Genomic DNA, 111,485 nt, shown 5'->3' with positions numbered 1-111,485 from the left:
AATCCAACGCAGCTTGGGCAAGCGCCTTTCGCATCCGGCCCAGGCTCTGACCGTGCTTGCTTGTCTCTATTGCACGCAGAATGTTTTCGCGTGCCGGCTTGCCAAATTCCGCACGTAGCGCACGCCCATAGGCGGCTTTGAAGACGCCAGAGACATTGTCGAATTTATCTTGGGCTGCACCGCACGCCCAAGGCCAGCCCGAAGTCGCCCCATATTCGATGTAGCCTTCGGGAAATTCATCCGAAAGCCCCGGATAGAGCTCGTCCACCAACAGTTTGATGAACGCACGCTCGACAGCCTTCCCTCCGTAAAGACGCTGGGAGTTGGAGAATGAGGTCCTTGGCGTAAAAGCGTACAGACGCAGCTTGCCTTTGCGCTTTTCCTCGAAGGGGATGAGTCCGACCCGATCGATGCCTGACAGCGCATGTTTAACGTCGTCCTTGTCGAGAAATCGCAGCAGCTCAAGCTTGTTCTGGTCGGCGACCTTCAGTCCGCTGGTGATATAATAGACCGTAAACTTGCGTGCCCTATCTGCGAGCGCGGCAAGTGTATCGCGCGCAACAACAGTTTTACCGAGACCCACCTCATCGGCGACAAGGAAGCGACGGAGCGGATTATCGCCCGAAAGGGCTGCGGTAGCCGCCTTAACCGTCGCGGCTTGGAAAGGCTTGGATCTAGCGCTCATAACGCGAGCCTGGTCCGTGCGATGGCCCAGATTTGCGCGAGTTCGTTCAAGTCTACCTTCTCCGCGTCGCTGAGATTGCCGCCATGCGCGAGAAGTGCGTCGACGTAGGGCGCAAAGTGACGATCGGCACGACCGAACGCCTTTCGATCGCGCGCCCAGGCGGTGAGAATGTCCTCCAGCGTCAGGCGATCATAGCCTTGGCCTTTATGACGCTTTACAGGCGAACGAGTATCTTCATCCCAGTCACCACCGCCAACCGGAAGCGTGTCTCCGCTCAGCATTGCGCGCATCCAGTCGTGGAATGCGCGAAGCCCCATATGACTAGCGAGCGCGGCAAGGTCGCGCTGCTCGTCCAGCGGGGGATCGATAACGACGCGCTGCATCCATCGAACGGCGCCGTCCAGGCCTTTGATCTGAACCTGAATGAAAGCGGATTGGTGCGATAGGGGAATAGTTCCGAGATCGAGCCGACTAACGCCGCTTGGCCAAGGCAGAAGATCGCCATTTACGGACCCAACGTCGAGCTGGTGAGCTTGATATGCGAGCAACGGCGTTGCGCCTGCATCGATCAAGAAGCGCTCGCCGTCGCGCCGCAGGATCGGCTGCCACGAGGCCATTAGCATCTTGCGTGATTCTTCCAACGCGTCAGCCTCGCTCGCGTTTGGTGCTGCAGTTGCAGCAAGTACCTCGATGGAGACTGGCGTTGCCTTCCCGACCAGGAACACCAAGCCGGACGTGAATGCGTCACCAGCCTCCAGTTCCACCATAACCTCCGAGTTGCGGCCCGCCCACGCACGCTCGGTCGCGTTGGCGCTCCCGATCCTGAAGAGCGTCCTTTCGCCTAAATGGAAGCAAACGAGCTTCGCGTGTAAAGCCAGCGGGGACGGCTCAGCATCATCTTCGGTGACAGCCTCATTGCTTGGGAGCGCAACGGCGCTTTTGTCGGGCAGCATATCTGGTGCGGCATAGGCTAGGATTTTTGAGAATGCCTTGAGCGGCTTGCTCGATCGACTGGCCATATCTACAAGAGCTGGCATCGACGAAATCAGCGTTCTGGAACCGTCCGGTCCCCATTTGCCGGCTGTCTTCAGGAAACCGGGCGACAAGAAAGGGCTGATGACCGTTATTCCATCGATCTGGCCGGTGGGCGGCTGTGCGGGAAGCGGAGTATCTTCATCGAGCCCGTTGAGCAGGGAGCGCAACTGGAAGCCTTCTGGGGCCTGCCACCAGATCGCTTCCAGCTGCTCGGCCAAGTGTTCGGCATCGGTACGCGATGCAGCCCGTGCGAGAGTTGCCGCCAGTGCACCAACGCCTTTAAGGCGGCCGCGACCCTTCGCGCGCTTGTTGGTTCCGTTCAGCAGAACGCCAACATCGAGATCCTGCGATCTAGTCAAATTTCGACTGCCGATCCACAGTTTCCAGCGGATTTCGCCTCTAGGACAATCGTAGGCAACAAGGGCGATCTTGGGGTGCCAGCTGCGATCACGTTCATCATGATCCTGCTCGGCGATAAACTGATCGAGGATGCCTGCAATGCGAGGCAGCGCGATTGGTCGCGCGATCCGGCCGCGCTGTATAATGATCCTGACGCGATCACGCAGCGTATCGATCGCTTGGGCGAAATCGACCGCTGTGCCGCTTCCTTTCTCGTCGTTGCGGCCGATCAGTGCCAGCAACGTCGCAGTGACTGCGGAGAGGTCAACCGAATAGGTTGCAAAAAGCGCTAGCCTCACCGTTTCCAGTCGCCCCGGTCGCAGCTCGTCGAGATAGGGTTGGCCGGGCCATGCTTGCCGGTCGCTCATGCAACACCCTCCAGATCGCGCAGCAGGCGCTTTACATTGCCCCAGCGATAGTGGAGCGGATCGGCTTGCCCATGGTGTTCGCCTTGCCACTCTATGCGGCGATCTACACCGAACTGATTGGCAGCGAGTCGTGCGCGATCGTCCTTCCGGCTCACCTCGGCTCTGGCATAGACATCAAGAAGCGACATGGGATCCTTGCCGCCGGCCCGAACCCAGGCGAAGGTATCCTTCAAGACAGCCTCGACCGGCGGTGGCAGATGCCCAATTTCGTCAAGGAATAGGTTCATATCAAGCCGAGAGGCTTGCTTGCCCCATTGATCGACGGTGTCTTTGAGCGCCGATCGATGCCGATCAGGCTGCGGGCGGTTATCTCTGTTCTCTTTGAGTATCTCGACCAAGGCTGCGTAGATCGCCCTGCCTATCGCCGATAGCGCCGCAGCTTGGCCGGCGCGTTTTAGCATCGGAGCTTCATGACCGGCCATAGATACAATCGCTGCGTCCCAGCAATGGTCTGCGCCATCGAGCGGCTTTCCTACCAGTTTAGCCAAGAGCGACGGTTCGCCGGGGTCGTTCGGCGAACGGACGGCGCGCAACTTGCCAGCGATATAGCTTTGCTCCCGAGGAGTCAGGTCGAGGGTCAGTTTTCTATCGCCATCCTCGTTGTACCGCTCGTTCCAGTTTCCCCAGTCCTCCCAATCTGCGGGGGCATCGATCAACCCTGAGATCGGCCAAGCCATTGCCTCAAAAGGTTTGCCGTCGTCGTCGTGGATTGTCCGTTTGCTGGATGAGGCGAGGAGTTTGGCCATATCCGGGCGACTCCAGGGACGACCGTCAGGGCGAGTGCCGATCAGGCCCCACTTGGCGAGCGCAGTCCAATACACATAGGCGGGTGGCTGGCTTATCGCGCGGGGATAAACCTCCCCACCGATCACGCCATCCTTCTCTCCGCCCAGTCCCTCGGCAAATTTGAGTCGTCCGGTCATCTCGTGTTCGAGATCGGTAAAGGCCAGCGCAAAATCCTTGGGAATCGGGCGCCTCGTTCGTAAACTTTGATAGAGCCAAGGGATGAGGAGCGCATAACGTAACCGCGTATGCAGAACCGAGGTCCCTGGAAAGAAATGATCGGCATAGCGCTGGTGGACGATAAGAAAGCCGACCTCGTCGCGCACGCCAGCCTTACCGCCGAACATCATTTGCTCAGCCTGACCGAGTGCTTTGCGCGAAAGAAACGTAAAACCAAAAGATGACACGAGGCCCGTCCCCCAAACGCGTGATCTAATTAGAGCATAAATGCCTGCGGATTTAAATGCTTGGTGGCAGCCGCGTACTATTGACTGCCAATCACCTATAACCGCATGGCGCGGGTTTGGAGAAGATAGGTCTCGACACCGGCGAGCAGATGCAGCCCTTCTTCAACGATGGCCTTTCGCGAGAGGCCGGGTTGCACGATCCAGACGTCGAATTCGAAGCGGTGGTCTTGCCAACCAACTTTCAGTTTCTTGATCCCGGCGGCCGAACCTTGCTCGATCCTCGATCTCTGGCCGCGATTGCGGCGCACCTTTTCGCGCTTTTCGCTGGCATGTGCGCGGCTACTGCGACATAACTCACAAGTTCAAAGACTGCCTCCTGCGCATTCTTGATGTGGGCGAACTTGGTGATGCTGGCGCACCTGCTGGTCAAGACGCTCTTTGGCAGGCAGGCGGTTCGGCCGTTCTGACCGCCCGCTACGCGAAGCTCTTTTATGTGCTGAAACGCCTAGGCCTTCTAGGTGATGCCGCTCAATTGCCAGCCCGGAGCCAGCATATAGTAGTGATCAACAAGGCTGAAACAGCCGCAGCTCAAGAAAAGGCGAATTTCGCCCCGTGAGTTCTGGCTATTGTGTAGCGGATCATTGTTAGCGGATGCCTTTCAGTACTAGCGTGCTGGTGCTCAACGAGAGCCTCGTGATTGCTTGGGCTTATCGACCCGACAAGACGTGGGCTTGACCGCCTCAAAAACCGTCCCCCTTCCCGAGCAGATCCTAGCCTGCCGCGGCGATGACCGCGCTCAATATCGGTGCTAATATCATCACGGCGCCCGCGCGGCCGAGCCTGGATTGAAGGCTTCCGGTTTATCCGTCGGCCGTGCCTGACTAATCCACGGATTTAATGTGCTTTTTGACAGCCGCTTCGTAGACGGCTGCTCCATGCTTCGAGGCAGGGCGGCGCTTCCAGCGACCCGTACCCTCGTAGTCGCAGTATCTCGCTTTATGATCTGGCCGCTCACCTATCGCAAGACTGCTTCGAGAACTGCGGCCGCGCATCACAATCAATGCTTGCGCGCCCGCAAAGGTCCGAACCTTTACCGACGAAGCTTTGAGCGCCAACACAGCAGGATGCGATGAAATCGCCTTGCTATCGTTCGTGTTGTTTTGTATCGCAGCACCATTATAGTTGGAGTCGGCGTCATGAAGCACAGGGTCCGAAGCACGGCAGCCGCCGCTGCTATCACCATATCGAGCCTCATCGGTTCAGTCGAGCAGGCACAAGCCTACCAGGTTGACTGCGCCATCTTGCTCTGCCTGGCAGGAGGCTGGCCAGCATCGGCGCCTTGCGCCCATGCTCGGGCCGTCTTCATTCGGCGGATTACACCGTGGCCGATCGAGCCGCCCCTACAGATCTGGCGATGCCCGATGGGAGTGTCGTTCAGCGCCCCTGCCCCGCTTTCGCCGATGGAACGGCTCTACGACATCGCTTTCCGAACTGAGCCGCAAATCAGCGAGCCGCAAGACCCGCCGCTCTCTTTGCTAGTGCAGGCAGAAGAACAGGCTGACATCGACATCTCGGGCGATGCCTTCGACTTCGTTCGCAGCATTCGCGTCTATCACATCCAGTTCAGCCAGCGCGAAAACCGGGATGGCGATTGCAACCGTTACGACAGCACCCGCCTCGGTTCATATGGAGTGCAAGGCGACTATCGTTGGACACGGTCGAGCGTAGCCGATGTCCCTCCAGCATCGCAACTTCCCGAGCCCGTTCACTGCAGATCGATCAGCTACCGCTCCGTCTTCGTGGACTGGCGAGACCACGAGGGAAACTACGGCTTCGAAGAGGTCCGCTACTGACCCTGCGCGGGGCGGCGTGGCGCCGGCCCGTATCCGATAAACCCTGCACCAGAGACCGTGCACCGACCCCAAAAAGGGAAACGACGCCAGACCGTGAAGCCTGACGCCGCGCTAGAAAAAAACCCGTGAACAAGGTTTTTCTAGCGCACTGTCCGAACCTCTGCAACCAGCAAAGTTGTTTTGCTAGCAAAAATGTTGTTATCTCACGGCATGGCCTCGGCTCTCTCAGGAGACACCGACCATGGAACCCACAACCGGCCTGATCTTGCGACGGATCACACAGACAGAGCTTTCCGTATCCGCCCATAAGTTGGCAACGATCATCCTCGATGGCATCGCCTGGAAGGAAGGCTACAACGGCTTGTCACGCGGGACAGCCGCGTTCACCCTATCTGCGCTCGCAGACAAAACGGGCGTTTCGCGCCAGTATCTGACCGTGCTCTTGACTGAACTGGAAGCCTCCCAGCTGCAACTCACCCGCCAAAAGCCCAATGGCAAGTATGCACCGTGGCTCTTTCGCTTCACAGCCTTTGATGAAGAAGGCGAGATCGAAGATGTCGCGTCAGGTAGAGACGACACATCACTATCTAGTAAAGATAATAACAAAACTGTATTCTCAGGACATATCAACATTAATGCAGTTACGAACGTGTTCCAGACATGCTGGGCCGACTTGATCAAGGCTGCGAAGACCGTGCTTCCATGCTGGAATGTCGATACGCAAGTGATCTGGGATCGCTTCCTTGCGTTCAACCGCGCGCGCGGCAACGAGAAGGTTCCGGCGGGTTTCTTACTCGGATTCATGCGCAGGTGGCGCACCGCGCCAGGCGCTACACCTCGACCAAGAGAATTGCCCGAACCGCAGGTGATGCTCGATCCGAGAGAGCGAGAATTACGCGATCAGATCAATGCCGCACCAAGCGCAAACCGCCAATTTCATGCTTCAGACCTGTGCAGCAAGATCGGTATGGCCGCTTATGAGGCGCGGGTTCTCGAGGTCATCCGCCAGTTTGGATGCCAGCGGTTCACGGCCATGCTGGCTGTGCATGGTAGAGCTGTATTGGCTGGGGAGATTGCGCGGTGACAATGGAGAGGTTAGCACCTGCAATGCCAAAACGAGTTGAGCACGCCCAGACCCGCGATGGCGCCAATCAGAGCAGATCGGCAAACTGCTCCAGGTCAGCAACAGTTGCGACCAGCCCTTGTTGCGTCAGGATCGACAGATATTCGTCAACGTTCTTGGGCGGGTTTTTGAGGCGGGCGCGAACTTTGCGTAGCGCGGAGCAGACCAGACCGGGCGCGAGAGAAAGCTGGTTCCGAAAAAAGTCGTCGGGCTGCTGAGTTTCGATGCCGAATGGTGCAAGTGCCTCTGGTGGGAAGTCCTTCAGGTTCTGAGTGACGATGGCGTCACAGCGCCCGACGATCGCGGCCGCCAGAACGCGCCGGTCGTCGGGATCCGGCAATATGAGGGCCGGTACCAAGGCCTCATAGCCGGTGACTAGGCAGTCGCGCGTGGCCCTGTCCATCAAGTCGCGGGTCCGCTCCAGCGCCGCCCGCTCCCGATGAGGTTCATTGCGTAGAAGGGCGTCGATCCATTCCCGATGGATGTCAGCCGTCCACTTCGCCTTGAAAAAATCTGTGACAGCCAATTGCATCAGCGCGTCCCGCATTGGCGCGGGGTAGAGAACATTCGCGTCGAACAGCACCGTGTACTGGCTCATTTCGAGCCATAGCCCATGTCCTGGTCCTGTGCGTCGGCGGCCAGTTGATCAAGGACGGCTTCGCGCTCGTTGTCGATGGCTGCCTTGTACGACATGACGTCTTCCATGCGGACGCGGCGATGCTTGCCGACCTTCCGATGCGGGATACTGCCATCCTCAAGCAATTTGATCAGGAACGGCCGAGAGACATTCAACACCTCTGCCGCCTGGACTGTCGAGAGTTCGGCGTTCTCGGGAATGATGGTGACGCCGCGACCGGCTGCCATCGCCTCAAGGATCTCCATGAGTAGCGCAACAGCGCCGGCGGGAAGTTCGATCGGTTCCATCTGCTCCGCGTCTGTAACGCGAAGCTTCAAGGGGCCTCGGGCTGCCGCAAAGCGCGACAAGGCCTGTCCCGAGACACGCGCGATCGCAGCGTCCTGCGGGGTCGGTGGAAGATGCCGGTGTGCCAACATGTTCATGGTGGTCTCCTCTCCGTTTTCTGCTGTCTGCCATCATATATGAAATAAGTGCAACAAGTGCATTAACTGAAAAACTATCCTTCACGCTCTACTGGCGCGCGGGTTATTGAGTGCACCTCTGCCGTCAACAAGGTCGGCGAAGTCTGCCACATCCTTTGTAACCACGCCATTGGCACCGCCTGCCTGATGCTCGTGCGATGATCTAAGAGACGTCGCTAAGGACGTCATTAACGACGTCTCTTAGACGGGGTCTGGCATGTGTGGTGAAATTCTTGGGGCGGAGCGCTTTGGTCAAATTCAGGTTCCACACCGATCTGCGCGCAAAGCATGCAGTTTCCTATTTCCGCGACCAACTCCTCGAACGCATAGGCCTTGCGATCATTGAACCGGCCCAAGCGGTCCAACCGCAATGCAGCGTGTCGGCATAAAACTTGGCAACAAACAGCAGCCGTTCGAACCAAACACGGCGAATTCGGGCTTTGAGCCCTCCGCGTGCAAACTACGGCAACACTGACAGGTCGGTTGGCTCTGGCTCTGCACCTGCTGCTGTCAGCATTGCGTGGACCTGCCCCCGGTGGTGGGTCTGATGATTAAAGAGTTCTGCGGCGCAAAGAGTCTTTGGTTTCTCGATACGAGTTGAGCCATCGCCTGGATACCAAACAACCATTCCGTTGAGGTCAGCGTCGCCCAGTCCGGCCGCCCACTCTTCAATTTCCTCATCTCGTTTGGAACGCAGAGCTTTGAACTCGTTCCAATCCGATGGGCTGGTCAGGGAGTGCGTAATCGTTTTCTCTGGTCGTTCGTTTCCCTTCAATCGCTGCAAGATCAGTGCGTCAGCCCAATACAAATGGTTCAGGGTGGCAGCTATTGATTGGAAGAATGCACCCCGATCCTTGTGTCGCGCGATTTCGGTGAGCCCGTCAGCGGCGGTTACCAATGAGGTATTCTGCCAAGTATTGTAGCGGGACATAAGGCGGCAATATTCGGCTGAGATCATCGTCTCAGACTCCTTCTATTTTCTATGTTGGATGATATTCTGGCGCTTGCTCCGAAGCGTCTATTCCAGCGCCTAGAGATACCTTGGTGCCGGACTCAGAAGGCCTGACCAGGATGTCGGCGCTGACGAACAACCGGATAGTTAGTTATTTGAGGTGCGACGTCAAGCATCGGGCATGAACGCTTTGTGTCGATCTATCCTCGCGCCGTGAGCGTCCGGTTCGGCGATCTGGCATAAGCACAACCTTCAATCAACTGAAGGAAAAGCTTATGAAAACGCAACTATCTTGCGCGAACCGATCTTTGCCAAACCGGATCAATCATGCAGACCACTTCGCCGAAGTCATCGAATCTGAAGGGTACAGCAAGGGGTCGATTGATAAATACTGGTCGAATGCACAAGCGCTCAGGGAGGCCTTGGTATCGGCAAAACTCACCCCTTCTGACTTAACTGATGAGCTTATGAACCAGCTTGCGCGTCCAATCGTCGACGCCGCTTCGGCGAAAGACAAGAAGCATTGCCTATACCGACTTAATCGGTTCAGGGATTACCTGATCGAGAATGCATCCGCTCCAGCGCGCCCAATACCGCCGCTCGACATGTCACCAAGGGCTGTGCTCAAACGGGAGTACGAGACGTACCTGCGCGTCCAGCGCGGTCTGTCCGGGGACACAATCTACCACTGCCTGCAGTTCTATGACCAGTTCCTGACCGCGAAGTTCGGCACCGGTCTGTTCCCCTTTCCGCCAATGGGCGGGCCTTCCTGTTCTGATTTCTGGAATGCCCATGCATTCGGAACGGCAGAGCAGGTAAGGGCAAAGCCCGTCCTGCGGCCTGGCGGGGCCGTGACAACCGGGTGGAGGGCGTGAATTTGGGAGAGAACCGCGCGCCTACGCGTGGGAGGTACCGGAATTCTCGACCGGATCCGACGCCAACGGCGGCGCTTGCCGGTTTTCTCGGACCTGCCAGGATTGCAGGCGGATCAAAAGGAATTAGAAACTTTCAGGGTTGGCGTCAGCCCGTCAATCCCCTGCCCTGTCTATCGCTCAAAGGAAGACCGGCGTATCGCCGGGATCACAGGTTTTGCTTCTACAACAACCGCGTTCCGCTAATTGGCGGCTATGCGGGACTTTTCTGCCACTATGCAAAAACGACTGTTACATGTGCCTCGGCAACCAACTTACCTTTCGGGGAGACGACAGAAACGCGGCTGACGCATTGTCGTCGCCCACCCTTAAGAATTGTAGCCTTAGCAGTAAGGTCACAGCCCATAGCTGGGGCGAGGTAGTTTATCGTGAGAGTTGCTGTTCCACCGGTGCTTGGCACGTGTGGCAAGCCAAATATTGCTGCCGCGACGCCGACAACGTCGACGAGGGTCGCAATAGCACCGCCATGCATGACCTCACCTAAGGTGCAGTTGGCCGTGTTGTAAGGGAGCCTCGCGGATACCGTATCTTTTTCAATTGATACGGGTTCTATTCCTAGCCGTTTTGGGGCAGGCGCGGCGAATACCATATGGGCAAGATGCGCCTGCTTCTTAGTAAGTTCTGACATTGTCACTCCTTTATCGGCTGCAAAAATTAAGGGAGAAAGAGGCGGACTTTCAGCTTGTTGGCCGGACGCTCAGGGTCGCGGAAACTTACTGGTAAGTCCCTATTTGTTTCTGCGTCAGGCTGAAGGATTAGGGTCTCGCCGTGCGACCCATTCAAGAGCCGCAAACATGGCAACGACTGAAGATTGCATGATAAGAAAGACCCAACCGAGTGCATTGGGGTTAATCAGTCCGGCCATCGGAAGAATCATGCTGCCGACGACCCAGAATATGTTCCCTGAAACGATTGCCTGCACTGCCCAACTGGGTATTGCTTTTAGTCTGGCGCAGGCCGCCATGAAGCCTGCAACCGGCAATAGAATTACTCCTGCCCAGAGCAGGAACGGTCCAGGAATTTGTGTCAACCCCGCTATCAATCCGGATGCACAAACCAGCAATATACCCATGGCAACGCAGGTCGCTGCGTCTAGGGCGAGAATTTTATGCAGTGAGGGCCGGTGCGAGCGATCGGTCATGCATTGCTCCTTTTTTTGAGGCGCGCTACCCTGTGTGAGCGGCAATGTGATGGCGTAATCATCCAGCGCCCACGGACTTCTGTCGATTACGTCAAAGGTAATTGTTTCAAACTTCGAGGCAGGCTACCGATGTCGGCATGGCGCAGTATCGGGACAGCTTTGGGGGACTATTGAGGCAGTGGCGACAACGTCGCAGGCTTAGCCAACTTGGACTCGCTGTTGAGGCCGAAATTTCACAGCGACACCTCAGTTTTCTTGAATCCGGACGCTCGCATCCCAGCCGTGATATGGTCATGCAACTGATCAAATGTCTGGAGGTGCCGTTACGCGAGCGGAACGTTATCCTAAACGCCGCAGGCTATGCGCCGCACTTCCCACAGCACCCGCTGGATGCGCCGGAGCTTTCTGTCGCGCGTGACGCGATCGAGCGTATTCTACATGGGCATCTTCCTCACCCGGCGATGGCGGTGGATCGCCATTGGACGTTGATCTCCGCGAATGCCGCCCTGTCTACCCTGCTGACTGGCATCGCAACTCATTTGCTGGAGGGTAAAGTGAACGTTTTGCGCTTGAGTCTCCATCCCGATGGCCTCGCGCGGCGTATTTTAAATTTGGGTGAGTGGCGCAATCATGTGTTGACCCGTCTCGGCCATGAAATCGAGATATCCGCCGATCCTGTATTGGCCGCGCTTAGGGATGAGTTGATTGCATTCCCGTGCCCAGATGCTGCTCGACGCGATCATATCGCGCCCACACGGCATCAGGAGATTGCAGTCCCTTTGCGCTTGAAGAGCGCCGACGGGCCGCTTTCCTTTCTCAGCACAACTACCATCTTCGGAACGGCAATCAACGTCACCTTGTCTGAGGTAACGATCGAAGCGTTTTTTCCGGCGGACAGGGAAACGGAGGATGCTATGGCTGGCTTCAATAATGGGCGATGAAAGGTGCAAACGTGTGGCTAACAGGTCAGAAACGATTTTTGTAACACGCGCGAGACACGTCACTCGACGCCACCAAAAACTCGGCTCCGACCTAAGGTGATTGTTAACCGTTTCCGGTGATACTGCGGCGTCAGCAGTTCACGACGAAGTAGGGAACTCAGAAAACTGGCTGGCTCCTTCCGACCTTTTGCAGCACTCTGTGCCCATGTCGCAAGAATTTTGATCTAATTGGCTTAGGCATCTGTGGCTTTCTGTTGGCTGCGAGTGAGGCGCCATGCCGCCCATGTTCCGACCGCAGCAAGCGGGACTAAGGATGTGAAAACCCATAGCGCGGTGGTGCTTGCTGTCGCTGCGTTCAAGCCTGAAGCGAAACCCGCGAAATTTGCAGCTACGCCTGCAATAGCAGCGCCAACAGCGCCGCCTGCCTGCCTGGATGCAATCAGGGCTGAGCTACCAATTGCACGGTCCTCATCCGAAAGACCCCCCAAAACGCGCCGGTTCATAAGGCTTGATGATAGTCCGAAACCTACCCCCATTATCGCAGCCGATGGCAGCACCAAGGCAAGATGAGCTTGTCCCATGACGAGAGCCAGAAGGACAGCGCCAACGAGTATGCAAGCGCTTCCCGCCCTGATCCATCCCCGTTCGTTCGATCTGTCTGACCCTGCGACTGCAAATGCTGACCCTGTCCAAGCGAAGGCCATAACAGCTACCGCATAGCCAGCAGCAAGTGGTGAAAGCCCGCGAAGCTCTTGAAGGATTGCTGGGCCGTATGCAGAAAGACCGATGGAGGCCGCTGTCAGTGTGAACATGGCTACGTAACCGGCACCGCACGCTTTTGTTACGTCGCTTGCTCCACGAGGAAGCAGACGAATTTGTGCTGTGGCGTCAACCCTTAGAACGCACGCGATCAGCGTCAGTCCAAGGATGACAAATAAGATCGCAGTAAGTGTGGACCCAATAATATTGGCGGCACCAATAAAGCCGATGCCTAGTGCAAGGATGGCAAGTTGCCGCCACGGAATACCCTCACGTATTGTGGGGGGCGCAATACCGCCCAGAAGTCCTGCGGCGGCAAAAACGAAGGCGAGCGCTTGAAATGCAAACAGCCAGAACACACCACGCCAGTTTCCGGCATCGGCGAACAAACCACCGATCAGAGGCCCGAGCAAAGTCGCAACTCCCCAGATCGCGGCGGTCGCGGCGAAAACCCGTGCGAGATGCCGTTCAGGAAAGAGGAGAGCAATGGCGATCATCGCAAAACCAGATATCCAGCCGCCCCCGATACCTTGCACCAACCGCCCAATAGTAAAAATCTCCATATTATGGGCGAGCGCAGACATCAGGCAGCCGCTTCCGAAGACCAGTCCGGCAAGAACTGTCGCTCTGCGCAGGCCTACAATCTCTGAAAAACGACCAGCACTTGCACAAGCCAGCACGACACCGGTCATGAAGCCAGCGATTGTCCACCCGAAATAGGCATAACCGCCGAGATTTAAGCCTACACTTGGCATGATCGTAGCGGTCACAAGAGTGTCGACTGCAGTCAGCCAGACGCCGAGACATATTAGGATGAACCGCGAGAATCGACCTTCGGCTAGCAGATCTCCCCAATCCGCCCTACCAGTATCCGTTTTCTTCGGCCGCCTTGGGACAAGATCGGCTGAATCGGATACGTTCTTTGGATGATTGGATCTCATGGCAAACTCCTGCATCCCTTTTTCTCTTTAAAAAGAAACTTTTGGTTGTTCCGGTTAGATATATGATACAATCGTACCATGAAAACAAGAAGGGGGTTATGGAAGTTGCCGAGAACCGTGGATCATGACGAACGCCGGACTGAGATCTGCGAGGCGCTTCTACGCATCGCCGCTACGGTCGGAATTAATGCGGTGACGATGCGCTCCGTCGCAACGGAAGCGGGGGTCTCACTGCGGCTGGTGCAGTACTACTTCGGGACAAAGGCCGACCTGATGAACGCGACATTGATACACCTCGAGAAAATGAGCCATCAAAGATTGGCTGCAAAGCTTGCTGCTCTGCCAGAAAACGTATCCATACGTGCGTACATTGATGCGATCTTTCGCGAGGCATTGCCTACAGATTCAGAAAGTCAGAAATTTCACTTGGTGTGGACATCCTATGCGATGCTAGCGGCTACAAATCCTGAATTTTCCAAGGAGCAAATTGCTGCTGGACCGGCGCGCATGGAACACCAGATTGCTGCCGCTCTTCGCGACGCTCAAAAAAACGGAGAGATATCCGGAGTACGGGATTTTACGCATGATTCAGCGAACCTGCTGGCGCTCAGTCATGGTCTTGGAACCGCAGTCCTGATTGGACTCCATACTCCCGACGAGGCAATCAAGATATTTTCTCAGCAGCTTGATGAGATGTTTTATCCTTTGCACGGTGAAGTCTCTTAGTGGATCTATGCAAGTAATCTCGAAATGGAAATTTTAGGGGGTGTCCGCAAACTGTGTTGGTCGGCTATGTGGACGAAGCGGCCTTTCGCCGCTAATGCGCCAAGGTCTGCTTCGGCGAACCATTAAACAAACCGTCGTTTCCGCCTATCGAAGATGACTGTCATAAATTAGGGTCAGGATGCATTGATTTTCGACGCGCTGCGTGATTCACGGCTCGGAAAACGGAGCGGTGATATGAGCGACCTGTACTGGCTGACCAACGAGCAGATGGCCAAGCTTGCCCCTTTTTTCCCCAAGTCCCACGGCAAGCCTCGGGTCGATGACAGACGGGTCTTGAGTGGGATTATTTTCATCAATCGCAATGGCTTGCGCTGGCGCGACGCCCCTGAAGCCTACGGACCGCACAAGACGCTGTACAGCCGGTGGAAGCGTTGGAGCGAGAAAGGGATCTTCGCCCGGATGATGGTCGGTCTGGCTGCCGAACACGGCGAGGAAAAGACCGTGATGATCGACGCGACGTATCTGAAAGCCCACCGCACTGCGACCAGCCTGGCCGCGAAAAAAGGGGGCGTGGCCGCCTGATCGGTCGAACCAAGGGCGGCATGAACACCAAGCTGCACGCCATCTGCGACAGCCAAGGGCGACCGCTCAGCCTGTTCGTCACCGCTGGACAGGTCAGCGACTACATCGGTGCGCGGGCGTTACTGAGCAGTCTGCCCAAGGTCGACTGGCTTCTCGGAGATCGCGGCTATGACGCCGACTGGTTCCGAGAGGCGTTGAAAGACAAGGGGATACGCGCCTGCATCCCTGGTAGAAAGCAGCGCAAGAAGGCCGTCAAATACGACAAGCGTCGATACAAACGGCGCAACCGCATCGAGATCATGTTCGGCAGGCTCAAGGACTGGCGGCGAGTCGCGACACGCTATGATCGCTGTCCCAAGGTGTTCCTCTCAGCCATCGCCCTCGCCGCGGTCGTCATCTACTGGTTATGAATCCTGATCCTAGAACAGCCGGTCACTCGTTCCACAAACGGTCGTTATCGCCGGTGACATAAACGTATGAGTTTTGGCGTTACGAGCCTTCTTCTGCCAACAGAAGTAGCTCGGAGAATACTATTGGAGAGAGCGCGATGCCGATCTTGAAGCTCTGGAGTGCATTTTCAGGTTGAGTGAGCTGATCTCTGCGAGCGAGGTTTGACAGTTCGACCTGAACATCACGAAGACGCGCCAGAATGTGCTTCGCTGTCTTCTGCGTCATGCGACGTGTTTGAGTCAGATAGGCCGAGTGCTCCGTGTCCCGTGCGAGGTAGGTGCTGCGAAGAAACGCCATATTCAGCTTCACAAGTGCTTGGTGCAAAGGGCCGTCGCGACGAAACTCGACCGGGCTTTGTACGGTCAGGCGGATGCGATTGCCCGGCATTACCTCCGCAAGCCCGATCTTTTCCAGCTTTATGCCCAGTTTGAAAACCCTTTGTTTCTCTAGCCGATACTGTTCTTGGATCGCTTCAATTGTCATGCCATCCAGAAGCAAGAGAAACAGGTTGAAAGCTGGACGGTCATCGGCAAGCCGCGCCTCCTGACGGTCAGTAAGTCGGATCGGCTGCACCTCAACGCGATTTGCCTCCGCCACCAGATCATCAAGGGTCAGGCCGAGCGCGGCGCAAATCTCATTCATGCGGCTGAGCTTGCAATCCCTCTCTGCAAAGATGCGTTTGATGGTTGGCTCTGACAGTCCCAGCAGCTCAGCCAGGTCTGCATAGGTCATGCGGCGCGCTTTGAGTACCGTCTTCAGAAGCTCGAAGAGTTCCGCCTGCATGGTGACCTCGCGATGCTGGAAGGGGCGAATAGTATCGAAAGCAGATACCATTTAGTCAGAAATACCCAGATGCGTATCAGAAAGATAGAGTTTGCGACACAGCAACGGAGAAACCCATGAACCATACCATCACATCTATCGTGACTGTTCTGATCGGTCTGACCTCACCTTTGCATGCCGATCCGGCAAGTTGGGCTGCTGGTCCGTTCGATATGCCCGAAAGTGCGATTTTTGACGCAGAGCATGATCGTGTCATCGTCAGCGTCATCCAAGGGCATCCTGGAGAAGCAGACGGAAACGGGCACTTGGCCCTGCTAGCGCTGGATGGCGAGATTTCGGAGCCAAACTGGATCACGGGGCTCGACGCGCCAAAAGGCATGGCGATTGTCGGGAAAACGCTTCTTGTCGCTGATCTCACACGTTTGCACGAGATTGACCTGTCGACGGGAACTCTTCTTCGCAGCCAAGAGGTCGATGGTGCGGTGTTTCTTAATGACATCACGTCCGATGGCGAACAGGCCTATGTCAGTGACTTCATGGGCAATCGCATCTGGCACTATCAGGCAGGCGACATGACCGTCTGGCTGGAAGATGAGGCACTGGCGCATCCCAATGGTCTTTTCCTGGACGAAGAGCGGCTTGTCGTTGGGTCCTGGGGAAAAGGGATGCGCGACGATTTTTCTACGGAAGTACCCGGCTCCTTGCTCGCGGTCGATCTTGAGACTCAAGCGATCAGCACCATTGTCCCGAGCCTTGGAAACCTCGACGGCATTGTGCGGATCGGCGACACGCTTTTGGTCAGCGACTGGATCACGGGGCAGCTCTTCGAAGTCGGGGCGGATGGTGCTCATACGGTCGTGGCCGAGTATCCTGCCGGGCTTGCGGATATTGCAGCATACGGCAACACGCTGGTTCTTCCTTCCATGTTGGAAGGCAATGTGTCAGCGCGAGCCTACCCCTGAGACTTGAGAGGATGAGCGACATGGAAAATCCCTATGAGCGGGGCAAGGCACTGGCTGAGAGGCATAACCCCGGTTTGGAAGAGGCCCTAGAGGCGCGCTACGGCGTGCTTCTGCCTGGAATGCCGCAAGACCTGATCAGTTTCGTCTACGGGCGACACTATGATCGGCCAGGACTGTCCCTTCGTGATCGCAATCTTGCGACGATCTCCGCTCTTACCGCTTTGGGGGGACAGACAGCCCCTCAACTTCGCATTCACATTGAGGGAGGGCTGAGGGCTGGTCTTACCCAAACGGAAATCGCGGAAGCGATCTGGCAAATGGCATTGTACGGTGGCTTTCCCGCCGCCATCAATGCGCTCAACGTAGCTTTGGAGGTTTTCAAGGAGCGTGGCGAGGCTGGACAATAACCCCTTGCCAATACCTAGTAGTCAAAAACGGTCGGTTTCGCCGGGGACAGAAACCTCCGAATTTTGTCCAGAATGCCCGGCGCGAAGTGCCCAGATCGACCGATGCTGCGCATTACATGAAGGCCCGTTGCCACCACACTGGATAAATTTTGAGGCGGACCCGCAGGTCCGCCTTGTGAGCATCATCTCATAGCTTCGGTCAGCGCCTCGGTATCCTCGTAGAAGTGATAGAGCGCGATCTGTCCGTTCTTGATCCGTGCTATCAGGGCCCAATCGCTGACGAACGGCCTGCCAGTAGCACGCACGGTGTGCCTCAGTTTGCCGTAGAGCGCGGCATGGCTCTCGTCGCCAAACGCTGCAATCACTTCAAAGTCGCCCGGCTCCAGCACCTCGGCAAAACCAGCGAAGAACGCCGCAGCACCGTCATGGCCGGTAAAGGTTCCGTGCATTGGGTTGCCGGGATTACTGTGCGGATTGGTCGAAACGAAGACTGCATCCGGCGAAGTCATGGCCATGGCGGTTTCCATCGCACCCGAAAAGATCGCAGCGAGGAAGGCTTGAGTAACCTCTACGGCGGATTGTGTTACGTCGGTCATAAGGAAGCTCCTTGGTTGATTGTGGTTGGGGGAAATCCGGCAAGCACCAGCTTGCCAATGGTGCGCTTGCCCTCGATCCGGGAATGGGCCGCGCGCAGGTTGGCAGCGTTAATAGGACCGAGAATTTCGGGCACGGCGGGAATCAACCGACCGGCATCAATCAAGGTCGCCACATGGTTTAGGATGACGCCTTGCCGTGCCCGGTCCGGGGTGGCGAACATGGCCCGCGTGAACATGAATTCCCAGGTCAGCGCAGCGCTTTTCTGCATCAGAAGATTCATGTCGGGTGGTGTGTCAAACGGGACGATACAGCAGATGCGTCCTTGCGGTGCGAGCATGGCCGCGAGTATCGGAAAGTGCGTGTCAGGATCGGCAGCCAAAAGGATCAGGTCCGGTGCAGGCAGGTCGCGTGCAGTCAGCTCTGCGGCCATGTCGCCCGAATGGTCGATCACTGCGTCCGCGCCAAGGTTCAGACACCAATCACGCGTTTCACTCCGTGACGCGGTGGCGATGATGGTCAGACCAGGCACCATCCTAGCGACCTGGATTGCCATTGACCCAACCCCTCCGGCACCGCCGACGATCAGAAGGGTCCTTGCCGGAGCATCGACTTCTGCCATTCCATCCGGTTCAGGCAAGCCGAGCCGCTCAAAGAGTGCTTCCCACACGGTCAGCGCCGTCAGCGGCAGCGCAGCGGCATGTGCGGCGCTCAATCCTTGGGGCCGACGACTGACGAGCCCGGCCTCGACAATGTGCAATTCGGCATTGCCGCCAGGTCGGGTCAAATCGCCTGCATAGAAAACAGCATCGCCAGGGGAAAAGCCTGTCACTTCGGTTCCAATGTCGACCACCGTGCCTGCCACGTCCCAACCGAAAACGGCAAATGTGTCGTCAGCCTCCTTGCGCATCCGCACCCGGGCATCGGCGGGGTTAATGGAAACTGCCTCGACCCGCACCAGAAGATCCGTGGCCTTTGGTAGCGGCGCAGGTAGTTCGTGGTCGACTAAAGACTGCGGCTCGCTAGCGGGTAGTGCCCGCCATGCTCCAATTACCTTCATAGATTATCCTCGGGTTACCTCTTGCATTGACGGTGAGGGTAGTGCGATTATTTTTCGCCGTAAGGATAAAAAAATTGACATGGTATGGGCATAAATAATCAGACTGATCCATTGGCTTGGGATGATCTAAGGTTCTTCCTAGCGCTCGTGCGCGCAGGTAGCCTGATGGCTGCGGCTCGGGGGCTAGGGGTCGAGCACTCAACCGTCTCGCGTCGGGTAGGCGGGCTCGAAGCAACGCTCGGGCTGCGCCTGTTCGACCGGTTGCCGCGAGGCTGGCGGCCAACACCCGAGGGAGCGCGGCTCGTGGCGCAGGCCGAAGCGGTTGAGCGTGAGGTTGCGACTTTGTCCCGCACTGCTGCTGGGCTTGATGCGTTGACTGGCGAGGTTCGTATCTCAGCGCCCCCGGTACTGCTGGCGATGCTGGTGGCACCGGGGCTGACGACACTGAGGCAGACACATCCGGGTCTGGTGCCAATTCTGATTGGCGCAAGGCAGACCAGCGACCTGGATCGGGCCGAGGCTGATATTGCCCTGCGGATAGGCGCAGTTGTCGGTCCGGATCTGATCACCCGCCGACTTGGATCGGTGGCCTATGGTTTATACGGGCGCCCTGACCAGATCGCGTTGCCACCGGCGAGACGTGTCTATCTTGGTTTTGATGACAGCCTGCCCGACCTGCCCCAAGCCCATTGGTTAGATGTGCGGACTCAGGCCGAGACTGCGAGCATCGGGTTGCGCAGCAACGACATGGCGACGCTGATGGCCAGTGCTCGCGCCGGATTAGGTCTTGCGCTGCTGCCACGCTTTGCTGCGCGCGCTCTGCCCGACCTGATGGAACTTCCAGATGATAATCCCTTCGAGCCCCGCCCTCTGTTCCTCGTAATGCACCCTGATATCCGTCGCTCGGCGCGGGTGCGGCAGGTAGCCGACCACCTTAACGGATTCATTGGCAAGGAGTTGGACCGGCTCGGGTGAGTCATATTGCAGACCAGATCTTAATGACCTCATCTCAACGGTAGCTCCACTGCTTTTGGTAAAAACTCCGAAGTGCTTACTGCTGAGAGCCCTGCGGGGGCTCGCTATGTCCCACATTGCCGCCAGTCAGCAGGGACAGAAACCACTGGTCATAATGTGATGACCAAAAACGGTCGTTTTTGTCACTCACTTTACCGCCGCTGGAATCGTTGAAAATTTTTGTGCCACAAAACCTTGGCAAAACTGCCTTTAATTTTGTCACGTTTTTGGCCGTGCCACGATAGAGCAGACATTCATGCAGGGCGCAGCACCATGCACTTTGGGCTCGAAGCTGACATCTGACCACAGCAGCACCAAGCTTATGACACAAGAATAATTTCTGCCGGTTGCATTCCTTCCATCCGGACTTCCAGCCACCGGATGTAGCCGTTCAGGTTCTTCGTCGCTGGCCCGCAGAAGGGTTTGATGAAACTGCCGTAGCGGGCGTGCAGCGAGTTCACATTCTGATTATGATAGCAGCCCGCCGCGACCCGTGTGCCGGGCTTACTTCCGACTACGAAATGCTCAAGGCCGCGTGCTGCCGCAAGGTTCTTGTAGCCGTTGCCTCTGTCCGAGCAGAGCACGGCATCGCCCGGGACTAAGGGGTTCATCGCGCGCTCCACCGTCGCGCCCTTTCGGTTCGGGAGTCTACGGAAGAGCCGTGCGCCGCCGCGGTCGGCAACCGTTAGAATGGGCAGCTGCCACCTCGATAGGCCGCGCATCATTTTCAGTCCTTGTGTCGTGAAGTCTCCCCAACGGGGCCGCGGCGGCTGTGAGAAATTCTGCGGATCGGCGAAGTGCCGGACCCACTCCCGTGATCCCTTGCGCGACTCCCGCTGGTAGGTTTCGTCCGCCTCGATAATCCCTGAGAAGTCCATCTCCGTGCCACTACCGATGATCGAAAACACTAGCATCCGCCAGCGCCAGATCGTGTATTTGTTGAGCCGAAGTTGATGCGCCAGAGCTCGCACAGACTGCAGCACGGAAGTGCCCAGCATATCCCACAGGACGACCATGAACAAATCAGGGCGATGGATGAGGCCGATGGCCCTTCCGGTCCGGCCCGAGTAGGTCTTCTTGCAGCCCGAGCATCGGTAGCGCTGGACGTTGGTGCGTGTGCGGCCCCATTTCTGGCGTTGATTGTCGTGGCATAAAGGGCACCTGCGTTCTCGGTTTGTCCGCGCTTCGATCTCCGAAATCGCCTCCGTCTTTCGTCGAAGATCCCGGATCTTAGCCTGGGCGTCCTCGATCTGGGCCGGATTCAGTTCGTCGAGAGCATCGATAAAACGGCGAAAGTCGTGGTGTAGCAAGGGCATCCTCCGCTGGGAAAGCGAGGTAACATAGGCCCTTTCAAACTAATCCGAAGTGAACCAACACAGTTTGCGGACACCCCCAAATTTTATAGCGGCATTTCGGCCACAGCGCACCTTTGACGCGACCCGTCGCAAGGTCTGTTGACCGGGCCATAGCGAACGCCCATAATTTTCTGTAGGTTGAGACCTGCCTTCGCAAAATGGCTTCGGTGCCGGCGCAACGCTATCGTGTTTGAATGGACAATCCGCCGTAGATGTTCTGACGTATCTCCGGTCGCTTGAGATAAGAGTGAGGAAACCCAAGGTCCGGCGCCCCTGCGTCTTCAAGACGTGACAACTGCGCAGGTTCCAGTTCAAAATCCAGTGCTGCAAGGTTGCCTTCGAGCTGCTCAAGTGTCCGCGCGCCGACAATAGGAGCGGCGATTCCAGATTGCGACAGCAGGAAGGCCAAGGCGACTGCAGCGGGGCTTTGGCCCGTCTCGGCAGCGATGTCCGCCTGCACGTCGAGGATGCCGAAGGTCCGATCATCCATGGGTGAACCCTGTCGCGCCATGGCTGCACGACCCTGGACATCTGTACGGCCCTCAAGGTCCTCCCGGCTGTACTTTCCACTCAGCAGCCCGCTGGCGAGCGGGGACCATGGAATGACGCCCATACCCATCTCGCGGGCCATCGGGATCAGGTCGCGATCGCCACTGCGTTCGATGAGATTGTATTCGAGCTGTAGGGCTATCATCGGAGACCAGCCGCGCAAATCGGCGACGGCCTGCATACGAGCGGCTTGCCACGCCGGGATGTCCGACAGCCCGAGGTAGACGACCTTGCCCGCAGCCACCAAATCATCCATCGCTCTCAGGATTTCTTCAACCGGCGTCGTCGAGTCCCAAGCGTGGAGGTAAAAAAGATCAATATAGTCAGTCTTTAGCCGTCTGAGACTGTCCTCCACCGCGCGAACCATTGCGCGACGACTGTTGCCGCCAGAGTTTGGATCGCCCGCGCGCATCGGAAGGGTATATTTTGTGGCAATGACCAACGTGTCGCGCCGGCCGACGGCGAAAGCACCGACCATTTTCTCGGACGTGCCGCCGGTGTAAAAGTTGGCCGTGTCGATGAAGTTGCCACCACGATCAACATAGGTGTCGAAGACTTGCCGCGCGTCTGCTTCGGCCGCGCCCCAGCCCCATTCGGTCCCGAAAGTCATCGTGCCCAATGCCATCGGCGACACTTTAAGTCCTGATCGCCCAAGCAACCTGTAATCGTCTAACCGCATCGTTACTCTCCATCTTGATTTGGTGAGAAGATGTCAAATCGACGGCGCAATGATAATGCCCTACGATACGATCACACTGTTAAGGAGAAGGCATACAATGCGCGGACATGACATTGCCGAATTGCGGGTATTTCTTGCAGTGTTGGATCATGGCGGCTTCCGTATGGCAGCGCCCCATCTCGGTATGACACCCTCGGCCGTCAGCCAGTCGATCCGCGCTCTTGAGCAAAGGTTGGGGCAAAGGCTCTTGAACCGCACGACCCGCAGCATTGCACCAACCGAAGCAGGTCAACGACTGCGCATGCGCATCACGCCAGCGCTGGCCGAGATTGCGGCAGCCGAAGGTGAATTGCTTGCTACTCTGGATTGTGTGACCGGGCGTGTGCGGATTACTGCTCCAAGTGTGGGTGCAGAACATGCTCTTGCGCCGCACCTGGCCAGCTTTCATGCCGCCTATCCAGACGTGAAGGTCGAGATTGTCGTCAGCGAAACGCTGGACGATGCCGTGGTGGGCGGTTTCGATGGCGGTTTGCGGCTTGGTGAAAGCTTGGGCCTGGGGATGCGCGCCATCCCGATCGGTGGTGCGGTGCGTATGGTCGTTGTCGCCGCGCCTGCCTATCTCGCAGATCACGGTCATCCTGAAACACCCGAAGCGCTTCGCGAACATTCCTGCCTCAACTTCCTTCGACCGTCCACCGGGGTGCCTTGGTTGTGGGAATTTGAGAAAGACGGCCGCTGCTTCAACATTGAAGTGGATGGACCACTTATCTCGACGGACGCCCGTGTTCTTCTACGAGCAGCCATTGACGGAGCCGGAATCGCGTTCTTGTTTGAGCAGGACGCTGCATCATCAATCGCTTCAGGGCAGGTGCAAACCCTTCTGAAAGACTGGACACCGCAATTTCCAGGTTATTATCTCTACTATGCCGGAACACGTCTGGTGACGCCCGCGTTGCGGGCCTTTATCGACCATCTTTCCAAACGCCGAGCGAGCTAGCTGAAGGATGGTCAAGCTTGAACCAAGCCTTCTCTGTGAGTGATATGCGGACAAAGTGAGCTTTCGCTGCGACTGCACCAAAGGCCGCTTTTGGCAGTCGCTCAATAAACCGTGGATTTAGCGCGATGCTACCAATGTGACGGCCAGCAAGAGCAGCCAAAATGCTGTGGACAGAAGGAAGATACGCTCTGCCAACCCAAACACGCGCCTGAGCGGCGGCAACAGCGTCGTTACCACGCCCACCAGCGAGATAGTCGCTATCCAGCCGAGACCACTAAGGATCGCGTTCAGTGGCGGGTTGGCGAAAGTGCCTAACGTCGGCTGTGCTGCTGAAACGATCATGTAGGTTAAAGCAAAAGTTATGATGGCAAAAACATAGTGCAGCCTGCCTTCACGTGTGACCGCCTCGCCTTCGATATCGGTCCGAAAACGCAGCACCCCGATCCGCAAGATGGCCAGAAGCGCGAGATAGATCGGAACTCGCACAGGGAAATCGCCAGTGGATACTGTCGCGATCGCCAGCAATGCGGCCCCAAGACTTCCTACGAGGCCGTAGCCAATAAATAGGCGAGCCGTCTTCCCCACAGCATAGTCGCTGACTGCATGGGCGAAAATTGACCGTTCGGGTGCAATTACATGAAACGCAAGGAACACACCGAGGACAACTGCATAGCAGGCCGCAGAAAGCACTGCCGAAATGATAATCAGCATTCGATCACCCCACTCTTTTCGCTAAAAAATCATGGGTGTTAATCTATTGCAAACCAAATCGCGGAATAACGCGATTTGGGGATAATTACCGCCAACACCTTAAAAATTGCCCGAATTGGCGCTGCCACAAACCCCAGCCAAAACCTAAGGGGCTGATGAAGGTTTCGGAACTTTTGCGATATCGGGCCTTCGTGCATAGTGCAGAATCTGTCGAGTCGGGCTCGATCCCGACTTTCGCCGCACATGTCACGAACGGCCGCTGTCGGACAAAAACCCCTGGTCACAATGTGTAGGGCAAAAACGGTGGATTCTGCCTGTGACAGAACCGTTGAGTTCTGACCAGCGGACCCCAGGCCGCCTATGTCGCTAAAAGTTAAGTGGTTACAGCATCTGGCTTCAGGCTTTGAACGCACGAAGGAAAGTCTCGACTCCAGCACGAACCACCGCAGCTATGAAGGCTGGATCGGTGGGGACCGTACCGCCGAACGTTCGTTCATTCACTTCGGTCCCGACCAGCGCCACGAATTGATTGGCCGCGCGCGTGCTATCATCAAACTTTAAGAGCCCTCGTTTTTGGAGATCCTCCAGCGCCCCAGTCAAAGCCCGATGAACCGCCCTTGGTCCAGCTGCCGCCCAGTCGGCCAGCACATCTGCTGGAAGGTGACCTGCCTCGGCATAGATATGGCGAACCAGTGCGAAATGTTCCGGAAATCTTGAACGGTTGGTCGCAAAAGCTGTTCCCAATGCGCGAAGATCTTCTTCTAGATCAACAATCTTGCCAAGATGACGCTCAATCTCAGCAATCTGCGCGTCGCGAACCTCCTGCGCACTTTCGACAATTAGGGCACTAAACAGGCCGGACTTATCGCCGAAATGATTGTAGATCGTGCGCGAGGACACATTCGCTGTCGCAGCGATGTCGTCCATGCTGGCTCTGGCGAAGCCGTCGCGCCCGAACACTGTGCGCGCGCCACGAATGATGGCTTCACGTTTTGAAACGTTGCCTGTTACCATATTTTTCTCCAAATTTATCAATATTATAGACAGGCGTCGCTGATGCCGTACATGCAAAATACTGATTTGCCCTTGAAATTACAACGGTCATTGTAAATTATACAGTGAACGTTGTAATTAATGAAACATGGCAAGGACACAAACATGCTCACCATCGGCATCATTACCGGAAGTACCCGACCCGGCCGAAAATCCCATCTTATTGCAAAGGGTGTCGCGCATGCGGCCCGTGAAAGCTGCGGAGACCGGGCCAAGTTCAACGTCCTCGACATCGCAGATTTTGATCTGCCGATGCTGGATGAGCCTGTGCCTGCGATCATGGGGGACTATCGCCACGCTCACACGAAGACATGGGCAAAGGCCGTCGATGCCTGTGATGGCTTCATTTTCGTGACGCCTGAGTACAACCACTCGATCCCAGGGGCGCTGAAGAACGCGATCGACTTTCTGTATTCCGAGTGGTCCGACAAAGCCGCTGGTTTCGTCAGCTATGGCGGTATCGGTGGCGCACGGGCGGTCGAGCAATTGCGTCTGATCCTTGCCGAGACGCGCACCGCGACCGTGCGCTCTCAGGTGCTGATGACATCTCAGACCTCCAAGGCGCTTTTTACCGCACCCGAAGCATGGGTTGGGGGCGATCGCGCCGTTGATGCCCTAGTAGAAACCTTGATCCAGGTTCTTGACTGGTCGGAAGCCTTGAAAACACTAAGAGTGCGGCAGGCTGCATCATTCTCCGAAGACGCAACGGCATCATGACCTTAGCCCCCGCGACCACGGCAGCACCTACGCATGCCCCGCCAAGCTGGCTGTTGAAGCTGACGCTTTTGCTGACCGCCTGTCTGACAATCATGGCAGGAGCGACAATCTCGCCGTCATTGCCGGGGATCACCGCAGCGTACGCCGGCACAGCGCATATCGAACTTCTCAGCCGACTGGTATTGACCCTGCCGGCGCTTTTTGTCGTCATCGCCTCGCCGATCATCGGAAGAGTTGCTGACCGCGTGGGGCGAACATCGTTGCTGATAGGCACAATCGTTCTCTACGCCCTTGCCGGAAGCTCGGGACTTTGGCTGGATAGCTTCTACGGACTGCTGGCCGGGCGGGCGTTGCTGGGAGTCGCCGTGGCAGGGATCATGACGCTCGGGATGGCACTGGCAGGCGACTATTTTAATGGGGCGGAACGGGATCGCTACATGGGGCTCCAACAGGCTTTCACCGGATTTGGCGGTCTTGTGTTTTTGACGGCGGGAGGATTCCTCGCGGATATCAACTGGCGCTATCCGTTCGTGATCTACGCGTTTGCTCTGCCGCTGGCATTTCTCGCGTGGCGTGTTCTGACTGAACCCATGCCGGATAGACCCAAAGGAAACGACCCTGCTGGTGTGACTTTTGCAAATCCGGCCGGTATTCTCGCTCTCTGCGTCGTGGCCCTGTTTGTCAGCGGCGCTTTCTACATCATCCCTTCGCAACTACCCTATCGCCTCAAAGAGCTAGGGTTTATGTCGCCTTCGCTCGCCGGACTTTCGATGGGGCTGATGACATTCGTTTCCGCGATGGCGTCGCTGACTTTCGGCACGTTGCGGAGTAGAATGGGTGCCAAGGTCATCTTTCTGGTTGGCCTGACGGCGATGGCTCTCGGCATTACCGTGACAGGCGCGAGCACCACAATACTGACGGTGATGTGTGGGACGGGGCTGACGGGTCTCGGGATGGGGATCTCCATCCCGAATATCTTCTCAAGTGCCATGGCACTTGCATCGCCACAAACTCGTGGTCGAACAGCAGGTGTGATTACGGCAAGCCTATTCCTGGGACAGTTCGTGTCACCGCTTCTAAGCCAGCCAATTATTGCATCGTTCCACTACCCAGCTGCATTCTATGCTGCTGCCGTACTTACAATAGCTGCGCTCCTGCCTGCGCTGCGCTCCTGCCTGCGCTGCGCTCCGGCAGTGATGACTAAGTTCATCAGTCTCTGCATTTATTGGAAATCTCAACGCGACTTCGCAGGGCTACTATGGCGGGCAATGACAAACAGTTAAGATGAAGCCGACGTTCGCAGATGTACCATCTCCCCAGTCGCCCGCGTCCGGCCGCGTGCCGCACTCGGAAAAGCGACCATGGGGCGGGCCTACCGGCCAAACCTTCCGCAGAAGCAGACTTGAAGCCCAAAATAACGAAACTGCGCACCCCGGCACCAGTTCTATGTCTACTTAGTATGACCCGTTTCTTTCCATACGACAGGAGCTCGCTCGGTATCTAGTCGATAGTCGGAATAGGGACGGGTGAGAATTTCTGAGCCGATATGTTCGGCTTGCTGAACGGGATTGGCAGGGTCTCGGCAAACGTCGCCGCGAGAGTTGCCTATTCCGCGTACGACGCCAACGAAATCTGACTGTGTGTATCGGGAGAATTCTTGCATCTGATGCACGATGCCAAGGGCAGCCCCGGGATAGGTTTCCTCTGATGCGAGCACCAACCCAAGCCGCTTGCCGCGCATGGCCCGAAGTACGCTGTGTGAGTCCGGAGCGGACGCCGCATAGTGACAAAAGCTCCTGTCGAGAAACGCCTTCATTTGGGCGGACATTCCGTACCAATAGATTGGCGAGCAGAAAATGACAGCTCGTGCAGGTAGGAAATCCTCGAAGAACAGCGTCCGGTATCCGTCGGCAATCGCGCATTCGCCGTTCGCTTGACGACATGTCCGACAATCGCGGAGGAAGCTGGTCATGTGGTCGTCGAGGAAGCGCAACCGAACATCGATGCCCGCCTTCTCCGCACCGCGGCGTACAGCCTCTGCCAATGTTGCAGTGTTTCCGTTCCGGCGCGGGCTTCCTACAAGGACAAGCAGTTTTTCGGACATGTCAAACAAACCTTTCATTTTTAGATATGAGACGTCCCGTCGCGCCCATCTGGTTTTTCGCGAGAGGCTTCTTCTGACCGCGGCAGTGAAGAACACCGTGATCCAATTTTGGCATCCCTCTATTAGTCCCTGGACCGGGTGGCCAATTTAGCTTTTTTCAGGTGGACGCTGGATGAAAGCGATAAGATCATCGATACGACCTATTTTAGTCATTCGTCGTTACCCAGCGGCTTGATCTTAAGAATGATCGTTATGACCGCCGCGACGAGGATAAGCCCACTGATCAGGAACACACCGCGCGGCCCAGAGATTTCCAGTAGCCCACCACCCAATCCTGCTCCTGCCGCGATCGCAAAGTTGATGGCGGCAACGATGAGCCCACCGCCTGCCTCGGCTTGGTCCGGCATCGCGCGGGTGATCCATGTGGACCATGACACGGGTACCCCCGCAAAGACGAGACCCCATACCGCAATCAACAGCGCATCAACCGCCGTCACTCCGCCAAAGAGGGTCAGCACGAGTGCGAGTCCCGCCATGACCGTCGGCATCATGATCAGCGCAAGCCGCAGTGACCGCTGAATGACAAAGGCAATCAGGTAAGTTCCGAGAAAGTTGGCAAGTCCAAAGCCAAAAAGGATTGCAGTTACGCCGTCAACGCCCACACCTGTTACGGTTTCCAGAAACGGTCGGATATAAGTGAAGAATGTGAAGTGGCCGGCGAACACCATCAGCACTGCGATCATCCCGATGCCAATGCCCGGACGGCACAGAACCTCGAACAAGATCGTCATGCGTGCTTTGCCCTGTGCTGGCAAAGACGGAAGCGTCAGCATCTGGACCAAAAGGGCTAGCACGGCAAGTCCGGTGGCGGCAACAAAAACGCCCCGCCAGCCAATCATGGCCCCAAGATAGCTGCCAACCGGCACCGCAAAAACAGTCGCCGCAGAGACCCCCAAGAACATGATTGATATCGCACGTGGGATGTCACGGTCTGGCACCAACCGCATCAACGTGGCGATCGACAAGCTCCAGAAACCGCCCAAAGCAATCCCCATTAAAACACGCCCGAACAGCAATGTAAGAATACCCGGTGCGGTCGCGACAGTCAGGTTGGAAATAATCAGCAGAACCGAAAACCCCATCAAAACCCATTTGCGATCAATGCCGCGTATTGCAACCGAAATGAACAGGCTGGTCAAAAGCGCCACAAGCGCGGTTACGGTTACGGCCTGTCCAGCGGCCCCTTTACTGATGTTCAGCCCCTCGGCGAGCGGCGTCAAAAGGCTGGCGGGAAGGAACTCTGCCGTCACCAGCGAAAAAACACCAAGTGACATTGAAAAGACGGCGCCCCAAGCGGGACGCGTTTGAATTTCGTCTGATATGTCTGGCTGAACATTTGTCGCGAATGTATCTGATGGCATAAGGCGCTCCATGGCGTTGTCTGTTGGTTGGACAGAGATATAGCTAGAAATATCGGATGAACTGTGCCAGTTTCACCGACATGTTTGATCCAAACGCCGAAATGCATGAATCACATGATGCCGTGAGCGAGGTGCTTCTTGGCATGCGCTTGCGTGGTGCGAACTATTGGCGACTGCGGCTGACACCGCCCTTTGGGGTGAATTTCACGGCCAGTGACGACGCGCGTTTTCACTTCATCGGCCAAGGGAAGGCGCTGCTGCTTTTGCCAGATGTCGCACCGCGCATCATGTCTGCGGGTGATGCCGTTCTGATCCCGCGTGGGCACCCCCATCAGATACTGTCAGGGCCGCGCGTCGCGGCGCGCGATTTCGACCGCTTTACGCCTGAACCCGTTTGCCAGGCGTTCAGCGAGATCCGTGAATGTGACGATGCCGCATGTCGCAGCACCGACACCACGATCCTGACTGGCGCTATGGAGTTGGATCTCGCCACGGTGCATCCGCTGGTGGCGTTGATGCCTGAGGCGATGTCAGTGGGCGCCCTGCTAGATAGCCAACCGGAAATGCACGCAATCCTTGCTGCGATGGAAATTGAGATGCAGTGGGATCGGCCGGGATCGGCGGGTATCCTCGCGCGTCTGGCGGATGTCATTGCAGCGCTGATCATTCGGGGCTGGGTCGAATGCGGCTGCGATAACGCCTCTGGCGTGATCACCGCACTGCGCGACCCGCGACTTGCAAGGGTACTGGTTGAGTTGCACCGAGATCCCGGGAGGGACTGGGACGTTGCAATGATGGCTGGCTTGATGGGTGCTTCGCGTTCGATGTTTTCAGATCGCTTTGTCGACGTGCTGGGCGTCAGCCCGTTGCGCTATCTGACGGATCTGCGAATGCGTGTAGCTGCACAGTTGCTGGAACAAGAGGGCACTTCGGTGATGTCCGTCGCTTACCGCCTTGGCTATTCCTCGCAAGCGGCGTTCACCCGCGCATTCAAACGCGTAATCGGCACGTCCCCCGCCGCACACAGGCGGAGTGCGGGAAAGTAAGGCCCAACATTTGAAGTGAGGGATGCTGTTGCAATGGCCGTGCCTACAAAATTAGCCACGTTTTATCTTCTCAAAGCGCGACCGGCGAGCCCGACATGGCAATGGCGTATCGCCAAGATTCGGCGACGGGCCGGCGGAGAATGCTCAAGGGGTAACTTGTGCAGGCCAGTTGCGACGCCTGAACCTGGTCATCTGAGCTGTGCCGCGGCCCAAGGTGGATCAGGCCGAAAACGTCTTGTAAGCCAGTCAGAAAACGCGCGGGTTTTGCTCGGGAGCCCTGCAAGTGATGGGGTGACTATCTGGATGGCACCCTCGTCCGGGATGCGCCAGTCCGCCAGCACGCGGACAAGTTGGCCTGATGCCAATTGGCGCGCCACCAGCCAGTCGGAGCTGTAGAGCAGGCCAAGCCCGGCAACCGCAGAATCGACCAGAACCTCCCCATCGTCACTTGCGAACGCGCCTGTAACGGGCACCGTCAGTGTTTTCCCATCCGCGTCGAAAAACTCCCAGACGGCCGGGTTAACCTTGCCAGTGAAGCGCAGGCAGTTGTGCTGGACGAGGTCGCTTGGATTACGAAGTGGTCCGGCGGTCGCAAGATAGTCCGGCGACGCGCAGAGCAGTCGGTAACGCGGGAACAGCCGCCGCGCGACAAGGCGGGAATCGGGCAGCACACCCAGCCGTACTGCAAGGTCGAACTGTTCACCGATGATATCGACAAATCGGTTGCTGAGCTCTGCCTCTATCGTCACCTGAGGATGCGCTTTCAGAAATTCCGCGATCAATGGCGATAGCCACATCCGCCCAAAGCTGGTTGGCAGTGACAGGCGCAAATTTCCGCGCGGCGCGCCTTCTGCAAAGGCAGAGGCCTCCCGATCGGCGGCGGCCAGTTCGCGCAGCAGGGGTCGTAGACGTTCAAGATAGGCGCGCCCGGCTTCGGTCAGTGTCACGCGCCGTGTACTGCGTTCCGCAAGTCGCACGCCAAGCCGCGCCTCAAGCGCCTGAACCCGCCTTGAGATGATTGTGGGATCGCGCCCGACCCGCTGACCGGCCAAGGCAAAGCTGCCGGCGTCCGCAAGCGCGACAAAGGCCTCTATCGTGTCGAGATCAGGGTATTGCTGCATAATATGCAGGTATAAGCTGTAAAATGTATCTATTCCAGTTAAATTCATGGGGCCGTATCTGTTGATCCAAAGGAGATCGAACATGTACAGCATTGAACTGAGCGGCCCCACCATCTCAACGATCAAACGCGTTTCTATCCCCGAACCCGGAAATGTCGGTCATGGGCAGGCACTGGTGCGCATGCGTGCAGCGGCCTTCAACTACCTTGATCGATTGGTCGCGACAGGGGGCTATCCCGGCGCCCTTTATCCCAATATTCCGGTGGCGGATGGCGCGGGCGAAGTGATTGCGGTCGGCGATGGCGTGGAGAACGTTGGCGTCGGCGACCATGTTGCCGTCCATCCCAAAGCGTTGTGGATTTCAGGTCGCGGCACGGACCGCAACAATGGTGCGATGCGCGGCGTGACCATTCCGGGATCGCTCGTCGAACTGGCGCTGGTCGATGCAGCATCGCTTGTCGTAGCGCCCGCCCATTTGGGGTTCGAAGCGATCGCGAGCTTGCCAATTCCCGCAACCACGGGCTGGAATGCACTGCGCGCCGGTGAGATCACCCCCGGATCTACCGTTGTTTTGCCGGGTACAGGCGTCACCGCCTTGCAGACTCTGCAACTTGCCAAGGCCGCTGGTGCGCGCGTTATCATCACCTCGTCTTCGGACGAGAAGCTGGAGCGTGCCAAAGCACTGGGAGCCGACGAAGGTATCAACTACCGGGCAACCCCGGACTGGCAGGACGAGGTTCTGCGTATGACTGATGGCTTGGGCGCCGATCTGGTACTTGAGACAACCGGGACAGATACGTTTTCCCGCTCGCTAATAGCGGTTCGGCACGGCGGCACTGTCTATGCTATCGGATTTGTCAGCGGGCGAGACACACCACTTGATCTGCTGGCGGTCATTGGCAAGGCGATCCGCGTGATTGGCGGCAATACCGGATCGGCTGCCGATTTCCAGGCCGCGACCGACGCCATCTCAGCGCATCGCATCGAGCCGGTGATTGCCCAGGCGTTCTCGGTCGGCGACATCAGTGACGCCTATGCAGCGCTGCAAAAGGGCGGGCAGTTCGGCAAGATCGCGATCACACTGGACTGGTAAGGCTGGCCATCAGGTCCCTTTAAGGCAGACACGCGCCCGTGCTCGACAGCGCAACCGGCATCTTCTAGGCCGCGCCCGCACGGCGCGTGTGACTGCTTGGTAAAACGCCAAACGCGCAGCGCTATTGCCGCGCGAAATGTGACCGAGACACTTAGACCACCGCTTCAGCGGCTGGCGTTGCCGGCAGGCAAGGCGTCAATCCGCGAGATCAGGGATTCATAAGCCCCTTCGCGTTCAGACGGGATGTTTACCACGTCCATTGCCACACCGCACGGCAGACAAAAGGCGGTGCCCGGCATCAACTTCTCGGCCAAGTCGCCGATCCAGATTTTCTTGGCCCCGTGCAGCACGATGCCAATCGCTGGACAGTCCATTTTGATCGCCGCAAGGCGTTCACGTTCAAACGCGCAATAGGTGAACATCTGTTGGCCTTGCGCGCGCGTTCCACGCAAAACGGGAAGGTCCGCCAGCAGACTTGCGAGCAACCGCTTGCGTTGAGGCTTTGCCTGAAAGGCGAGGTGCATATTCAACAGGCAGAGGTCGGCTATGCGGACAGAGCTGACCTTCGACGAACGGCGGCTTTCGGTTTGGGATACAAACGGTAGATTTTGCCTTTTGACAAATAGCTTCCTGCCCGTCTCCGGTGCTACCGCGGGTCATCCGGCCTGTTGGATCAGAATCTCCTGAACACTTGGCATGTCTGTCAACCGGAGTAGACCGGGGATGCGATCCTCGGTCGCTTCAACCAGTGCCAACGCGGCAGTGGCAAGAATTCCTGCGGTCAGGTCTGCTTGCGGACCGCCTGTCAGAGATTTTCTGCCTAACAAGTTACCTTGCGCGTCGTATGCTTCAACGACCACGTGCGTATCGGTTCCGCCCATCTTAGGCATTCGTAGGATCGACCGTGCGAGGGTCGCGGCGTGGCGCTGGATGATGTTCGCGAGTGCAGGACGGCTCAGCCAGCCCAGAACGCGCGTCATCCAGCCCGGATCGACCGCGAGATATGTGCGCGCGCTGTCCAAGGCATTATCGCGCGCGATGCCTTGCTGGTCGCAGAAGGCGAACCCGATGGCCGAGACGGTACCCGTATCGGTCTCGAAGGTTCGGCGCAGCGCGCCCGTGCGGATGTCCTGCCATTTGCCATCCACCTTGACCGGATAGGTCCGCCCCAGCGATTGCAGGGTCCATTCGGTTGCGGCGAATCCGTGATGCACGCCCATGCCCATCTCGATCAGCACGTCGATGCGGGCCGTTTCAGGATGATCGCGGCACAGACCTGCGGCCATGACGTTGGTCAGGCCCGGCGCGAGACCGGCTTCGAGAATGGCGCTGGCCTGCGGGCGTGCCACGGCCTCAATCGCGCTGCGCAGCGCGGTCACGTAATCGGGCGACGCCGAACTGTCGATGAAACCCGTGCCTTCGGCAATCAGTGTAGCGGCGAGGCCGGGCGGCGTGGCCTCGGTCAGGCTGATGCAAAGTGTCATGCCCTTCAACCGTGTGGCCGCTTCCGTCGCCTTGACGTCGAGGGCCATGCCTTCGCAGCGCTGGCCTATGGTCCGCGCGACCCGTGTAGCCTTCGTGCCATCGCGCCCGGCAAGGAGGATACGGGCATCGCTGCGCGCGTGCAGCAGGCGCGCAACGCGCAGGCCGACATCGCCGTAACCGCCGAGGATACAGATCGTCTGTTCTGTCATTGCGTTTCCCTGGCTTTGTCGAGCGACAGGGATTGACCTTGGAACAGTCGCCGCGCCGGATCATGCGTGACCTCGATGATGGCCAATCCGGTTTTCTCATGTTGTTTCCGGATCATATCGCGGGCCGCTTCCCAACGGGCCGCATCGAGCCCGCCGAGGGCCTCGTCCAGCAGCAGGATGTCGGGCTCGATGCCCAGGGCGCGTAGGAGCGCAGCGCGCTGTGCCTGTCCTTTCGACAGGGTCGCGGCCGGTCTGTCAGCCATATCCCGAAGTCCAAGTTGCGACAGGGCGGGCATGATGTCCTCTCCGTCCGAACGGACAAGGGACAGGTTCTGCGCCACGGTCAGGTCTGGCAACAGCCGCGGCTCTGCAAAGGCGAAACCGGGCCGCTCGAAGCGGCGCACCAACCGCGTGGCATCCGGCGTTTCAAGGCCGGCGATCACGCGCAGAAGGCTTGTCTTGCCCGCGCCACTCGGGCCGGAGAGGAACAAGCAATCGCCCTTGCGGATGTTCAGCGACAGGTCCGAGAATGCGGGCGCGCCCGCTGCGTCATATCGCAACGTCATGTTTGCGCCTTCGAAGAGGGTCATGCGCGACCTCTCGTTCCCGGCAGGCGAGCCAATGCGGCGTCGAATGCTGCTACCAGGGCGAGGATAATCAGCACCAGCGCGAAAAGGCGATCTGTCTGCAGGTAGGTCTGCGCTGTCTGCACGGCATCGCCGAGCCCGTTCGCGCCGCTGAGCAGCTCGGTCAGCAATGTCACGCGCAGCCCGTTCGCCACGCCGATCCGCAGGGCGGGACCGAGGGCAGTCCAGAATGCGGGCCAGATGACGTGGCGTACCCGCTTGGACAGGGGCACCCGGAACAGGCGGGCCATTTCGTCGATCTGCGGATCGACGGCGCGCAAACCTTCGGCAACCGCGACCTGAAAGACGGGCATGAGCAAGGCGGCGACGCTCAGGATCACCGTCCACGTGCCGCCACGCGTCCAGAGTATGAAGAGAATGACCAGGATCGGCGCGGGTATCCCCATGAGCAGAAGCCGCAAAGGAGCTAGGAACGCAGCCACGCGGCATGAGCGGTGGCCGATGATCCCGAGCGGAATGCCGACGGCGATTGCCAATGACAGACCGCCCGCCATGCGCAAAAGGCTCGGGGCAAGCGCACCGCTCCAGAACGCGGGGTCGGCCAGCAATGCCACGGTCGCGGATGCGACCGTGATCGGCGCGGGCAGCAGCGCGGGCAGGGTTTGCCACGCGACGATCTGCCAGGCGCCCACGAGCAAACCGCAGCCCAGTGCAAACGCAAGCAAGTTCCGTTTCCAGGCCGTCATTCACTGGCCGGATCGAAGAATGCGGCATTGGGCAATTCGCCGCCCAGTGCCTCGGGCGCGATGCTGAAAATCTCGGCATAGAATGCTGCAAGGGCCGTGCGATTTTCAGGTAGGCTCAGGGCTCGCGGTGCCATGTCCGCGTAACCTTCGCCCGTGTCCGGCAGATCGGGAAAGACGCTGGCCAACAGGGCCGCGGCCTGTTGCGGAGCTGCCGCGAGCCGTGCGAATGCCGCTTCATAGGCGGCTTGCAGATCGGGACGGTCCGCCGGGATGTTCGATACAACCGCGCCGCCGGGAGGACAGGCCTCCAGCGCGGTCTGCCCGCGCCACAGCTCGCAGACATCCGCAAGACGGGCCATATCCGGCGCCTGCGCAACGAGAACGCTCGCCAAGGGCTCGGGCAGCAGGGCAATCTCCGCGCGACCGACCAGAACCAGCTGCATCGTTGCCATGTAATTGCCCGTATATGTCGGCGTGAAGGCATCCGGGGCATCTAACGCAAGCCGCTGCATCAGCAGATCGGGCAGATTGCCCTTGAACGGCAAGGCAAGGCTGCGCCCGGCAAGATCGCTCGGGTTCTCCAAAGCCGGGCCGCGTCCGACGATCCAGAGTGCCCCTTCCGAGCTGGTGGCGCTCCACACCCGCAAATCGATCCCGCGCGCATCCCAGAGCGCCGCCGTCAGGCTGGGTGCCACCGCCACGAGCGATGCCTCATCCATCAGGCGCGTGCGCAAATCCTCCTGGCTGGTCCACGGGCGAAACGTGAACGTGATCCCGCGATCCTCCAAGGGCTGATCCTCGGCCAGTGCGATCAGGGGAGCGGTTTCCCAGGTCGGAGGGCCGGACAGGACGATTTCCTCAGCACGGGCTGGCAGGCCGATGATGAGAAGGAGGGCAAAAAGGCGCATGACATCAATTCCTTTTCCGCGCGAGGTCGAGGCGGAACCGTCCGAAAGCCGTCGTCACGGTTTGCGTTTCAAGGTCTGCCAATCCGGCATCCGACATCGCATCGGCGATCTCGCCTTCTGCGAAGGACACATCCCCTTGCCGCAGCGAGGGCATCAGCCGCCCGATGACATGCTCGGGAGGCCCCGTCCGGGCATCGTGCAGCGCTTCGTGAAAGCTGACCAAGACGCCATTTGGGTTAAGAACGTCCGCAAGCCGTTCGATCAGCCGTTGCAGGCCGTTGTCGCGAAAATAGAGCGACATGGAGCACCAGACGATATCGAATGGCCCCTCGGGCAATGTGTCGTTGTAGCTGCCTGCCACGACTTCGACGGGCAGGTCGGCAGTGTCCACGCGGATGCGGTCGGCAACCGGCGGAAGATCTAGCAACGTGATGTGCAGCTCGGGACGCCGTGCCAGAAGGCGGCGGGCCAGCACGGCGCTGCCGGGGCCGACCTCCAAAAGCGATGCCGCCCGCGTCCATTCATGCAAGCCCACCAGACAGGGCTCCATCGCGTCGGCGGCGACCGCCCGGTGAAACGCCTTCAGCGACCCATGCGCACGATCCCAATGGGTCGCATCGAAAAGCGGGCGTTCGGGTGCAGGGCGGTCGGGGCGCAGGAGTTCCGCGATGTCGTCCAGACCGGCATGACGCATTCCGGCCATCGCCCGCAGGTTTTCCCGCAGGTTGCGCGAACCGTCAGCTACGACGAAGGGCAGGATGTCGGGGGCGGTGTGAAACACGCCTGCCGACTGCTCCAGAAACCGGGCTGCGACCAGTGCCCGCAGGACGAGGGCGACCTGTCCTGCATCGAGGCCCCTGGCATCTGCGACGGCCTTTGCGGTTCGTCCTTCTGCGCAGAAGTCGAACAGACCGGTTTCAAGCGCCCAGTCGAGCAGGGCGAACCGGATTGGACCTTCAATTGTGGCATAGAGCCGTGCTGCCCCTTCGGATTGCGCCATGCCTACCACTCCATGCGATAGTTGACGCCGAACCGCCGGGCTGCCCCATCCTCGACCACCGTTCCGCGCACGGTATTTGCGGCGCTTGCGTAATACTCTTCATCGAAGAGGTTGGTTGCCCAAACCGTCAGCTTGCCCTTGTCGAACTGGCGGCTGAGGCTGACATCCACGGCATGATAGCCGTCCTGCTCTATCGTGTTGCCGGGGTCGAAGTAATAGTTTCCCGAGCCGTTGAGGGCGATTTCACCGGACCAGCCATTCCGCCCGTCGTAGGAAAGCGCAAGCCCGTAAGTGGTCTCGGGGGCCAGCGGAAGAGCATTGCCCGAGTAATCCACCGGACGCAGCCCGCCCGTTCCCGAATCGAACACCGTCGTCTCGAAGGATGTCGCGCGGGCCTTCTGCCAACCGGCCGTCGCGCGAACGCTCCAGCCTTGTCCAAGAGGCGCGCTGGCTTCCGCCTCGATCCCGTAGGTTTCCGCCTCGGCCGCGTTCGAGATGCGCTGCGCGGCGCCCGGAATCGTCTCGGCGATCTGCTTGTCGTCGACCCGGGTATAGAACCCCGCCAGCCGCAACGCCGCGCCGCTTGCAAAATCCTTCTTCACGCCGGTCTCGAAGCTCCAGCTGTATTCCAGGTCATAGGTCAGGCTGCCCGCATCACTGGCGAAGGCGTAGTTGTAGCCCCCCGGCAGATATCCGCGCGCCAGCGTTCCGTAGAGGATGGTGTCGGGTGTCACGTCATAGGCGGCGGTCAGCTTTGGCAGCACTGTCAGGTCGCTTTGCGAGCCCTCATAGCGCCTGCTGCCTGCCATCGTGGTCAGTTGCTGGGTCGCATCGCTCTCGGTCCAGTCGAGGCGAACCCCCGCGCCCAGCCTCAGCCGGTCGTTCACCGCATACTCGCCGAACCCGTAGAGCCCAAGCCCGCTTTGCGTGATCTCGGTCTGCCGGTCGGTGGAGAGTGCGCCGAGGGTGAACGCCACGTCGGTTTTCTGTCGGTAGACATGCACACCTGCCGACCACTTGAGCGGACCGGCCCCCTCAGGAGAGGTCAGGCGGATTTCCTGCGACAGCATCCGGTCTTCAAGATCGAGCGTGGTCACGCCCAGAGGCAGGCGCGAGCTGTCGAAATCGAGGGTGAAATCGCGGTTGAAAGTCGTGAATCCGGTGATCGCGGTCAGGTCGAACCCGTCAAAGCTTTGAGAATATTCCAGTGCGGTCACGCTCATGTCGCGGGTTTCCGACGAAGGATCGCCGTAGCTCGATTGAAAGCGCCCTGTCGCCAGCGGTCCGCTGACATAGCGGAACTGTTCCTTGTTCAGATCCTCATGTTCGGCAACGCTTGTCAGCCGCAGGCTGGCCCCGTTCTCAAGCGCCCATTGCACGCCGAAAACAGCCGTGAGGCGCTCGCTCTTGCCGCCATCATCCGCACCCGTCGCCGGGTCGGTGATCACACCCTGATCGCCTGCCACCTCGGCCCCGAAGGTGAGCGCAACATCGTCGTTCAGCCAGCCCGAGTAGAGCAGCGACCCATTCGCCCCCAGGGGCGACGCACCGACATCCGATCCGTTCACGCCGATTTCCGCCTGCCAGCCGTCGAGGCTGCCCGGTGCAAGCGTGTCGTAGCTCAGCAATCCCGCCTCGCTGTTGCGCCCGATGGTGGTGCCCTGCGGACCTTTGAGCAGCGTCACCTGATCGGCGGCAAAGAAATGTGGCAATTGCAGGGTGCCCAGCGGCAGAGACACGCCGTTGACGCGATACCCCACAGGATCGGCCAGCGCATTGTCGAAGGCCGAGATGCCGCGCACCACCAGACGCTCGCCGGAATTGGCGCGCTGGAATACGACGTTTGCGCTGCGGTCGGTGATGGCTTGGAGATCGCGTTTGGGAGTACCATCTCTGTCTTGGGGCGTCAGGACCGTGGCACTGGTCGCGGCCTGGCTGGCCAGCTCGTCCCAATGATGAACCGACACAAAGATGGGCGGCAGTTCATAGGGCGTTTCCTGTGCGAGGGCCGGAAAGGCGCAAAACGCGGGCAGGATTGCCATTGGCAAACAGGTGGAGCGGGGCATCGCAGAATCCTTTTTTCCACGATGTGCCACGCCTGGTCGCGCAAAACTTATATCTTACCAAAAAACTCTTGTATTTTAAGAAAGCTGGCCGCTTTGCCGGGATTTTCGCCATTCTCTGGGGCTCGCACCGTTAAGGTCGCGCCAGGCCTTGCTCAGGTGGGACGGGCTGGAAAAGCCGCATTCGAAAGCGATCTTGATGAGTGAGCGGTCGGTTTCGCCAATCAGATGCGCCGCCTTTTCGAGACGCATGGCGCGCAGGTGCTCGAATACCGAACGGCCGGTCTCAAGCCGGAACGCACGGTTCAAAGTGACATGACTGACGCCGAGGCTCCGGGCCAGATCGGACAGGACGATCCGTTCGCCCAATCGTTCGGCCAATATCGAGCGCGCCCGCGCGACAAGCAGTTTCGGATCGGGGCCGCCCCGAACGTTGGGCGCGTCCTTGTCCAGATCTTCCAGCGCATGGCCGATCAATGCAAGGCATTGCCCTTCCTTGCGGATCATGGCGGCGGGCGTGTCCAGCCCATCGAACAACGTCGCAAAGTCGGCCCGTCCGGGAACAGGCAGATCGAGACGGCGAAAGACACCGGACCGGGGAAATGCCCGTTGCAGCGCCGAGCGGAGGTGATCCGAAAGCGTCGCCAATGTCAGCGATAGAACGATATTCGCGCAGCCGGTGCCCTTGGGCACGATCCGGCGAAACGCAGCTTCTCCGGGCCTGATGGCCCATCCCGCCCCGCGCGAGATGACGTGTTCTGCGTCCGGCGTCCTGATGGTCATCTCACCCGACAGATTGAATGCCAGCAGAAGCTGACCGGGTGGTCGCTGGATATCGTCGCTATGATCCTGATCCGGCGAAAACCGGCTGCGCGCGACGGTCATGCCCTCGCTGATGCAAACCACATCGACCACAGGCGAGCGTGGCTGGCCGGGCAGCGTCACGGAGGTGCCGCGCCCAGCCTCGCGTGGCCAGAAATGTGTAGGGTTGAATTGGGCCATTATGAAGCACGCATGGTGTATCTATTGAACCTCATACAATGAACTGTTCTTTAGCGCTGACATTCGCTGCATCTCGACGAAGGAGCAAGAAGGGCTGATGCTGTTGAAAAACTCATCTGCGACTTCGGACCGGTCTCCGCACTTTGTGCGTTTTCAGTGAGAGTTGATCACTTTGAGTAGCGGCGAGATCGGGTTTCTTAGCCGACCGGTGCCGATGGGGCCGTTATCGGGCAAAGCTTTGCCAGTTTCCGGAGGTTCTGGGCGGTGGCGGCGAGTGTAAACTCGTCTTTCACCCCCAACGGTCCCCTCAGCCTGAGACGGTTGAGGCCCAGGATGCGCTTCAGATGCGCGAAGAGCATCTCGACTTTTTTGCGCCGTTTCTGGGCGATCTCATTGAATGCGGAGGCCGTGCAGCTGCGGGCAAAATCACGCACCACCTCATACTTCCCGCGCTGGATGCTGCGGGTGTCGCTGTTGGGGCAGCATTTTTCCTTCAAAGGGCAGGCCTGACAGTGCGCCTTCGCCGCCCGATACCTGCGCGGTTTCATCTCAGTCGAGATACGCCCCGGATCGGAATAATTCCTCCGGGTGTGCCGCAGATCCTGGCCTTCGGGGCAGATGTAGCGGTCATTCTCATCATCCCAGGTGAAGTCCGAACGCGACAAAGTTCCGTCCGTGCGTTCGCCTTTATCGATGACTGGGATGAAGGGCAGGATCTGCCGTTTCAGGGCGATCTCAACCAGGCTCTCTTCGGATCCATAGGCTGTATCGGCGACCAGCCAGTCTGGGCGTAGGCTAAAACGCTTTGCTGTGCGGTCGAGCATCGTGAAGGTAGAACCCACCTCGGCCTGCCGCACTGATCGGGTCGCTTCTACATCCATGATGATCCCGTAGTCCGTATCGATCAGGTAATTGTCTGAATAAGCGAAGAAAGCAGGTCCCTTGCGCGCTGCGGTCCACTGGCTGGCAGGATCGGCATGGGCCGTGAACTTTGGCTTTACGGGCGTCGCCGCTCCGAAAGCCTCTTCGTCGAGCGTATCGAGATATTCCCGCACCGCTCTCGGGGCCTCTGCTGGATCGATGGAGGCCGCATCCCACTTATCCTGACGGCTGGAGCTCTGCGTCTGGACATCGGCGCTGATCAGACTGGCATCGACAGCGAAGCCAGTGCCGCCGACCAGGCCACGGGAGATGCACTGGGCGACCACCCGTTCAAAGATATGGCGAAAGATGTTGCTGTCGCGGAACTTGCCATGTCTCAGCTTTGAGAAGGTTGAATGATCCGGCACCTTGTCCTCGAGCCCCAAACGGCAAAACCAGCGGTAGGCGAGGTTGAGATGCACCTCCTGGCAGAGGCGCCGCTCGGACCGCAGCCCCATGACATAGCCGACAACCAGCATCCTGATCATGAGTTCGGGGTCGATCGAAGGTCGGCCGGTGTGACTGTAAAAGTCGCGCATATCGTCGTGCAGACCATCCAGATCCAGAAAGCGATCAATCCCCCGGAGAAGATGGTCGGCCGGGATATGAGTCTCAAGGTCAAACTCGTAGAACAACCGGGCGTGAACCTTTTGCCTTCCAAGCATCGCAAACCCTCCAGATCCCCATAATCCAATGGAATCAGAAGCTTTTGATCCGATCAAGCGCAGAGTTTTTCAACAGCATCGGCTCGTACCTGCCGTTCGCCGCGCCCCGTACCAACTTCCGCAACGCGGACATTGCCGACATTCAATTGTGCTGTATTGGGGTTAGGCGGGATCGGTCGGATCCGACAAGATTTAGCGGTTCCTCCCCAGGGAGTCTTCCGCCAACAAAGCCACGATGTCCCGGAGATCGGCCGTTGTGGTACGGCGGAACGTAAGGTTGTCCGTCATGAAATCCTCATTCGATCTTATTGGCGGCAAGAGCCTCTCGCAAATCGCTCGAAGCGCGGTAGAGGGGGACATGACCTTTGAGTAGCACCTGCGCATTCCTCCGGTATCCAGCACGGTGTATCTCGACGGCATCGCCCTGAATGCGGGCGGTCATGGTCATGTCGAGTTTTCCGGCAGGATTTTCGGCCGAAAGCTGCAAGTCAATCCAGTTTCCGCTCAAAGTGGGAGTGCTGTCGGACAGACTGTTCGCGACGCTGCCCGGGATCAGGCAGGCCGCAGCCAGGCAACTGCCCCCTGAAACGGAGAGCGTTGCATGACCGGATTGCGGCGTGAAATAGCGGACGGATATGGTGCCGCCGTCGCGCGGGGGAGCCACAAGGCAAATTTTCGGAATGGTCTCGCTACGAGACAAGTCCTCTCTGGTCATGGGTTGGCCATTTGGCCGCTTAAGGTTCATTGCAAGTCCCGCCTCGACCCACGTTTCCCGGAGCGACGCTTTGAAAGCGGCATCACCATCGAGTTCCGATACCGCCTCGTATCCCGTCTTGCCGAAATCCCTTGCATCGCAGATCACCATCGGAACGGCCACATCCACACAGGACACCCGTCGACCGGCAGCGATATCCACGACACGTCCGGTGGGAAGCAGAGTTCCCGTCTTGGATCCCACAGGGTCGTTGAGAAACAGATCGACTTGCGGGAACACGCCGTCTACGCCCGGTATGGCCGCACCCACAAAGGCTCCGGACCCGGAGCGAGCCATGCGGGCGGTGGTAACAACACCGGTATTGGTATTACGGATGTCTATCTCGGCCGCTTCGTCCTGTGCCGGGAACCACCCTTGTTCTGTGAGCCACATAGGGATCGCGGCAGACATGTTCCCGCAATTGACGCTCCAGTCCACGACGGCATGATCCGCTGCCAACTGCGCCAATGTGCTGGTGGCAGCCATATGCTCGCCTGAACCCTCGACAGAAACGAAGAAGACCTTGTTGCTTGTCGGATACCCCCGTCCGAGACCGGTAATCTGGCGATTGTCCTTCTGACTTCCCGTCTGCGGAACGCCCATCAGGTGCCGAAGCAGTTCCTCCCGCAGGTGTCGCTCTGCAGGCGCGAAAGCGTCTTGGATAATCAGACCAGTCGAGGTGCCTCCCCGCATGTGGTGAACGGGAAACCAGATCGTGCCATCGCCTTGAATCACAGGCATTGGTGAAATGTTACAGAGCATCACTATCCTCTTTGGTTTTCAACTTGTACCGTTGACTAGCTGCTGCCAACTAAGCTCGGCGCCTCAAAACGCTCGTGTTTCATCCTCACCGCCTTTAGGCATCGCGAGTTGGTCAAGGCGCATGGCTTTAATCACATCGCCCCCTATTGGCATACCAATGTATACAGAGTAGCAGATTGTTGAGATGTGACAAGGTCCTGACCTGCCACTGAACCTTCATCCAGCCGCGACCGGAGCCCGGTTAGTGTTTACGCCGATTGGCGCAGGTTGAGCAATCGCCCGACGCGCGGAGCTTTCATCTCGCGCAGCGGGGCGGGCGATTGCGGTGGTCAGGGCCCGTGCGTAGTCAGCCGGGGTCTGGTAGCCCAAGGCCGAATGGGGACGCTCGGTGTTGTAGTCCCTGGCCCAGGCTGCGATCACGATCCGCGCATGGGCCAGGTTGCGGAACATGGTCTCATTGAGCAGCTCGTCGCGCATCCGGCCGTTGAAGCTTTCGGCGAAACCATTCTGCATCGGTTTGCCTGGCGCAATATAATGCCATTCGATCCGGTGCTCGGAACACCACCGCAGGATCGCGTTACTGGTCAGTTCCGTCCCATTATCGCTGACAATCATCCCAGGCCTTCCGCGGCGTTCGATCAGAGCTGTCAGTTCACGCGCCACCCGGCGCCCCGAGATCGACGTATCTGGGATCGCCGCCAAGCATTCCCGGGTGACGTCGTCGACCACGTTGAGCACGCGAAAGCGCTGGCCGTTGGCAAACTGGTCATGGACGAAATCCAATGACCAACGGGCGTTCGGTCGCGCCTCGACCAGAATCGGGGCCCGTGTCCCAACGGCCTTGCGCCGCGCCTTCCGCTTGCGCACCGTCAGCCCTTCCTCGCGGTAGAGCCGATAGACCCGGTTGATGCCGGATGGCTCGCCCTCGCGGCGCAGCAGCACGAACAGGCGCCGGTAGCCGAACCGTCTGCGTTCGTTGGCCAACTCGCGCAGACGGCCACGCAGTTCCGTATCCGGAGCTCGCTGCGCCTGATAGCGGACCATCTTGCGATCCGCCCCGGCAATCCGGCACGCCCGCCGTTCCGAGATCCCGAGCCGGGACCTCAGATGCGCGACAGCCTCGCGCTTCACGGCAGGCGTCACCACTTTTTTGAAACCAGTTCCTTCATCGCCGCCAGATCCAGCATCTGTTCGGCAAGCAGCTTCTTCAGTTTGGCGTTCTCGTCTTCGAGCGTCTTCAGCCGCTTGGCCTCTGACACCGTCATGCCGCCGAACTTAGCTTTCCAGTTATAGAAGGTCCCTTCCGACATGCCGTGCTTGCGGCAAAGGTCCGCGCACTTCGCGCCTGCCTCGTGCTCGGCTAGGATGCCGATGATCTGCTCGTCCGTGAATCTCGTTCGCTTCATTGTCCGTCCTCAGGTTGGGCCGGACTCTAATCGACGGTGGAGGAAAAATCCCGTGGCAGGTCAGTCCGGTTTGGGCTCGGAGCGGACCTTCGTCGCGCGCTGCGCCATGGACTGGTTCGCGGGACAAAGCGACCACTGGCCTATGTAAGACCAATGTCGGCTATCGAGAAAAGGCATCTGAGCGACTGCAATTTTGACCGTTCAACAAACGGTCCTTTTTGGCAGGCTGAAAATCCTAAAGCGGACGCTCGTTGCGGGGTGCATGGATGTCCGGTGCGCGGGACAAAACCGACCTTCACTCAGGAACCGACATCCCAATTGTCGAGACATTGTTAGAAGCGCAATCCGCACAGCTATTCTCTGTTGATCACCCAATTTTCGAAGTCACGGGGCGCGACATTGGCTCCACACAGAACTGTGGCAATAGTTTGCCCACGAAAGCGGTCTGGGTTTTCTAAGATGCAGGCAACACCCAAAGCGGCGGCAGGTTCAACAACAAGGCCAGAGCACTCGTAAAGCAGGCGCATACCTTCGATTATACTATCTTCTTTGACCAACAGGGCATCATCCACGATTTCCAACATATCAGTCAAAACATCGGGGATAGTATACCTTCCGGCAACACCATCGGCGATTGTGTTGGGCGGGCCGGAATCCACTACTTCTCCAGCAAGATAGGATCGACTTAGCGCAGGTGCATTTTGAGGTTGAACGCACAGAACTCTGGTATCTGGGTGACGGGATTTCAAAGCGAAACCGATACCAGTCGCCATTGCTCCAGCACCAAGCGAAATCAAAACAGAATCCAAAGAAATCGGTAGGTTGGCGAGTTCCAATCCAATCGTTCCTGCCCCTTCACAGGTATCAATATTCTTGCTGTCTTCAACAAGAAATGCGCCTGTCTTTTGGGAGTGCTCAATCGCGACGTTTAGTGCTTCTTCAATCTGGCCCTCCACCAATACAACAGTTGCCCCCAATGCCTTCATCCGTTCAATTTTGAGAGGGTTGGCGGTACTGGATACCGTCACAGTAACATCGAAACCTCTGTTGCTCCCACAATAGGCAAGTGCCTGACCAAGGTTCCCGGCACTCGCGCATACAACCGATTTGGGGCCATTGGTTGCTTTAAGGTTGGCCAAAACGGTTTCCGTTCCTCGCCCTTTGAAGCATCGGACGGGGTTCAAAGTTTCCACCTTCAAAACAACACCGCATCCCAAAGCCTTACTGAGATGTGGGCAGAGGTATTGAGGGGTATTCTGGAATACGGCGTCGATATGTTTGGCGGCGTCTTCTATACGTTTGATGTTAAGTCTGGTCATGACATTCAATAATCAAAAGCAGGCCTTATAGGCAAGTAGGTTTGGACTGATGCTGTTGAAAAACTCTGCGCTTGATCGGATCAAAAGCTTCTGATTCCATTGGATTATGGGGATCTGGAGGGTTTGCGATGCTTGGAAGGCAAAAGGTTCACGCCCGGTTGTTCTACGAGTTTGACCTTGAGACTCATATCCCGGCCGACCATCTTCTCCGGGGGATTGATCGCTTTCTGGATCTGGATGGTCTGCACGACGATATGCGCGACTTTTACAGTCACACCGGCCGACCTTCGATCGACCCCGAACTCATGATCAGGATGCTGGTTGTCGGCTATGTCATGGGGCTGCGGTCCGAGCGGCGCCTCTGCCAGGAGGTGCATCTCAACCTCGCCTACCGCTGGTTTTGCCGTTTGGGGCTCGAGGACAAGGTGCCGGATCATTCAACCTTCTCAAAGCTGAGACATGGCAAGTTCCGCGACAGCAACATCTTTCGCCATATCTTTGAACGGGTGGTCGCCCAGTGCATCTCCCGTGGCCTGGTCGGCGGCACTGGCTTCGCTGTCGATGCCAGTCTGATCAGCGCCGATGTCCAGACGCAGAGCTCCAGCCGTCAGGATAAGTGGGATGCGGCCTCCATCGATCCAGCAGAGGCCCCGAGAGCGGTGCGGGAATATCTCGATACGCTCGACGAAGAGGCTTTCGGAGCGGCGACGCCCGTAAAGCCAAAGTTCACGGCCCATGCCGATCCTGCCAGCCAGTGGACCGCAGCGCGCAAGGGACCTGCTTTCTTCGCTTATTCAGACAATTACCTGATCGATACGGACTACGGGATCATCATGGATGTAGAAGCGACCCGATCAGTGCGGCAGGCCGAGGTGGGTTCTACCTTCACGATGCTCGACCGCACAGCAAAGCGTTTTAGCCTACGCCCAGACTGGCTGGTCGCCGATACAGCCTATGGATCCGAAGAGAGCCTGGTTGAGATCGCCCTGAAACGGCAGATCCTGCCCTTCATCCCAGTCATCGATAAAGGCGAACGCACGGACGGAACTTTGTCGCGTTCGGACTTCACCTGGGATGATGAGAATGACCGCTACATCTGCCCCGAAGGCCAGGATCTGCGGCACACCCGGAGGAATTATTCCGATCCGGGGCGTATCTCGACTGAGATGAAACCGCGCAGGTATCGGGCGGCGAAGGCGCACTGTCAGGCCTGCCCTTTGAAGGAAAAATGCTGCCCCAACAGCGACACCCGCAGCATCCAGCGCGGGAAGTATGAGGTGGTGCGTGATTTTGCCCGCAGCTGCACGGCCTCCGCATTCAATGAGATCGCCCAGAAACGGCGCAAAAAAGTCGAGATGCTCTTCGCGCATCTGAAGCGCATCCTGGGCCTCAACCGTCTCAGGCTGAGGGGACCGTTGGGGGTGAAAGACGAGTTTACACTCGCCGCCACCGCCCAGAACCTCCGGAAACTGGCAAAGCTTTGCCCGATAACGGCCCCATCGGCACCGGTCGGCTAAGAAACCCGATCTCGCCGCTACTCAAAGTGATCAACTCTCACTGAAAACGCACAAAGTGCGGAGACCGGTCCGAAGTCGCAGATGAGTTTTTCAACAGCATCGACTCTCTACCGGCATTCGCCGCGCGACGCATGAACGGCTGGTCTGGGTAAAACCGCCTCTCGCTCTGCCCTTCCAAAAACGCTCGTTTTTGGAACAGGTGCAAACTACCTCATTGGAGGCTACCAAAAACCCCGTTCCAAACCCAAGACCTTGTTGAAGGTTTTTGACCGCCTCCTGACAGACGACATTCGCTGCGAAGCAGAAATCTTGCAATATGGGCTCGAACCGGACCTTCGCTGCATACGTCACGAATGGCCGCTGTCGGACAAAAATCTATGGTCACAATGCGCGGGTCACAAACGGTGGATTCGGCCTGTGGCAGAAATGGTTGAGTTTTGACCGGCGTACGCCAGCCAGTGGACCTTCACCGGAAGGCTGGTCGTTGTCGGAAGTGCGGGACAAAGTGTGCTTTCGCTACGTAAGCGCAAATGGTTGCTCTCAGAGATCGCTAAACAAAGGATTACTTCTGGGCATGACCCGCCCCGGCCTTGTTTATTATAGCCCGGTGCTCATTATAGGCACCGGGCGTTCCATTCATCAGTCGCTCAGGCTTGCTCGTGGAAGTGTTGTCCACACCCAAAGGGCAGCGACAACCGACATGAACGCCATATATCCCACCAATGGGAAGGCAGTGCTTCCACCCAGCAAGACGATGAAAGCGGTACCCACAAGCCCGACGATGACACTCTGACCGCAGAAGTGTAACGCGACGGCAGTCCCGGCTGCATCGCCAAAATCGCTCAATGCACCATTCGCGGTCACGGCCCCGATCATCACGATACCCAAAGCACCGATCCACATCGGCGCGATGAATAGGGCTACAGAGTTCGGCCAACCAAACTGGCGGAGCATCAGTAACAACGCTGCAGAGAAAATCAGCGCGAGCCCCCGAAAAACGCACCCGGGGTTTCCCCACCTCGCAACAAAGCCGGGCGCAAACCGTGATGCAGCGATCATGACCGCTGCAACTGTCGCAAACAAAATACTAAAACCCAGTTCACTCATTCCGGCCACTTCGATCAGAACACGCGGTGCCGTCGAGAAAAACACAAAGAACGTTCCCATCGCTGTGCCGAAGGCGACGGTATAGGCCCAGAACGCGCGGCTTTTCAGGATATCAAGTGCACCAACCTTGACCGTTCTTTCCTGGCGGGTGCGAGTTTCGGGCCAATTCGGGATGACCGTTATGGCAACCGCGATGGTGGTGAGCGCCAACAGCCAGAAGATCCACCTCCATCCCATTGCGTCAGCAATCAGAGCCCCTGCAATAGGCCCAAGCGCAGGCACGAAAGACAGCATCGCATTCATCAAGCTGTAGATCGTCCCGCTTTCTGGCTTTTCGGCATAGACGTCGCGAATGGTTGCAAAGACGGCAACCAGCATTGCAGAAGCGCCAACGGCCTGAACTACCCGCAACGCCACGAATGCGGGGGCGAACGAGGTTGCGGCCAGTCCAAGTGTCGCCGTGATAAACAAGCCGACGCCAATCACCAGGACCGGTCGTCGCCCGATGCGATCAGATAAGGGCCCGAACAGTACTTGTCCGACACCCAGCATAATCATGTACAGTGACAGCGTCATCTGCACGACCGACGCGCTTGTACCAAGAATAGCGGGCATGGCCGGGACAACAGGCAGATAAATGTCCATTCCAAGCGATGCTAAAAGATTAAAAGGGATTAGCAGCGCAAGGGCTGCCGTTAGGCTGTAGGACCACAGCCGATTATCATTCTTATACATGTGAAACGTTCCGTTGGAGAAAATCCGACGGCCGTTCAGGGGCGCTTTCGCGATGACCTTTTCAAACAGCCGCAACAACCAAGTGAGGGTTGGTGCGGCTCAGCGGCGTGCTTTTTTGGGTCCCACGGTGTGCTCCTGTCAAGTTGCGGGGCGGCTATCACATAAAGGCGGTGTGTAAAAGGCCCATATAAGCAACTCTAAGTAAATAGAAACGCGCTATCGGCTCAACGCTCGGCAAAGCCATCGCTGATTTCAAAACATTTTTGACCCGCCGTTGGTTGCAATTTTCACGAATGACCCCTTGGCCCCCTGCCCCGCCCTACGGTCATAGCGCCGCGCTCTGGGTCAGCGATGTGACAAAAGTCGGTTTTGTTTGGCAACTGACAATGGGTGTCAGATGCCAAGCACTTTTGACTCTATGCGTCGAATTTTCTGAACCTTGTCAGCAGGTCGTGTCAGGCAATTGCAACCCAACTGCAAAGCATATCTGACCCAAACTAGACCTTTAGCACGTGCAGAACGAAGGCCCGCCAAGACGGATCCGACGCGCATTCGCTTCTATGGCGCGAAGTGCTCTACTCAGCACCTAGCGAAGTGCCATCGGTCACGTTGACCCCTGTTTGCTCATCATTCTGCAGCCACCATTCCCCCAAGTCATCAAGCAACGGGACGAGTTTTTGCCCAGCCTCCGTCAAGTCATACTCAACCCGAAGGGGGTAGCCGGGGAATTGGGTGCGCTGCACCACACCGGCATCCTCAAGTTTGCGCAGTTCAAGGGTCAGCATCTTGTGCGAGATCGTCGGGTTATCCCGACGCAGATCACTGAACCGCTTTGTCCCATCCTGAAGATAGTAAACCAAGAGCGTCGGCCAGCGGCCACTGAGGACCTGCATCACCTCTTCTATCGGACAGCGTGAAATAAGCTCTTTCATAAACGCCTCATGGTAACAAAAAGGTTCGTAATTTACTTGATCCGACAGACACTTCAGGTTCGGAATACGCTGCGCAGCGTCATCCTATGTAACCTTGGAGACAACAAACAATGACGCCGATCTTAGTATATGGCTTCCCGTCGGGAAGCTCCATGGGGCTGGTCGCAGCACTGGAATGGCTTGGTAAGCCCTACCGGCTTTGCCGTGTCGATATGTTCGGAGAAATGCGCGATCCGGCCTTTGCAAAGCTAAACCCACGCATCGAAACCCCTGCCTTGATCGCGGATAAGGGCCAGATCGTGACTGAAACAATGGCCATCGCCGCTTGGCTGGAAGCAAGGGATGCTGAGCGGCGCATCAGTTTTGATCCGCTCTCGCGTGACGCTGATCGCATGCATCAGCTGATGGCCTTCGTCAATACAGGCTTCACCGGAGCCTTCGGCCCCCTTTGGGCCGCAATGGAGATGGACGTCCCCGAGCCTGCTGTTCAGGCCGCCTGGCAAAAGCTGGGCATTGAAGGCGTACTTGACCGTCACGACAAACTGGAAGGACTGATTGAGAGCGGGCCCTACCTGATGGGAGACCGGCCGACACTGGCAGATGGTATTCTTGTCGGTGTAGCACGCTGGCTGGAATTTCATCAGGTCGCAGAAGTCGCGCGCTGGCCGAAAATCTCAGCCATCCGTCAAGTTCTTGAGGCAGACCCTGCTGTTGTGTTTGCGACAGGGCTTGAGAATGGTGAACAGCTTACTGGCAACGGGTGCTGTCAAGGCCATGTCGCACTTGCAGATGTCATCGAGCAGTACGGCGTATAACGATTAATCGCGCCCCAGCTCAGAAGCTGGGGCGCGATTAATTGACCATCGATGACCGTCCGCTATGCGGATAAGCAAAAAATTAGTGTAATGTACGGCTCAATAAATTACCCGACGCCAAGCTACTCATATCCTCGTGTCCACGAACCCGGCAGCGGGTCACACCTTATTCAGGCCGATTTCAGGAACTTCAGCACGACATTATCGAAATCGTTCGGCCTTTCCGCGTTCAGCAAGTGGACGCCATCCAAGATGACGAGTTTCGAGTTGGGAATTTTTCCGGCGATGTCTTCGCTATGACTTGCCACGGTGACGGTGTCATCCGATCCCCCAATGACCAAGGTCGGGGCAGTGATGAGGGAAACGGTGCGCCGCGTGTCGGCATCGCGAACCGCAGCGAAACTTCCCGCCAAGCCTTGCGGATCCGTGGCAGTCACCATTTGCCTGAATGGGTCGCTTGTCTCCGGATTGTCCCGAAGCGTCACTTGCGAGAACCAGTTGCCAATGAACATATCGGCGAAAAACGTCATGCTGCCGGGATCGCGCGTCTTTCGGATCAGGTCGTCCCACTGGGGAGCCGGTCCCAGATAGGGCGATGTGTTGGACAGGACGAGGCGGTCTATGCACCCGGGTGCATGCACCCCCAGCCACTGGCCGACGAACCCTCCGAGAGACAGTCCGCAGAAATGGGCCCGGCCGATCTGGAGATGGTCCAGCAACTCGAGGACGTCATTTCCAAGGCGATCCACCGAGTATGCGCCTGGCGGAACATCGGACCTTCCGTGTCCCCGCATGTCGTAGCGTACAACATGGAAGTTTCTGGCAAATTCCTCGATCTGGGCATCCCACATGTCGTAGGTCGTCGCGATCGAGTTCGCGAAGACAAGCGGCGGATTTTGCGGGTCGCCATCGAGGCGATACGCAATCCTGCAATCGTCGCCGGTCGTGAAATGTCTAGTTTCTGTCATTATTAGATTCTCCTATTGACCCCCCGAAGATAGCCAGAGAAGTTTCGAAAAAAATTATAATGTTTGGACAGTCTCTTTCATGAATATGAACAATCTGACCGGCATGAAAATCGGTGACCTGCGGGCGTTTGACGCTGTTGCGCAGACCCTCAGCTTTGCCGAGGCCGGGCGGCGGCTGGGGCGCTCGCATCCCTCTGTCTTTGCCGCGGTTGGTCGTCTCGAAGCCCAGCTCGGATTGCAGTTGCTCGACCGTCGGGGCTATCGCTCCAAGCTGACCGAGGCGGGCGAAACCTTCCACGCGCATGTCGTGCATGCGCTTCACCGATTGGAAAGCCTCGTCCAGATTGCCGAGGAGCTGCGGACTGGCAGAGAACCCAGCCTGACCGTCGTCTTGGGCGACTTGACCCGCCGGAAAATCGTGCTCGATCGGCTCGCCCGGTTCTTTTCCGATTGCCCTGGCACACAGCTCAACCTCGATTACGAAGCCGTTGCGGGCCCGTCCGAACGCGTGCGCACAGGCAGCGCAGATCTTGCGATCCACCGCGTGGATGACGTTGATCTGGACCTCGAAGTGCTGCCTTTCGAGCGCATCGATTTGGTTCCGGTCGCCGCAGCGGGCTTCTTCGATGTTGCACCCGACCGGCTCACCGTCGAGATCCTGAGGTCGCGGGCCCAGTGCGTGATCCGGGACACCGCGAAGGCGGCCGATCAGGATTTCTTCTTGGTGGAGGGTGCGCCTCGATGCACCGTGCCGGATCATGGCATGAAGAAGGACCTGATCCTTCAGGGACTGGCCTGGGGGCATCTACCCGATTTCATGGTGGTGCGGGAGCTGAAGGAAGGGTTGCTGGTGGATATCCGCTGCGACATCCTCCCCGGGCGGAGGGAGACGATCGGTGTCATGCGCAAGCGCGGCGCCCGTCGCGGACCTGTCGCCGAAGAGCTGTGGCAGGCGCTCGGCGGGTTGGCCAATGGGAGCAAAGCTAAGGGTTGATCGCGGGGCTCTCAGACCAACGAAAACGGTGGTTTTTGTGACGACGTCGATGCCGTGAAAGTCAGGAAAGACGAGAGTGTCATGAACTCTTCTGTGGTTGCCGCCCGTAGTGCAAGAAGTTTTGACCTTATTGGCATGTGATCGAGTGCGAACTTCTGTCAGGCCTCGATGTGCGGCACTTTCAGAAGCCGCGGGCCGGGATGGTGATCAGCGGATCGGGTCCAAATCTGTGTAACGGGCTTGGTGCCCATAGAGTTCAACTGGTTTTCCGAATCCGGATCTGTTCGATCGTTTTGCCCATTCAGATCGTCGTCTTCTCACACCCCCTTGGCACCGTCGCTGTGGTGATCACAACATGGAAGTCATGCCGCCGCCAGCGTCGGATCTCTGTAATCTTCATTTTTTCTCAGCATCGCCCAGATCGCGCGCGCCATCCTGTTGGCCAATGCGATCCCGACCAACATCTTCGGTTTGCTCGCCAATTTCCGCCCGATCCAGCTCTCGGCTGGCACCTTGTGTCGTGCGCGTCCCATGATCCTTGTCATCGCGCCGATAATTAGAAGGCGCCTGATATCAGTTTGACCGGCTTTCGATATCCGCCCGAGCCTTGCCTTGCCACCAGTGGAATGCTGACGTGGCACGAGCCCCAGCCAAGCTGCAAAGTCCCGGCCAGATTTGAACTGAGCCATATCCGGCGCGAAGGCCTCGACCGCCAGCGCAGTTATAGGGCCAACACCCGGCATCGTTTGCAAACGGCGCGCCGTATCAGTCTCTGCGGCCAGCGCCTTCAGAGCTTTCGTCTTCGCGTCGATCCTGCCAGTCTTCTCGGCAATCTGCGCCAGAAGGTCACGGCATTCCGTGATGATCAGGATCGGCAGGTCGCAGGTAGGGTCGTCAAACAGCGCTTCGATCCGCTTGAGATGACCGATACCGGCAGGAAACACATGTCCATACTCATAGAGCACCGCCCGCAGGGCGTTCACCAGTTCGGTACGCTGATGAACGAGGCGCTCACGGCCGCGGAACAACATCGCCTTGGCTTGCTGATCCTCCGTCTTAGGGAAGACGAACCGCATCTCAGGCTGGCGCGCGGCGATCACAATCGCCTCGGCGTCAGCCGCATCATTTTTTTGCCGCTTCACGAAAGGCCGGACGTATTGCGGCGCAATGAGCTTGGCATCATGGCCAAGCTTAGCCATCTCGCGCGCCCAGTAGCTGGCGCTGCCGCAGGCCTCAAACACCACCAGGCAGGGGGGATGTTCAGCCATGAACCGCCGAAATTGTTCGCGCGTTAGCTTCTTGCGGAAAATCACGTGTCCAGTCGTCGTCGAACCGTGGAGTTGGAAAACGCGCTTTGCCAAATCCACCCCGATTATCGTATCCTTCATCTCGCCGTCCTCTCCGCTATGTGGTTCTCAGACCACTATCCTGGCACATTGCGATGCCGTCTGGGGAGGGCGGCAACCACCCCATCTGTGTATCTGGTCTGGCCCATGCGGGTTTTCAGATACGGTCACGCATTGAAGCGATCCTCGAACATTATGGCGAAATGGTTGCGTGCGGCAAACCATTCTCGAACATTTCGTCCTCCTTTCTCGAAGTTGCGGATTGCCAGAGAGATCAGCTTTGTGGCGGCGTCCTCGGTGGGGAACGATCCGCGCGTCTTGATGGACTTGCGGATCACCCGGTTCAGGCTCTCGATGGCATTTTTGGTGTAGATGATCTTGCGGATGGCCGGATCGAAGACGAAGAACGGGATCACCTCCTGCCAGGCCCTGCGCCATGCCGGTGCGATGGAGGCATATTTCCCGGCCCACTTCTCCTCGAAAGCATCCAACGCGACGCCCGCCTGATCGGCGGTCGGGGCGCTGTAAATCCGACGCAGATCAGCAGCCACCTCCTTGCGATCCTTCCAAGCGCGGAAGTTCAGCGAGTGGCGCACGAGGTGGACAATGCAGGTTTGCACGGCCGTGTCCGGGAAGCCTGCGGTAATGGCGTCAGGGAAGCCCTTGAGACCATCCACGACCGCGATCAGGATGTCCTGCACCCCGCGGTTCTTCAGTTCCGTCATCACCGAGAGCCAGAACTTGGCACCCTCGTTGTCGGCGATCCACAGGCCCAGAACCTCGCGCATGCCATCCCTGTTGACGCCGAGAGCGACATAGACTGCCTTGTTCTTGACCATGCGGCTGTCAGCGTCGCGGATCTTGACCCGCAGAGCGTCGAAAATGACGATGGGATACATCCGGTCCAGCGCGCGGCTCTGCCAGTCCCGGACCTCGTCCAGAACGGCATCTGTGACGCGGCTGATCAGGTCGGGCGACACTTGCAGGCCATAGACATCCTCAAGGTGGGCGTGGATGTCACGCACCGTCAGGCCGGCGGCATAGAGACCGATGATCTTGTCATCCATCCCGTCGATCCGGGTTTGGCCCTTCTTCACCAGCTCAGGCTCGAAGCTGCCGTCGCAGTCGCGCGGCACGGCAATCGGCACCTCGCCGTCCTGCCCTTTCAGCCGCTTGGAGGATGTGCCGTTGCGCCGGTTGGACTGATCGGCCGGAGCATCTTTGCCATCTTCATAGCCCAGGTGCGCGGTCAGCTCGGCACCCAGCATCCGCTCCATCAGCATGATCTTGAGCTCTTTCATCGGCCCGGCATCGCCAAGCAGATCTTCAGGCCGCTCGCAGCCCTTCAGTAGTTCGTCCAGCAGTTCCTTCGAAATCGTCATCGTCCTTGCTCTCCTCTCAGGAAGCATGGACCAGTTCACAGTTACACAGAAGATCGGACACTCTCTCCGGTCCTGAATAAATTCATAGGACCAGACATGGTTCGGGCGCTCTGGTCGCAGCCGGACGCACGACCCATTATTCAGCCAGAGCCGACCCTTCTTGGGTTGTTTTTGCGGGACTTTCAGCCCCTCCCGCCGCCAGATCCGCTCGACCCTTTTATGATTTACTTGCCAGCCGCTGTTGTTCAGCATTCCGGTGATCATGCGATATCCATAGCGTCCGAACTCTTCTGTCAGTGCAATGATATCCTCGGTCGGCCGTTCTTCGTCCGGCAGGCCGATGGGCACCTTGCGCTGCGTCGAACGATGCCGCACCTGGTCGATACATCGACGGCGACGGGAAGGGCTTAGAAGTTTCCCCGGGCGACCTCAGTCAGGATCGTTCGGCGTCAAATCGGACACGGCACGCCTCAGCCGGGTATTCTCCGTCTCCAGCTCCTTCAGCCGTTTGAATTAATCCCGGCTCATGCCCCCATACTGCTTGCGCCAGCGGTAATAGGTCTGCTTCGACACGCCGATCTGCCTCACCGCCTCTGCGATCCCCATGCCTTGCCCTTGCAGCACTTCAACCTGCCGAAGCTTCAGCACCACGTCTTCGGGTTTGTCTCGCTTTCCAGCCATCTCTGATCCTCCTGATACGGGATAATACTATCCCAGTTGGTGGACCACTTCAGTGGGGGCACTCCACACCCGTCCGGCCTTTCCAACAGTCCCGGACGTTTTCCGCACATCGATGCCGTCTGGTACTTTCTCTATAAAGATCATTCGGCGATCGACCGAATAACTTTAGCTGGGTTGCCCGCCACTAGGGTGTTCGCCGGAACGTCCTTGGTCACTATCGAGCCGGCCGCGACGACTGAGTTTTCGCCGATCGTCACGCCTGCGATGATCGTGACGTTGGCAGCAATCCACACATCACGCTCAATAACTATTGGCGCGGCCGTCACACCGGCCCTTCGCTGAGACGGAGCGATCGGATGCCCCGACGATATCAGGCTCACATTTGGGCCGATCATCACGCCATCGCCGATATCGATCCCTCCAAGGTCGTACATCGTACAGTTTTGGTTGATGAATACATTCAGCCCAATCCGGGTATTCTCCCCTCCGGTCGCATAGAACGGGGGGACCAAGACGACGCTGGAATCTAATTGCTTGCCAAGCAACTCGCCGAGCATGGCTCGAACCTGATCTGCATCGTCATAGGGCAGGCGGTTTATAGCCGTGGTGATTGGCCAAGCCCGCTTCACGGCAGCTACCATCGCCTGCGATTCAGCAGTCCGTCGCGGGATAAATCTTGTTCGCTCGTTCGCCATTCGTCGGACCTCTCTCTTACGACGTTCGCCGTCACACCGCTTTATAACCGCGAACGGCCGGCGGCACGGTTGCTCCTTGAATGATCCCAATCGGGAAAGCTGCCAACCCAGCAGCGGCAGCTATCGCCTCTGCATTCACAAAACCTGGCCGGTAGGCAGTCGATCAGATCTTGCCATCCATAGATTGCCAAGTGGGCGTCAGGTCGCGCTGCAACGAACGCGCTGTGCGGCGTTAGAGGGCTATAGCGTAGACGTAGTGCTCATCTTCGTCGGGCGTTGCCGGCCAGCCCCGCCGATCGTACGCCATGGCCCGATATTCTGCGCGAGGGACGCGCAAACGCCGCCGATTGCCATCCGCCCATCCAATGTACTGGGCATGACGAGAATGCAGCTGATGTTGGCTGTCACGCTGAACGCCGCATCGCCGATGCCGCCGCGTAGATCAGATCAGTCACTGCGCGTTCGTCCGAAACGCGGCGCAAGACATGAACTGGCACCGACAGCGGAAACCACGGCAGTGGAGTCAGCACGACATCGGGACCGACGACATGCCGAAGACTGTCCTGCACCATCGCCAATCCCAGCCCGGCTCCGACAAGGCCAAGTCGCGTGATCAGATCGTCCGCCTCGTGTCGGATGTCAGGCATGAACCCCGCTGCGACGCAGGCGGTGAGGAATTCGGCGCGCGCATCGGTATTGGCTCGGCGCGGGGCGGTGATCCAGATACGTCCGTCAAGATCCTCCGGCCGGACCGTCGTGTGACGCGCCAGCGGATCGGCTGCGGGGATCGCCAAGAGTAAAGGGTCGTTGCAGATATGGGCGCCGATCAGGTCATTATCGTCGTCAGACGGAGTGTGGATGAACGCCAGATCGATCGCTTGTTCACGCAACGCCTGGACCTGCTCCCCACTGCGCATCGCCCGCAGCGTGATCGCGGCGCGCGGATAGCAACCTGTCAGATGCCGCAGCGCGCCGGGCAAAACGCCGGTATGCACCGCCGCCTCGACATAGCCGATCGTGATCGGAGCATCGGCGCCGTGCGCGCGCATCGCGATCCCGGCCTCGATACGGGCGCCATGATCGAGCAAGGCGCGGGCTTCGTCCAGGAACATCCGACCCTCTGCGGTCAACCGAAGCCGCTGACGGCGACGCTCGAACAGCGCGAACCCCAGTCTTGCCTCCAGGCCGGCAATCTGGCGGCTGAGCGGCGAGGCCGACATGTTGAGTCTGGCCGCAGCCTGCCCGACATGTTCGGTTTCGGCCACCGTGACGAAGCAGGCGATTTGGTGGAGGTTGAGCATCTTGCGACCAAAATAGTCTGAACTATTGCAAAACATGTCCTGGATTTCGGCATGACGCAAGTTGATCCTCTGGTCTCAAGATACGGAGGCCGTCATGCAGTTCATCACCCTGTCCCGCCGCAAGTCCGAACAGTTCACCGATGCCGACTTCGCGCCGCATCTCGAAGTGGAGGCGCAGCGTGCGCGGCAACTGTATCTCGACGGGTTCATCCGGCAGATCTGGCATCGTGGCGACGAGGGCGGAGCCTGCCTGCTGATCGAGGCGGTCGACGAAGCCGCGGTCCGCTCGGGCTTGCAGACCCTTCCACTGGTTGCCGCCGGTATGCTGGAAGTGACCGCGATCGTGCCGCTGCGCCCCTATGCCGGATTCGGCCCAAGGGCATGATGGTTCATTCCGTGAGACGGAGCGAGACGTGATGAAGACATATCAGCTCCTGATCGATGGGCACTGGTGCGACCCGGCTTCGGACGAATGGTTCGAGACGATCGAGCCCTATTCGGGCGAGGCGTGGGCCCGCATCCCACGAGGGGGCGCCGCGGAAGCGGACCGGGCGGTTGAGGCCGCGCATCGGGCGTTTCGCAATCCGGAGTGGGCAAGACTAACAGGGACCGCTCGGGGAGCGTTGCTGCGTCGGCTCGCCGATCTGATCGAGTCGAATGTCGATCTGCTCGGCGCGGTCGCGCAACGCGACAACGGCAAGCCGATGGCGGAGGTCAGCGGCCAAGTGCGCAACGTCGCACAATGGTTTCAATATTATGCCGGGCTTGCCGACAAGATCGAGGGATCGGTCGTGCCGATCAACAAGCCGGACGTCTTCAACTATGTTAAGTACGAACCGCTCGGCGTCGTCGTCGCGATCACGCCGTGGAACTCGCCGCTGGCGCTCACCACATGGAAGATGGCGCCCGCGCTGGCGGCGGGTAACACCCTCGTCATCAAGCCGAGCGAATACACGTCCGCATCGTTGCTGGAACTCGGTCGGCTGGCGCTGGAGGCGGGTTTTCCCCCCGGCGTGGTCAATGTCGTTACGGGCTACGGTCCCGAGATCGGTGAACCGCTCGTCGCCGATCGACGTGTCGCGAAGATCGCTTTCACCGGCGGCGAGGCGGGCGGACGGGCGGTCAACCTGGCGGCGGCGGCAGACTTCAAAGCGGTGACGCTGGAGTTGGGCGGCAAGTCGCCTAACATCGTGTTCGACGACACCGACCTCGAACAGGCGGTCAAGGGAGCGATCTCCGGCATATTTGGAGCATCGGGCCAGACCTGCATGGCGGGTTCACGCCTGTTGCTGCACGACTCGCTCCACGATGTCTTCGTGGAGCGGCTGATCGCTGCGGTGCGCGAGGCGCGGATCGGCGACCCCGCCCTGATGGAAACGCAGATCGGACCGATCGCGACGCGCGCCCAGTACGACAAGATTTTGCGGATGATCGAAATGGCGAAGGCCGAGGGCGCGACCTGCGTCCTTGGAGGGCATTCCCTCGAAGGTCCCCGCTATGGCCAAGGTCAGTTCGTTGCGCCTACGATCTTCACAGATGTCCGCAACGACATGCGGATCGCACAGGAAGAGGTGTTCGGCCCGGTCCTGTGCGTGCTGCGGTTCAAGGACGACGCAGACGCGATCCGCATCGCCAACGATGTCAGATACGGTCTCGCCGCCGGCATATGGACGCAGAACCTCCGTCGCGCATTTGACAGCGTGGATCGGCCACCGTGTGGGTCAACAATTATCGCGCCACCAGCTTCACCACGCCGTTCGGAGGCTACAAGCAGAGCGGCATCGGGCGGGAGGGCGGCGCCGAGGCGATCCGTGAATATCTGCAGGCCAAGAGCGTCTGGATTTCGACGCGCCCGAACCGAGCCAATCCCTTCGTGCTCGGTTAACGCGGACGACGGACGCTTGAGCCTAAGCGCTAGGCCATCGCTGCGGTTGCCGGAAACAAACCAATCAGCAGGCCGCTCGCCGAGTTCGGGAGACTATGTTGCCCAACGCACAAACCGCGCCTTCCGCCTTCATCGGTATGTTGGCGGGACACAGTTTTGGTAAGGCGATTGTCCAGATGATCGTTCGGATAGAACCTTGCAGGAGAGTGCTTGCTATGATCGGTGCATCGAACAGTGAGGCGCCTGCACCTCACAAAGGAAGACCCTCATGAAAGTGCCTCACATCGCATTGCTGCTGGCGTTCTCGTTCACGCTATTCGCCTGTAAGGGCGATGCCGCAGACAGGCAGAACAACGCAGTCTCCGCGCCGCACAAGTCGGGCATCATCCACGCTAACGGCATCGATATTGCCTACCAGATCGACGGCCCAGTCGACGGCATGCCGTTGGTCTTCATTGTCGGTCTGGGCGGCCAGATGAGCAACGGCTTGGACGCGACGACCGCGGCGCTAGTCGAACGTGGCTTCCGCGTGGTCCGCTTCGACAATCGTGACGCGGGCCGCTCGACCCACTTCAGCAGTGCCGGTGCCCCGCCACCGCTGCCCGACGTCATTGCCACGATGCAGGCGGGGCAGAAGTCACCAGTCGCCTATACAATCCTGGACATGGCGCGGGACACCATCGGTTTGATGGATGCCCTTGGGATTCAAAAGGCACATATTGTTGGCGGATCGATGGGCGGCATGATCGCGCAAACGCTCGTCGCGAATTTTCCGGATCGCGCGATCTCGTTGACGTCGGTCAGTTCGACGTCGGTCAATCCCGCGATTCCTTACGGCCCCGCGCTCGCCGGGATGATGTCGGCGACCACGCCGGCGAAGACTCCGCAAGAGCAACTCGATCGTCAGGTCGCCCAGTTTCAGGCGATCGAGGGTAGCCAGTACAAAGAAGACCCCGCCATCCTACGCGCCAGAATCAGGGCCCAGATGAGCCGGTCGGACGACGCGTTCGCAAATGCACGACAAAATATGGCGATCATACCGTACGCCGACCGGCGGGCTTGGCTAAAAACGATCAAGGTGCCCACCCTTGTGATTCAGGGCACGGACGATCCCCTATATCCGCCAGCACACGCACAAGACCAAGTCGCCAATATTCCAGGGGCAAAACTCGAGTTGATCGCCGGTATGGGTCACACTTTGCCAGACGCCTTGGCCGGTCAATTTGCCGATCTGGTAGCAGTGCATGCCCGTGCCGCAGAGGGCAAGCCATGAGCGGCCCGATGTGCGGGAAAGTGCGTGAATGGCTGACCGGACCCATGGTCCGATCGCGGAAAAGCTCTGGGAGATGCTGAAATCGAATTTCGCAGCAGTGCGACCAGTGCTCATCATGATTGAACCGCATCGCCGTCGAGAAGCCGGAACGCAGCGTCGCACGACACGGAATATCCAAGCTGACCCACTTTGGTAAATTGGGCGGGGTTAGAGGGCTATAGCGTAGACGTAGTGCTCATCATCGTCGGACACGGCCCGCCACCCCGCCGATACTACGCCATGGCGCGATATTCAGCGCTATACCTACGCAAACGCCGCCGATTGCCGTATATGCGATCAAGCGCGTTGCGAATATAATGCGGCCTTTCCCTGCCCCAATGCTTCCGTGGGGCGTTTGGCATCTCACGTTGCAACCCGTCATTTGCTGTAGCGGACTACCGCATCGAGCAAGTTGGCCTCACAGCGACCGATAATCCGGGAGAACGCCGCTTCTTCGCCGAGCGCGCGGGACAGAATGATCGCTCCCTGGATGCCAGACACCGTTTCTTCCGCGAGTTGGACGGCGAGCAATGCCGGGACTTGGCCTTGTTCGAGACAGTGGGCCAGCGATGATATCCAGCGGGCAAAGTAGCCCTTTACCTGATGCGTAAAAGCTTCGCAGGACGCGCCAAGACCAACCCACCCGATCAGGCAGACCCTGTTTCCAGACCGGAAGTACGTCGTCACATCTCCCATCATGGAAGTGATCGCTGCCGACGGATCGCCATTTTGCTCCAACGGCGAGAAAATCGCCTCGGCGAACCACTGGTCGATGTCGGCAAGGACCGCGGCCATCATCTCCTCCTTTCCGCCGGGGAAGAAGTTGTAAAGGCTTCCCTTACCCAAGCCTGTCGCATTAGAGAGCATCGACAGGCTCGCTCCCTCAAAACCATGCTCGCGGAAAGCCTCCGCCAGCTTCGGCAGGGCGTCGGCACGGCTGGTCAGAACGCGTTGCATGCTTACAGATCGAGGTCGCTGAGCGAGGGGTGATCGTCCGGGCGGCGACCGAGCGGCCAATGGAACAGCCGCTCAGCTTCTGTGATCGGACGATCGTTGATGGAGGCAATACGGCGAGCCATCAGTCCAGCGTCATCGAACTCCCAATTCTCATTGCCATAAGATCGAAACCAGTTCCCGCTGTCGTCGTGCCACTCGTAGGCGAACCGCACCGCAATCCTGTTGCCGTCATGTGCCCACACTTCTTTGATCAGGCGATAGTCGAGTTCCCTCGTCCATTTGCGCGTCAGGAAACCAACGATCGCGTCGCGACCGGTCAGGAATTCGCCCCGGTTCCGCCAGACACTATCGGGGGTGTAGGCCAACGACACCTTTTCCGGGTCGCGACTATTCCAGGCGTCCTCGGCCATGCGAGCTTTCTGCACCGCGGTTTGAAGAGTGAACGGGGGAAACGGTAGACGGGACATGGTGACAACCTCAAGCTAACTTGTACCGATCAGTACAAGTTAGCCCCACCTTAGTCAACCGATGCTCAACGTTCGTCAGAGATTGGTCTTGTCGCGTATTTGTGTCGCTCCGCGTGCTCGTTTAGGCCACTTGGCGTTCGAAGGCCAAGGGGCTTTTCCCTCCCAATGCTGAATGTCGACGGCGCGGGTTATAGAAGCCGTTGATGTATTCGAAGATCGCCACCTCAGCCTGCCGCCGGGTTGCCCATGACCGGCGCCAGATCAGCTCGGCCTTGATGGTTTTGAAAAACGTCTCGACGGCGGCATTGAAGCTCCTATATTCGTCAAGCCTTGATCTGGGACAATTTTGGGACGCAAAGCTGGCTATAGATTTCGCGGACGATGTAGCGTTTCAGGCAACGAATAATCTCGCTTTTGCTCTTCCCGTCTTTGGTGCGTTTCTTGACATAAGCCAGTGTCGGTTCATGGCTTCGCATTCTGACAATGGCGACACGATAGAGCGCAGCATTGGCCTGGCGATTGCCACCCCGGTTCAGTCGGAACCGATGTGTTCTCCCACTTGATGCGGGAATAGGACAAACCCCGCAAAGCTTAGCGAAGGCAGCCTCTGATCGGATGCGTGTTGGATCATCGCCAACGAGGATCAGCATCTCGGCGACCGTCAATGTGGCAATTCCGTGAGATGCCATCAACTCTGGTGCGCGTTCTGTGACGAGACGTTCAAGTTCCTTATCGTGGGCAGTAATCTCCTCGTGCAGCCACACCCATCGACGCGCCAACGCACGCATAGCAGCTTTAGCAGAGGCCAGTGGGTTGTCGATATCACCTGGTCGAAGGGCGGCGATGTGCCGGATCAGAGCGACTTTCCCACGGATATGATTCAGTGCGTCGCGCAAATCGGCGGGTGCATTTATGATCAGCGTTTTCAGGGTGACCTGAAAACGGCGGTGCGAAAGTCGGCCACGGTAGCGGCGGGATGAGCCTGCTGCGGGCGGTGTAAAAGTCGTCCACCTTTACCCTTTCTGGTGACAGGGAGGGCGGGAGGATTTTCACTGTGGATTTGTATCGGAAGGTTCGGCTGGCCTGTGCTGAGGGCATGAGCCAGCGTGAGGCGGCGCGGCATTTCAACATCTCGCGCGATAGCGTAGCCAAGATGATGGCGTTTTCGGTTCCACCTGGATATCGGCGGAAGGCGCCGGTCAAGCGACCGAAGCTGGATGCCTTCACCGGGATCATCGACGGTTGGCTGGACGGCGATCGGGAGGTCCCTCGCAAGCAGCGGCACACGGCGAAGCGGGTGTTCGAGCGGCTCCGCGACGAGCATGCCTTCACCGGGGGCTACACGATCGTGAAGGATTACATGCGACAGCGCGAACGGCGCGGCCGCGAGATGTTCGTGCCGCTGGCGCATCCGCCCGGTCATGCCCAGGCCGACTTTGGCGAGGCGGTGGTCGTCATCTGCGGCATCGAGCAGAAGGCGCATTTCTTTGTCATGGATCTGCCGCACAGCGACGCCTGCTATGTCCGTGCCTATCCGGCGGCCACTGCCGAAGCCTGGGTTGATGGCCACGTCCACGCCTTCGCGTTCTTCGGCAAGGTGCCGGTGTCGGTGCTCTACGACAACGACCGCTGTTTGGTTGCGAAGATCCTGCCGGACGGGTCACGTCAGAGGGCTACGCTGTTCAGCGGGTTCCTGTCACATTACCTGTTCCGTGACCGCTACGGGCGACCCGGCAAGGGAAATGACAAGGGCAATGCGGAAGGCCTGGTCGGTTACTCGCGCCGCAACTTCATGGTGCCAATCCCGCGGTTCGCGACCTGGGACGCGTTCAACGATTACCTGGAGACACAGTGTCTCAAACGTCAGGCGGATGTCTTGCGAGGTCAGTCCGAGACGATTGGCCAACGCCTCGAGCGGGATCTGGCCGCGATGTCCGACCTGCCTGTGGCGCCGTTCGATGCCTGCGATCAGACAACCGGACGGGTCAGTTCGCAGGCGTTGGTGCGCTACAAAACCAATGATTACTCGGTCCCGGTTGCCTACGGCCATCGTGACGTCTGGATCAGGGGCTATGTCGACGTGGTCGTGATCGGCTGCGGCGGCGAGGTCATCGCACGTCATCCGCGCTGCTACGACCGCGAGGACATGGTCTTCGATCCGCGGCATTACCTTCCGCTGATCGAGCAGAAGATCAACGCTCTCGACCAGGCGGCTCCCTTGGCAGAATGGGACCTGCCGTCGGAGTTCGCGACCCTGCGCCGCTTGATGGAAGCGCGCATGATCAAAGCCGGACGCCGGGAATATGTGCAGGTGCTGCGCCTGCTCGAGACCTTCGACATCGACGATCTGCATGCCGCCGTGAAGAAGGCTCTGCAACTGGGCGCGGTCGGCTTTGATGCCGTCAAGCACCTTGTCCTCTGCCACGTCGAGAAACGGCCGCCGAAGTTGGATCTCGATGTTTACCCATACCTGCCGCGGGCGAACGTCGAGACCACATCCGCGGCCAGCTATATGTCCCTGATGTCAGAGGATGCAGCATGACCGTGCCCCCGAAGATCCTGCTTGCGGATCATCTGAAGACGCTGAAGCTGCCGACTTTCCTGCGGGAATATGACAAACTCGCCCGCCAATGCGCCGCCGAGGGGCTGGATCATGTCCAGTTCCTGGCGCGTCTGGTCGAGCTGGAATTGATCGACCGCGAGCGGCGGATGATCGAGCGGCGTATCAAGGCCGCGAAGTTCCCGGCAACCAAGAGCTTGGACAGCTTCGACTTCAAGGCGATCCCGAAGCTCAACAAGATGCAGGTGCTGGAACTCGCCCGCTGCGAATGGATCGACCGACGCGAGAACGTCATCGCCTTGGGGCCCAGTGGAACCGGCAAGACCCATGTTGCCCTCGGGCTGGGGCTGGCCGCCTGCCAGAAGGGGCTGCCTGTCAGCTTTATCACCGCCGCCGCGCTGGTCAACGAGTTGATGGAAGCCCGCGACGAACGTCGGCTGCTACGGCTGCAAAAGCAGCTGGCTGCCGTAAAATTGCTCATCATCGACGAACTGGGCTTCGTGCCGCTCTCCAAGACCGGCGCCGAGCTCTTGTTCGAACTGATCTCGCAGCGCTATGAGCGCGGCTCCACGCTGATCACCAGCAACCTGCCCTTCGACGAATGGACCGAAACCTTCGGCACCGAGCGCCTGACCGGCGCCCTTCTCGACAGGCTGACACACCACGTCAACATTCTCGAGATGAACGGCGAAAGCTATCGCCTCAGCCAAAGCCGCGCCCGAAAGGCCCAAGCCGCCACCTGATCACACCTTGCAGAACTGGCCCTCCGGGCCAATGCGCCATGGCACGCGCCGGCTATCTGGAGAGCGCACGCGCCATGGCGCTTGGTGCCCCGCCATTGGCCTACTTTTGCGCCGCCACGTGGCCGGTTTTGTCTCCGCCGTTGACACTGCGCCCGCTACCGGGGATGTCGATGGCTTGATTGGTGCCGGACGGCATGAGCCGACGGACGCACGACGTGGCGCAAACCTGCAAGGGACGACGTAAGCGAGTGGACGACGAAGAAATCCGCAGGCTGGTAACGCAGAGCGTTTCCAAGACCCGGATCGCCCGCAATCTCGGCGTGTCCTGCCTGACAGCCTATCGGGCGCTGGAACCCCTAAAACCGAATAACGAGCTATGACGGTGCGTCAGTATCCAATGGTGAATTGCACTTGGTGGTGTTTCGGATTTTCCGCTTCGTCCAGCAGTGCCACAGCGGCATCCTCCATCGACAGTTCCGATTTTCCGTTGGAATCGACCAGCAACTCGGTTTTGCCCGTCCGATAGCGACCGGTGCGTTTTCCCGGGTTGAACGACGCTGAGGGGCTGAGGTATGCCCAATCCACCTCCGTCTCAGTGCGGCAAACCTCCAACTGGTCGAGACTGGCCTGACCGATATGGCGAAATTCCGGCGGCAGATAATTCGCATTCTCGATCACTGTCTTTCCGTCGCTGCCCGGCACAACGAGGTTGGCAGCACCGCCCAGAACCAGTAATCTGGTCCCGCTTTTGCGCATGCCGCGCAGAAGAGCTTTGGTTGTCTCGGCGACGGTGCATTCTTGGCCCGGAGAGGGCCGAACTGCGCTGATGACGACGTCCTGACCCTTGGCCAATTGAGCGACATCTTCGGAAATTCCGGCATCACCGATGCTGAAGGTGACTTTGTCCGGCATGTCATCTGAGCCTTTGCGTGCCACAGCGGTCACCTCGTGACCTCGCGACAGGGCTTCGGTGACAATCCGGCGACCGGCACTACCGGTCGCTCCAAGAACGGTGATCTTCATTTGGTTAATCCTTGTCGATATTTGGGGGGCTCACGATTTTACGCCTTTGCGTGCAGTCGCTGCCTTCATCCCGCCCCATGTGACAAGAGCAACACCGAGAGCAATCAGGAAGGCGCCCGGCAACAGACCGTCTGGCACAGCTTCGTTTTGTAACAATACCGCGATAGGAACGCCAACAACCGCGCCGACCGATCCGAGCAGGCTCAGCAGAACCGGTCCGGCGGTCTTCTGCAGCAGGAACAGCAGTAGGAATTGTCCCGAGAAAACCAGTACCTGCGCGGCAATCAGGAGAAATGGCATAGCATCGCCCATTGGCACGGCGAGCGTGAAGCCGGGAAGCAAACCTGTCATTCCCAGCATGATCGAGGCCGCTACCAACATCCCCGGTGCCAATGCTTCGGGGGACGCATCGCGCGGCCAGTGCAATGTGCGATAGATGTTGCCGACCGCCAGTAGCACCGGCCCGCAGAGTGCCAGCAGAATCCAGAGAACATCGGCGTCCGGCGCAGACAACTTGCGGATCGCCAGGATGCCCGCGCCAGCAAGTGCCGCCGCAACGCCAAGAGCGCGCAGAGCCTGAAACCGTTCGATCCCGATCGCCAGCGCCCCGAGATAGGTCAAGAGCGGCGGCAGGGCGATGATCAGGGCGACGAACCCAGCGCCAATATGGGGGATGGTCGAGAAGAAGATCAGGTTCGACCCGGCCACACTGACCAAAGCGGCAATGGTGTAATACCTCAGACTGCCCATGTTGAGAGGCGGCGGATCATTCCGCAGCAGGGCAATAAGCAGCAAAAGGATTGCGGCCCCGGTAATAGACCAGATCAGGAAGGCCAGCGGTGCCAATCCAACGTCGCCCGCATATTTTGCCAGATTGGTGGAAAGCCCGAGGAGCGCTCCTCCGCCCAGAAGACAAAGCACCGGGGTCAGCCAGCCTGTGCCGAATGGAAGTCTGTGAGCCGTCTTCAATATCCGCATAATCTACTCACCCCAGCCAGTTATCTCGACTTCAAGATACAATACAATTAATCTTGAAGTCAAGATACAAGCGCTGCTAAGATGACGGTATGGATCACGTCGACAAAATTCTGGAGCAATGGCATCGGGAACGCCCCGAGCTGTCCATCGCGCCCATGGGCACGATCGGGCGGATCAAGCGTCTTCATCAGCATCTCATGCTGGGCATGGCAAAGACATGGGCCGCGCACGGTCTGAATGCCGCCAGTTTTGACGTGTTGGCAACATTGCGCAGATCCGGTTCGCCTTACGCCTTGTCGCCCGGTGAACTGATGGCATCCACAATGGTGACATCAGGCACAATGACGAACCGCATCGATCAACTGGCGAAGGTTGGATTGATTGAACGGGTCAGAAACCCGGCAGATGGCCGCGGCTTCCTCGTTTCTTTGACGAACAAAGGAGTCGAGATCATCGACACGGCTGTCACCGAGCATGTTTCAACCCAGGCGAATCTGGTCTCCGCCTTGTCAGACGACGAGCGCGCCCAACTGGATGACCTGCTCAAGCGATTTCTCAAGGGCTTCGAAGCCTGATATGGTTTCTACTCCATATCTCCGAAGGCTCGTTTCAATACCTTCGTTCAAGCTCACTGCACGGCTAGCGACAATCCACTGAACTCATTTGTGAAAAAGGACATGAGTTTCGTTCTGGCCGCCATCTTGTCTAAAGCAAGACGCTCCCTCAATGATACTATATCCGGACCAGTCAAATGAGAATCGTTTTCTGCCGCAAATGCTGGGACGAGGTCATCGGTGATCCGGCGTCCTGTGAACGACCCCCTACCGGACAGCAAGCCGACCTTCATCGGAAAGCTTGCCACCGTCCGCAATGCGGGACATTGCTGCCGTTAGCGGCGAAAGGTAGTATGATACAGAAAAAGGAGAGTTTGATGCACACCGTATTGTGGCGCCGATTAGATCAACAAGGGCACGATGCTTGTCGGATTGCTGCGACCGCGCAGGGTTGGACGATCGAAGGCACTGCTGTTTTCGAACAAAACGGAGCTGTCGCCAATCTGGCGTATCGCTTGTTCTGCGACCGCGCGTGGCGGAGTCGCAGTGCATCTGTATCGGGATGGATCGGTGATCGTCCTTTCAATCTGATCCTGGAACACGAGAGGACAGGGGATTGGCGAATAAATGGCGAAATCGACGCTGCTATGCAGGGGTTAAGTGACGTCGACCTCGGTTTCACGCCCGCCAGTAATACCAATGCGATCAGACGAATGGATCTCTCTGAGGGCTCCGACGCGGACTGCGTAGCGGTGTGGCTTGACACCGAAGATTGGACGGTAAAACGGCTGCCACAAAGCTACCATCGGACTGGCCCGCAAACCTATGCGTATGCCTCACCGCAGCACGATTACCGCGCGACGCTCGTCACGGACGGTTTTGGTGCGATAACCGATTATCCCGGACTTTGGGCCATGTGCCGACACTGACGTGTCCCGCCTGTGTAATGCGTGCGAGAAGGGCTCCTTGCGTCGGCCCCTCCAGCCAGAACTCAAGCCTTTCTCTCCCTGACCAAACCAACCGCTTCTAACCATTTAGTTAAGTCCAGATTTTCGATCCGGCTGACCGGCAGCGATGCGGAGATAGCGAAAACGGCCCGTGACGAGTCCCGCCATGCCGCCGATAAGTGTCGAAAGCCCCGGCTCACAGCGCATGCGAATGGAGCTTACGTGCAAAGATAATTTAGATCGCCAAACTGTCCGCCCAAAGCCATTATGAGTTACATCGGTGCATTCTGACCATTGATCGCAATACCGTGTTCGCACGCCAGGCTGACCACGTGTGCTGCATCAAGCACGTTCTCGGGAAACCACAAGCCAGCGGGAGTCGCTGATCGGCCATCAAGGCCTAGCACGCGCTCCAAGGCGAATGCTAAAACGCGTCCACTTGCCATCGTATGGAAGCCGTTACTCTCTATCGTTATCCGCCGATTGATAGTACGACTGTCTCTGCCGCGTCCCTCGACCTCGATAACGACCTCGTGGCGGGCAGTTGGCGACGGTTCGCGAACAGTAACATCAAATCGCACCGACCGCGCCTTCGTAGCAGCGGCGATGCTAGCGACATCCAACAACGAAAGAGCGCTGGCTTCATAGACAACCCCATCCGATCCAGCAAACCGCCGCGTCAGGTTCGACCCCTCTGCCCAGAGCCAACGACCTTCGTGCCGGATCAGAGGGTGCGGTGTTGCGCGCCCAACACGAGCGGCATCGGCTTGGGCCGTCGCGCCACCAAGATCGGCTTCATCAAAGATCGCGGCAACGCGAACTGAGATGACGTCGGCAAAGTCCCGAGTATGATGCAGAGTTGCCATCGTAACAAGGCCACCAAGATGGTGGCCGAACAGCAGGATTGGTATTTGTCGACCGTCGGTGCCTGAGCGAGTGGTGAGCGGTGCAATCTCGACTGCATAGTCAGATATCGCGACATACGCGGCCCCGTTAGCGATAGCGTTATCAAGCGCATGCAGATACTCGTCCTTGGCAAAGACAACGACGGCTCGATAAATAAGACCGGGTGCCAGTCCCAAACCGGGCGTTGTGAGATCGCACCCGACGCCCTGCGCGACGCCCAGCTCCTCCGCGAGTGCAGTCGCTCGCGTGACATCACGCCCGGCTATAATGAGCTTCATATTCGGGTAAAGCTGCCGGATAGTTTTTGCAGCCTCACGACCCACGGCACCGTATCCACCGACCATGAGAATGCCACTATTATCACTGCTCATGGCACCAGCTTCTCTGACCTGATCGCTTCGAAGCCATCTGAATGATGCCATTTGTCATCAATTGTCACACCGATCTCGCGAAGCAGATTGACCGCCCGCGTGGGATCGACAACGGCGTGCGGCAGGTACAGTCCTGGGGCCAATTTCTTACCTGTCCTGAGCCCGAGCATGTCTTCGATTGCCAAGCTGACACCCAGAGCGGTCATGGGAGCCTGACCATCAGGATGGACTATAGCGCGCCTGGCGTGCGTCCGCCGTCCATCCTGAGAGGTGCCGCCGATTTCGACCAGTATCTCGTGGGAAAACCTTTCGCCGCGTCGGCGAGAGGAGGTTTCGCCAACCGCAAACTGAAAAACAATATCCTGTGCATCAGTCGCTGCCGACAAGCTCAGCACGTCAAGATTTCCGAACGCTTGCGCGTCAAAGCTTCTTCCGTCCACTGCCTCGAACGTACCTGCCGCATCCTTTCCGGAGACCCATATGAAGCGGCCGTTCTTTCGTAATAAGCCGGACGGTCCAGCCTGTGTCTGGCGCACGTAATCGGCTTCCGCAGCGCCCCCGCCAATATCTTGATCATCCAGCAAAGCCGATACAAGGATGCTATCAATACGATCAAAGCTGCTTGCTAGGTCAAGAGCAGCAAATGTGCTCGTACCAGCAAGCCAATTACTGGCAAGCAGCACGGGAGCGGATTGCGGACGCTCGCTGAAAACCGCCGCCTGGGGCCCAAGTTCGAAGGCTGCGCTTGAGATATCGATAAAGGCGGCACCGTGATCCTGCGCAAAGAGCTGGCCGTTCAGGGTCTCATCTTTGACAAACATGGCGACAGCGCCGACAGAAACGCCATGAGCTAATCCGAGATCGCGGCGATTCAAATCCAATGCCACGCCCTTAGAGTTGCCGAGCTCAGCGGCTATGGCTTCCGCTCGCTGAAGGTTGCGACCGCCTGCAAGAATAGGCAAGTCAGGCCATCGCTGCCGAAGCCGAGTTGCCGTCTGTCGCCCGACAACGCCGGAAGCGCCTACCACTAGAACCCATCTATTTTCATTTGCCATCTCGTTCTGATCCTACAACTAACTTACGCCCACTAGACTAAGTGAGCGCATCTATGTACAATATGTAACCTACACTATGTATATAGTCAATCGGATTCTTATATGGATGTCAGAACGAAGCGAACACGCCTGAGTCGAGATCAACGAAGGCGGCAACTTCTTGATTCAGCGAAAGCCATGGTCGGCGCGCACGGCGCAGACGCGCTGACACTTGTGTCACTCGCCGAGTCGGCTGGAGTCAGCCGACCGGTCGTGTACGACCAGTTTCAGACAAGATCGGGCTTGTTCATCGCGCTTTACGAAGAGATAGCCGAACGGCAATTCGGCATGCTCCGAGACCGCTTGGCAAAAGCCGACCCTAACTTTCGGTCTGTCGCCGAAGCAGCCAGTACAGCGTACATGCGGTGTTACGCGACAGTAGGGCCGGAAGCATTCGCCATCGTCGCTGCGCTTCAGGGGGACGAGGACATGGAACATTTTGCTAGCAATCTGCTGCGCCGCTATGTCGACGCGTATGCAAAAGCCTTTCGCCCCTACGTCGAAGCTCCTATGGATGTGCTTACAATTCGTTGTACGGCTATTGTGGGCGCGGCAGAAGCCCTTTCTGGCGTGATGCTGCGAAACGAAATCGAAGAGCGGGAAGCCGTATCAACTCTGTTTTCCCTGATTACAAGTTGGTTCGGTCATGAGTGTGAAACGACCCGACTGCGATCTTGACGCGATGGCTTTACTCGGTCTGTTTTTTTGGATCATGGTCATGGAAAAATTCTGTCTCAGCTTCTGGGCGGCCAACGAGCGACTGAAATGCGGGACAAAGCGGCTGTCTACGAAATCGGGTTCAATGATCGCTTTGTATGGGTGCGTGAAGCACAGATTCAGACGTCAAATCTTCTGCCTGTCCGGATTACACGTCGTGCGCACATAGACACTCCACAAATCTTTGAACAGAAACGCGCTGCTCGTGCGCTGAGACAACGACGAAATGGCGCCGCGGATTTTCAGCGCTGCTTTCGTTGAGCCGCAACACATCCGGCTCGCACACTTGCTCTTCGTTATGTTCGCGCCGCAACAAGGCCCCGATGCCCCGCCGCATCGCCTCCAAAGCAAGGTCGTAGTCCTCGAACCGCATGTCAGACGCCTTCATCCGGTATCTAAAGCCGTGTTGCGCAAACCAGTGCTGCCAGAGCGATGTGTCGGAATCGTGGACCAGCGGCAAAGCGGCAATCGCCTGCGGTGTCATCTTTTCCGCCGCGCCACTCAACCCGGCGGATGCAACCGGGCACAATGTCTCGCGGCGCAATGGAATGGCGGTCAGCCCGTCCCAATCGCCTTTGCCATAGCGAATGGCGACATCGGTTTGGCCATCGCCTAGTGCGACAGGCTGATGCGAAAGAGACAACTCGATCCGGTAGCGTTGCGGTTTGCCGATCAGATCGGGCAGACGCGGCATCAGCCAAAGACGGGCGAAAGACGGCAGGACGCTGAGCCGGATGAGCGTCGGACCGGTAGCGGGCTTCCACCGATCCGCGCTGCGCTCCAAGGTTTCGACGGCTTGATCGAGGTCCGCCGAAAACCGCTGACCGGCGGGCGTCAGCACTACGCCGCGACCACTGCGCTCGAAGACGCGCGTGCCGAGCCAGGCTTCGAGTGTCTGCACCCGCCGCAAGACAGTCGCGTGATTGACGTTCAGTGCGCGCGCCGCCTGTGCGAACGATCCGCCATTACGCGCGGCCTGGAAGGCCAGCAAGGTTTCAGTTGGAGGAAGGGAGGAAATGCTGTGCGTCATGCGCACAGAAGAGCCTTTCTTTGCAGCATATGCAACAGAATCCACCGCAAGTATCCTGTTCTCATGTTGCAAACACAATCAGCCAAGCTGACTGCCGCCGGACTTTGTGCCGCTGTCACCATCCTGTTCTGGGCGGGGTCTTTTCCCGCCATCACTTTGGGCCTGACCGGGTTCGACCCGCTACCTCTTGCAGCCTTCCGGTTTCTGATCGCATCAGTCGCGCTGTTCGGACTCGTGCTGTTCCGGAACGGCGGGCCGACGCTCCCAACGGTCCGGGATGCGGCATGGTTTCTGTTCTGTGGCGCTCTTGGGATCGCAATCTACAATTGCCTGCTGAATACCGGCCAGAAGACCGTCAGCCCGGCTGCCGCGAGCTTTCTGATCGCCTGTCAGCCCGTCTTTGCCGCTATCGTGGCAATCGTTTTTTTTCGCCAGCGGTTCGGGCGCGCCGGTTGGATCGGAACCGGCATCTCTCTTGGAGGGGCTGCGATCATTGCCACGGGTCAACCAGGCGGGATGGACCTTGGCGCCGGTGCGCCACTCATACTGATGGCGTCGGTCTGTTCCGGTGCGTTCTTTGCGTTTCAGAGGCCGCTTATCGCGCGATATGGTCCGCTGGTCAGCAGTTTCTGGACCTTGCTTGCAGGGGCGGTCCTGTTGTCACCATGGGCGGTCTGGGGCTTGGATCAGTTTGGCACTGCTCCCCCTTCCGCCCTGATGGCGCTGGCTTTTCTCGGGCTCTTTCCCGGCGCGCTCGCCTATGTCACATGGATGGTCGCGATTGACGGGTTCGGCGCTCCAAAGGCCGCAAACCTCTTGTTTTTCATGGCCCCTGTCGCCAGCCTTCTGTCGATCCCACTTGTTGGTATGTGGCCAAACTGGACGACTATCCTAGGTGGCGCGTTCGCAATCGTCGGCGTCTCGATTGTCCACAAATCCCGTTGAGGGTTATCGTTCGGTTGATCAGCGATTGCGGCCATTGGAACGCAACGCAGCATTCGGCGGAATGGGCTCACGACATCAGCCAAATGCGCCAATGCCGCGAAGCGGCTTCGTCCTTGGGCTCTTTTCCTCTTTCGCTGCAATTTTCACGAATGACCGCTTGGCCCCGCCCTACGGATGTAGCATCGCGCTCTGGGTCGGCGATGTGACACAAAAGTCGGTTTTGCTTGCTCCGCGCTCTTACGCTTCATCGCCTGCGGGTCTCGCTGAGGTCTTCAGTTGGTGGCGCGCCACATCCGATACCGACCCTGCCCGGTCACCTCGCGGATAAGGCCTCGCGTTTCCATCCAGGCGAGGTTGCGCTGGACGGCGGCGCGGCTGGCACCGGTCAGGGTCTCGGCCATTGGAGCGGAGACGACGGGCCATTCGGTCAGCACTGCGCGCAATGCTGGTGGTGTCTTGCCAGAGAGCGGGGCCATCATAGTTTCCGCCCGCGCTGACCAGGCTTCGATATCGTCGAGGTGCCGCATCGCGGTCAGGCATGCTGTTTCCATTCCCACGAGCCAACGCTCCAAGCGCTCAGCTGGTGGGCCACTAGCACGCAACCCCACCGCCCCGCGTATAGCCAGAGGCGCAAAGATGGCCCCCCCATACGAATTCGGGCCTTCGCTGGCGGCAATGCGTGCGGCGGTAACCGCTGCTTCCATCCGGTCGCCCTGTTGCCCGAGGCCCGCAAGGTTCCAGAGGTGAAACCCCATGCAGGCGCGTGTGATAGCGTGCAGGTCGGCGGCTTGCGCCATCAGGTCAAGCCAACCGCCCGCGCGATCCGCAAAGGGCTCGGCTTCATCCGCCATGTTTTCAGGGTCACGGCGATCGAGGAAAGCGGACAGGTCCACCTCTGGGCCGGGACCGCCTGTAAGACGCCGCACCGCCCATCCGACACGCGCGAGCGCTGCGGTGTCGTCCTGCACCCCGGACAAGCGCATGGATATCCAAAGCGCCAGCCGATCCGGGCCAATTCGGTCACCCACAAACCAGCTGAGGTCTGCCGCCTCTATCAGCGCGAGCCTGTGCCGCCAGCCCTCCGGGCCACGGTGCAGACGGTCATCCAGCGCGCCAATCCGGCCAGCCACACGGGCGAGATGGGCGGCATTGCCTGCCTCTGCCTTCCGCCAATCGTCGAGGACTGCGATTTCACGCAGCTCTGCCCTCGATCCGGGCGGCAGATAATCCGGCTCCACTTCCATCGGACCGGGCAGGAACCACATGTCGCATTTTCTTCACCATTTCAGCACATGATTATTACGTGATTTCTGGATGATACGGGGTAAGCACACATCATTTTTCAGCTTAAGGCTTCAATTTTGGTTCCGTATTTCAAAGAGTGGCGGCTCTGTTGGCGCACGGCGCAGCCAGTCTCGAAAGCGTCATACCGATGATGTCCGGCGGAGGGCATGTTTCGGATGAAGCGTGGACCAAGGCAACGCGTACCGCGCGTGAGCTGGACCGGATTCTTGACGGAGTGGCGCCCGTGCGTGAGGCCGTGGTGCGCGCGGCATCCGAGCTGCGGCTCTCGACACGCCAAGTCTACAACTATCTGGCGCGGTATCGGGAAGAGCGCAGGGTATCGTCCCTGCTGCCGCAAACGAGTGGAACAAGGAAACCTAGGATCAGTCCCGCGGTCGAGAGCATCATTGCGATGACCCTGCGGGAGATGTGGTTGCGCCCCGAGCAGCCGGACCTTGCACCAATCGTTGAAGAGATCCGCGCCCGTTGCGCAGAGGAAGGGCACAGGCCGCCCGCCTATGTCACTGTCGCCCGGCGGATCCCCACTCTGTTTGCCCCGGAAGAAATTGCCCGCCGCCGCCTGTCAGATGGTAAACACCTGCACCGGCTAAAGCCGCGACCGGGCTACATCCGGGCTAACCACGCGCTCGACGTTGTCCAGATCGATCACACGCCGGCAGACATCCAGTTTGTCGAGGTTATTGATGACTACGGTGTTTTCGTTGGGCGCCCCTATCTGACCATCGCTGCAGATGTGGCCACGAGCGCGATCATCGGCTTCTGCCTGACCCTCGAGCGGCCGTCGCGACTGTCTGTGGCACTTTGTCTGGCGCACGCGATGTGCTGCAAGATTGACTGGCTGGCAGAACGCAGTATCGATCATGCTTGGCCGATGCACGGTCGCCCAAAGCAGATCGTCGTCGATTCCGCCAAGGAATTCCAAAGCAGCACCTTCAGCAGAGGATGCGCGGACTATGGTATTTCCATTCGCATGCGGAACAAGGGCACCGTGCATCGGGGCGGAGTCGTCGAACGCCTGCTGGGGAAAGTGAACACCGCGCTACGCGCCTTGCCGGGCAAGACGGGGCGTTCCATCGCGGATCGGGGCGACTATGCCTCGGAAGCGCGGGCACGGCTCAGCTTCGCGGATCTCGAACGCTGCATCGCGCTCGCGATCATCGACCACAACCTGAGCCAGAATGCGCGCAAGCTGACCGTTCCGGCGAAAGAGTGGGAAGATCGGTTCCAGCCGAAAGACCGGCCGATCGATGCACCTGTCGATGTGCTGCTGAATTTCCTGCCACGCAAGACGCGGAAGATTTCACCTCAGGGCTTCAGTCTCTTCGCCATCGACTATTTCGAGCCCTGGCTTGGCCCGCTGGTTGCGCGTCGTGACCGGCTGGCCCCGCTCGATCTGTGCTATGATCCTCGCGACATCAGCCATATCTACGTCAAGGATCCGGATACCCAGGCTTGGCGGCCGGTCAGGCGACGGGACGGACTGGCCGAGCCGATCACGCTCTGGCAGCACCAGGCGGATCGACAGCGGCGGCGCGAAATCCAGCGGCGCCCTGTGCAGGAGGCATCAGCGATCCGACGCGAAATCGCCGCAACTGTTGCCGCCGCCAAAACCCCCAAAAGCCGTTTGAAGGAGATGACCCGCGCCCGGCATGCCACCGAGGCAAAGAAGCCTTATGCCGACTTCGCTACGCCTTCCGCCTCGGCCCAGGCAAAGCTCGACCCGGATCGTCCGCGGCGGGTCTTCCCAATCGAGGATTGGTAAGGTGCCGGACCACCTCATGTCCGCCACCGTCCCACTCTTGCAGGCCGATGACGCAGTGCGGATCGCCCATGTGCGCGCGCCGCGCTGGATCAGCCATCCGGCGGCCGGCGCGGCGCATGACGCGATGCGACTGCTGCTTGAGCGACCGCCATCCCTGCGCCCACGCGGTTTGCTGCTTGCCGGTCCCTACCATAACGGCAAGACCATGATCGCCGAACGCTTCGCCGTCGAACATCTGCGTGTTGCCGAGCAGCAAAAGGTGTGGGTGATTCAGACCCGGGAAGGTGCAGGGCTGTCGCATTTCTATGCCAGCATCCTGTCCGGATTGCGCGCGCCACAAGCCGCTGGCTGGCGCAGCCTGGCCCGCGCCGGCGATCAGGTCGATCATCTTCTGGAGCGCCTGAAGCCGCGCCTTTTGATCTTCGACGAGTTCCACAGCGCGTTGCGCGGGCGGCGCGAGGATGTGAAGGCCATCTTCTCGTTCTTGCGGCGGATCGCACGAGTGCATGACATCTCACCCGTCCTTGTCGGCGAAATCGCGATCTACGATGCGGTGCATGACACGGACGAAATGGGCTCACGCTTCGATACGATCCCCATTCCACGCTGGGCGTATGACGAGGATTTCGCGACACTTCTGGACAGCCTTGAGGTAAGTCTGCCGCTAGCCAATGCCTCCGATCTGTCGCGCGAACCCTTGGCAAAGATCATCCACGATCTGTCAGAGGGGCTGATCGGCGAGGTTATCGAAATAGTCACCAGGGCGGCAGTTGCGGCAATCTCGCGCGGTGAGGACCGGATCACGGGCGCAACCCTGTCGGACCTTGGCTATGTGCCTCTCTCGAGGCGCCGCAATTCCGCTTTGCGTCACGAGATGACATGAGGTTTGGGCCGACCGGGATCTCCGTGACGCCTGCAGAGCGGTATGAAGGCGCGGCGGGAAACCGTTGGCCCATGAGCATTATGCCCGCACCAGGTGAACTTCTGTCGAGCTGGCTGCACCGCCTCGCTTACGCAAACGGCATACCTCCGCACTATTTTGGTGCGCTTCTCGGAGCGCCAGGTCAGAACTGGTCGGCACGTCTTGATCGAGCGATGCCAGATCGCATTCTGCAGTTTCTGGGAGAACATACCCACATACCCTTGGAAGACATCGCGGCTCTGACCATTGCTCCTGACCCCTTGGCCCGGTTGCGTTTGCCCCTGCGGGCATCGCCTCAGCAGAGTTGCGCACCAAAGACGCAGGCGACCTGGCTGCAATTCTGCCCGGCCTGTCTGGCGGAAGACGAAACGCCCTATTTTCGCCGAGGCTGGAGCCTGGCGACACGCGTTTCTTGCTTTCGTCACGGTTGTCGGCTTCGAGACAGGTGCCCGTCTTGCGGACAAGGATTGGCTCCGTTCAGCCAGAAGCGTCTTGTGCCGCATCAGATCTGCGCCTGGTGCGGCGCGGCCCTCTGCAAACGCACCCGTCCCGCCGCCAACGGAGTTCGGCGTCTGGAGCGCCTGATCGACGATCTGCTTCGTTTGCATGCAGCAGGGCATCGAATGGCAGAGGGGCGATCTCTCCCGGACCTTCTTGGATCAGCCTGCTTTCAATTTGGTAAACAGCGCATGTCCATCGCGCGCCTCCCTCATCGAGATCGCTATCATCTGCTTCGGCAATTGACGGAAGGGCGGTCGACGCCTTTCGGAACGCGAAGAAGTCCCGCGATCTCTTATTGGAAACGCGTCGCTCAGGCTGCGCCAGCTTGGAGCGGACTGGTCACATCCTTCAGCGATGCCGTCCTGCCTCGGCCCAAAGCTGGGCCTTGCTCTACCACCGCTGGCCCGCATTTGGCGGATCTCGTTCAGGCGGCCGCGCGGCTCCATCAGCAGCGGCAGGTGCCCTGATGGTCTGAAGCAGGTTTCAAGGGCGCGCGGCCAGCCCAGCGTCATTCAGCTGTTCAGCGTCTGGCAGGTCGCGCAAGCTCTCCATCCCGAAAGCTGAGAGGAACGCGTCTGTGGTCACGAAGGTATAGGGGGCACCACGACGCGGCGCGCGCGGCCCAGTTCCAATCAGACCCTGCGCATGCAGCCTTCCGATCAGGTCCCGGCTGATCTCTTTGCCAAAGATGTCTTTGAGCCCATCGCGGGTGATCGGCTGGTGGTAGGCGATGGCCGCCAAAATCGCGACGTCGAACTCGTTCAGGTCCAGCAACTGGTCTCCGACATCCGCTGCGGCGCGGATCGCAGGCGCGTAAACAGGCCGCGTCCGGAACATCCACCCCCCTGCGACCATGGCAATCTCGAACGCCCGCCCTTCCAGATCAGCGGCAAGGTCTTCCAACAGCAGATCAACCGAAGTCCCCTGCCCCACTATGCGCGCCAGATCCTCGCGCGGTACAGGCGAGGCAGAGGCAAACAGCACCGCCTCGATCCGGCGCATCCATTCCCGCCAGCGCAACTCCGGTGGCAGGTCGAGCAACTCGCGATCAAGCTCAGCTTCTGGTCGATCCTTCGACTTCCTTTCCGGTCGCATGTCCGAACCGCGAAACCGGTTCCCACTTTCGCTGTCCATGCTCATGGCTACACCCCGTAGAGCCGGAATGTGTCGCGCCCGGTTAGCTCGCGGACCGCGCCGAGATCGACAAGCCGGTCACAGAGCCGCCGCGCCGCGCGGTCCGGCAAAGGCAGGGCACTGGGCGCCACGGCGTCCTGCGTCAGGAATATTTTCACCGCCGCCCCTGCCCCCTTGGCCCGAAGCTTTGGTGCAACTCCTTTCAAAAGCGAAGCCCGACGCGCGAGATCGACAGCCAGACGCGCGGCCTCGACCGCGGATGCGGTCACTGCGCGATGACAGGCTAGGCGCAAATCGTCACCCCGCTTGCGCAGGTCTGTGCGTTTCAAACCCGCGGCCAGCAGCGGCACGACATGATCCCAACCAAGCGCCTGGGCGAGGGCGGCGTCCGCGAGGATCAACGCCGGGACTTCGGCACGGGGTGCCTCCGTCAGGACAGCATCCAGCACCACCGCGGTACGGGTCAGCGGTGCCCCATTTCCCGCATCCAGCCACGTGGCGATCTGGCAAGACTCGATGGTCGGTAAAGCTCGGCTCAAAGCCTTGACCGACACCGACCGTTCCACCGCGCGACGCCAGGCAAGGTAGGTTTCGCCTGCCGGACCGGGAAGGTCGCCGGGACGCAGGAGGTGCACCGCGTCGCGCAATTCCCCCGCCCTCTCCATCCGACCGGAAAGCGCCACGCATGCCTCTGCGGCGTGCAGGGCCAGCCGGTCCCGCAACAATGCTTGGGGGACATCGTCTCGTGCAAACACATGATACAGGTGAGTAAGCGCTGCACCTGACAAAAACGCCACATCTTCAAAGGCTTCAGGACGTGCCGAGGTGACCCATGCGGGCATCCGGGGTAGAGTGTCTGTGTCGATGGAGTGTTCCGGTCGGGCAAATGTCATGACTGAAGCCTAAACCATCGCGGCGCTTTGCTCCAGAAAATAGCACAGAAAACGCCTCGCTCTATCTTTTGCCATGATGTCCGATAATCTTGCATTATCGGGCGTAAAAATGATATGCTCGAAAACATGAGCAGTCCTACGAATAACAGCACCAAAATCGAGGATTCCGACGCGTCTGGCGCAGAGATTTCGAGCTCAGCGTCCTATGACTCGTTGAACGGTGACGAACACGACAAGAGAACCTCTCGGGACCGAGCCTCAATCGCCCTGCCCGCCAATGTGGCCGGCTCCGGCGCACTCGACCGGCTGATCGATACCGCCCGTGGCTACGCCGAGGCCTCGACAGCCGGGAACACGAACAAGGCCTATGCGGCCGACTGGAAACACTTCAGCCGCTGGTGCCGGTTGAAAGGCACGGAACCTCTGCCCCCCGCGCCCGAGATGATTGGACTTTATGTGGCTGATCTGGCTGCACCAACCGGGAAGGCCCCTACCCTTTCGGTCTCCACGATCGAGCGCCGTCTCTCGGGGCTTGCCTGGAACTACAGACAGCGCGGGTTCACTCTTGATCGCAAGGACCGGCATATCGCCACCGTTCTGGCCGGGATCAAACGCAAGCATGCGCGCCCGCCGGTCCAGAAGGAAGCGATCCTGCCTGAGGACATCCAGGCCATGGTGGCCACCCTTTCCTACGATCTCCGCGGGCTCCGAGACCGGGCGATCTTGCTTTTGGGCTATGCAGGTGGCCTGCGCCGGTCGGAGGTGGTCTGCCTCGATGTGCATAAGGACGATACACCGGACTCCGGCGGCTGGGTCGAAGTCTTCGACGGCGGCGCCCTGCTCACCCTCAATGCCAAGACCGGATGGCGCGAGGTTGAGGTCGGGCGTGGCTCAAGCGGCCAGACCTGTCCCGTCCACGCGCTTGAGCAATGGCTACACTTTGCGAAGATCGACTTTGGGCCGGTCTTCGTGCGCACCTCGCGGGACGGCAAGCGTGCCCTCGAGTCCCGCCTTTCCGACAAGCACATAGCGCGACTGATCAAGGCAACCGTTATGAAGAGTGGCATCAGATCCGATTTGCCGGAAGCCAAACGGTTGGCAATGTTCTCGGGGCATTCCTTGCGTGCCGGGCTCGCCTCGTCGGCAGAGGTTGATGAGCGCTATGTTCAAAAGCAACTCGGACATGCGTCGGCCGAGATGACCCGGCGCTATCAGCGCAGGCGCGACAGGTTCCGGGTGAACCTGACCAAAGCCGCAGGGCTGTGAAGCTCAGGATTCTTGACCCATTGGTGAAGCGCTAAGGTGAAATTCCAGCGCTTCAGTTTCAGCTTACTGCTTCAATTGAAATCGGGAACTAAACGCGACAGATGACGAGCGCCACTGAGCACGCCCTTGCATCTGTTTTCAAACGGTCGTTTATTGGCGGTATATGAAACTGCAAAAAGACTGTTTTGATGCCATTGATAGGCTACGCGCGCGTTTCAACAGAGGATCAAACCCCCCTGCCCCAGTCGCAGGCCCTGAAATCCGCGGGCTGCGCCGAGATCCATGAAGAACAGGCCTCGGGCGGCAATCGTGCGCGGCCGGTGCTTGCGCGGGTGTTAGAACGCATCGGCAAGGGCGACACGCTGGTTGTCGTGCGGATCGACCGCCTCGCGCGATCCCTGTCGCATTTGCTGGAGGTGATCGAACGGCTGGAGGCCAAGGGTGCGTTCTTTCGTTCCATTCAGGACCCGATCGACACCGGATCCCCGCAAGGCAAGTTCACGCTGCAGGTCTTGGGCGCTGCGGCCGAGTTCGAGCGCGCCCTGATCCGGGAACGCACCAAGGCTGGCCTCGCCAGCGCGCGCACAAAGGGCCGCGTGGGCGGGAACCCTGGGCTGCGTGCCAAAGACCCTGCTGCTCTTCGCAAAGTGCGGCTGGCGCGACAGGACGGCTACATGGAGCGTTTGAACGAGACGGCACAAGATTGGGTGCCCCACGTGCGCCGGTTGCGACCCGACTTGGCTTGGGAGGACGTGCTGCGCATCATCAACGGCCCCTTGCCCGAGGCGCGTCGCTGGACCCAAAGCCGCCTGCTGCGCGCTGTGAAGGCCTATGTCCGCGACGGCTTCCTGCCTACCGAGGTGCTGGCCCGCGCCGGGCGCCGCGAAACGGACGATCGCCTGCCCGCCATTATTGCTGGCATCAAGGGCGCAGATCCTGACATCACGCTTCAAGCGATCTGTGAACGGCTGGAATCTATGCGCGAACGCACGCCCCGTGGCCGAACGAGATGGCAGCCCTCATCGGTCAAGATGCTGTTGGAGCGAGCCGAGAGACTGGGAATGATTTAAGAGACTCAGATTCGTTCTTTGGAAGCAAAACCGCCTATGTGAATCGGGTACATCTTGCGTTTAAGAGATGGCAGCGACACAAGCACTTGACGCGCTTGATCCGCGAAATAAGATAAGTCATTGTAAATAAATGATTTCACCGGATACCGGCCCACCATTTGAAAAAATCCTTGCCTGTCAAACGCTTTCCTGACATTTTTGCGGAAGAACGCTAACCATCAGTTTCCGGCGGTTTTGCGTTCCTTCTCAAGATAGACCCGGAAGACGGGCGGCGGGACGGGCATGAACGAGCAGCGGATCAGAATGGATCAAAAGATCCAAACGATGGCGACACGTCTAAGCAAATCGCTTGATGTGAATATGCGCAAGTCGTTTCTACCTGATGAACGAAAGTCTCTCAGACGCTTCTCATCCACGGAAGTTGCCCAGATCCTCGGGGTAAGCCAAGATTTTTTGCGGAAGATGTTTTTCGAGGACAAGCTCGATCTCGGTGAAATCGAGACAGACGCCCGCGGCCGCAGGTTCTACACTGCAGAGCAAATCGATATAGCGCGCCACGAAATAGCCCGGTCAAGCACCAAGTTCCAGCATATCGTTCCTCGTCGTCGGGATGGGGAGCATATCCAGATCATTTCGATCGCCAACTTCAAAGGGGGCGCTGGGAAGACGACAACGGCGATCCATCTGGCCCAAAAGCTTGCCCTTGATGGTTATCGAGTTCTGGCAATCGATCTCGACCCACAAGCCTCCATGACCACCATGTTCGGTTTCCGGCCGGAAATCGACTTCCCTGAGGCCGGAACGGTGTACGATGCCCTTCGGTACGAGGACCCTATCCCATTTAGAGACGTTGTGCGCAAAACGTATTTCCACAACCTCGATCTAGCCGCGGCCGGCTTGTTGCTCTCTGAGTTCGAGACCGAAACAGCACACGCCCTTCGAAACAATATCAGGCCGCCGTTCTATCAGCGGCTTGCCCTTTGCATTAATGAAGTCGAGACAGACTACGACATTGTCGTCATCGACTGCCCACCGCAACTCGGGTTTACCACACTATCGGCTTTGGTAGCGTCAACATCCCTAGTCGTCACTGTCATTCCAAGCATGCTTGACGTCGCCTCGATGGCCCAATTCCTGCAGCTCACATCCAGCCTCATGGCAACAATTGCTGATGTGGGCGCATCGCCCGACTGGGACTTCATGAGATTTCTAATCACTCGTTTCGAGCCCAATGACGGCCCCCAAACCCAGATGGCGGCATTCCTGCGGACCATGTTCACGGATGACGTTCTTACTCAGCCTTTCCTGAAATCCTCCGCAGTCTCTGACGCTGGGCTCACGCAACAGACACTGTTCGAGATCGCCAGAACGGATTTTCATCGCCAGACGTACGATCGGGCTATCGAGTCCATCAACGGGGTTGTGGCGGAGGTCGAAGGGCTCATCAAAACGGCATGGGGGCGTAAGTAATGGCCCGCAAAGTCACATTCGACATTCCCGAGGATGAAGAAAAGCAGCAGAGCTCGTCGATTTCTCCGACTCGAACCCAGTCACGAGCCCCTGCCCTTTCGGGAATGGCCCGTTCTCTTCAGGATGCGGCACAATCTTCAATTCAAGAAATCAGTACCGACCTTATTGATGATTCCGAGTTCCAGGATCGTCTGGCCCTGGATGACGAAGATGACATCAGGGAGCTGGCTGAAAGCATTGACAAGCAGGGACAGCTTATCCCGATACTTCTGAGCCCCGAAGGGGGGCGGTACAGGATCATCTATGGGCGCAGGCGATTAGCGGCCCTTCGACTTATTGGCAAGCCCGCAAAGGCTCTCATCAGAGGCTTGGATGAGGATCAAGCGATTCTTGCACAAGGCCAAGAGAACAGCTTCCGAAAAGACCTCAGCTGGATCGAGAAAGCCCTGTTTGCACGTTCTCTCATAGAGTCCGGCAAGGATGAGGGACTGGTCTGTGACGCCCTCAACATCGATCAGAAAGCCAGGAAAGCCGGTGACAAGCTCACGGGACTTGCTCGTATGAAACAAGTCACTTCCTGTATTCCGACTGAACTCATCCAAAAGATCGGGGCGGCACCCGGGGTTGGACGGGATCGTTGGTATGCTGCCGCAAAGTCTTATGAGAGCCTTGGCTTCTCTGGAGATGAAGGGTTTCCGGCCGGAAACCGAGAATTCCATGATGCTCTCATGGAATCCAGAGGTTCAGGCAAGACCTCCGACGAACGCTTTGCGATCTTCGAAGGGCTCCTGAAACAGCACAAGCCCCCTGCCCCATCGGCAATCAAGACAAAACTCGGGATGGTGAAGGTCACCAAAAGAAACGTGATCATCACCGTCAAGAACGGAGATGACGGGCTTCATAAGTGGATTTCTGAGAATCCAGAGGCCGCTCTTCTCGCGTTGGCGAACGCGAAGACCGCTGGTCCAGGGCAGATCATTACCCCAGAGAAAATGGAACCCATAGGTAACCCAGTCTCCGGCAGGGATCAGGATCTTGATGGTCCTGACATAAACGATAACGAAAACTGAGCAGAAAGGAGGACAGGCCAGAAAAGGAAAGACCCCCCGAAAGCAGTGCTTCCGAAGGGCCTCGATTAGCTTAGACACCTGATTGATACCCCGAAGCCGAATCGTTTTCAACACCGTTCGCGGTGAACGGGGAAGCTTTTTCAGCCGACATCATCATGAGACAGGTATTTTCTCACACACCCGCCTTGGCGGAACGATCTTCTGTACCCGGTACGAACCCGTACAGGGTCATCGAGCCGATCCGAACGCTTCGCAAAGAACTCGGTCTGACACCAAATGACCTAGTAACACTGCAGGCCTTGATCAGCTTCATGCCGAAGAAGGCCGGACAAACAGCTCCAATGACTATCGTCTTTCCCTCAAACGCATCATTGTCTGAGAGAACGAACGGCCTGAACGAGAGAACGATTCGACGGTGTATCGGACACCTCGTGGATGCCGGGCTGATCCAGCGCAGGGATAGCGCAACCCGCAAACGGTTCCCTCTTCGCTACGGTGGATTGATCAGAGATGCCTTTGGCTTCGATCTGCAGCCAATGTATGATCGGGAAAGAGAGCTCACCGAACACGCAGAACAGCTTGTGGGCGATCAGGAAAAGCTACGGTCGCTCAAGGCGGAGGCACTGGCTCTTCGTGTCGAGGCTTTGCACCAAGCAAAGGATGTTGAGACTGTCTCATTTCTCCAAAACGTACGAAACATCCTACGCCGTGCAACTCTCAAAGCCGACGAAATCATAGAGCTTATCAAGAGGCTGGCAGAGTTGGTCGGAGCGACCATCAGAGAGTTTCCGGCCGGAAACCATGACACTCAGGAAACAATGCCCGACCAAATGTCCGGCGACGACGGACAAAATGTCCGGCACGTAGAACCCACAAGATTGAATATAAAAAAGGATAGAGCAGATGCGCAATGCACCTCTGGTTTTCAGGAACGCCGAGATCCAACAATTATGGCTTGGACGGACCTGAAAAACGTATCGGACTTCTTCCCGCATGAACCAAGAGATCATCAATCAGTTCTCGAAATATTGGCCGATGTCGGAAAATTGCTAAGAATAGAACAAGGCAGGATCATAAAACACCTTAGAGAACGAGGTCCAGGGCAGCTCCTTATTGCACTCGACGAATTAATTTTGAGAGCCAGCACAGGACAGGTGAAAAACAACAACGCCTACCTCGACGCTATGATGAGGCAAGGAAACTGATGCTCTTGCCACATAAACTCGACCGGCTGGTGAGTCTGCTTAGCCATCGAAGATCAAGAGACAAATGCGGCACACTTCAAACCATACGATCATCAAGAAGAAGAATGTTGGTTTGAAGGTTAACCCAGATCACCCGCGTCAGGTGCAGGTCTGGGATGTGATCAACTTATCATGGAACAAGAAGCCATTCCAGGTTTGCTAGATGTTCACAGACGCCTCGGCCCAGGTGGCCAACCTTACCGCCGTCTTTGTCTCTGTTAATGCTTATAGCGCTGAGGGTGGCACAATGCTGCTCGATTGGCTGGTGACGGATGAAGAAGCGACCCATACCAAACTACTCTCCGAGTATCAGGCCTTGGAAAAAGAGTACGCTAGACAAGATGAACTCCCCCCGAGATCGATACGCAGCTTGGCGTGTTGGAAGCAGAGATCCAAAAGATCGAGATCCGGCCGATAGCCTTGAATCCGACAGACATCGGGCGGGCAGGGGCCTTCGTCATGTTTGACCGCTACGGCGCGTTGGCAGTCTCTCGCGGCTACGACCACCTGACCTCGGACGAGTCCATTGAAGACGGCAACACCGCCTATGAGTACACCTACACTGAGACCGTGCGGCGGTTCGGATGACACATGGAAGAGCTCAACCCATCTCTTGCAGAATATCCAGAATGTATGTATATTCTGGAAAAATGGAGACCATGATCATGCATGAGCTTCCCGAGTTCAAGGCGGCCGACCTGACGCGGCACACAAGTGACCTGTTCGACGCGGCCATTCGGTCGCCGATTGCGATCACCAAACATCGCAAGCCGAAATTCGTGCTGATGAGCATGGACCAGTACCAGCACCTCACCCGGGGGGCCACGCAACAGGCTCATACGGTTGACGAGATGCCCGAGGATCTCAAGGCGCTGATGATAGAAGGGCTCGAGCGGGACTTGACGCAGGCTGATGACTAAGCCGAGTGCTGGAGAGGTTTTCCGCTATCCGTTCCTGTGGAAACGCGAGCAGATGGCGGGCGAGACCGAGGGCCGCAAGACACGGCCTGTCTGTATCGCCGTCACTGTCGCCAAGTCCGATAGCGAGACCGTGGTGTTCATCCTGCCGATCACGACGCAACCGCCCTTGCCCTCGCGCAAGTGCATCGAGGTGCCACAGATCGAGTCGCAGCGTGTGGGGTTGGAGACCCATGTCCGCAAATGGGTCATGCTGGACGAGATCAACACCGATATTCTGGAGCGGTCCTATGTCTGGGAGGACCGCACGCCCATCGGCACGTTCAGTTCCGTCTTCACATCCAAAATCCAGTCCAGCCTGATCGCGCTTGCCAGGTCGGGCGGGGCATCGATTGTTGATCGGCTGAAGTAGTCTCAATCACCGCAGGGGCTACCCAGCTTCATTTGTTCCCATCGATCCATTTTGACATCAGCCCCTTGTCGCGGAAACACTCATCCGGGACGGCGCGGCGTTTGATCCGGGCGAGACGCTCGGCGAAGGCGATCTGCTTCGATGTCGGGCGGCTGTCCTGCGCGCCCGGGTTCAACTTGGCTTGTGCGTCGATCCAGGCGCTCAGGGACCGCCGATCTTGCTGAACCTCCCACGGCAAAAGCGTCTGGTTGCGCAAGGCCAGCGCGCGCGCATAGGCGATCTGCTTGGGCGTCGCGGGCAGGGCGTAAGTGGTGCTTTCCATCGGGGATCTCCCTTCTTAGCGTGGTCCTTAAAATAGAACATAACAGGAACAAAATCAAGCCACCTGCGGAAATCATGGGGTTTGAGAGGAAGAGGAGGGCCGGGGGAGGTCAGGCCTGAGGATGCCCGAAAGAGGGTGTCCGGGCCTGATCCTGTTCCTCATTGGGGTCTGATGCCGGAAAGTGCAGGATCCTGCGTTCTCATGAGCTTCGCATTTAACAATCTCCGGCATCAGATCCCTAAAGAGTGAAAGTGTCCTTCGGGTTTTGTGACTAACGGATGAGGGCCTTTGGGGTCCCTCAGATGGGTCCGGGCCGGGTTCCGGTCTGCCGTTCCTGATGAAGGGCATTCCCATGCAAACAGGTGTCTTGCGCGTGTTGCGCGCGACCGCTGCCTCGTGGTGGCGACACAAGGAACTACGCCGAACCGGCCAGACGGGCCGGGCACAGCAGCTCGAGCGCGAGACTGTCCTGCGTGATCTCGGCTATCTGAAGCAGGCGGCGTTATTGCCAAACGTGCATGTGATCTGCGGAGAGGGCGGGGCATTCATCCATCTTGGTTGGACTACCGTTTCGACTCTCGCGCCGATTGAGCGCTTTCCATTGGCCACTCTTGCAGTCGCACGAGGGACCCCGTTCATTGATCTCCGATCCGTCGCCGATGTGATTGCCTTTGCGAACTTGCCGCGCGTGGCGCGGGACGGATCGCTCGACCCAGACCATTCGGATGCCGGCAGGTCCGTTTCACTGATCGGCTACATCGACATGGTCGAAGGGCTCGGCGCGAGGATCCTCAATGATCCGCGGCCCCGTCAATCAACCTGAGCCCCAATCTTCTCACCAACACTCGAAAGGACGCCAGCCATGGCCCGATCCCACACGCCCAAATTCGATGCCTCCGAGGTCATCACCAACGAAATCATCCGTATTATTGAGCGCGGCGTGCTGCCGTGGCGAAAGCCCTGGACCGCAGGTGGCAGCTCTCGCCCCCTGCGCGTGGGCGGTGAACCCTACCAGGGAGTGAACAACTTCCTGCTGACCATGCGCACCGTGATGGCGGGCCACAGCTCTCCCTTCTGGATGACGTTGCCGCAAGCCAATGCCTTGGACGCAAAGGTCCGCAAGGGCGAGAAGTCCTCTGTCGTCGTTTACTACGGTCAAAGCCGGAGGGACGCCGGCGATGAGGATGACCGCAGCGACGGGGATGATCGCTCCGAGGAGGCCCGCGTCTTCCGCTTCCAGAAATCCTACCGTGTGTTCAATGCCTGCCAGATCGAGGGCTTGCCCGACAGCTTCTTCCCCGATCCGGAGCCCGTGCCCGAGCATCCGCCGTCCGAGCCCATCCCGCACATGCAGGCGTTTTTCGATGCCATCGACATCACGACCGTCTTCACAGGAACGGAAGCGTACTATCTACCGCCCGTGGACAAGGTTTACATGCCATCCATCACGCGGTTCCAGGACCCGCGCAATTTCTACGGGGTCTGGGCCCATGAGCTGGCCCATGCCACGAAAGCCCCACATCGACTGAACCGTGATTTCGGGTTCTCGAAGTTTGGCAACACGTCCTATGCGCGCGAGGAGATCGTCGCGGAATTGACCTCGGTGTTCCTGGGTCAGACGCTCGGCTTCACGGCGCATACGCTCGAGATGAATGCCGCCTACCTCCACAACTGGTTGCGCGTTCTTCGGTCGGACAAGGGTGCGATCTTCAAGCACGCCGCGGATGCGCAGCGCGCCTGCGACTATCTGATCGCCAGATCGGAGATGGGCAGGGCAGGGGGCCGCGCCGAGGCCGCCTGACCACATGGAGAACGGAGACTCCTATGTCACGTAAGGAACCCAAAACGCTGCGGGTGGCCTGCTTCAACGACGGCCGCCGCAAGATCATCACCTTCAAGGCGGAGCCTATTGGTGGAGCCCGTCCGAGGGCGCTTATCCGCTCTCGGACGGGCTCGAGAGCATCAAAGAACAAGGCGGCTGATCGAAACCATCCCCAACCCGAATTACCGACCCAAGGGGTTGTTCGGGTAGAGGCCATTCCGCCTCGGTCCTGCCGCCAGCCGGAAAAGGAAAAGTGGGCTTCGGGAAGGGTGTTTCAACTTCTCAAAGGAGAGCCCTATGACCATCACTGCACAGCCCCAGCCAGACCGTCCGGATCCGAGTGTGATCGCGGCGCAGAACGACGCGTTTCGCAAGCTCGCGTGCCTTGGAGTGCCGCCCGCCCAGCCCATCCAGGGCCGGATGCATGTCACCCGCTCGCTTATGGAGGCCAGCGACGGCTTCATGGCCGAGGCGGTGAAGGCCACTGGTGAATTTGCAACATTCGAGCCTGAGAATGATCCCGAGGGATGGCACGATTTCGGAGCGGTCGAGATCCGGGGCGAGACCGTGTTCTGGAAAATCGATCTCTATGAGGCAAATTCGGATTTCCGCTACGGGGCTGAGATCCCGGACAATCCTGCCACCACCATGCGCGTGCTGACCATCATGTTGGCGCGCGATTGGTAGGGCAGGGGACACCCCCTCCTGACACCACAGGCGATGAAGGCCCACTGCCCCCTCAAAGGGAGAGATGCCGTAATGGGGCTTTCGGCGAATCGGACAGGTTTCGCTTGTTTGTCAGTATGATCTGAAGTGCCGTTGCCCTTGATGCGCCTGCAGCGCGTCTACGAGGTCGTATGTTTCCATGCGCCTCAATTCCTAAGAATAGAAGGGCAACGACATGAATGTATTTATCGGATTGGATGTATCTCTGGCAAGCACGGCGATTTGTGTGCTGGGGCCACAGGGGAGAATTGTTGAAGAATTACAGGCGGAGAGCGAGCCTGAGGCATTGGTACGTGCAATAGCGTCATTGTCATATTCGATCGATGCGATCGGGCTCGAAGCCGGACCTTTGTCCCAATGGCTGAGCAAGGGAATGGAAGAAGCTGGCTTTGACGTGGTCATGATGGAAACACGATTAGTGAAGGCAGCCTTGAAAGCCATGCCGATCAAGACCGACAGGCGCGATGCCCAGGGCATTGCGCGCTTGCTTCAAATGGGATGGTACAGGCCCGTGCACCGCAAATCTGTGTCCTCCCAGGAAATCCGCGCGTTGCTGACGGCGCGCAAGTCAGTTCAGCAGGCCATCATCAACCTTGAGCTTTCGATGCGGGGTGTTCTGCGAAACTTCGGTCTGAAGCTCGGGCATGTCACCCGGATCAGGTACGAGGCCCGGGTGAGGGAACTGGTTGAGCAAAATGAAATCCTGTCCGCGTCGACTGAGGCTCTTCTGCGCGCGCGTTCCCAGTTGCGCGCCGAGTTGGCTGACTTGGATGCCAAAATCGCGGGTCTGACAAAACACGACGATGTTTGCCGTTTGATGATGACGATGCCGGGTGTCGGTCCGATCGTCGCCCTGACAGTCAAATCCGCGATCGATGATCCGACCCGCTTTGCGCGGTCGAAGGATGTCGGACCGTGGGCGGGACTTACGCCGAGGCGCACGCAATCCGGAGAGATGGACATCGTTGGACAAATCACGCGAGCTGGTGATCGCGGGCTCCGAACCGCGTTGTATCAGGCAGCGATGATCCTGATGCACCGTGGTGCCCCGAACTGGCTGCAATCTTGGGCACTTAAAGTAGCGCACAGGCGTGGAGCGAAGAGGGCCATGATTGCACTTGCTCGACGCATTGGCGTCGTCTTGCACCGCATGTGGATAGACGGCACGCCGTTCCGCTACACGCAGAACTCCGGCGCGACTGCATGAGCGGGAAGCTTCAAGGACAATTCAGAGCGGAGGGTTGAGCTGCGCCTCATGACAGGTACGTCGAGGTCCCTTGCCGGGACGAGGTTCCTGGAGATGCCGAAGGCCCGCAAGTTATCAGCAGATGCTGAATACGCGGGAAAGATGGGCACCCAGGACCAGATTTGGACCAGGCATAGAGTGGCAGCTATGAGGCTGACTACGGACGGAAGAACGAAGCCCGGGTAGGGGATGTCCCTCAGTCCTGATGTGCGGTTGCAGTGAAAAAGGAAAAGTAAGCTTTTGAATTTGTGTCTTAAACTTGGTGAGGAATGAGAACTTCGCCGGGATTTTTGACTTGCCCGAAACCCTTGACAGAGGCCCGCCCCATTACGGAAGTGGGCCTTTTGTCGTGGTGATCCCCGAAGCTGGGGATTGGTCACGCGCGTGAACGCGCGGGCCGCTCCAAACCCACCGAGAAGGACATCCTATGACTGCAAGCTTCAAACCCATCTCCGTCGGCATCGGCGATCTTGTCGCCCACCCTGCAAATGTGCGCAGCAATTCCTCGGAAACCTATGATCCCGAGAACATTGCGCATCTTAAGGCCAGCATCGCCGTTCTGGGCTTGCTCCAGCCGCTCCTGGTCCAGAAGATCGACGGTAGATACGCCGTGCTCGCCGGTGGCCGGCGCCATGCCGCGCTCAAGGAGCTGGTTGCCGACAAGTCCGTCAAAGGGTTCACCGCGAAGACCATGGTAGACTGCCGCTTTGTGCCGGAGGATTGCGACGTGACCACAGCGCTGTCGCTCGCCGAGAACATCACGCAAGCCCCGATGAACGCGATTGACGAATTCGAGGCCTTCGCCCGGATGATGGAGGTCGACGGCCAGACGCCCGAGAAGATTGCCAAGACCTTCGGCACCACGGTAGCCGCCGTGAAAGGCCGGTTGCGCTATGGCCTTATTCACCCCGAAATCCGCGCCGCGGCTCGGGGCAAGGTGATCACGCTCGACACGATGAAGGCCTTCGCCGAGCACCCGAGCCAGGAGGCGCAGCGCCAGGTCTTCGAGGCGCTCACGAAGGACGGAGGCTATCTGCAGGCCTATACCGTCCGTCAGGCCCTTAAATCTCGCGGCGTGCAGGTCAGCGATGATATCGGGGCTTTCGTGCGCGAAGACTACGAGGCACGCGGCGGCGCTGTCGCGGCTGATCTGCTGGAAGAGCATTCCGTGCTCGAGGATGCCGCGCTGGTCGAGACCATCCTGCTCGAGAAACTCATGACCGCCGCTGAGGAGGCCCGTGTGAGGCTGGGCTTTGCCTGGGCCGATGCGATGCTGCGCTATGATAATGCGACCATGGCCGACTACGGCCGCGTCTATCCCGGCCCGATCGAGCCCGACGAGACTGCCCAGAAGCGCATCGATGAGATCACCGCCGAGCTTGAGAAACTGCAGCTCGAGATGGAGGATGAGGGGCTCGAGGACGGTGCCTACAATGCGCTCTATGACCGCGTGGATGCTCTGGAAGAGGAAGCCCGCGACCTGCAGGAGGCCTACAGCGCCGAGGACCTGGCGCGGTCTGGGGTAATCGCGTCGTGGCAGGGTGGGCAGATCACCCTCCATGTGGGCCTCGTGCGCCCGGAAGACACCGTGAAAGAGGAGGGCGCACGCGGCTCCTCAAGTAACCCGACGGGGGAGGAGGCCCCGGACGCTGGCGAAATCACTTATCCAGCCTCACTGGCTGAGGACCTCAAGACCGAGCGGGCCATGGCGCTCGGGGCCGCAATGGCGCTGCATCCCGAGGCCACGCTCGATCTGACGCTCTTCAAGCTGGTGAGCGACGTTCTGGCCAGCGGAATGATTGTCACGCAGGCGATCAAGGTCGAGGCCCGCAAGGAATACCGCAGCCATGCCAAGATGGACGAGATCGATGAGACCTCGCTCGAGCAGGTGGCGGCGGCGCATGAGGCGCTTGATCTGTCCTGGCTCGATGACACCCGCGCGCCCGCCGATCAGTTCGCGGCGTTTCGCGCGCTGGAGGCCGGCGAGAAGGCCAAGCTCGTCGCCTATGCCACGGCCAGCACCACGCAGTCCTGCTTCGCGCGGGACCGCCAGCGCGACAGCCTGATGCATGCGTTCGAGATCGAGATCATGCCCGACATCCGCGCCCACTGGACGCCGAATGCGGCGCTCTTCAACCGCTTCAAGAAGGCCTGGCTCCTTAAGATTCTGGGCGAGGATCTGGGTCTGGCCCAGGAGGCTGTGACGCTGGCCTCGTCGAGCAAGAAGGAGATCGTCGCCTTCTGCGACAAGCTCTTTGCAGAGCCCTTCGCCACACTGACGGACGCGCAGCGCGCTGCCGTGGCCGCCTGGTGCCCGCCGATGATGCAGACCGCGGGTATCGCCTTTGATGAGGCGGCACCCATTGCAGAGACCCCGGAACCTGACGGCGAGGTCGCGAAAGCGGCCTGACGCATCAAGTGACCCGCGCGAGGCGCAATGCCCGCGCGGGTCGATCCTCCCACACCCAACGGAAAGACATCCCCATGGCTATTCTTAAGTTCTCTGCCTCCGCTGTTGCGGCGCAGATCGCCCATGCGCGCGCCTGCAAGACCTTCCTGCCCAATTGGAACGGGCCCGTGGACAGGCCGGCCCTGATCCTCATCGTCGGCAATGGTGTGCATCTGCGCTCAAACGGCATCGATGGCACGACCACCCGCATCGTCACCACCGAGCAGGCCGATCCGTCCTTCGCCTTCGCCGACGGCATGAACCCGTTTCGGGATACCGACTGGATGGCGCAGCGCCGCATGGCGTTTCGCGATCTGACCGGCCAGTTCTACACCGACATCCTGGATGACGTGCAGGTGCTCATCGACCGGGGGCGGGGTGCGATCCGGCTCGCCACCGATGGTCACAGTATCCGCGTCTTTGTGCGCCGGGCCTCGGACTATCTCATCGGCGGAACCTACGAAGTGCCCTCGGGCCTCGGCGGCACCTTCCGGGTCGTCCTCAAGGATGCCTGCGACACCTTCGCGATCGTGCAGAACTGCGGCAATTGCGAGGATTTCGACGCAATGCAGCCCTACCGCGTGCCGCTGGATGCGCTGATGGAGATCGATGACCGGAGGGCGGCATAATGGGATGGCTTTTCTACACCGACGGCCGCGTTAAAACCTACGTGGATGAGAGAGAGGAGATCACCCGGCTCTGCACTTTTGAGGGCGAAACGCGCAAAACCGAACTGGTCAAGGCCTGCAAGGTCGGCTCAACCTGGTATGCGGCGGCAAGGGTCACCAATCTCGACGGCACCGCTGTCGAAGACGCGACCTATGTCACCGATGCGGATGGCTCCATCACTTTCGGGGCTGTCTTCCTCACCCGATACGATGACGGCTGCTGGGGCTACAAGGACATGGAGGAAAGTGCTGGCCCGAACGTGTCTCGTGCTCCGCTTGGGCTGATCGAGCTCCTCTCCGACCTGAAAAACCCGGACAGCTACGCCCAGGACTGGCGTCAGCGCTGCCGGGATTGGGCTGCGATCCCAGACTACCAGGAAGGCGACAAGATCAGGCTCGCCACCCCTGTGACGCTCACCGATGGCAGCACCTGCCAGATCGTCATCGCGACGCACTACAGGCGGGGGCGGCAAAAACGCCGCTGCTACCGCATCGAGGAAACCGGTGAGCTCGTACGCCTGTCGAAGGCCTCGCTTGCGGGCTCGGAGCTGCTCAGCTCCGCGAAAGTCGCGGCCAGTCCTGTGCTGGCGGAGTTCCTGGCGGGGCAGGGTGGCTGAGTTTCCGGCTGAGACAACACCACGGGACCACGCGCGCGCATACTGCCGACTTGAATTCGTATCTCAAATGAGATACATCACTCCCATCAACTGGAGGACCATCCATGCCTGCCCAAACATCCATGCTTCATGTCCGTGTTGACGATCAGCTGAAAGCACAGGCTTCGGACGCACTTGCGGGCGTCGGTCTGACGCTCTCCGACGCGGTGCGTATTCTTCTGACCCGCGTGGCCGCAGAAGGCGGCTTGCCTGCCGGATTGACTTCTGATCCGGATGCCTATGACGCCTGGTTCAGGGCGAAGGTACAGGAAGCGCTGGACGATCCAAGGCCCACAACGCCCCATGCCAAGGCGATGCAAGACGCCCAGGCATTGATTGACGGGAAGCGCCTTGCCAAATCTTGAATGGAAAGCCACGGCCATAGCCGACTTGCTGGCAATCATTGACTACATCTCTGACGACAACCCGGATGCCGCCCAAGTTCTCAAAGACGAGATTGAACACAAGACGTCCCTCCTTCCAGAACGCCCTCAGATGTACCGCGCGGGCCGTGTGGACGGGACTAGGGAGATGGTTGTTCGGCCGAACTACATCGTGGTTTATGCTGAAAGCCCTGAGAAGGTGACCATTTTGCGCGTTCTTCATGCTGCGCAGCAGTGGCCATGATCGGGGTGCAGGCCCTCCGCTAAGAAATTGCCCGCTCTACGCCTTCAAAGCGTAGAGCGGGCTTTTTGTCCTTTGGAACTCAGACCCTGATCCAAAGGAAATCCCCATGACAAAGCCCAAACCAGCAAATCCGGCTCTCTCAATCTCCCGCCCTGACCTCGCCTCTGCCCTCGAGCAGATCGGCGCGGAGGTCGACCACCAACCCCTGCGCAGCTCAGCGCTCGCGCGCATCATGCGCGAGACGTTTCATGGTAGCGATGCCGGCGGTGCCTGGGACTGGCGCATGGCATATGACCTGATGCAGGCCGCGGCTGTTCAGGTGCTGCTGCGTGGGGACGGCGCGGCAGGTGACATCGCCGCTGCAAGGCTGCTTGCCTCGCGGCTCCTGACGGAAACCCGTCGGTCGGAACAGCAGATCCGGCTGCAGCAGTTTTCCACGCCGCTGCCATTTGCGGCGCTGGTCGTGCGGGCGGCAGCCATTCGCAAGGGCGAGACCGTTCTGGAGCCCTCGGCTGGCACCGGTGCCCTGGCTGCTTTCGCTGCCCGGGCCGGTGCCACGCTTTTGCTCAATGAAATCGATCCGTTTCGCCAACGCCTCCTGCGCGCGGTCTTCGGCGGCGAGGTGACGGGTCACGACGGCGAGCATATCGACGATCTGCTGCAGACGCCGGTTCTGCCCGGCGTCGTGGTGATGAACCCGCCCTTCGCCTCCTCGGTCGACCGCTCCCGGGACAAGCACATCGCTGCCAAGCATCTCATCGCGGCTGCCAAGCGCTTGGCACCTAGTGGGCGGCTGGTGGCGATCATGCCGCCTGGGTTCAGCCCGGAGCGTGATGCCGCGCATTGGTCCCGCGCCTGCGGTCTCCTGACGCCGCGCTTGGCGCTGACGATGCCGGGGCAGGTCTACCGCAAGCTCGGCACCTCTGTGGAAACCCAGCTCATGGTCTTCGACAAGGTGCAGGAAGACGGCGAGATGATCCGCGCCATTGTGTGCGACATGGACGAAGCCCTTCCTTTTGTCGACGCCGTGGCCGCAACCCGGCCCGAGATGCGCCCCGCCCAAAGGGCGGCAGCGGCTACTCCTGCGCGACCGAACGGTCCAGGATCTGTCCCGCGCAAGACCGCTGCCGGTGTTGTCACCGGCTCCAAAGCCCTGGCCAATGCCGTTGTCCCGCTAACTTTCACAAGCCTTCAGACCCCGCGCGACAACACGCCCATCTCGGACATCTATGCGCGCTACCGTCCGCAGCGGATCGAGATCGCGGGTGCGCAGGAACATCCCACGCCGCTGGTCGAAAGCATCGCCATGGCCTCGGTCGCGCCGCCGGTGCCCTCAGGCGCGGCCAGTGCGGAATTGCGCCTGCCCGCCCGGTTGATCGAGGAGGGACATCTCTCCGAGGCGCAGCTGGAAACCATCATCTTGGCGCATGATGCCCATGGGCGCGATCTGCCAGGGCGTTTTACCATCGATGACGACCAGACCAAGCTGACGCGCGCCGATGATGATCCAGACGCACGGGCCTATCGCCTCGGCTATTTCCTTGGCGACGGCACCGGTTGCGGCAAGGGCCGCGAATGCGCGGGCCTCATTCTCGTGAACTGGCTTTCCGGGCGCAGGAGGGCGATCTGGGTGTCTAAATCCGCCACGCTCATCGAGGACGCGATCCGCGATTGGACCGATCTCGGCGGCTCACCCGCCGACATCCAGCCGCTCTCCAAATGGAAACCGGACCAGCCCATCCCGATAGGCGACGGTATCCTCTTTGTGACCTACGCCACGCTGCGGTCCGCGGGCAAATGCGGCACCACGCGGCTGAGCCAGATCCTCGCCTGGATGGGCGAAGACTTTGAAGGCGTTCTGGCCTTCGATGAGGCCCATGCCATGCAGAACGCGGCCGGGTCCGAGCAGGGCAGGGGGGTCAAACCCTCCCAGCAGGGCCTCGCCGGGCTGCGTCTGCAACTTGCCGCGCCCCGCGCCCGCGTCTTCTACATCTCGGCCACGGGTGCCACGAGCGTGCATAACCTCGCCTATGCCGCGCGGCTGGGGCTCTGGGGGCAGGGCCCCGAATACCCCTTCCCAAGCCGCGAGAGCTTCGTTTCTGCGATGGAAGCCGGCGGTGTCGCCGCCATGGAGGTGGTCGCGCGTGATCTCAAGACGCTCGGCCTCTACACGGCCCGTGCCCTCAGCTTTGATGGCGTGGAGTATGACGTGCTGGAACACGCGCTGACCCCGGCCCAGATCGAGGTCTATGACGCCTACGCTGGAGCGTTTCGCACCATCCACCATAATCTCGAGGCGGCACTGACCGCGACCGGCGTCAATGATGCTTCGGGAGAGACTAATGCCTCGGCCGCTCGCGCCTCGGCCAAGTCCCGCTTCGAGAGCACGAAGCAGCGCTTCTTCAACCATCTCCTGATGGGCATGAAAGCCCCGACCATCATCCGCGCAATCAAGGAAGATCTGGTGGCGGGCGAGGCTTGCGTCATCCAGGTGGTCTCGACAGGTGAGAGCCTGCTGAAGCGCCGGCTTGAGACGATGGACCCGGAGGACGAGCTGGTCGAGGGCGCGCTAACGCCGCGCGACTACGTACTGGGCTACCTCGAACAGGCTTTCCCGATCCATGCCCAAAAGCTCGTGGAGATCGACGGCAACATGGTGGCGGAACCTTTACGGGATGAGACCGGGGCGCTCGTTGTCTCGCGCGAGGCGCTCGCCCTGCGCGATGCGGCCATGATGGAGTTGATGACGCTGGCCCCGATCCCTTCGGCGCTCGACCAGATCCTCTGGGCCTTTGGTGACGAGGCCGTCGCCGAGGTCACGGGGCGTTCCCTCCGGCCCCTCAAGGCCGAGGATGGTCATCTCTTCATCGAGAAGCGCTCCGCCAGCAGCAATTCGTCGGAGACCCAAGCCTTTATGGATGGCGAGAAGGATATCCTGATCTTTTCCGATGCGGGCGGGACGGGCCGGTCCTATCACGCGGCGCAAACGGCGAAGAACCAGAAACGGCGGCGGCACTATCTTCTGGAGCCCGGCTGGCGCGCGGATGCGGCCATCCAGGGGCTGGGCCGCACGCATCGCTCTGCCCAGGTCAGCGCACCCTTCTTCCGGGTCTGCACCTCGGATGTGCATGGCGAGAAACGCTTTACCTCGACGATCGCCAAGCGCCTCGACCAGCTGGGGGCCCTCACCAAGGGCCAGCGCGAGACCGGCTCGCAGGGCATGTTCCGTGAGGAGGACAATCTCGAAAGCCCGATCGCGCGGGCGGCGCTGCGTGGGTATTTCGCCGATCTTGCCGCTGGGCGCGCTGAGGCGATGAGCTACGAGAGCTTCACCGACTGGACGGCCCTGCGGCTGATCGACAAGGACGGGGTGCTGCTCGAGGAACTGCCGCCGATCCAGCGGTTTCTGAACCGAGTGCTGGCGCTGCCCATCCACATGCAGAACGCGCTCTTTGCCGAGTTCATGCGCCGGATCGCCGATCAGACGGAACGGGCGCGCGCGGCAGGCACGCTCGATCTCGGCGTGGAAACCCTGCGTGGCGAAAAGATCGAACAGGTCTCCACAGAGGATCTCTGGACCTGCCCGAAATCCGGCGCCGTGACGCGGATCATCGGGCTGGAGGTCACCGACCCGGTCCACGTCCTTGGGGCCGAAGAGGCCATGTCGCGCAATCCTGACAAGCTACCCATGGTAAATCGCGCCTCCGGCCGCGCGGCGCTCATCTCGGCGCGCCCCATGCAGATGTATGACGAGGACATTGTCACGCTGATGCGCAAGGTGGTGCGGCCAAACGGGTCGAGCTATCTGGAGGAGGCTCGGTTCGAGTCCTCGGCCTGGGAAGAGATCGGCAAGCCCGAGTTCACCCGGCTTTGGGATACCGAGGCCGCGTCCTTGCCCAAGACCACCACGACCAAACTCTACCTGCTGACCGGGCTCTTGTTGCCGATCTGGAAGGACATTCCGACCACCAATGAGCGGATCTACCGGGTCACGCCCGACGGGGCGACCGCGATGATCGGGCGGACGCTGAGCGAGGAAGGGGCGGCCGCGCTGCGCGCCCGCTTCCTCGTCTCCAATCCGCAAACACCGCAGGAGATGCTGACCGCCGCCCTCGGCGCCACCGCACCTGTCAATCTGGGCCGGGGTCTGACTCTGACCCGTCGTCGTGTCACAGGCGAGATGCGCCTTGAGTTGGGCGGTGCGGATCGGGGCATGATTGAAGGTCTCAAGGCCATGGGGTGTTTCACGGAGATCATCACCTTCCAGTTGCGGGTGTTCCTGCCGCATGGGGACGGGATCGACACTGGGAGCATTCTGGCCCGGATCGTGGGGCAGGAAGCCGCCACGACGTCAGAACAAGCCGCCTGAAAAGTCAAAGCGAGCTTCCGGTCGGGCGGCGTGGATCGGGGTTTGGCCGATCTGCGCTTTCCGGGCGCGCGCTGACCAATGCCAGGCCCGGCCCCCCCCAATTTCAGATAAGAGGACAGACCCATGACCAATCCCCAGATCGATTATGCCGCAATGGCGGCTCAGTGGCGCGCGGAGCGCGAAACCACCTTGAAGGCATCCCGAACGGAGCTGCTCGCGCAACTACGTGCGCTTGGCATCAGCGAGGTCGCTGTCGAATACGAAGGCTATGGCGACTCCGGCAATGTCGAGGATGTGACGGTGCAGCCTGCAGAGGTCAACCTGCCGGAGGCGCTTGCCACAGAGGTTGGCGATTTCGCCTGGTCGCTCGCCTATCACCATCACCCGGGGTTCGAAAACAACGAGGGCGGCTATGGCACGCTGACCTGGGACTTGCACAACGACAGCATCACCCTCGATCACGCAGATCGCTTTGTCGAATGCTCGCACAGCTATGTCGAGGGTCTTTGAGATGGCCCATCCGCTTCATCATGCTGAAAGCTCTGCCCGGAAATTCGGCGGGGTGCCGTCTGACTATCAGGCTTTGCACGATTGGTTTGACGCCTCGAAAGAGCACCTTGCGCTCTTCACGCACAGAGGCTTGCGCCATCATGCCCTTGGCCTGTTTGAGGCCGAACGTGTCTTCGGCCTGACCCTGACCAATAGCGCTGGTCGAGAAATCCCTGTGCGATGGATCGGCGAGCAGCATGTCCGTGAAGACTGTCAGGGCCGTATCCCGAGCATGGCGGACTGGCTGCGACGGATACAGCCTGAGCCATGGATGGCCAATGGCCACATCGACCGGCATGTAGGCTCCGAGCCCTGCGGCGACCCAAGGGTCGCCTGGGCCTCCGAGGTCGCCGCCGGAAGAACGGTTCTTGGCCTGAAGGATTGGATGGCGTCGCGCGCGACGCAAGCCAGGCAAGGCGCCTGACAGCTCTCGGCCGTTAGCCAAACGAATGCTGCATGGAAGCCCGGTCCGAAGATCGGGCTTCTTGCGTCGTTTACCCACCATTCTTCGTAAGGAGGTTCGCATGACACTCGATGAAATCAAGGCCGCCGTCGATGCCGGCCAGACCGTGCATTGGGCCAATACCGGCTACGTTGTCCACAAGGACCGGCTCGGTCAGTACCTCATCACCTATGTGCCGAATGGTAGCTGCATCGGTCTGACCGACCGGGGCGGGCACCGGTTGAACGGAAAAGAAACGGAGTTCTTCGTCGCGCAATCGAAGGACGCCGCAGAAAATCCGGGCAACCAATCAAGACCAGACGGGCAGGGGAGGGGCGTAGCACCCGGAGGCGCGGGGGCATTCCCACTCGGACGGCAGCTCTGACCAGTGGGCGGGGCTGAAAGGAAAGCAGGCTTTCTGATTTGTGATCCCTCAAGGGGTCGAGAAAGCAATCCCGGATGCGCTGGCAAGGACGTCAGACACCGGCCAATCCAAAGGAACCATCCCATGTTCGCAGGAACCCTCACTCGCAATGTCGAGACCGCAGCCGCTCAGTACACCGGCATGATCCACTCGACGCGCTTTGACATCGCCATCCAGTTGGAGGCGCGGGCCAAGATGTCCGAACGCAGCCCGGATTTTGACGTGACGGCAGTCAACAAGTCGGGCCGCAAGGTGCGCATCGGCACGGCTTGGAACGAGACCGGCAATACCAGCGGCAACCCCTACATCTCGATGCAGATCGATGTTGGCCTCGGCCCGTTCCGGGTCAACGCGGTGCAGACGAAAGAGGCGCGCGCCGCCCAGAGCGGCGCGTTCGAGATCATCCCGCTGGTCTCGAACAGCCTGATGAAATCCGGCTCGATCTCGGGAGAGCTCACTGCCATGGACGCCGACAACGCCTTCACTGGCTACATCGCCAACATGATGTTCGATCTGGAGTTCATGCTGATCGAGAACAGCTATAAATCCGAGGAGACCCACCCCGATTACCGGATCGAGGTCAGCTCGCCGCGGGGCACACCGATCCGCGTCGGCTCGGCCTGGATGGCGAAAAGCAGCCGCACGGGCAATGACTACCTGTCGCTGCTGATCAACACGCCCGACGGCGACCTGCGTGTCAACGCCGTGCAGAACGAAGAACAGCGCGGTGGGCAGACCTTCTCGATCATCCCGTTCATCGACAGCGGTGAGCAGCCGCAGGACGCAGCCGCGGGGCTGTCGCTGGTCGCATGACATTGGCATGAGGCCAAAAGACCTGAACCGATTGGGGAGCCGTGGGACCACGGTTCCCCTTTTGCTGTGCTGGTGTGGTTGAATGAACCCGGCCTACATTGCAGACGTTCGTGTCGCCAGCAGCTAATGCAACCGAAGAGCCCACTTTGACCGATGCTGCGTAAAGGATGTATCGCTGCTTTTGAGGGCGGTAGAAAACCTGCTTGATCGCAGCCGCGATGCGGAAGGAAAGCAGCGCCGAGTTGTCGGAACGCGTGAACCAAAAGGCGATCTAATCGAAAGATTCAGTACTTCACCCCGTCTGCGGCTGCCTCTCAAATACTGCGTGGTGCCCAGAGAATAATACCCGCACCGACAAGGCAAATGACGGCTCCAACAACATCCCATTGATCCGGGCGATGCCCTTCCACACCCCATAGCCACAGCAGGGACGATACGATGTAAACGCCACCGTAGACTGCATAGGCGCGGCCCGCTTGATCGGCGGGGCTGAGCGCCAGTAGCCAGGCGAAAGCGGCAAGGGACAGCATGCCCGGTGCCAACCAAAACACGCTCTTGTCCAGCCGGAACCACGCCCAGAAAGCAAAGCATCCGGCAATTTCGGCCAGCGCAGCGGCGAAGTAGATAAGAACCGTCTTCATCGGGCCAGACATACGTTCCGAGGAGGATCGGGTCTATTGCGAAAAATTTTCAAATTCAAAGAAGCGACCCCAAATCCGATCCAACACTTGGATAGGCCGCCGTCATCGACTTAAGCTGCTTGGCCGCCAGGCCCAGCTTGATTGCCAGCCCGAAGAAATTGATCAGTTCGCCGTATTCCGGGCCGAACAGGTGCGCGCCGAGGATCTTGCCGTTCGACCTGTCCACGAGGATCTTCGCGGCGGCGGAGGTCTCGCCGATCCTGTAGTTCGAGTACCAACCGCTCGTGTCGGTGAACCGGACATCTACGTCATGCCCGGCGTCCCTTGCCTCAGTTTCCAACATGCCGACACGCGCCACTTCCGGAACGGTGAAGACGGCTGTCGGAATACCGGCATAGTCCGGTACGGTCTGCGCGTCCTTGAGCATGTTGGAGGCTGCGACCTTCCCTTCGATCACCGCGACCGGCGTCAGCGGCATACCATCGGTGTCGGCGGAATCTCCGGCGGCATAGACCGCGCTGCTTGTCGTGCTTTGCAGATGGGGGGCTACAACGATGCCCTTGTCGCTGTAGTCAACACCGGCCGCCTCAAGATTCAGATCGGCCAGGGCTGCAACCCGGCCCGCGCCATGCACGACCAGATCGGTTTCGATTGTTCGGGTTTCATCGCCTGACTTCACTTCAACACTTAATGCTCCACTGGCTTCCGAGACCGACACGATTTCAGTCTCGCGCATCAGGTCCACGCCGATACCGGCGCCGCGCTCGATCAGCATTTCGACCAGATCGGGATCGAAGCCGCGTAAGGGCCGGGCGCCACGATCCACGATGATCGGGTTGGCTCCGGCCCGTGCGGCGATATGCGCAAACTCGAAGGACACGAAGCCGCCGCCGATAAAAAGAACCCGTTTGGGAAGGGCCTCCAGGTTGAGGAAATTCGTGCTGTCGATCAAGAGATCGGCCCCTGTGAAGCTCAGCGGCCTGGGCATGGCACCGGCGGCCACGAGGAACCGTTCCGACTGATATGCCGTTCCATCGACCTCCAGCGTGTTGTCTCCCGTGAAGCGGGCAGCTCCATGCAGGGTTTCGACGCCGTTGCCCGACAGGCCCTTTTCCATCTTGTCCGGCACTGGGTCGGTGAAGCCACGCTTGTGTGCCATCAGATCGGCCCAGTTGATCGACAGATCACCGGGATCGATCCCCTTGCCCTGCATGAGCCGTGCCGCGTCCATGATTTCCGCACCTCGCCGCAGGATTTTCTTTGGATCGCAGCCGCGCAATGCGCAGGTGCCGCCGTAGGGCAGCGCATCGACAATGGCCACACGCCATCCTGCTGCGCCACACTTGTTCGCCGCGGCCACGCCTGCCATGCCGGCCCCGATGACGATCAGGTCGTAGTCTTCGCTCATTCTCCGGTCCTTGTCCTGATCTTCATCCGGCGCAGCAGCTCAACTTTGCCACGTCCATATCGAAGGTTTGCGCCGCCAGCTTGAACCCTTCTACCGTTGTCAGATAGGGGAAGACCGTCTCGCCAAGTGCCTTGGTGGTCATGCCGAACTTCAGCGCCATAACGAGGGTCTGGATCGTATCGGACCCCTCGGGCGCGATGATCTGGCCGCCAAGCAGCCGGTCGGACTTTCTGTCCGCCACCAGCTTGATCAATCCGCGCGTGTCGCGTGCGGCCAGCGCGCGCGGCACCTGATCGAGCGGCAAGATGGACGTCTTTACGTCGAAGCCCGCGTCCCGAGCCTGGGCTTCACCAAGACCGACGCCCGCAACTTGAGGGTCGGAAAACACCACCCAGGGCATCGCGGCGTTGTCGTAGCGATGGTCTTCGCCGAGAACCGCGTTTTTGGCGGCGAGCTTTGCACCGTAGGCCGCCATATAGACAAACTGGTCACGGTCGGTCACATCGCCCGCCGCATAGATGCCTCGCACCAATGTCTGCATGTCCTCGCCGACGACGATGGACCCACGCGCGTCTGTTTCAACGCCGATTGCGTCCAGGCCCATATCTTCGGTATTGGCCCGCCTGCCAGCGGTCGAAACGAGGTGATCCGCTGTCACTTCGACCGGCTTTCCGTTCTGGATCACGCGTAGCGTCACGCCTGCGTCGTCGCGGCGCACAGTGTCGTAGCTTAACCCGGTCAGAAGGGTGATGCCTTCGGCCTCGAACGCCGCCGCCAATGCCTCCGAGACCTCTGGTTCCGCGCCGGGCAACAGATGCGAACGGGCGACAAGCGTGACCTTCACGCCCATGCGGCTCATCATCTGGGCCAGTTCCGCGCCGATGTAGCCCGCGCCTATGAAGATCAGGCTCTTCGGCAGTGTTTCGAGTTCCAGAAGGCTGGTGCTGTCGAGCGCGCCGATGTCCTCGATCCCGTCGATGGTCGGCAGGACGGGACGCCCGCCCGTGGCGATGATGGTCTTCGGCGCTTTCAGGGTTCGCTCACCGATTGTCACGCCACCTTCGACCAGCCGCGCGGGACCGGCGTCGATGTAATCGACACCTTCGTATTCCGGCAAAAGATCGGCGTATTTCTTCTGGCGCAGGGTCGCGACCAGATCGTCCTTGGACTGAACGAGCGTCTGCCAGTCATCGACTTGCGCGTGGCCCGATAGGCCGGGGAACCGCTTGGCAGCTTTTGCACCATGGACGGCCTCTGCCGCCCGGATCATCACCTTGGACGGCACGCACCCAACGTTGACGCAAGTTCCGCCGATGGTGCCATGTCCCACGAGGGCGACACGCTTTCCGGCATCCGCGCCGGTAATCGCGGCGGAGAATCCTGCCGATCCGGCCCCGAGGACGATCAGGTCATAGCCGCCTTGGCCGCCGCCGTTCTTGTTCAAATCTTTCATATCAGCGCGCCTCGCCATGTTCGGGGTTTTTCGATTTGGCGGCGAACAGATATATGACCGCGCCGATGGCGATCAGCGGTGTCAACATGCCAAGAAGGCCGAAGACCATGCCGGTGGCGGTGCAACATCCCATCATCATGAGAGCGATCCTTTCTTTTGCGCACGGTTCAGGAGAACCGCGTAGAGTGCTGTGGCGGCGAAAACGCCGATTGTGATCCGTATTGCGAACCTGAACTCAAAGAGAATGATCAGGATCGACAGGGCAGCCGCGAGGCCGGTGGCCCAGAGTTTCGGGGCCGGTCCCGGTTTGCCCGCGCGCAGCCAGAGCGCCTGTGCCACCACGGCGAGGCTGAAGAAAAGCAGCGGGAACAGGGCGTAATCTAGCCAACCCGTGAAGGCCGACAATCCGACGCCAGCGACGATGACGACCAGAAGCGGCGTGAAGCAGCAGAGCGCGGCGAAGAGCGCGCCACCAAGCCCCCATTTCAGCAGGCGGTCGGAATTTTCGGGTGTGTCAGTCAAGGGGCCGTCTTTCTTTGTGATGGTTCGGGGCCGGAGGCCCGTTTCATGTGTGAACGGCGCAGTGCACGGACGATCAGGTGGGTCAGACCCGCCAAAACCAGCACGGCAATGCCGTTTACCCCGGAGAGCCAGGCACCAATGCTGCCGAACAAGGCCGCAAGCACGGCAACCCCACCACCGCAGCAGACGACTACGACCGGAGCTGCTATTCCGAAGGCCAGCAGGCCACCCATTAGATTGTCACGCATTGCAGGCGGCTCAGGAGGCTGTGTCAGGCAAGACCTGGGCCGGATAGCCATTGGCTGTCACCGCGCCGATGATGCTTTCGATGGATGTCTCAGCGTCATCGTAGGTCACGCTGTAGACGCCTTCGCCGAATGCGGGGCCGTCCTCGAATGCGGCGATTTCGACGGAAGGAACACCGCGCATTGAACTGGCGACGATGAACGAACAGGACGGGCATGTCAGATCGCTGACGGCGATCTCGACCTGGCGCTCTTCGGCGAAGGCCGGGGTGGAGAGGGCGGCGACGGTCAGGGCAGATAGCAGGAAATGCTTCATGGTCATGGTCCTTGTTCAGAATTTCAGGATGAAGGGGGTGATGTAGGGAAAGATCATGGCGACAGCGACAATCGCGGAAGCGGCCCAGAGGGTCGCCCGCATGATGCGGCGGTCGATGGGGCGGGCGCAGGTGCCATCGGCACAGGACTCGGCATCTACGGGCCTGTAAGCCTTGTAGAAGCCATATCCGAGAAATGCGGCGCTCAGCGCGAAGGTGTACCACTTGTAGGCGTAAAGCGCCCCGAGCTGCGCGATGAACACGCCTGTCACGCCAAAGCTGACCAACACCAATGGAAGGATGCAGCACGAGGTCATCGCCAGCGCGCCGAGCACACCGAGGCCAGTCGCACCCCATCCCTTGGTGGTTTCGTCGCCAATTTTCTGCGACCGAGATTGCGGAAGTTCCGCCAAATTTTGTTCCATCGAATCTTCCTTGAACAGATGTTTCCACCGTTCTAAGGTCTGTAGTTGATACAGGCTCAAGGGGTTTTTTTGCGAAATGAGTAACACAAGCGTGAGATCAATTCGGCGGGGTGATTTGGCACGAGCGACGGGCTGCAACCTGGAAACCATTCGCTACTACGAGAAGATCGGTATCATGCCGGACCCGCCGCGCAGTACGAAGGGTTACCGAAGCTACGACAATGCCCACGTCAAGCGGCTGAAATTCGTCATGCGGTCCCGCGATCTAGGCTTTTCTCTCGAAGAGGTTCGCGGGCTGCTTGGGCTGGTCGATGACCGATCCCGGACATGCGCCGATGTGCAGTTGATCGCTGAAGATCATCTGACAGACGTTCAGGCCAAGATTGCCGATCTGCAGCGTATCGAGCGCGTCCTGTCGGACACTGTTGCGCGATGCACCGGTGATGCTGCCCCAGAATGCGCGGTGATCGATGCGTTGCTTGATGCTTAGTCCAGCTTGAAGAAGGGGGGCAACGGACCTTCTTGACTGGCGTAGCGAAAGCCCGAAAAGCCCTACATGTTTCCTATTCAAGTCGAGCGCAGCGAAGGTCCAGTTTCGGACTTTAATGTTGAGGTTGGCTCCAATATTAGTCCGCGAATACCCGTCTTGCTGACGCCAGCTTTATCCAATCTCTGCCTCCAAAGGCGGCGAGTGCAAGATAGATGACCTCAGTATCCATGTCCGGTTTGAATACGATGGTCAGTCGGTGACTGGTGCCGCCGTGGCGCACGAGCCATCTATCCAGTTTGCCGTTCAGCCTGACACCTGAATTTGGATTTGAGGCAATCGCTTCTAAGAGCGTGTCTACTTCATCCAGGCGACGGCTCGCGGCTGCAACGTCACCGTCGGTCACCTCGACAATATGATTAACGATACCGATAAGGTCACGTTCGAAGAACGGATGCCTGATAAATCGCATCAGGTCTTTTTGGCCATCGCGGCAAGATGGGCCCGTGCGCCTTTAGTGACGTCGGCGGCATCGCCGACGGGTTCCCATTGATCGAGAGGCAGAGACAGACGGCGCTCCAATTCTGCTTCGAGCAGAGACCGTTCACGATCTCGCTCTGCCTTGGCCTTCGCCAATTCACCCGAAACCGCTGCACTCATATTGGGGTACTCGCCAGCTTCGACCAGTTCCCTTGCGAAGGTGTAGGCGGTGTCGGTGAAACTGACAGATTGCTTTTGAACGCTCATTGCGGGCTCCTCGGTGCTCCAACAGACTACCGAATTTTGCCGCTTCTGGCAAGCAGGTCAGGCCGACCGAGCGAAATGCGTCAACAGCCTATCGGCCTCCCCTGCTCGGCTTCGCGTGTCGCAGGGGAGAACGGCCCTTCGGTCCGTCGCGCATTCGGCCATGCGGCCTCACCGCGGCGTCGCACCCGGCATCCCGGTTTGCCCGCCTCGCGAGCACGTCCCTCCCCGGCCGCTCCGCCGGATTGCGCTGGTCTGTTTTGGCCCGAGGCCAAAACGATCCCGCCGCTTCATCCGTCTCCCGCGTCCGGTCCGGCCGTTTGCCTGCTCGGGTCGGGCAAACCTACCGTCAAAACACACACACATGAGCGCGGAAGCATATCCTCCGGATGGCCCCCAAATCAGCCCGCGTCAAGGATCGCAAAACTTTTCGGCGAGGGCGGGGCCTGTGGCGCGGGGCGAACCCGTGCGTGAGCG

The 111,485-nt window shown here is 59.1% G+C and carries 114 protein-coding genes and 4 pseudogenes (1 of these 118 only partly in view); 55 read left to right on the top strand and 63 right to left on the bottom strand.

Features of this window, described 5'->3' with window-relative positions:
• From IMCC21224_RS22705 to IMCC21224_RS27460, 4 genes are all read right to left on the bottom strand, one after another.
• On the bottom strand, positions 1-685 hold the start of the coding sequence (locus IMCC21224_RS22705; protein WP_047997855.1) for a helicase. 2,318 nt of this gene lie to the left of the window's left edge; 685 of the gene's 3,003 nt are visible here — the first part of the coding sequence; it begins with the start codon at positions 683-685; the stop codon falls past the left edge of the window.
• Positions 682-2,487, bottom strand: a complete 1,806-nt coding sequence (locus IMCC21224_RS22700) for a hypothetical protein (RefSeq protein WP_047997854.1) — start codon at positions 2,485-2,487, stop codon at positions 682-684. The genes IMCC21224_RS22705 and IMCC21224_RS22700 overlap by 4 nt, the downstream gene beginning before the upstream one ends.
• Positions 2,484-3,737, bottom strand: a complete 1,254-nt coding sequence (locus IMCC21224_RS22695) for a DUF6361 family protein (RefSeq protein ID WP_047997853.1) — start codon at positions 3,735-3,737, stop codon at positions 2,484-2,486. Before IMCC21224_RS22695 ends, IMCC21224_RS22700 begins: the two co-directional genes overlap by 4 nt.
• Positions 3,738-3,832: 95 nt before the next feature.
• On the bottom strand, positions 3,833-4,045 hold the full coding sequence (locus tag IMCC21224_RS27460) for a hypothetical protein (RefSeq protein WP_197089306.1): 213 nt from the start codon (positions 4,043-4,045) through the stop codon (positions 3,833-3,835).
• Positions 4,046-5,197: 1,152 nt separating this feature from the next.
• On the opposite strand from IMCC21224_RS27460, the gene IMCC21224_RS29045 reads away from it, so the two are divergent.
• A complete protein-coding gene (locus IMCC21224_RS29045; protein ID WP_369796061.1) occupies positions 5,198-5,590 on the top strand; it encodes a hypothetical protein in 393 nt (130 codons plus the stop codon).
• A 241-nt stretch (positions 5,591-5,831) separates the two neighbouring features.
• Positions 5,832-6,674 carry a hypothetical protein gene (locus tag IMCC21224_RS22680; protein WP_047997851.1) on the top strand — a complete coding sequence of 281 codons (843 nt, stop codon included), beginning with the start codon at positions 5,832-5,834 and terminating at the stop codon, positions 6,672-6,674.
• Between the two features lie 67 nt (positions 6,675-6,741).
• Here IMCC21224_RS22680 and IMCC21224_RS22675 read toward each other — a convergent pair whose 3' ends face one another.
• The 4 genes from IMCC21224_RS22675 to IMCC21224_RS22665 all read right to left on the bottom strand — a co-directional run bounded on the left by IMCC21224_RS22675 (position 6,742) and on the right by IMCC21224_RS22665 (position 8,769).
• Positions 6,742-7,311, bottom strand: a complete 570-nt coding sequence (locus IMCC21224_RS22675; protein WP_047997850.1) for a PIN domain-containing protein — start codon at positions 7,309-7,311, stop codon at positions 6,742-6,744.
• Complete coding sequence (locus tag IMCC21224_RS22670) at positions 7,308-7,772, bottom strand: helix-turn-helix domain-containing protein (protein ID WP_047997849.1); 465 nt, start codon at positions 7,770-7,772, stop codon at positions 7,308-7,310. Before IMCC21224_RS22670 ends, IMCC21224_RS22675 begins: the two co-directional genes overlap by 4 nt.
• 227 nt (positions 7,773-7,999) lie before the next feature.
• Positions 8,000-8,176 (bottom strand): zincin-like metallopeptidase domain-containing protein, encoded by a 177-nt coding sequence (locus IMCC21224_RS27455; RefSeq protein WP_255348005.1) that lies wholly within the window; start codon positions 8,174-8,176, stop codon positions 8,000-8,002.
• Positions 8,177-8,271: 95 nt separating this feature from the next.
• Positions 8,272-8,769 (bottom strand): DinB family protein, encoded by a 498-nt coding sequence (locus IMCC21224_RS22665; RefSeq protein WP_047997848.1) that lies wholly within the window; start codon positions 8,767-8,769, stop codon positions 8,272-8,274.
• A 269-nt stretch (positions 8,770-9,038) separates the two neighbouring features.
• Between IMCC21224_RS22665 and IMCC21224_RS22660 the strand changes: the two genes are divergently transcribed.
• On the top strand, positions 9,039-9,638 hold the full coding sequence (locus IMCC21224_RS22660; RefSeq protein WP_047997847.1) for a hypothetical protein: 600 nt from the start codon (positions 9,039-9,041) through the stop codon (positions 9,636-9,638).
• A gap of 271 nt (positions 9,639-9,909) precedes the next feature.
• Here the strand turns inward: IMCC21224_RS22660 and IMCC21224_RS22655 are convergent, their stop codons facing one another.
• Entirely contained in the window at positions 9,910-10,323 is a 414-nt protein-coding gene (locus IMCC21224_RS22655) for a PaaI family thioesterase (protein WP_047997846.1), read from the bottom strand.
• Positions 10,324-10,437: 114 nt separating this feature from the next.
• On the bottom strand, positions 10,438-10,836 hold the full coding sequence (locus tag IMCC21224_RS22650) for a hypothetical protein (protein ID WP_047997845.1): 399 nt from the start codon (positions 10,834-10,836) through the stop codon (positions 10,438-10,440).
• A gap of 137 nt (positions 10,837-10,973) precedes the next feature.
• Here IMCC21224_RS22650 and IMCC21224_RS22645 point away from each other — a divergent pair, with 137 nt between their 5' ends.
• Positions 10,974-11,777: a helix-turn-helix domain-containing protein gene (locus IMCC21224_RS22645; protein ID WP_047997942.1), complete on the top strand. Its 804-nt coding sequence runs from the start codon at positions 10,974-10,976 to the stop codon at positions 11,775-11,777.
• A gap of 233 nt (positions 11,778-12,010) precedes the next feature.
• Here IMCC21224_RS22645 and IMCC21224_RS22640 read toward each other — a convergent pair whose 3' ends face one another.
• On the bottom strand, positions 12,011-13,492 hold the full coding sequence (locus IMCC21224_RS22640; RefSeq protein ID WP_197089305.1) for an MFS transporter: 1,482 nt from the start codon (positions 13,490-13,492) through the stop codon (positions 12,011-12,013).
• A gap of 102 nt (positions 13,493-13,594) precedes the next feature.
• Between IMCC21224_RS22640 and IMCC21224_RS22635 the strand changes: the two genes are divergently transcribed.
• A complete protein-coding gene (locus tag IMCC21224_RS22635) occupies positions 13,595-14,203 on the top strand; it encodes a TetR/AcrR family transcriptional regulator (protein WP_197089304.1) in 609 nt (202 codons plus the stop codon).
• A gap of 234 nt (positions 14,204-14,437) precedes the next feature.
• A protein-coding gene (locus IMCC21224_RS27450; RefSeq protein ID WP_156178405.1) for an IS5 family transposase occupies positions 14,438-15,195 on the top strand; the annotation gives its coding sequence in 2 pieces (ribosomal slippage) (positions 14,438-14,774 and positions 14,774-15,195; 759 coding nt in all).
• 79 nt (positions 15,196-15,274) lie between these two features.
• Here IMCC21224_RS27450 and IMCC21224_RS22620 read toward each other — a convergent pair.
• Positions 15,275-16,018, bottom strand: coding sequence for a helix-turn-helix transcriptional regulator (locus IMCC21224_RS22620; protein ID WP_197089303.1), 744 nt, complete (start codon positions 16,016-16,018; stop codon positions 15,275-15,277).
• 116 nt (positions 16,019-16,134) lie between these two features.
• Between IMCC21224_RS22620 and IMCC21224_RS22615 the strand changes: the two genes are divergently transcribed.
• Positions 16,135-16,980 (top strand): hypothetical protein, encoded by an 846-nt coding sequence (locus tag IMCC21224_RS22615; protein WP_047997842.1) that lies wholly within the window; start codon positions 16,135-16,137, stop codon positions 16,978-16,980.
• Positions 16,981-17,000: 20 nt separating this feature from the next.
• The gene (locus IMCC21224_RS22610; RefSeq protein ID WP_047997841.1) at positions 17,001-17,387 is read left to right on the top strand and encodes a carboxymuconolactone decarboxylase family protein; all 387 of its coding nucleotides are present in this window, start codon (positions 17,001-17,003) and stop codon (positions 17,385-17,387) included.
• A gap of 182 nt (positions 17,388-17,569) precedes the next feature.
• Here the strand turns inward: IMCC21224_RS22610 and IMCC21224_RS26775 are convergent, their stop codons facing one another.
• Both IMCC21224_RS26775 and IMCC21224_RS22600 read right to left on the bottom strand, forming a co-directional pair.
• Positions 17,570-17,983, bottom strand: a complete 414-nt coding sequence (locus IMCC21224_RS26775; protein WP_053079172.1) for a nuclear transport factor 2 family protein — start codon at positions 17,981-17,983, stop codon at positions 17,570-17,572.
• Positions 17,980-19,041: a zinc-binding alcohol dehydrogenase family protein gene (locus tag IMCC21224_RS22600; protein ID WP_047997840.1), complete on the bottom strand. Its 1,062-nt coding sequence runs from the start codon at positions 19,039-19,041 to the stop codon at positions 17,980-17,982. The genes IMCC21224_RS26775 and IMCC21224_RS22600 overlap by 4 nt, the downstream gene beginning before the upstream one ends.
• Before the next feature lie 84 nt (positions 19,042-19,125).
• Between IMCC21224_RS22600 and IMCC21224_RS22595 the strand changes: the two genes are divergently transcribed.
• Positions 19,126-20,016 (top strand): LysR family transcriptional regulator, encoded by an 891-nt coding sequence (locus IMCC21224_RS22595; RefSeq protein WP_047997839.1) that lies wholly within the window; start codon positions 19,126-19,128, stop codon positions 20,014-20,016.
• A 359-nt stretch (positions 20,017-20,375) separates the two neighbouring features.
• Here IMCC21224_RS22595 and IMCC21224_RS22590 read toward each other — a convergent pair whose 3' ends face one another.
• Positions 20,376-21,365 carry an IS1595 family transposase gene (locus IMCC21224_RS22590; protein ID WP_197089302.1) on the bottom strand — a complete coding sequence of 330 codons (990 nt, stop codon included), beginning with the start codon at positions 21,363-21,365 and terminating at the stop codon, positions 20,376-20,378.
• A 226-nt stretch (positions 21,366-21,591) separates the two neighbouring features.
• Complete coding sequence (locus IMCC21224_RS22585) at positions 21,592-22,638, bottom strand: aldo/keto reductase (protein WP_047997837.1); 1,047 nt, start codon at positions 22,636-22,638, stop codon at positions 21,592-21,594.
• Between the two features lie 49 nt (positions 22,639-22,687).
• Between IMCC21224_RS22585 and IMCC21224_RS22580 the strand changes: the two genes are divergently transcribed.
• On the top strand, positions 22,688-23,635 hold the full coding sequence (locus IMCC21224_RS22580) for a LysR family transcriptional regulator (protein ID WP_197089301.1): 948 nt from the start codon (positions 22,688-22,690) through the stop codon (positions 23,633-23,635).
• A 117-nt stretch (positions 23,636-23,752) separates the two neighbouring features.
• Here the strand turns inward: IMCC21224_RS22580 and IMCC21224_RS22575 are convergent, their stop codons facing one another.
• Both IMCC21224_RS22575 and IMCC21224_RS22570 read right to left on the bottom strand, forming a co-directional pair.
• Positions 23,753-24,346: a DUF998 domain-containing protein gene (locus IMCC21224_RS22575; RefSeq protein WP_047997835.1), complete on the bottom strand. Its 594-nt coding sequence runs from the start codon at positions 24,344-24,346 to the stop codon at positions 23,753-23,755.
• A gap of 396 nt (positions 24,347-24,742) precedes the next feature.
• Entirely contained in the window at positions 24,743-25,360 is a 618-nt protein-coding gene (locus IMCC21224_RS22570; protein WP_053079170.1) for a TetR/AcrR family transcriptional regulator, read from the bottom strand.
• Between the two features lie 144 nt (positions 25,361-25,504).
• Here IMCC21224_RS22570 and IMCC21224_RS22565 point away from each other — a divergent pair, with 144 nt between their 5' ends.
• Positions 25,505-26,116 (top strand): NADPH-dependent FMN reductase, encoded by a 612-nt coding sequence (locus tag IMCC21224_RS22565; RefSeq protein WP_047997834.1) that lies wholly within the window; start codon positions 25,505-25,507, stop codon positions 26,114-26,116.
• 53 nt (positions 26,117-26,169) lie between these two features.
• Positions 26,170-27,399: an MFS transporter gene (locus tag IMCC21224_RS22560; protein ID WP_197089300.1), complete on the top strand. Its 1,230-nt coding sequence runs from the start codon at positions 26,170-26,172 to the stop codon at positions 27,397-27,399.
• Between the two features lie 167 nt (positions 27,400-27,566).
• Here IMCC21224_RS22560 and IMCC21224_RS22555 read toward each other — a convergent pair whose 3' ends face one another.
• Both IMCC21224_RS22555 and IMCC21224_RS22550 read right to left on the bottom strand, forming a co-directional pair.
• Positions 27,567-28,220 (bottom strand): flavodoxin family protein, encoded by a 654-nt coding sequence (locus IMCC21224_RS22555; protein WP_047997936.1) that lies wholly within the window; start codon positions 28,218-28,220, stop codon positions 27,567-27,569.
• A 209-nt stretch (positions 28,221-28,429) separates the two neighbouring features.
• The gene (locus IMCC21224_RS22550; RefSeq protein WP_197089299.1) at positions 28,430-29,554 is read right to left on the bottom strand and encodes an MFS transporter; all 1,125 of its coding nucleotides are present in this window, start codon (positions 29,552-29,554) and stop codon (positions 28,430-28,432) included.
• Positions 29,555-29,697: 143 nt separating this feature from the next.
• On the opposite strand from IMCC21224_RS22550, the gene IMCC21224_RS22545 reads away from it, so the two are divergent.
• A complete protein-coding gene (locus tag IMCC21224_RS22545; RefSeq protein ID WP_197089298.1) occupies positions 29,698-30,687 on the top strand; it encodes an AraC family transcriptional regulator in 990 nt (329 codons plus the stop codon).
• A 188-nt stretch (positions 30,688-30,875) separates the two neighbouring features.
• On the opposite strand, the gene IMCC21224_RS22540 is transcribed toward IMCC21224_RS22545, so the two are convergent.
• Positions 30,876-31,808, bottom strand: a complete 933-nt coding sequence (locus tag IMCC21224_RS22540; protein WP_047997833.1) for a LysR family transcriptional regulator — start codon at positions 31,806-31,808, stop codon at positions 30,876-30,878.
• 82 nt (positions 31,809-31,890) lie between these two features.
• Here IMCC21224_RS22540 and IMCC21224_RS22535 point away from each other — a divergent pair, with 82 nt between their 5' ends.
• Positions 31,891-32,901, top strand: coding sequence for an NAD(P)-dependent alcohol dehydrogenase (locus tag IMCC21224_RS22535; RefSeq protein ID WP_047997832.1), 1,011 nt, complete (start codon positions 31,891-31,893; stop codon positions 32,899-32,901).
• Positions 32,902-33,065: 164 nt separating this feature from the next.
• On the opposite strand, the gene IMCC21224_RS22530 is transcribed toward IMCC21224_RS22535, so the two are convergent.
• The 12 genes from IMCC21224_RS22530 to IMCC21224_RS22470 all read right to left on the bottom strand — a co-directional run bounded on the left by IMCC21224_RS22530 (position 33,066) and on the right by IMCC21224_RS22470 (position 46,728).
• A complete protein-coding gene (locus IMCC21224_RS22530) occupies positions 33,066-33,323 on the bottom strand; it encodes a hypothetical protein (protein ID WP_156178404.1) in 258 nt (85 codons plus the stop codon).
• Positions 33,324-33,557: 234 nt separating this feature from the next.
• On the bottom strand, positions 33,558-34,595 hold the full coding sequence (locus IMCC21224_RS22525; RefSeq protein ID WP_047997830.1) for a saccharopine dehydrogenase NADP-binding domain-containing protein: 1,038 nt from the start codon (positions 34,593-34,595) through the stop codon (positions 33,558-33,560).
• Positions 34,592-35,185, bottom strand: a complete 594-nt coding sequence (locus tag IMCC21224_RS22520; protein WP_053079168.1) for an ATP-binding cassette domain-containing protein — start codon at positions 35,183-35,185, stop codon at positions 34,592-34,594. Before IMCC21224_RS22520 ends, IMCC21224_RS22525 begins: the two co-directional genes overlap by 4 nt.
• Positions 35,182-35,928: an ABC transporter permease gene (locus IMCC21224_RS22515; RefSeq protein ID WP_047997829.1), complete on the bottom strand. Its 747-nt coding sequence runs from the start codon at positions 35,926-35,928 to the stop codon at positions 35,182-35,184. The genes IMCC21224_RS22520 and IMCC21224_RS22515 overlap by 4 nt, the downstream gene beginning before the upstream one ends.
• The gene (locus IMCC21224_RS22510) at positions 35,925-36,836 is read right to left on the bottom strand and encodes a taurine ABC transporter substrate-binding protein (RefSeq protein WP_047997828.1); all 912 of its coding nucleotides are present in this window, start codon (positions 36,834-36,836) and stop codon (positions 35,925-35,927) included. Before IMCC21224_RS22510 ends, IMCC21224_RS22515 begins: the two co-directional genes overlap by 4 nt.
• Positions 36,837-36,840: 4 nt before the next feature.
• Positions 36,841-37,836 carry a trans-aconitate 2-methyltransferase gene (locus IMCC21224_RS22505; protein WP_047997827.1) on the bottom strand — a complete coding sequence of 332 codons (996 nt, stop codon included), beginning with the start codon at positions 37,834-37,836 and terminating at the stop codon, positions 36,841-36,843.
• A 2-nt stretch (positions 37,837-37,838) separates the two neighbouring features.
• Positions 37,839-39,902, bottom strand: coding sequence for a TonB-dependent receptor (locus tag IMCC21224_RS22500; RefSeq protein ID WP_047997826.1), 2,064 nt, complete (start codon positions 39,900-39,902; stop codon positions 37,839-37,841).
• A 75-nt stretch (positions 39,903-39,977) separates the two neighbouring features.
• Positions 39,978-40,901, bottom strand: coding sequence for an AraC family transcriptional regulator (locus tag IMCC21224_RS22495; protein ID WP_047997825.1), 924 nt, complete (start codon positions 40,899-40,901; stop codon positions 39,978-39,980).
• Between the two features lie 197 nt (positions 40,902-41,098).
• Positions 41,099-42,487 (bottom strand): IS1182 family transposase, encoded by a 1,389-nt coding sequence (locus IMCC21224_RS22490; RefSeq protein ID WP_047997821.1) that lies wholly within the window; start codon positions 42,485-42,487, stop codon positions 41,099-41,101.
• Positions 42,488-42,782: 295 nt separating this feature from the next.
• Positions 42,783-44,003 carry a PrpF domain-containing protein gene (locus tag IMCC21224_RS22485; RefSeq protein WP_197089297.1) on the bottom strand — a complete coding sequence of 407 codons (1,221 nt, stop codon included), beginning with the start codon at positions 44,001-44,003 and terminating at the stop codon, positions 42,783-42,785.
• A gap of 216 nt (positions 44,004-44,219) precedes the next feature.
• Positions 44,220-45,409, bottom strand: a protein-coding gene (locus IMCC21224_RS22480; protein WP_156178403.1) for an IS3 family transposase whose coding sequence is annotated in 2 segments (ribosomal slippage) — positions 44,220-45,157 and positions 45,157-45,409 — 1,191 coding nt in all. Because the reading frame shifts where the segments join, the coding sequence is not laid out codon by codon here.
• Positions 45,410-45,762: 353 nt separating this feature from the next.
• Positions 45,763-46,728 (bottom strand): threonine/serine dehydratase, encoded by a 966-nt coding sequence (locus IMCC21224_RS22470; RefSeq protein WP_047997822.1) that lies wholly within the window; start codon positions 46,726-46,728, stop codon positions 45,763-45,765.
• A gap of 128 nt (positions 46,729-46,856) precedes the next feature.
• Here IMCC21224_RS22470 and IMCC21224_RS22465 point away from each other — a divergent pair, with 128 nt between their 5' ends.
• Complete coding sequence (locus IMCC21224_RS22465) at positions 46,857-48,245, top strand: IS1182 family transposase (RefSeq protein WP_047997821.1); 1,389 nt, start codon at positions 46,857-46,859, stop codon at positions 48,243-48,245.
• 639 nt (positions 48,246-48,884) lie between these two features.
• Here IMCC21224_RS22465 and cml read toward each other — a convergent pair.
• The gene (gene cml / locus IMCC21224_RS22455) at positions 48,885-50,087 is read right to left on the bottom strand and encodes a CmlA/FloR family chloramphenicol efflux MFS transporter (RefSeq protein WP_047997932.1); all 1,203 of its coding nucleotides are present in this window, start codon (positions 50,085-50,087) and stop codon (positions 48,885-48,887) included.
• A 575-nt stretch (positions 50,088-50,662) separates the two neighbouring features.
• Positions 50,663-51,019, bottom strand: a complete 357-nt coding sequence (locus IMCC21224_RS22450; protein WP_047997819.1) for a helix-turn-helix domain-containing protein — start codon at positions 51,017-51,019, stop codon at positions 50,663-50,665.
• A gap of 110 nt (positions 51,020-51,129) precedes the next feature.
• Here IMCC21224_RS22450 and IMCC21224_RS22445 point away from each other — a divergent pair, with 110 nt between their 5' ends.
• A complete protein-coding gene (locus IMCC21224_RS22445; RefSeq protein ID WP_047997818.1) occupies positions 51,130-51,834 on the top strand; it encodes a glutathione S-transferase family protein in 705 nt (234 codons plus the stop codon).
• A gap of 170 nt (positions 51,835-52,004) precedes the next feature.
• Here the strand turns inward: IMCC21224_RS22445 and IMCC21224_RS22440 are convergent, their stop codons facing one another.
• Positions 52,005-52,802 (bottom strand): alpha/beta fold hydrolase, encoded by a 798-nt coding sequence (locus tag IMCC21224_RS22440; protein WP_047997817.1) that lies wholly within the window; start codon positions 52,800-52,802, stop codon positions 52,005-52,007.
• Between the two features lie 79 nt (positions 52,803-52,881).
• Between IMCC21224_RS22440 and IMCC21224_RS22435 the strand changes: the two genes are divergently transcribed.
• Positions 52,882-53,796: a LysR family transcriptional regulator gene (locus IMCC21224_RS22435; protein ID WP_053079166.1), complete on the top strand. Its 915-nt coding sequence runs from the start codon at positions 52,882-52,884 to the stop codon at positions 53,794-53,796.
• Positions 53,797-54,158: 362 nt separating this feature from the next.
• Here IMCC21224_RS22435 and IMCC21224_RS22430 read toward each other — a convergent pair whose 3' ends face one another.
• The 5 genes and pseudogenes from IMCC21224_RS22430 to IMCC21224_RS22405 all read right to left on the bottom strand — a co-directional run bounded on the left by IMCC21224_RS22430 (position 54,159) and on the right by IMCC21224_RS22405 (position 59,201).
• The gene (locus tag IMCC21224_RS22430; RefSeq protein WP_047997816.1) at positions 54,159-55,184 is read right to left on the bottom strand and encodes an IS110 family transposase; all 1,026 of its coding nucleotides are present in this window, start codon (positions 55,182-55,184) and stop codon (positions 54,159-54,161) included.
• 125 nt (positions 55,185-55,309) lie between these two features.
• Positions 55,310-56,524 (bottom strand): IS256 family transposase, encoded by a 1,215-nt coding sequence (locus IMCC21224_RS22425; RefSeq protein ID WP_047997815.1) that lies wholly within the window; start codon positions 56,522-56,524, stop codon positions 55,310-55,312.
• Positions 56,525-56,590: 66 nt separating this feature from the next.
• A pseudogene (locus IMCC21224_RS28650) lies at positions 56,591-57,205 on the bottom strand (IS3 family transposase); the annotation flags it as partial.
• A 140-nt stretch (positions 57,206-57,345) separates the two neighbouring features.
• A complete protein-coding gene (locus IMCC21224_RS22410; protein WP_047997813.1) occupies positions 57,346-57,900 on the bottom strand; it encodes a sugar O-acetyltransferase in 555 nt (184 codons plus the stop codon).
• 404 nt (positions 57,901-58,304) lie between these two features.
• On the bottom strand, positions 58,305-59,201 hold the full coding sequence (locus tag IMCC21224_RS22405) for a LysR family transcriptional regulator (protein ID WP_047997930.1): 897 nt from the start codon (positions 59,199-59,201) through the stop codon (positions 58,305-58,307).
• Between the two features lie 94 nt (positions 59,202-59,295).
• Here IMCC21224_RS22405 and IMCC21224_RS22400 point away from each other — a divergent pair, with 94 nt between their 5' ends.
• The 3 genes and pseudogenes from IMCC21224_RS22400 to IMCC21224_RS22390 all read left to right on the top strand — a co-directional run bounded on the left by IMCC21224_RS22400 (position 59,296) and on the right by IMCC21224_RS22390 (position 62,359).
• Positions 59,296-59,586 (top strand): hypothetical protein, encoded by a 291-nt coding sequence (locus tag IMCC21224_RS22400; protein WP_047997812.1) that lies wholly within the window; start codon positions 59,296-59,298, stop codon positions 59,584-59,586.
• Positions 59,561-61,086, top strand: a pseudogene (locus tag IMCC21224_RS22395) (aldehyde dehydrogenase). The gene IMCC21224_RS22400 and the pseudogene IMCC21224_RS22395 overlap by 26 nt, the downstream one beginning before the upstream one ends.
• 289 nt (positions 61,087-61,375) lie before the next feature.
• A complete protein-coding gene (locus IMCC21224_RS22390) occupies positions 61,376-62,359 on the top strand; it encodes an alpha/beta fold hydrolase (protein ID WP_231582185.1) in 984 nt (327 codons plus the stop codon).
• A 417-nt stretch (positions 62,360-62,776) separates the two neighbouring features.
• Here IMCC21224_RS22390 and IMCC21224_RS22385 read toward each other — a convergent pair whose 3' ends face one another.
• The 4 genes and pseudogenes from IMCC21224_RS22385 to IMCC21224_RS27435 all read right to left on the bottom strand — a co-directional run bounded on the left by IMCC21224_RS22385 (position 62,777) and on the right by IMCC21224_RS27435 (position 64,718).
• Positions 62,777-63,355: a TetR/AcrR family transcriptional regulator gene (locus tag IMCC21224_RS22385; protein WP_047997811.1), complete on the bottom strand. Its 579-nt coding sequence runs from the start codon at positions 63,353-63,355 to the stop codon at positions 62,777-62,779.
• Positions 63,356-63,357: 2 nt separating this feature from the next.
• A complete protein-coding gene (locus IMCC21224_RS22380; protein WP_047997810.1) occupies positions 63,358-63,822 on the bottom strand; it encodes a nuclear transport factor 2 family protein in 465 nt (154 codons plus the stop codon).
• Between the two features lie 121 nt (positions 63,823-63,943).
• Positions 63,944-64,129, bottom strand: a pseudogene (locus IMCC21224_RS27440) (IS3 family transposase); the annotation flags it as partial.
• Between the two features lie 16 nt (positions 64,130-64,145).
• Positions 64,146-64,718 carry a transposase gene (locus tag IMCC21224_RS27435; protein WP_231582184.1) on the bottom strand — a complete coding sequence of 191 codons (573 nt, stop codon included), beginning with the start codon at positions 64,716-64,718 and terminating at the stop codon, positions 64,146-64,148.
• A 200-nt stretch (positions 64,719-64,918) separates the two neighbouring features.
• Here IMCC21224_RS27435 and istA point away from each other — a divergent pair, with 200 nt between their 5' ends.
• From istA to IMCC21224_RS28025, 3 genes are all read left to right on the top strand, one after another.
• Positions 64,919-66,364 (top strand): IS21 family transposase, encoded by a 1,446-nt coding sequence (gene istA, locus IMCC21224_RS22365; protein ID WP_047996836.1) that lies wholly within the window; start codon positions 64,919-64,921, stop codon positions 66,362-66,364.
• A complete protein-coding gene (istB, locus tag IMCC21224_RS22360; protein ID WP_047994087.1) occupies positions 66,361-67,125 on the top strand; it encodes an IS21-like element helper ATPase IstB in 765 nt (254 codons plus the stop codon). Before istA ends, istB begins: the two co-directional genes overlap by 4 nt.
• Before the next feature lie 194 nt (positions 67,126-67,319).
• The gene (locus IMCC21224_RS28025; protein WP_156178402.1) at positions 67,320-67,505 is read left to right on the top strand and encodes a hypothetical protein; all 186 of its coding nucleotides are present in this window, start codon (positions 67,320-67,322) and stop codon (positions 67,503-67,505) included.
• 7 nt (positions 67,506-67,512) lie between these two features.
• Here the strand turns inward: IMCC21224_RS28025 and IMCC21224_RS22355 are convergent, their stop codons facing one another.
• Positions 67,513-68,148 (bottom strand): NAD(P)-dependent oxidoreductase, encoded by a 636-nt coding sequence (locus IMCC21224_RS22355; RefSeq protein ID WP_047997807.1) that lies wholly within the window; start codon positions 68,146-68,148, stop codon positions 67,513-67,515.
• 30 nt (positions 68,149-68,178) lie between these two features.
• Positions 68,179-69,126 carry an EamA family transporter gene (locus tag IMCC21224_RS22350; RefSeq protein WP_047997806.1) on the bottom strand — a complete coding sequence of 316 codons (948 nt, stop codon included), beginning with the start codon at positions 69,124-69,126 and terminating at the stop codon, positions 68,179-68,181.
• An 89-nt stretch (positions 69,127-69,215) separates the two neighbouring features.
• On the opposite strand from IMCC21224_RS22350, the gene IMCC21224_RS22345 reads away from it, so the two are divergent.
• Positions 69,216-69,701 (top strand): MarR family winged helix-turn-helix transcriptional regulator, encoded by a 486-nt coding sequence (locus tag IMCC21224_RS22345; protein WP_047997805.1) that lies wholly within the window; start codon positions 69,216-69,218, stop codon positions 69,699-69,701.
• A 356-nt stretch (positions 69,702-70,057) separates the two neighbouring features.
• Positions 70,058-70,609, top strand: a complete 552-nt coding sequence (locus tag IMCC21224_RS22335; protein WP_047997803.1) for a putative glycolipid-binding domain-containing protein — start codon at positions 70,058-70,060, stop codon at positions 70,607-70,609.
• 290 nt (positions 70,610-70,899) lie between these two features.
• On the opposite strand, the gene IMCC21224_RS22330 is transcribed toward IMCC21224_RS22335, so the two are convergent.
• Both IMCC21224_RS22330 and IMCC21224_RS22325 read right to left on the bottom strand, forming a co-directional pair.
• Complete coding sequence (locus IMCC21224_RS22330) at positions 70,900-71,904, bottom strand: hypothetical protein (RefSeq protein ID WP_047997802.1); 1,005 nt, start codon at positions 71,902-71,904, stop codon at positions 70,900-70,902.
• Positions 71,901-72,785: a hypothetical protein gene (locus tag IMCC21224_RS22325; protein WP_053079164.1), complete on the bottom strand. Its 885-nt coding sequence runs from the start codon at positions 72,783-72,785 to the stop codon at positions 71,901-71,903. The genes IMCC21224_RS22330 and IMCC21224_RS22325 overlap by 4 nt, the downstream gene beginning before the upstream one ends.
• 276 nt (positions 72,786-73,061) lie before the next feature.
• Here IMCC21224_RS22325 and IMCC21224_RS22320 point away from each other — a divergent pair, with 276 nt between their 5' ends.
• On the top strand, positions 73,062-73,676 hold the full coding sequence (locus IMCC21224_RS22320) for a TetR/AcrR family transcriptional regulator (RefSeq protein WP_047997800.1): 615 nt from the start codon (positions 73,062-73,064) through the stop codon (positions 73,674-73,676).
• Positions 73,677-73,863: 187 nt separating this feature from the next.
• Here the strand turns inward: IMCC21224_RS22320 and IMCC21224_RS22315 are convergent, their stop codons facing one another.
• On the bottom strand, positions 73,864-74,790 hold the full coding sequence (locus tag IMCC21224_RS22315) for a LysR substrate-binding domain-containing protein (RefSeq protein ID WP_053079163.1): 927 nt from the start codon (positions 74,788-74,790) through the stop codon (positions 73,864-73,866).
• Between the two features lie 18 nt (positions 74,791-74,808).
• Between IMCC21224_RS22315 and IMCC21224_RS22310 the strand changes: the two genes are divergently transcribed.
• Entirely contained in the window at positions 74,809-75,690 is an 882-nt protein-coding gene (locus tag IMCC21224_RS22310; RefSeq protein ID WP_047997799.1) for a DMT family transporter, read from the top strand.
• A 272-nt stretch (positions 75,691-75,962) separates the two neighbouring features.
• On the opposite strand, the gene IMCC21224_RS22305 is transcribed toward IMCC21224_RS22310, so the two are convergent.
• Positions 75,963-76,955 (bottom strand): hypothetical protein, encoded by a 993-nt coding sequence (locus IMCC21224_RS22305; protein ID WP_156178401.1) that lies wholly within the window; start codon positions 76,953-76,955, stop codon positions 75,963-75,965.
• A gap of 128 nt (positions 76,956-77,083) precedes the next feature.
• Here IMCC21224_RS22305 and IMCC21224_RS22300 point away from each other — a divergent pair, with 128 nt between their 5' ends.
• From IMCC21224_RS22300 to IMCC21224_RS29040, 3 genes are read left to right on the top strand one after another with little or no spacing between them, the layout of a single operon-like run.
• Positions 77,084-78,757, top strand: a complete 1,674-nt coding sequence (locus tag IMCC21224_RS22300; RefSeq protein WP_231582183.1) for a Mu transposase C-terminal domain-containing protein — start codon at positions 77,084-77,086, stop codon at positions 78,755-78,757.
• Between the two features lie 16 nt (positions 78,758-78,773).
• Entirely contained in the window at positions 78,774-79,640 is an 867-nt protein-coding gene (locus tag IMCC21224_RS22295) for a TniB family NTP-binding protein (protein ID WP_009573528.1), read from the top strand.
• Positions 79,637-80,647, top strand: a complete 1,011-nt coding sequence (locus tag IMCC21224_RS29040; protein WP_082135417.1) for a TniQ family protein — start codon at positions 79,637-79,639, stop codon at positions 80,645-80,647. Before IMCC21224_RS22295 ends, IMCC21224_RS29040 begins: the two co-directional genes overlap by 4 nt.
• A 16-nt stretch (positions 80,648-80,663) precedes the next feature.
• Here the strand turns inward: IMCC21224_RS29040 and IMCC21224_RS22290 are convergent, their stop codons facing one another.
• Entirely contained in the window at positions 80,664-81,275 is a 612-nt protein-coding gene (locus IMCC21224_RS22290; protein ID WP_047997926.1) for an SMC-Scp complex subunit ScpB, read from the bottom strand.
• A gap of 47 nt (positions 81,276-81,322) precedes the next feature.
• Positions 81,323-82,207, bottom strand: a complete 885-nt coding sequence (locus IMCC21224_RS22285; protein WP_047997797.1) for a DUF1403 family protein — start codon at positions 82,205-82,207, stop codon at positions 81,323-81,325.
• A 126-nt stretch (positions 82,208-82,333) separates the two neighbouring features.
• On the opposite strand from IMCC21224_RS22285, the gene IMCC21224_RS22280 reads away from it, so the two are divergent.
• The 8 genes from IMCC21224_RS22280 (at position 82,334) to IMCC21224_RS22245 (ending at position 89,656) form a co-directional block, all read left to right on the top strand.
• Complete coding sequence (locus tag IMCC21224_RS22280) at positions 82,334-83,473, top strand: tyrosine-type recombinase/integrase (RefSeq protein ID WP_231582182.1); 1,140 nt, start codon at positions 82,334-82,336, stop codon at positions 83,471-83,473.
• A gap of 188 nt (positions 83,474-83,661) precedes the next feature.
• The gene (locus tag IMCC21224_RS22275; RefSeq protein WP_047997796.1) at positions 83,662-84,543 is read left to right on the top strand and encodes a recombinase family protein; all 882 of its coding nucleotides are present in this window, start codon (positions 83,662-83,664) and stop codon (positions 84,541-84,543) included.
• A gap of 282 nt (positions 84,544-84,825) precedes the next feature.
• Positions 84,826-86,013 carry a plasmid partitioning protein RepA gene (repA, locus tag IMCC21224_RS22270; RefSeq protein ID WP_047997795.1) on the top strand — a complete coding sequence of 396 codons (1,188 nt, stop codon included), beginning with the start codon at positions 84,826-84,828 and terminating at the stop codon, positions 86,011-86,013.
• The gene (repB, locus tag IMCC21224_RS22265) at positions 86,013-87,083 is read left to right on the top strand and encodes a plasmid partitioning protein RepB (protein WP_053079162.1); all 1,071 of its coding nucleotides are present in this window, start codon (positions 86,013-86,015) and stop codon (positions 87,081-87,083) included. The genes repA and repB overlap by 1 nt, the downstream gene beginning before the upstream one ends.
• Before the next feature lie 155 nt (positions 87,084-87,238).
• Positions 87,239-88,288 carry a helix-turn-helix domain-containing protein gene (locus IMCC21224_RS22260; RefSeq protein WP_047997923.1) on the top strand — a complete coding sequence of 350 codons (1,050 nt, stop codon included), beginning with the start codon at positions 87,239-87,241 and terminating at the stop codon, positions 88,286-88,288.
• Between the two features lie 414 nt (positions 88,289-88,702).
• On the top strand, positions 88,703-88,915 hold the full coding sequence (locus IMCC21224_RS28020; protein WP_156178400.1) for a hypothetical protein: 213 nt from the start codon (positions 88,703-88,705) through the stop codon (positions 88,913-88,915).
• 77 nt (positions 88,916-88,992) lie between these two features.
• The gene (locus tag IMCC21224_RS22250) at positions 88,993-89,247 is read left to right on the top strand and encodes a type II toxin-antitoxin system prevent-host-death family antitoxin (RefSeq protein ID WP_231582181.1); all 255 of its coding nucleotides are present in this window, start codon (positions 88,993-88,995) and stop codon (positions 89,245-89,247) included.
• On the top strand, positions 89,240-89,656 hold the full coding sequence (locus tag IMCC21224_RS22245) for a hypothetical protein (RefSeq protein WP_231582180.1): 417 nt from the start codon (positions 89,240-89,242) through the stop codon (positions 89,654-89,656). The genes IMCC21224_RS22250 and IMCC21224_RS22245 overlap by 8 nt, the downstream gene beginning before the upstream one ends.
• A 28-nt stretch (positions 89,657-89,684) precedes the next feature.
• On the opposite strand, the gene IMCC21224_RS22240 is transcribed toward IMCC21224_RS22245, so the two are convergent.
• Entirely contained in the window at positions 89,685-89,978 is a 294-nt protein-coding gene (locus IMCC21224_RS22240) for a hypothetical protein (protein ID WP_047997793.1), read from the bottom strand.
• A gap of 337 nt (positions 89,979-90,315) precedes the next feature.
• Here IMCC21224_RS22240 and IMCC21224_RS22235 point away from each other — a divergent pair, with 337 nt between their 5' ends.
• The 15 genes and pseudogenes from IMCC21224_RS22235 to IMCC21224_RS22170 all read left to right on the top strand — a co-directional run bounded on the left by IMCC21224_RS22235 (position 90,316) and on the right by IMCC21224_RS22170 (position 104,769).
• Positions 90,316-90,801, top strand: coding sequence for a hypothetical protein (locus IMCC21224_RS22235; protein ID WP_047997792.1), 486 nt, complete (start codon positions 90,316-90,318; stop codon positions 90,799-90,801).
• 39 nt (positions 90,802-90,840) lie between these two features.
• The gene (locus tag IMCC21224_RS22230; protein WP_047997791.1) at positions 90,841-91,779 is read left to right on the top strand and encodes an ArdC family protein; all 939 of its coding nucleotides are present in this window, start codon (positions 90,841-90,843) and stop codon (positions 91,777-91,779) included.
• Between the two features lie 23 nt (positions 91,780-91,802).
• Positions 91,803-92,010, top strand: a pseudogene (locus IMCC21224_RS29035) (DUF6330 family protein).
• 87 nt (positions 92,011-92,097) lie between these two features.
• On the top strand, positions 92,098-92,487 hold the full coding sequence (locus IMCC21224_RS22225) for a DUF3768 domain-containing protein (RefSeq protein WP_047997790.1): 390 nt from the start codon (positions 92,098-92,100) through the stop codon (positions 92,485-92,487).
• Between the two features lie 214 nt (positions 92,488-92,701).
• On the top strand, positions 92,702-93,733 hold the full coding sequence (locus IMCC21224_RS22220; RefSeq protein ID WP_047997789.1) for an IS110 family transposase: 1,032 nt from the start codon (positions 92,702-92,704) through the stop codon (positions 93,731-93,733).
• Between the two features lie 466 nt (positions 93,734-94,199).
• Entirely contained in the window at positions 94,200-96,182 is a 1,983-nt protein-coding gene (locus tag IMCC21224_RS22215; protein ID WP_047997788.1) for a ParB/RepB/Spo0J family partition protein, read from the top strand.
• Between the two features lie 74 nt (positions 96,183-96,256).
• Positions 96,257-96,850 carry a hypothetical protein gene (locus tag IMCC21224_RS22210; RefSeq protein WP_047997787.1) on the top strand — a complete coding sequence of 198 codons (594 nt, stop codon included), beginning with the start codon at positions 96,257-96,259 and terminating at the stop codon, positions 96,848-96,850.
• Positions 96,850-97,506 (top strand): hypothetical protein, encoded by a 657-nt coding sequence (locus IMCC21224_RS22205; protein ID WP_047997786.1) that lies wholly within the window; start codon positions 96,850-96,852, stop codon positions 97,504-97,506. The genes IMCC21224_RS22210 and IMCC21224_RS22205 overlap by 1 nt, the downstream gene beginning before the upstream one ends.
• A gap of 104 nt (positions 97,507-97,610) precedes the next feature.
• Positions 97,611-97,910, top strand: coding sequence for a type II toxin-antitoxin system RelB/DinJ family antitoxin (locus tag IMCC21224_RS22200; protein ID WP_008327444.1), 300 nt, complete (start codon positions 97,611-97,613; stop codon positions 97,908-97,910).
• Complete coding sequence (locus IMCC21224_RS22195; RefSeq protein WP_047997785.1) at positions 97,897-98,172, top strand: type II toxin-antitoxin system mRNA interferase toxin, RelE/StbE family; 276 nt, start codon at positions 97,897-97,899, stop codon at positions 98,170-98,172. Before IMCC21224_RS22200 ends, IMCC21224_RS22195 begins: the two co-directional genes overlap by 14 nt.
• Positions 98,173-98,278: 106 nt before the next feature.
• Complete coding sequence (locus IMCC21224_RS22190; RefSeq protein WP_047997784.1) at positions 98,279-102,541, top strand: strawberry notch family protein; 4,263 nt, start codon at positions 98,279-98,281, stop codon at positions 102,539-102,541.
• Positions 102,542-102,664: 123 nt separating this feature from the next.
• The gene (locus IMCC21224_RS22185; protein ID WP_047997783.1) at positions 102,665-103,051 is read left to right on the top strand and encodes a DUF6878 family protein; all 387 of its coding nucleotides are present in this window, start codon (positions 102,665-102,667) and stop codon (positions 103,049-103,051) included.
• A gap of 1 nt (position 103,052) precedes the next feature.
• A complete protein-coding gene (locus tag IMCC21224_RS22180; RefSeq protein WP_047997782.1) occupies positions 103,053-103,514 on the top strand; it encodes a hypothetical protein in 462 nt (153 codons plus the stop codon).
• A 100-nt stretch (positions 103,515-103,614) separates the two neighbouring features.
• A complete protein-coding gene (locus IMCC21224_RS22175; protein WP_047997781.1) occupies positions 103,615-103,917 on the top strand; it encodes a hypothetical protein in 303 nt (100 codons plus the stop codon).
• A 123-nt stretch (positions 103,918-104,040) separates the two neighbouring features.
• Positions 104,041-104,769, top strand: a complete 729-nt coding sequence (locus tag IMCC21224_RS22170; protein ID WP_047997780.1) for a DUF736 family protein — start codon at positions 104,041-104,043, stop codon at positions 104,767-104,769.
• Positions 104,770-105,083: 314 nt separating this feature from the next.
• On the opposite strand, the gene IMCC21224_RS22165 is transcribed toward IMCC21224_RS22170, so the two are convergent.
• From IMCC21224_RS22165 to merF, 5 genes are read right to left on the bottom strand one after another with little or no spacing between them, the layout of a single operon-like run.
• Positions 105,084-105,410 (bottom strand): YnfA family protein, encoded by a 327-nt coding sequence (locus IMCC21224_RS22165; protein ID WP_040546036.1) that lies wholly within the window; start codon positions 105,408-105,410, stop codon positions 105,084-105,086.
• Positions 105,411-105,465: 55 nt separating this feature from the next.
• On the bottom strand, positions 105,466-106,818 hold the full coding sequence (locus IMCC21224_RS22160; RefSeq protein WP_047997779.1) for an NAD(P)/FAD-dependent oxidoreductase: 1,353 nt from the start codon (positions 106,816-106,818) through the stop codon (positions 105,466-105,468).
• Positions 106,819-106,840: 22 nt separating this feature from the next.
• Positions 106,841-108,271: a mercury(II) reductase gene (gene merA, locus IMCC21224_RS22155; RefSeq protein ID WP_047997778.1), complete on the bottom strand. Its 1,431-nt coding sequence runs from the start codon at positions 108,269-108,271 to the stop codon at positions 106,841-106,843.
• A 1-nt stretch (position 108,272) separates the two neighbouring features.
• Positions 108,273-108,410 (bottom strand): hypothetical protein, encoded by a 138-nt coding sequence (locus tag IMCC21224_RS28015; protein ID WP_156178399.1) that lies wholly within the window; start codon positions 108,408-108,410, stop codon positions 108,273-108,275.
• Entirely contained in the window at positions 108,407-108,793 is a 387-nt protein-coding gene (gene merF, locus IMCC21224_RS22150) for a mercury resistance system transport protein MerF (RefSeq protein ID WP_047997777.1), read from the bottom strand. Before merF ends, IMCC21224_RS28015 begins: the two co-directional genes overlap by 4 nt.
• A gap of 77 nt (positions 108,794-108,870) precedes the next feature.
• Between merF and IMCC21224_RS28010 the strand changes: the two genes are divergently transcribed.
• Positions 108,871-109,029, top strand: coding sequence for a hypothetical protein (locus IMCC21224_RS28010; protein ID WP_156178398.1), 159 nt, complete (start codon positions 108,871-108,873; stop codon positions 109,027-109,029).
• A gap of 22 nt (positions 109,030-109,051) precedes the next feature.
• Here the strand turns inward: IMCC21224_RS28010 and IMCC21224_RS22145 are convergent, their stop codons facing one another.
• Both IMCC21224_RS22145 and IMCC21224_RS22140 read right to left on the bottom strand, forming a co-directional pair.
• Entirely contained in the window at positions 109,052-109,354 is a 303-nt protein-coding gene (locus IMCC21224_RS22145; RefSeq protein WP_047997776.1) for a periplasmic mercury ion-binding protein, read from the bottom strand.
• Between the two features lie 15 nt (positions 109,355-109,369).
• Positions 109,370-109,777 carry a mercuric transporter MerT family protein gene (locus tag IMCC21224_RS22140; RefSeq protein ID WP_231582179.1) on the bottom strand — a complete coding sequence of 136 codons (408 nt, stop codon included), beginning with the start codon at positions 109,775-109,777 and terminating at the stop codon, positions 109,370-109,372.
• Between the two features lie 76 nt (positions 109,778-109,853).
• Here IMCC21224_RS22140 and IMCC21224_RS22135 point away from each other — a divergent pair, with 76 nt between their 5' ends.
• Complete coding sequence (locus tag IMCC21224_RS22135; protein ID WP_172796292.1) at positions 109,854-110,267, top strand: helix-turn-helix domain-containing protein; 414 nt, start codon at positions 109,854-109,856, stop codon at positions 110,265-110,267.
• 136 nt (positions 110,268-110,403) lie between these two features.
• Here the strand turns inward: IMCC21224_RS22135 and IMCC21224_RS22130 are convergent, their stop codons facing one another.
• Positions 110,404-110,736 (bottom strand): hypothetical protein, encoded by a 333-nt coding sequence (locus IMCC21224_RS22130; RefSeq protein ID WP_037941658.1) that lies wholly within the window; start codon positions 110,734-110,736, stop codon positions 110,404-110,406.
• Positions 110,736-111,011: a hypothetical protein gene (locus IMCC21224_RS22125; RefSeq protein ID WP_047997774.1), complete on the bottom strand. Its 276-nt coding sequence runs from the start codon at positions 111,009-111,011 to the stop codon at positions 110,736-110,738. The genes IMCC21224_RS22130 and IMCC21224_RS22125 overlap by 1 nt, the downstream gene beginning before the upstream one ends.
• Between the last annotated feature and the right edge of the window lie 474 nt (positions 111,012-111,485).

The organism is Puniceibacterium sp. IMCC21224 (genome assembly GCF_001038505.1).
GTDB lineage: Bacteria > Pseudomonadota > Alphaproteobacteria > Rhodobacterales > Rhodobacteraceae > Puniceibacterium.
The sequence above is the reverse complement of the archived record's forward strand: the minus strand, read 5'-3'. Positions and strand labels throughout refer to the sequence as shown.

Bases quoted from the DNA above. Each gene is read 5' to 3' on its own strand.
- IMCC21224_RS22700 (WP_047997854.1), bottom strand. From the start codon at position 2,487: ATGAGCGACCGGCAAGCATGGCCCGGCCAACCCTATCTCGACGAGCTG.
- IMCC21224_RS29045 (WP_369796061.1), top strand. From the start codon at position 5,198: ATGGAACGGCTCTACGACATCGCTTTCCGAACTGAGCCGCAAATCAGC.
- IMCC21224_RS22680 (WP_047997851.1), top strand. From the start codon at position 5,832: ATGGAACCCACAACCGGCCTGATCTTGCGACGGATCACACAGACAGAG.
- IMCC21224_RS22675 (WP_047997850.1), bottom strand. From the start codon at position 7,311: ATGAGCCAGTACACGGTGCTGTTCGACGCGAATGTTCTCTACCCCGCG.
- IMCC21224_RS22670 (WP_047997849.1), bottom strand. From the start codon at position 7,772: ATGAACATGTTGGCACACCGGCATCTTCCACCGACCCCGCAGGACGCT.
- IMCC21224_RS22665 (WP_047997848.1), bottom strand. From the start codon at position 8,769: ATGATCTCAGCCGAATATTGCCGCCTTATGTCCCGCTACAATACTTGG.
- IMCC21224_RS22660 (WP_047997847.1), top strand. From the start codon at position 9,039: ATGAAAACGCAACTATCTTGCGCGAACCGATCTTTGCCAAACCGGATC.
- IMCC21224_RS22655 (WP_047997846.1), bottom strand. From the start codon at position 10,323: ATGTCAGAACTTACTAAGAAGCAGGCGCATCTTGCCCATATGGTATTC.
- IMCC21224_RS22650 (WP_047997845.1), bottom strand. From the start codon at position 10,836: ATGACCGATCGCTCGCACCGGCCCTCACTGCATAAAATTCTCGCCCTA.
- IMCC21224_RS22645 (WP_047997942.1), top strand. From the start codon at position 10,974: ATGGCGCAGTATCGGGACAGCTTTGGGGGACTATTGAGGCAGTGGCGA.
- IMCC21224_RS22640 (WP_197089305.1), bottom strand. From the start codon at position 13,492: ATGCAGGAGTTTGCCATGAGATCCAATCATCCAAAGAACGTATCCGAT.
- IMCC21224_RS22620 (WP_197089303.1), bottom strand. From the start codon at position 16,018: ATGCAGGCGGAACTCTTCGAGCTTCTGAAGACGGTACTCAAAGCGCGC.
- IMCC21224_RS22615 (WP_047997842.1), top strand. From the start codon at position 16,135: ATGAACCATACCATCACATCTATCGTGACTGTTCTGATCGGTCTGACC.
- IMCC21224_RS22610 (WP_047997841.1), top strand. From the start codon at position 17,001: ATGGAAAATCCCTATGAGCGGGGCAAGGCACTGGCTGAGAGGCATAAC.
- IMCC21224_RS26775 (WP_053079172.1), bottom strand. From the start codon at position 17,983: ATGACCGACGTAACACAATCCGCCGTAGAGGTTACTCAAGCCTTCCTC.
- IMCC21224_RS22600 (WP_047997840.1), bottom strand. From the start codon at position 19,041: ATGAAGGTAATTGGAGCATGGCGGGCACTACCCGCTAGCGAGCCGCAG.
- IMCC21224_RS22595 (WP_047997839.1), top strand. From the start codon at position 19,126: ATGGGCATAAATAATCAGACTGATCCATTGGCTTGGGATGATCTAAGG.
- IMCC21224_RS22585 (WP_047997837.1), bottom strand. From the start codon at position 22,638: ATGCGGTTAGACGATTACAGGTTGCTTGGGCGATCAGGACTTAAAGTG.
- IMCC21224_RS22580 (WP_197089301.1), top strand. From the start codon at position 22,688: ATGATAATGCCCTACGATACGATCACACTGTTAAGGAGAAGGCATACA.
- IMCC21224_RS22575 (WP_047997835.1), bottom strand. From the start codon at position 24,346: ATGCTGATTATCATTTCGGCAGTGCTTTCTGCGGCCTGCTATGCAGTT.
- IMCC21224_RS22570 (WP_053079170.1), bottom strand. From the start codon at position 25,360: ATGGTAACAGGCAACGTTTCAAAACGTGAAGCCATCATTCGTGGCGCG.
- IMCC21224_RS22565 (WP_047997834.1), top strand. From the start codon at position 25,505: ATGCTCACCATCGGCATCATTACCGGAAGTACCCGACCCGGCCGAAAA.
- IMCC21224_RS22555 (WP_047997936.1), bottom strand. From the start codon at position 28,220: ATGTCCGAAAAACTGCTTGTCCTTGTAGGAAGCCCGCGCCGGAACGGA.
- IMCC21224_RS22550 (WP_197089299.1), bottom strand. From the start codon at position 29,554: ATGTCACTTGGTGTTTTTTCGCTGGTGACGGCAGAGTTCCTTCCCGCC.
- IMCC21224_RS22545 (WP_197089298.1), top strand. From the start codon at position 29,698: ATGAACTGTGCCAGTTTCACCGACATGTTTGATCCAAACGCCGAAATG.
- IMCC21224_RS22540 (WP_047997833.1), bottom strand. From the start codon at position 31,808: ATGCAGCAATACCCTGATCTCGACACGATAGAGGCCTTTGTCGCGCTT.
- IMCC21224_RS22535 (WP_047997832.1), top strand. From the start codon at position 31,891: ATGTACAGCATTGAACTGAGCGGCCCCACCATCTCAACGATCAAACGC.
- IMCC21224_RS22530 (WP_156178404.1), bottom strand. From the start codon at position 33,323: ATGTTCACCTATTGCGCGTTTGAACGTGAACGCCTTGCGGCGATCAAA.
- IMCC21224_RS22525 (WP_047997830.1), bottom strand. From the start codon at position 34,595: ATGACAGAACAGACGATCTGTATCCTCGGCGGTTACGGCGATGTCGGC.
- IMCC21224_RS22520 (WP_053079168.1), bottom strand. From the start codon at position 35,185: ATGACCCTCTTCGAAGGCGCAAACATGACGTTGCGATATGACGCAGCG.
- IMCC21224_RS22515 (WP_047997829.1), bottom strand. From the start codon at position 35,928: ATGACGGCCTGGAAACGGAACTTGCTTGCGTTTGCACTGGGCTGCGGT.
- IMCC21224_RS22510 (WP_047997828.1), bottom strand. From the start codon at position 36,836: ATGCGCCTTTTTGCCCTCCTTCTCATCATCGGCCTGCCAGCCCGTGCT.
- IMCC21224_RS22505 (WP_047997827.1), bottom strand. From the start codon at position 37,836: ATGGCGCAATCCGAAGGGGCAGCACGGCTCTATGCCACAATTGAAGGT.
- IMCC21224_RS22500 (WP_047997826.1), bottom strand. From the start codon at position 39,902: ATGCCCCGCTCCACCTGTTTGCCAATGGCAATCCTGCCCGCGTTTTGC.
- IMCC21224_RS22495 (WP_047997825.1), bottom strand. From the start codon at position 40,901: ATGGCCCAATTCAACCCTACACATTTCTGGCCACGCGAGGCTGGGCGC.
- IMCC21224_RS22490 (WP_047997821.1), bottom strand. From the start codon at position 42,487: ATGCTTGGAAGGCAAAAGGTTCACGCCCGGTTGTTCTACGAGTTTGAC.
- IMCC21224_RS22485 (WP_197089297.1), bottom strand. From the start codon at position 44,003: ATGCTCTGTAACATTTCACCAATGCCTGTGATTCAAGGCGATGGCACG.
- IMCC21224_RS22470 (WP_047997822.1), bottom strand. From the start codon at position 46,728: ATGACCAGACTTAACATCAAACGTATAGAAGACGCCGCCAAACATATC.
- IMCC21224_RS22465 (WP_047997821.1), top strand. From the start codon at position 46,857: ATGCTTGGAAGGCAAAAGGTTCACGCCCGGTTGTTCTACGAGTTTGAC.
- cml (WP_047997932.1), bottom strand. From the start codon at position 50,087: ATGTATAAGAATGATAATCGGCTGTGGTCCTACAGCCTAACGGCAGCC.
- IMCC21224_RS22450 (WP_047997819.1), bottom strand. From the start codon at position 51,019: ATGAAAGAGCTTATTTCACGCTGTCCGATAGAAGAGGTGATGCAGGTC.
- IMCC21224_RS22445 (WP_047997818.1), top strand. From the start codon at position 51,130: ATGACGCCGATCTTAGTATATGGCTTCCCGTCGGGAAGCTCCATGGGG.
- IMCC21224_RS22440 (WP_047997817.1), bottom strand. From the start codon at position 52,802: ATGACAGAAACTAGACATTTCACGACCGGCGACGATTGCAGGATTGCG.
- IMCC21224_RS22435 (WP_053079166.1), top strand. From the start codon at position 52,882: ATGAATATGAACAATCTGACCGGCATGAAAATCGGTGACCTGCGGGCG.
- IMCC21224_RS22430 (WP_047997816.1), bottom strand. From the start codon at position 55,184: ATGAAGGATACGATAATCGGGGTGGATTTGGCAAAGCGCGTTTTCCAA.
- IMCC21224_RS22425 (WP_047997815.1), bottom strand. From the start codon at position 56,524: ATGACGATTTCGAAGGAACTGCTGGACGAACTACTGAAGGGCTGCGAG.
- IMCC21224_RS22410 (WP_047997813.1), bottom strand. From the start codon at position 57,900: ATGGCGAACGAGCGAACAAGATTTATCCCGCGACGGACTGCTGAATCG.
- IMCC21224_RS22405 (WP_047997930.1), bottom strand. From the start codon at position 59,201: ATGCTCAACCTCCACCAAATCGCCTGCTTCGTCACGGTGGCCGAAACC.
- IMCC21224_RS22400 (WP_047997812.1), top strand. From the start codon at position 59,296: ATGCAGTTCATCACCCTGTCCCGCCGCAAGTCCGAACAGTTCACCGAT.
- IMCC21224_RS22385 (WP_047997811.1), bottom strand. From the start codon at position 63,355: ATGCAACGCGTTCTGACCAGCCGTGCCGACGCCCTGCCGAAGCTGGCG.
- IMCC21224_RS22380 (WP_047997810.1), bottom strand. From the start codon at position 63,822: ATGTCCCGTCTACCGTTTCCCCCGTTCACTCTTCAAACCGCGGTGCAG.
- istA (WP_047996836.1), top strand. From the start codon at position 64,919: ATGAGCCAGCGTGAGGCGGCGCGGCATTTCAACATCTCGCGCGATAGC.
- istB (WP_047994087.1), top strand. From the start codon at position 66,361: ATGACCGTGCCCCCGAAGATCCTGCTTGCGGATCATCTGAAGACGCTG.
- IMCC21224_RS28025 (WP_156178402.1), top strand. From the start codon at position 67,320: ATGAGCCGACGGACGCACGACGTGGCGCAAACCTGCAAGGGACGACGT.
- IMCC21224_RS22355 (WP_047997807.1), bottom strand. From the start codon at position 68,148: ATGAAGATCACCGTTCTTGGAGCGACCGGTAGTGCCGGTCGCCGGATT.
- IMCC21224_RS22350 (WP_047997806.1), bottom strand. From the start codon at position 69,126: ATGCGGATATTGAAGACGGCTCACAGACTTCCATTCGGCACAGGCTGG.
- IMCC21224_RS22345 (WP_047997805.1), top strand. From the start codon at position 69,216: ATGGATCACGTCGACAAAATTCTGGAGCAATGGCATCGGGAACGCCCC.
- IMCC21224_RS22335 (WP_047997803.1), top strand. From the start codon at position 70,058: ATGCACACCGTATTGTGGCGCCGATTAGATCAACAAGGGCACGATGCT.
- IMCC21224_RS22330 (WP_047997802.1), bottom strand. From the start codon at position 71,904: ATGAGCAGTGATAATAGTGGCATTCTCATGGTCGGTGGATACGGTGCC.
- IMCC21224_RS22320 (WP_047997800.1), top strand. From the start codon at position 73,062: ATGGATGTCAGAACGAAGCGAACACGCCTGAGTCGAGATCAACGAAGG.
- IMCC21224_RS22310 (WP_047997799.1), top strand. From the start codon at position 74,809: ATGTTGCAAACACAATCAGCCAAGCTGACTGCCGCCGGACTTTGTGCC.
- IMCC21224_RS22305 (WP_156178401.1), bottom strand. From the start codon at position 76,955: ATGTGGTTCCTGCCCGGTCCGATGGAAGTGGAGCCGGATTATCTGCCG.
- IMCC21224_RS22295 (WP_009573528.1), top strand. From the start codon at position 78,774: ATGTCCGCCACCGTCCCACTCTTGCAGGCCGATGACGCAGTGCGGATC.
- IMCC21224_RS29040 (WP_082135417.1), top strand. From the start codon at position 79,637: ATGAGGTTTGGGCCGACCGGGATCTCCGTGACGCCTGCAGAGCGGTAT.
- IMCC21224_RS22290 (WP_047997926.1), bottom strand. From the start codon at position 81,275: ATGCGACCGGAAAGGAAGTCGAAGGATCGACCAGAAGCTGAGCTTGAT.
- IMCC21224_RS22285 (WP_047997797.1), bottom strand. From the start codon at position 82,207: ATGACATTTGCCCGACCGGAACACTCCATCGACACAGACACTCTACCC.
- IMCC21224_RS22280 (WP_231582182.1), top strand. From the start codon at position 82,334: ATGAGCAGTCCTACGAATAACAGCACCAAAATCGAGGATTCCGACGCG.
- IMCC21224_RS22275 (WP_047997796.1), top strand. From the start codon at position 83,662: ATGCCATTGATAGGCTACGCGCGCGTTTCAACAGAGGATCAAACCCCC.
- repA (WP_047997795.1), top strand. From the start codon at position 84,826: ATGAACGAGCAGCGGATCAGAATGGATCAAAAGATCCAAACGATGGCG.
- repB (WP_053079162.1), top strand. From the start codon at position 86,013: ATGGCCCGCAAAGTCACATTCGACATTCCCGAGGATGAAGAAAAGCAG.
- IMCC21224_RS22260 (WP_047997923.1), top strand. From the start codon at position 87,239: ATGAGACAGGTATTTTCTCACACACCCGCCTTGGCGGAACGATCTTCT.
- IMCC21224_RS22250 (WP_231582181.1), top strand. From the start codon at position 88,993: ATGCATGAGCTTCCCGAGTTCAAGGCGGCCGACCTGACGCGGCACACA.
- IMCC21224_RS22245 (WP_231582180.1), top strand. From the start codon at position 89,240: ATGACTAAGCCGAGTGCTGGAGAGGTTTTCCGCTATCCGTTCCTGTGG.
- IMCC21224_RS22240 (WP_047997793.1), bottom strand. From the start codon at position 89,978: ATGGAAAGCACCACTTACGCCCTGCCCGCGACGCCCAAGCAGATCGCC.
- IMCC21224_RS22235 (WP_047997792.1), top strand. From the start codon at position 90,316: ATGAAGGGCATTCCCATGCAAACAGGTGTCTTGCGCGTGTTGCGCGCG.
- IMCC21224_RS22230 (WP_047997791.1), top strand. From the start codon at position 90,841: ATGGCCCGATCCCACACGCCCAAATTCGATGCCTCCGAGGTCATCACC.
- IMCC21224_RS22225 (WP_047997790.1), top strand. From the start codon at position 92,098: ATGACCATCACTGCACAGCCCCAGCCAGACCGTCCGGATCCGAGTGTG.
- IMCC21224_RS22220 (WP_047997789.1), top strand. From the start codon at position 92,702: ATGAATGTATTTATCGGATTGGATGTATCTCTGGCAAGCACGGCGATT.
- IMCC21224_RS22215 (WP_047997788.1), top strand. From the start codon at position 94,200: ATGACTGCAAGCTTCAAACCCATCTCCGTCGGCATCGGCGATCTTGTC.
- IMCC21224_RS22210 (WP_047997787.1), top strand. From the start codon at position 96,257: ATGGCTATTCTTAAGTTCTCTGCCTCCGCTGTTGCGGCGCAGATCGCC.
- IMCC21224_RS22205 (WP_047997786.1), top strand. From the start codon at position 96,850: ATGGGATGGCTTTTCTACACCGACGGCCGCGTTAAAACCTACGTGGAT.
- IMCC21224_RS22200 (WP_008327444.1), top strand. From the start codon at position 97,611: ATGCCTGCCCAAACATCCATGCTTCATGTCCGTGTTGACGATCAGCTG.
- IMCC21224_RS22190 (WP_047997784.1), top strand. From the start codon at position 98,279: ATGACAAAGCCCAAACCAGCAAATCCGGCTCTCTCAATCTCCCGCCCT.
- IMCC21224_RS22185 (WP_047997783.1), top strand. From the start codon at position 102,665: ATGACCAATCCCCAGATCGATTATGCCGCAATGGCGGCTCAGTGGCGC.
- IMCC21224_RS22180 (WP_047997782.1), top strand. From the start codon at position 103,053: ATGGCCCATCCGCTTCATCATGCTGAAAGCTCTGCCCGGAAATTCGGC.
- IMCC21224_RS22175 (WP_047997781.1), top strand. From the start codon at position 103,615: ATGACACTCGATGAAATCAAGGCCGCCGTCGATGCCGGCCAGACCGTG.
- IMCC21224_RS22170 (WP_047997780.1), top strand. From the start codon at position 104,041: ATGTTCGCAGGAACCCTCACTCGCAATGTCGAGACCGCAGCCGCTCAG.
- IMCC21224_RS22165 (WP_040546036.1), bottom strand. From the start codon at position 105,410: ATGAAGACGGTTCTTATCTACTTCGCCGCTGCGCTGGCCGAAATTGCC.
- IMCC21224_RS22160 (WP_047997779.1), bottom strand. From the start codon at position 106,818: ATGAGCGAAGACTACGACCTGATCGTCATCGGGGCCGGCATGGCAGGC.
- merA (WP_047997778.1), bottom strand. From the start codon at position 108,271: ATGAAAGATTTGAACAAGAACGGCGGCGGCCAAGGCGGCTATGACCTG.
- IMCC21224_RS28015 (WP_156178399.1), bottom strand. From the start codon at position 108,410: ATGATGATGGGATGTTGCACCGCCACCGGCATGGTCTTCGGCCTTCTT.
- IMCC21224_RS22145 (WP_047997776.1), bottom strand. From the start codon at position 109,354: ATGAAGCATTTCCTGCTATCTGCCCTGACCGTCGCCGCCCTCTCCACC.
- IMCC21224_RS22140 (WP_231582179.1), bottom strand. From the start codon at position 109,777: ATGGAACAAAATTTGGCGGAACTTCCGCAATCTCGGTCGCAGAAAATT.
- IMCC21224_RS22135 (WP_172796292.1), top strand. From the start codon at position 109,854: ATGAGTAACACAAGCGTGAGATCAATTCGGCGGGGTGATTTGGCACGA.
- IMCC21224_RS22130 (WP_037941658.1), bottom strand. From the start codon at position 110,736: ATGCGATTTATCAGGCATCCGTTCTTCGAACGTGACCTTATCGGTATC.
- IMCC21224_RS22125 (WP_047997774.1), bottom strand. From the start codon at position 111,011: ATGAGCGTTCAAAAGCAATCTGTCAGTTTCACCGACACCGCCTACACC.